We start from the raw sequence: 86,666 nt of genomic DNA, 5'->3' as shown, positions 1-86,666 counted from the left end.
CCGGCCTGCTGAACAAGACCTTCGGCACCGACGCCGTCAAGCGCGGCCTCCTCGTCGGCACCGCCACCATCACCGCACAGATCAAGTAACACCCCACGTACTCCGGCTGTGCATGGCAGACCGGAACGGCCAACGCCCCGTCGCTCGCGACGGGGCGTTGCTCGTGCGTGGAGAAACCGGGTCAGCGAGCCCGCGCTCGGTACGCACCTGGCGCAGTCCCGCACGCACGGGTGAAGTGCACGTAGAAACTCGACTGCGACCCGAATCCTGCGGCGTGCGCGATCTCCGACGTCGTCATGGACGTCGTCGCGAGCAACCGCTGCGCCTCGGCCACCCTGCACCGTGTCAGGTACTCGACGATCGTGGTGCCGACGTCCTGTCGAAACACCGACATCGCGTAGTGCGGGTGCAGGTGTGCGGCCGCAGCGACGTCAGCGACCTCGATCGGTTCCCGGAACCGGTCGACCACGAACCGCACCATGTCGATCACGCGGTGCATGGCATCCGCGGTGCCGTGCCCGCCGCCGGGCCGCAGGTCAACGGCGTCGCGGTGGTGCCGGAGCAGGCGACGCACGAGCGCCTGCGCCTCGAGGTTGGCGATGATCTCCGCACCGTCGTCCTCGAAGTCCCGCTGCCACGACTCGAGCATCGACTCGACGTCACGGCCAGCGGCTGCGGTCGGCACGACGACCGGGCGGTTCAGGAGCATCGCTCCGAGGTCGTGGTCGGGCAGTCCCCACGCCAGCACCTCGGCCAGCGGGATGTGCACCCAGCGGAACTCGCCCGTGCCGGTGCCGTCACCCACGAGCTGGTGCGGGGTCCAGCCCCAGAACAGTGCGATCTCGCCCGCGTGCACGCTGACCGGCGCCCCGCCGAACCGGTAGTCCAGGTGCCCCTCGAGCACCAGGTTCATCTCGAGGTCGTCGTGCCGGTGGGACGACGCCATGAGCGGGGCCGGGCCGCGGTGGCTCCAGTACGCCGCTTCCATCGTCTCCACGTCGAGCACGATGTCGAGACTACGTCAGCGAGGGTTTGCCCGCAGGTTCAGGCTCAGGAGGACGGCTGGTACCCCGTCACGGAGCAGTCGTCCACGGTGAGCGTGCCGCCAGCAGCGGCGGCGTTCATCGAGAAGACCTGCATCGCGAGCGAATCCCCGGCCTCCTGCACGTAGCCCGTGGCGTCGAGGCGCGTCCACACCCCGACGGTGAGCTCCCGGACGTCGAAGCCGGTCCACCCGGAGTGCGGAGCGATCGGTGTGGCCGGGGTCGTGGGCGGGTCTGATGGTGCCCACTCCCGACTGCGGAACGCGACGCTCGCCCCGGTCGTGCTCGGTCGGACCCAGCACGACGCCCGGAACCACGCGTGCCGCTGCGCATCGGTCGCCACGGTGCGCGTCGCGCCGACCGTACCGGCGGTGCTCGAGGCCGGAGTTACGGTGATCGCACCCTTGCCGTTGCGCGTCACCGTCGTCGTCCTGTCCACCGACCCATTCCCCATCGGCGCCCATCCATCCTCGCCGCGCTCGAAGCCGGGGTCGGAGAGCATCTCGCCGGGGGTGGTCACGACCGGGATCGACTTCGATGGCACGTAGGTCTGGACACCACAGGCGGTGGAGACGAACAACCGGTGCTGTGCGATCGCCAGGTTCCCGCCGGATCCGCCGTCCGCGCACGGTGCGACGAACTCACTGCGGCGGACGCCGGTCGACTCGTCGAGCGCCAGGACGGTCGTCTCGTCCGTGGATCCGCTCATCGACGTGATCCACACGAGACCGTTCGCGACCAGCGGGGCGCTGGCTGCATCCCACGGGAAGATGCTGTTCATCGGGAACGAGTGTGTCCAACGCACCGTGCCGGTGACCAGGTCGATCGCGCGCAGTGTGGCCGCCTTCGCGGGCGACGACGTGTCACCGTACGTCGTGAAGAAGCCTGTCCGGCCGTCGAACGCGATGGACTGGGCGGACTGCGGGAGCGTCCGCACGATCCTCCCGGTCTTTGCGCCGAGCACGATCGTCTTCGGCCCAGGCACGTAGACCAGTCCGTCGTGCAGGGAGGGCCTGGCGCTGCTCTGGTTCGGCCAGATGCCCGTCAGGTCCTTCGGGTACAGCGTGCGCCAGAGGCCGCGGCCCGATGCGTCGGACGCGGTGGCACCCATCCCGGACGCGTAGAACAGGCGTCCGCCGGCGACGAAGGACCAGCCAGGGCGGCCGACGTCGATCCGTGGTTTCCAGAGTGCCCCGCCGGTTCGAGCCGACAGGACGACGTCGTCGTTCGTGACGAGCCCTGCTCCGACGCTGAGGCTGCCACCACGGGTGCTCACAGGACCCGTCCACAGTCGACCGCCGGTCCGGGCGGAGAGCGAGTCGACCATGGTCTGACTGGTGGCGGGGTCGTCGCGCTTGACGTACACCGTGCCACCGGAGACGATCGCCTCGTCGACAGAGTGGTACTGCTTCCGCCAGACGAGGGCACCGGTCGCGATGGTGTACGCGGAAACGCTCGCGCACTGGTACTGCGACTCCGCCACGATCGTGAGGGTCCGGCTGACGCTGATCGAGGACGCGCCCACGCCGCCCGACTGCGGGCAGAGCGGCGGCCCGTTGCGCCAGCTCGGCGCGACGGTCGCCGGCACGGAATCGGTGAACTGGGCGTTCTGGTTCGCCCCGTCGTTGCCCAGGCCTGCCACGCTGTTGCCGCCGGATGGGTACGCCAGACGGGTCGGGACGATGGCGGGCAGCGCAGCGGCTGTCGTCGTCGCAGCGCCGGCCGAGGTCGGAACGACCAGGCCTGCGGTCAGGAGGCCGATCGCGACGAGCGTGGTGAGGGTGGGGCGCCATCGCATGGCGGGCTCCGTTCGGGTCCATCGGACGCCGAGCGTCGGCGCTGGTCGACCCTATCCTTCGAGGCGACCTCAGGTCGCACTCCGTCCGTGACCGATCCGAGGATCCTGGAACCCCACCGTCCCAAGCCGGAGGACCGCACACCCCCGCGCTTCCTACCGTCGACACATGACCAAGATCACCATCATCGGCGCCGGCGGCTTCGTCTTCCCCTTCCGCCTCATCGGCGACCTCGTCTCCTTCCCCGCCCTGCAGGACGCGACGTTGCACCTCATGGACCTCGACGCGGGCCGGGTCGCCCGCACCGCGACGGCCGCCCGCGAGCTCGTCGCCCACCACGGCCTCGGTGTCGAGGTCCTCGAGACCACGGACCGGCGCGCGGCCCTGGATGGTGCGGACGTCGTCATCATCACGTTCCAGGTGGGCGGCGTCGAGTCCTACAAGTGGGACGTCGAGATCCCGCGCAAGTACGGCATCGACCAGGCGGTCGGCGACACCGTCGGCCCGGGCGGCGTCTTCCGCTTCCTGCGGTCGGTCCGCGCGTACGAGGACATCGCCCGCGACGCCCTCGAGCTCTGCCCGGACGCCCAGTTCATCAACTACGCGAACCCGATGGCGATGGCCACGGCGTTCCTCAACGCGAAGGGGCTCCGGACGGTGGGGCTCTGCCACAGCGTGCAGGGCACGACCCGCATGCTGGCGCGCACGCTCGGCGTGCCGTACGACGAGGTCGAGTTCGTCAGCGCCGGCATCAACCACCAGGCGTGGATCCTCGAGTTCACGCGCCGCAACGGCGAGGACCTGTACCCGCGTCTGCGCGAGGTGATGACGGCGAAGCACCAGCGGGGCGTCGCGGCGTCCGACCTGCACGACGACGACGGCGACCACAGCGAGGCGGCTGCCGCGGCGAGCAACTACGAGGGCGGCAACGAGCAGGTCCGCACCCAGCTGATGCGCTCGTTCGGGTACTTCGAGACCGAGTCGAGCCACCACGCCAGCGAGTACGTGCCGTACTTCCGCAAGGACCCGGAGACGGTGCTCGAGTACATCCCGGAGCGCTGGGACTACTACGAGATCTGCCTGGCGCACGACGAGCAGGGCGACGTGGACACCCAGCTCGAGAAGCTCAAGGCCGACCTGACGCCGAGCGTCGAGTACGGCGCGAGCATCGTGAACGCGATCGTGACGGGCGTCCCCGCGGTGGTCTACGGCAACGTGCCGAACGCCACGGGCGTCATCCAGAACCTGCCGTCCGACGCCTGCGTCGAGGTCGCGTGCCTGGTCGACGGCAAGGGGGTGCAGCCGACGTCGTTCGGTGAGCTCCCGCCGCAGCTCGCCGCGATCAACCGCACGAACACGAACGTGCAGACCCTGGCGGTGCGCGCTGCACTCACGGGCAACGTCGAGCACGTCCACCACGCGGTGGCGCTCGACCCGCTGACGGCGGCGCACCTGACGCTCGACCGCATCGCCGAGATGACCGACGAGCTCCTGCACGCCCACGCGGCGCTGCTCCCCGAGTCGTTGCGTCCGGCGGACGCGGTCACCGCGGCACCGGTGGCCGACCGGGAGGCCCGCCCCGCGCTCGTCTGAACCGTCGCGCCCGACGTGGGGTCGGTTCCAGGACGCGACCCCACGTCGGACGCGCGGCGCCCCGTGTGCGCACCCCGCGCCTCCCGGCCGACCTGAACGGCACCACGACCTCAAAGGAGAGGACCATGCCGACCCGACCATCCCCCCAGCTCGCCAGACGGGGGTTCCTCGCCCTCGCCGGCATCTCGCTGACCGGCGCGCTGGCAGCGTGCGCCGGCGGCGGCACGACCGGCCGCGGCGGGACGAAGCACATCCGCCTGTCCACCTGGAACATCCCGACGGACATCACGAGCTACCAGGCGATCGCCGACGAGTTCGTCGCGGCGCACCCCGGCACGAGCGTCGCCGTCGAGGTGACGACCGGGCAGTTCCACCAGTGGTTCATCACCCGGCTCGCCGCCGACCTGGCGCCGGACGTCATCCGGATCACCCCGCAGCAGATCGGCCGGTACGCCGCGAACGGCAGCCTCGTCGACATCTCGGGGGCCGTCCCGGCGGACTACCGGAAGGACTACAGCGACCCGTTCTGGGCGATCGGCGCGCGGGACGACGGCGTGTACGGCGTCTTCCAGCACACCGACAACTTCATCACCTACTACAACCGCGACGTCATGGAGCAGATCGGCGTCACGCCACCGCAGGCGCTGGCCGACGCGTGGACGTGGGACGAGTTCCTCGACGTCGCGAAGGAGGTCAAGCAGGTCACCGGCAAGTACGCGTTCGGGTACGGGTGGTCGTCGCCCGAGACGGCGTACCGGTGGCTCCCGCTGGTCCACCAGAACGGCGGTGCGTTCCTCGGCGAGGACGGTGCCACCCCGTCGATGGACACCCCGGAGGCGATCGACGCCCTGGCCTTCGGCCGGAAGTGGTACGCCGAGGGACTCGCGACCACGGGCAACCTCAGCAAGAGCGGCGGCGGCGACGTCTCGCGGAACCTGTTCCTGACCGGGCAGATCGGCATGATGCTCAACAACCCGGAGTCGATCGCGCAGCTCGACACCGACATGCCGGACAACTGGGGCACGGCCCCGATGATCCGGAACGTCGGCGAGGCGAGCGACCTGGGCGGCAACGCCCTGGCCGTCACGAAGTCGAGCAAGCACCCGGAGCTCGCGGCCGAGCTCGTGGCGATGATCACGTCACGGTCGAAGATGCAGCAGTTCTGCCACGACGGCAACTGGCTGCCCGCCCGGAAGTCCCTCGACGCGAAGGACATCGGGTACGCCGCGAACACCGACACGATGCAGCGGTTCATCGACCAGGGGACGACGATCCCGCTCTCGATGGTGAAGGCCGAGAGCGGCGAGTACTTCAGCTCGCTCAACGCGGTGTTCGCCGACTACCTCGACCTCTGCCTGCTCGGGCAACTGAGCCCGAAAGAGGCCTCGAACCAGATGATGGAGGCGATGCGCAGTGTCACTGCGAACTGAGACCGCGCCGGTCCGCACGACGGCGTCCACCGCCCCACCGACCGGCGGACTCCCCGCGGGCGGCGGTGCCCGCCGGAGCCGGGGCCGCTTCGTCCCGTACGTGTTCATCGGCCCCGCGGCGCTGCTGTTCCTCGGCTTCTCGCTCATCCCGATCATCACGGCGATCGCGCTGAGCTTCCAGGACTCCAGCACCTCGCTCGGCGACGGCACCTGGGTCGCCGGGAAGAACTTCGTCGACATGGGCTCTGACCCGCTCATCGGCACGGCGCTGCGGAACACGCTCGTGTTCACGCTCGGCACCGTGCCGACCTCGATGGCGATCGGGCTCGCGCTGGCCGTTGCCCTGAACCGGCCGCTGCCCGGGCGCTCGGTGTTCCGCGCTCTGTTCTTCGTGCCGATGGTCGCGGCCGGCGTCGTGGTGGGCGTCATCATGTCGTGGATCTTCAACGGCGACTACGGCGTCGTGAACAACCTGCTCGAAGCGCTCGGCATGGGGCGCGTGCCCTGGCTGACCGCTCCGGGGTGGGCGATGGCGACCCTGGTGGTCGTCGTGGTCTGGACCCGGATCGGTTTCTGCATGGTGATCTACCTCGGCGCGCTGCAGTCCGTGCCCGCCGAGCTCAAGGAGGCCGCCGCGATCGACGGCGCCTCGCGCTGGGTGCGGTTCCGGACCATCACGTGGCCGCTGCTCCGCCCGACGACGTCGATCCTGCTCATCCTGAACGTCGTGTTCTCGTTGCAGGCCTTCGACGTCATCTACGTGATGACCGGCGGTGGCCCCGGCTTCTCGACGACCGTGCTGATCCAGTACGTGTTCCGGTCCGCGTTCATCGATGCCCGGATGGGCTACGCCGCGGCGCTCGGACTGGTGCTCGTCGCGATCCTGCTCGTGTTCACGCTGCTCCGGCAGCGCGCCAACCGCAAGGCGGAGGAGATGCTCTGATGGCCGTACTCGATGTCCGTGGTGCCCGCCGCCGTCCGGCTGGAGCCCGCTCCCGGCGCCGGCCTGGTCGCTGGGTGCTCGTCGCCGGGCTCACCGCCCTGGCCATCCTGATGGTGTTCCCGCTGTACTGGATGGTCGTCTCCGCGCTCACCCTCGGCGGGCAGTCGCAGAGCGGCACGTTCTCGCTGTTCCCGACCCGGCCGACGTTCGAGAACTACACGCAGGTGTTCAGCACGCAGCCGGTCTGGCGGTGGCTCGGCAACTCGGCGCTCATCACCAGCGTCGGCACCGCGTTGAGCGTCGTCGTGTCGCTGATGGCCGGGTACGCCCTCGCCAAGTTCCGGTTCATGGCCCGGGGGCTGCTGTACTCGGCATTCCTCGTCACGATCATGATCCCGATCCAGGTCACCCTGGTGCCGAGCTTCCTGGTCGTCGCGAAGATCGGCCTGGTCGACTCCCCCTGGGCGGTGATCCTGCCGACCGTGTTCGACGTCGTCGGGATCTTCATCGCCCGGCAGTTCATGCTCGGGGTGCCGGACGCCCTGATGGAGGCCGCTCGACTCGACGGCGCCGGCGAGTTCCAGACGTTCTTCCGGGTGGTGCTGCCCTCGTGCGGCCCCCTGGTCGGGGTGCTCGTGATCCTCGGCTTCATGACGCGGTGGAACGACTTCCTCTGGCCGCTCGTCGTGCTGCAGGGCAACGAGAACCTGACCGTGCCGGTGGCCCTGTCGACGCTGACGAACAACCCGGCGTTCAGTTCGCCGTGGGGTGCTGTGATGGCCATCGCGACCGTGACCGTGCTGCCGCTGCTCGTGGTGTTCCTGGCGTTCCAGCGCCAGTTCGTGCAGGGCATCGCCTCGACCGGCATCAAGTAGCCCGGCGGCTCGCGCCGGCACGGCGGGCGGCGGGCGGCGGGCGGGCGGCGTACCGAGCCGAATCGGGCGTACCTGGTCGATTCTTTCGACCAGGTACGCCCGATTCCGCATACCAGCGCAGTGGACATGGGAAAGAAACGACGGGAGGCACGGTGCCAGCTGGCACCGTGCCTCCCGTTCGTCGTCCGCGTCAGCGGATGATCGAGATGTTGTCCGCCTGCGGGCCCTTCTTGCCGGGGCCCACGTCGTACTGCACGTGGTCGTTCTCCTCGAGCGACCGGTAGCCGGTCGTCGCGATGATGCTGGAGAAGTGGGCGAACAGGTCCTCGGACCCGTCGTCGGGGTGGATGAAGCCGTACCCCTTGGCGTGGTCGAACCACTTCACGGTGCCGGTCGGCATGGTCGACAGCACGGCGTCAGTGGATGCGCAGTTGCGCGACCATCGGGCAGGCGAACGGGTCACGGGCAGCGAGCCCGACCCGGTTCAGGTACCGGACGACGATGCCGTAGGAGCGCAGCAGGGTGGTCTCGGTGTAGGGCACCTCGAGCGTGTCGCAGTGGTCGCGGACGAGCAGGCGGGCCTGCTTCAGCGCCGGTCGGGGCATCGACGGGAACAGGTGGTGCTCGACCTGGTAGTTCAGGCCGCCCATCAGGAACGAGACCCACCAGCCGCCGCGGATGTTGCGCGACGTGCGGACCTGGCGCGAGAAGAAGTCGACCTTGGCGTCGTGCGCGATGGTCGGCATGCCCTTGTGGTTCGGGGCGAACGAGGCGCCCATCATCACGCCGAACACGGCGAGCTGCACACCGAGGAACGCGCAGGCCATGCCGAACGGCAGGAACCAGAACACGACCGTCAGGTAGATGCCGAAGCGGGCGACGAGCAGCGCGGCCTCGAGCCAGCGGTGCTTGACGTCGGCCTTGGTGCCGTTGCCGGTGACGATGCTTTGCACCGCGTACCGGTGCAGGTTCAGGCCCTCGAGCGTCAGCAGGGGGAAGAACAGCCAGCCCTGGAACCGCATGAACGTCGTCATGAGCGGACCCTTGACCGCGGCGGCGTCCTCCGGCAGGAACCGGATGCCGTCGGGTGCGATGTCGGGGTCCTTGCCGACGGTGTTCGGGTTGCCGTGGTGGCGGGTGTGCTTGTTCATCCACCACGAGTAGCTGAGGCCGACCAGGAACGTGCCGAGCCAGCGGCCGGCGTGGTCGTTCCACTTCTGCGAGGCGAAGACCTGGCGGTGCGCGGCCTCGTGCGACAGGAACGCGAACTGCGTGAAGATCACGCCGAGCGCGCCGGCGACGATGAGCTGGAACCAGGTGTCGCCGAGGAATGCGAACGCGACCCACGCGAGGGCGAAGGTGACGATGAGTGTGCCGAACAGCGACCAGTAGAACCCGGTGCGGCGGCGGAGGAGTCCGTTCTCCTTCACCTGCGCGAGCAGGGCTGAGTAGGTCGAGGTGCCCTTGGGGCTTCCTGTTCCAGGTCGAGTGCGGGTGTAGCCCGGAGCGAGCGGAGTGGTGGTCAAGATGGACCGACCTTCCGGTGCGGACCGGCCCTTCGGCCGGTTCGAGAGAGTTCACGCGATTGCGCTTGGTGCGACCCTAGGGCCTGAAGGTGCGATTCCACCTGACAATCAGCCTGCCCTGTCCAGCGGGCGTTGTGATGGCACTTGAAGGGGGTGTGCGTCCCCACGGGCGGACGGGAGGCGCGGGTCGCGCCCGCCCCGTGCCTCCCCTCCGCCGCACGCGCCCGACCAGGGCCGTGGCCCGCGCCGTCAGGTCGCGATCCGCGCTCCGGAGCGGTGCGACTCCGTCGCCGCGTCGGCGAGCAGCAGAGCCCGCCGGCCGTCCTCGAGCGTCGCGCGCGGGGGCTCGTCGCCGCGCGTCACCGCGACGAGGTGGGCGATCTCGGCCGCGTAGGCCTCGCGGTACCGGTCGCCGTAGTGGCTGATGGCGAGGTCGCCCGCACCGACGCCGGCGGCGGTCGACGCGCTGACCGAGGTCGCGGTCCGGTTGCCGACCGCGAGCGTGCCCGCCGGCCCGGACGCCTCGAGCCGCTGGTCGTACCCGGAGGCGTTGCTCCGCGCGTCGACGATCGTGACGAGTGCCCCGCCGGCCGTGGTCAGGGTGACCATCGCACCCGAGACGTCGTCGAGTGCGGCGACCTCGGGGTCGCTCACCTGGCCGACGGCGTGCACCGAGGTGACCTCGCCGCCGAGCCACCGGGCCATGTCGAGGTCGTGGATGGTCATGTCGCGGAACAGTCCGCCTGACCCGGGCACGTAGGCGATGGGCGGCGGTGCAGGGTCGCGGCTGACGATGACGAGCTGCTCGAGGGGGCCGATCTCACCGGCCACCAACCGGTCGTGCAGGGCCGCGAACGACGGGTCGAACCGACGGTTGAAGGCCACGACGACCCGGTCTGCGGCGGCACCGACGGCCGCGATGCAGGCGTCGACACGGGCGATGTCGAGGTCGACGGGTTTCTCGACCAGGACGGCCTTGCCACCGGCGACCGCCTGCGTGATGTGCGCGGCGTGCAGCGGGTTCGGCGACGCGATGACGACGGCGTCGATCGCCGGGTCGGCGAACGCGGCGTCGACCTCGAGGGCGGCGGCTCCGTGGCGAGCGGCGAGCGCCGGTGCTCCGGACCCGCCGGCGACCGCGGACAGGACGGCACCGTCGGTGCGGGCCACGTTGGCGGCGTGCACGGCCGCCATCTTGCCGGCGCCGATGATCGCGATGCGGACGTCGGCGGTCACGAGGCGTCGGCCCGGATCGCTTCGAGCCCCTCGACCACGAGCGCGTGGTCGTCGTGCATCTCGAGGCCACTGACCCCGACCGCACCGATCAGGCGGCCCTGCAGCAGGAGCGGGAACGCACCGCCGGCCGCCGCGTACTCGTTCGTGTCGAGGGCGCCGTCCTGCTCGAAGCTCCCGCCGGCGGCCAGGTAGGTCGCGCGGACGCGCAGCGACGACTGGCCGAAGTGCCGCACGACGCGGAACTTCCGCTCGAGCCAGGCGTCGTTCAACGCGGCGGCGCCCTCGGTCGCGGCGTGGAAGACACGCTGCTCGCCGAACACGACGGCGAACCCGATGGCGTGGCCGCGGTCGATCGCCGCCTGCCGGAGCCAGGAGCCGAGGCGCCACGAGTCGTCGAGGTCGAAGGACGGGAACGTCAGGCGCTGCTCCTCGGCCGCGAGGGCATCGCGCAGGGCGGTCGGGTCGAGGTCGCGGTAGTGAGCGCCGTCGGGGTGGGCCATGATCTCTCCTTCGAGGTGGTCCGGAACGCCTTCTGGAACGTTCCAGCGCGCTGAGCGTACCGCCCCCGACACGCCTGAGCGAACGCACAGAGCCGCCGCCAGGCACCATGGAGAGCATGGCAAGCACCACCTCCGCTCCCCCGCCCGGCCCCGTCGAGACGACGTCGAAGGTGCGGCGGTGGGTGTTCTGGCCCGCCGCCGTCCTCGTGCTCGGTTTCGTGGCGTTCACCCTGATCTCCCCGTCGAGCGCCGAGGCGATGTTCGTCGGCCTGCAGGACGGCATCGTCAAGAACTTCAGCTGGTACTACGTCCTCGTCGCCGCGTTCTTCGTCGGCTTCTCGCTGTTCGTCGGCTTCAGCAAGTTCGGCGACATCAAGCTCGGCAAGGACCAGGACGAGCCCGAGTTCTCGACCGGGTCGTGGTTCGCGCTGCTCTTCGCCGCTGGCATGGGCATCGGCCTCGTGTTCTACGGCGTCTCGGAACCGCTCAGCCACTTCGCCTCACCGCGCCCCGGCGTCACCGGCACCGAGAACGAGCTCGCGCAGCAGGCCCTCACCCAGACGTTCCTGCACTGGGGACTCCACGCGTGGGCGATCTACGTCGTGCTCGGCCTCGCCCTGGCCTACGCCATCCACCGCCGCGGCCGTCCGGTGTCGATCCGGTGGGCGCTCGAGCCGCTGCTCGGCAACCGGGTGCGCGGCGGGTGGGGCAACCTCATCGACGTCATCGCGCTCGTCGGCACCCTGTTCGGTGTCGCGACCTCGCTCGGCCTCGGGGTCATCCAGATCGGCGCCGGGCTCGAGAGCGCTGGCATCGCCGACAGCGGCATCGTCAGCCAGATCGCCATCATCGCCGTGATCACCGCGGTCACCATCGTGTCGCTCGTGACCGGTGTCACCAAGGGCATGAAGATCCTGTCGAACTTCAACCTGCTGCTCGCCGCCGCACTGCTGCTGTTCGTGCTCATCGTCGGGCCGACCCAGTTCCTGCTCCGCGACTTCGTGCAGTCCATCGGCGCGTACCTGCAGAACATCGTCGGCCTGTCGTTCAACGTCACCGCACAGCAGGGCGCCGAGGGCGTCGCCTGGCAGGGCGCGTGGACCACCTTCTACTGGGGCTGGTGGATGTCGTGGGCGCCGTTCGTCGGCGTCTTCATCGCGCGCATCTCGAAGGGCCGAACGGTCCGCCAGTTCGTGTTCGGCGTCCTCCTCGTCCCGACCGCGCTCACGTTCCTCTGGTTCGCCGTGCTCGGCGGCGCCGCCATCCACCGCGAGACCGACGGCTCCGGTGGCCTGGTCGGCTCGGACGGCTCGGTCGACCTCGAAGGCTCGCTGTTCGCCCTGCTCGGCGACCTGCCCGCCGGAGCGGTGCTGACCTTCGGCGCGATCCTGCTCATCGGCGTGTTCTTCGTGACCTCGTCGGACTCCGGGTCGCTCGTGATGGCGATGATCGCGTCCGGCGGCGACATCGAGCCGAAGAACTGGCTCCGCGTCTTCTTCGCCACCGTCTCGGCACTGCTCGCCGTTGCCCTGCTGCTGAGCGGCGGGCTGAACGCTCTCAAGACGGCGGCGATCACCACGGCGTTGCCCTTCAGCGTCGTGCTGCTACTCACCTGCTGGTCGACGATCATCGCCTTCACCCGCGAGCGGCGGGCGTACGACAAGGCCGAACGCGAGGTCCTGCTCGAACACGTCGGCGCGTACTACGGCCTCGAGGTCGAGGGGCCGTCAGAGCGCGCGCCGCGATCGGCCTTCGGTCGGCCGTGGGCAGCCGTCAAGAAGCGCGTGCGCGGTGGGTCAGCGGCACACCCGGCCGCCACCGCCCTCGACGACTTCCCGATCCGGACGCAGACGGTGTCACCCGACCCGGCGGTCGACGCGAGCCTCGATGATGCGCCAGCTGCGGAGAGCGCATCGCGCCCGACGGACGGATGACGGAGTGGAGGCTCGTGGCGGGGCCGCCACGGGCCTCCCGTCCGTCAGCGGTCGCGACCAGGGCGTCGCGCCGGCCCGAACACGAAGGGCTCAGAGGCGCTTCTCCATGCAGTAGCTCGTCGGGTCGTCGGTGTACGGCGGGAATCGCGGGACCTGGCGGTACCCGAGCTTCTCGTACAGGGCGATCGCCGCGACCTGTGGCAAGCCCGTCTCCAGTTGCAGCGTCTCGATGCCCAAGTCGTGCGCGTGCGCCTCGAGTGCCTGGAGCAGGGCTCGACCGACCCCGAGCCCTCGAGCCTCGTCGGTGACGAACATCCGCTTGACCTCACCGGATCCGTCGCGCCGATCAACCAGCGCCGCCGTACCGACGGCCACGTCACCCTCGCGAGCGACGAACAGCGAGACCCCATCGGCTTCCAGGGCGTCGACGTCGAGGCCGTAGTAGTTCTCGGCCGGGTACAGGGCCAGGGCGAAGGCGTCTCCTTGGCTGAGCAGGCTGAGGACGTCGTCGCTGCGAGGGCTCTCGATCTGGATGGAAGGCACGGCCGATTGTACGAGTTCAGTCGGCGACTGGGCGTCGTCCCGCCGAGGACTGGAAGCGCACCAGGTACCCGTCCGGGTCCTGCACGAGGAACTGGTCCACGCCGGCCTGCTCGTTCCCGACGTCGTACCACTTCGTCTCGGGCTGCATGAAGAGTTCGGTCCCGGCACGGAGCAGGGTGGCGGCGAGCGCGCGGCTGTCGGGCACGGTGATCTGGAAGTTCACGCCTCGGCCGAGCGGGCGCTCGAGCGGGCCGGTGATCCAGTTCCGACCGACCCCGGCCTGTTCGAGCATCAGGTGGGCGGTACCGAGGGCGACGTACGCGAAGCGCTCCTCGGGCCGCGAGTAGCGGATCTCGAAGCCGCACAGGTCGCACCAGAACGCCAGGCTCCGGTCCAGGTCTGCGACGAGGAGTTCGGGAACGAGTGCGGGCTCTGGCGTCACGCTCATCGGAACAGGTCGAGGTGCGGCGTCGCGCCGGGATCGGCCATCTGCGCTTCGGTCTCGCGCACCAGCTCGTCGACGCGGGCTCCCCACTTGCGCATGAAGACCACGCGGACGATGCCGATGACAGCCCACAGCACGGCGATGACCCCGCGCCCGATGCCCGCGGGGTCTCCCTGCAGAACGTCCGGCACGGCGAGCGCGGCCCACAGGATGCCCAGGCTGATCCAGACCCACCCGGTGACCGCGCCCTGCGAGGTCTGGCGGCGCAGGAAGCGCCTCCGGATCGCGACCGGGACACCGGTCGGGTCGGCGCCACCGCGCAGCCACCGGTTCATCGCTCGGTACGAGCCGTAGCCGCCGAAGCGCGACCAGCTGCCCAGGATGAGCGCGAAGCCGCCTGCGGCGAGGACGGCCACGACGACGAGGACGGCCGTCTGGGACATCTCCGGAAAGTCGAGGCCGACCAGCATGAGCCACAGCCCCACGAAGAGGGCGGGGACGCCGAGGAGCTGTGCCCACCCGATGGCGTCGAGTTGTCTGATGCTCACCATTGCACTCTACGCACGCCCACCACCGCCGTCAGATGCCGGGACAGGAATACGACGATGCGGCGTCGTGCGAGGATTCGTCGACCACATCGACGAAGGGCTCGATCATGACCACCGCACGCACGTTCCACCTGATCAGCACGCCGCTGCTGGCCGTCGGGTTCCTCGGGGTCGGCGCGCTGATGGCCGACGTCTACTACGGACCGGAGGGTGGGGGTGCCAACATCGGCCTCGGGCTCGTGATGCCACTGTGCCTCGGCTCCGGCGTGGTCGGCATCGCGATGGGGATCGCGGCCCTCGTGATGACGTGGTCGGCCGGCCGCGCCGCACGTTCGCGCTAGCCACGCCCGGGGCACCTCCCCGAGGTTCCATGACATGCCGCGTGCACGTCGCCGAGGTTCGACGGGCAGGCTCCGCGGCGCGTGAGATGCCCGAATCTTGGAACCTCGCCGCGCTCACCAACCCGGCACGGCCACCCGCACCGCACTGATCCGCCCCGCACGCGTCTGCGCCGTCGTCGCCGGGTCGTAGCTGTCCGCCGTCGCCAGGTAGAGCGTGCGGCCGTCCTCGCCGCCGAGCGCGCAGTCGATCGCGCACAGCCCCGGCGCATCGATCCGGTCCGTGACCTCGCCGCCCTCGAGGACCCGGAGGAACTCCCCCGTGTCGACGGAGCAGACCCAGACGGCGCCGTCGCGGTCGACCGTGCTGCCGTCCGGCGTGACGCCACCGGGCAGCGCTGCCCACTCCCGTCGGCCGGTCAGCGACCCGTCGGGCTCGATGTCGAACGCGGTGAGCCGGCCGCCCCACGTCTCGCTCACCACGAGGGTCCGGGTGCCGGGCAGGACGTTCGCGCTGTTCGGGAACACCAGCCCCTCGGCGGCGAGGCGGAACGAGCCGTCCTGCTCAATCACCCAGAGCGGGCCGGGGCGGAGCTCCTCGCCGCCGTACAGGTCGTAGCCGAAGGCACCGATGTAGGTCCGGCCGGTCGCCTCGTCGACGACGAGGTCGTTCAGGAGCGACGACTCCTCGCCGGACAGGTCGGCGAACACCGACGCCTGGCCACGATCGTCGACGGCGACGACCCTGCGGGACTCCATCGAGCTGACGACGAGTCGCCCGTCGGCGAGCCACCCGAGCCCCGACGACTGGCCCTCGACCGTGGTCTCCAGGCGCGGAGCCGCGGTCGAGGTCGGGTCCATCGAGAAGACCTCGCCGGTGTGCATGTCCGAGTACCAGAGCCGCCCGTCGTGCCAGCGGTTGCCCTCGGGGAAGCGGATGTCGGTGACGACGTCGGTCGCGGAGTCCAGAGTGATGTGCACCGATCCACCCTGCCAGCCGGACCCCCGCGCCACCCGGTGGTCTGGCACGATCGAGGCATGCCCCTCGACGGAACTCCCCTGGAACGGCTCGGCTTCCTGACGATCGGGTCGTTCGACCCCGCCCGACCGTCCGAGGGCCACGAGGACACGCTCCGGGTCATCGAGCGTGCGGAAGCGCTCGGCTTCGACAGTGCGTGGCTGCGCCACCGGCACCTGCAGCACGGCATCTCCTCCCCCGTCGCGGTGCTGGCCGCCGCGTCGCAGCGGACCTCGCGGATCGAGCTCGGCACCGCCGTCACGCCGATCGGCGCCGAGAACCCCTTCCGGCTCGCCGAGGACCTCAGCACCGTCGACGTGCTGTTGGGCGGGCGGCTGAACCCCGGCTTCTCGGTCGGCACCCCGATGAACTTCGACCTGTACCGCGACGCGATCTACCCCGACACCGCCGAGCACGAGGACCTCGGCAACGACCGACTCCTGCGCTTCCGTGCCCTCGTGCGCGGAGAAGCGGTGACCGGAACCGGAACCGCGACCGGCACCGTCGAACGCCGAGGGATCGAGGAGTTCGCGAGCACCGTCCAGCCGCACAGCACCGGCCTCGCCGACCGCATCTGGTACGGCACCGGCAGCACGAAGTCGGCGGTCTGGGCCGGCGAGAACGGCTTCCACCTGCTCACCTCGAGCGTCACGCGCAGCGAGGTCGGCACGGACTTCGCCACCAACCAGCGCGCACAGATCGACGCCTACCTCGACGTCCACCCCGATCCCAGCACCGCCCGGGTCTCCCAGGGACTGGTCGTCATCCCGACCGACACGGCGACCCGCGAGCAGGAGGCCCGCTACCGCGCCTACGTCGAGAGCCGCTCGGGCCGCGTCGGCGTGCCGATGGGGCCCGCGGGGATGCTCTTCGCCGCCGACCTCGTCGGGACCTCGGCGGAGATCGCGGACCGGTTGCGCGCCGACGCCGGCTACCAGGCGGTCACCGAGGTCGCCTTCGCGCTGCCGTTCTCGTTCGAACCGGACGACTACGCGCAGATCACCACGGACATCGCCGAGCGCCTGGGTCCGCAACTCGGCTGGGCGCCGCGACCGGCGGCCTGAGAACGGCGCCAGACCGCCGGACGGGAGGCACGTGGCCAGCTCTCGCTGTGCCTCCCGTCCGCCCTTCGGTCGCGCCCAGGGCGCGTGATCAGTCCTGCTGGTCCGCCTCCACCGCATCCTGCAACCGCTCGAGCACGTCCGGCACCGCCGAGCGCACCCGGCTCCAGCTCGGGATGAACGGCTTGTCGTCCGGGCGCGCGCTGAAGGCGCCGCCGGCGTCGAGGATCGCCTTGGTGAAGAGCTCGACCGCGGCTTCCTCGGCGTGCTGGTCGAAGCCGAGCCCGCTCATCTCCGCTTCGTGCCGGTAGACCTCGACGATGTCGAGGGCGTTCCGGTAGTACGTCGCCTTGAGCACCCGGAACGAGTCCGAGGTGAGCGGGACGCCCATCGTCGCGAGCTTCCGGAGCAGCGACTGCACGATGTCGTTCCCCATGCGGGCGAGTCCGCCGGTGCCGTCGGCCTCGGCGAGGGGCTGGTGCTTGTGGTCGTACGCGTCGGCGATCTCCACCTGGCACACCTGCCGGGTCGCGTAGTCGCGGTAGACCTCGGACAGCATGCCGATCTCGAGGCCCCAGTCGCCCGGGATCTTCAGGCCGTTCAGCACGTGCGCGCGCATCGCGAACTCGCCGGACAGCGGGTACCGGAAGCTGCTGAGGTACTCGAGGTACTCGGACTCCCCGTAGACCTGGCGGAGCGACCGGAGCAGCGGACCGACGAGCAGCCGCCCGACGCGCCCGTTGATCCGGCCGTCGGCGACGCGGGCGTAGTAGCCCTTCGAGAACTCGTAGTCGAACGCGGGGTTGGCGACCGGGTAGAACAGCCGCGCGAGCATGCCCCGCTCGTACGTGGTGATGTCGCAGTCGTGCAGGGCGATGCACTCGGCCCGCTCCGACGCGAGCGCGTAGCCCGTGCAGTACCAGACGTTCCGGCCCTTGCCCGGCTCGCCGGGAGCGAGCCCCTCGCGCTCGAGCTCGGCATCGAGTTCCCGCAGTCGCGGCCCGTCGTTCCACAGGATCCGGTGCCGCTGCGGCAGCCGTGCGAAGAACTCCCGCGCGTGCTCGAACTGCGAGCGGTCGGCCCGATCCAGCCCGATCACGATCTCGCTGAGCCAGTCGGCCTCGGCCAGCTCGTCGACGATCCGCGACAGGGCCGGGCGTTCGAGCTCCGAGTACAGCGCCGGCAGGATCAGGCTCATCGGCCGCTTCTCGGCGAAGCCCCGCAGGTCGTCCTCGATGCTCGCGGTGCTGCGGCGGCCGAGGTCGTGGAACGTCGTGATGACGCCGTTCTGGTGGAAGTCGCTCATCGGTGGCTCCTGACGGACGGGGTGGTGAATCGGGAGACGCCCTCGGCCCAGCCCTGCGGGCCGGGGGCGGTTGTGCGGTGGACGCGCTCGGGTCGGTCGTCGGCGAGCGGACCGGGTGCCGGGCCGTGGCCGCGGACGACGACCGCCAGGTCGACGGCGTCGAGCAGCGCCGTGTCGTTCGGGCCGTCGCCGAGCCCGATCGTGCGTGGAGCGGTACCGGTGCGGCGTTCGTGGTCGGCGACGAGCAGGCGGACCGCGGTGCCCTTGTCGCGCCCGGCGGGCAGGACGTGCCAGAAGCGGCCCCCGCGCACGAGGTCGAGGCCGGCCGCGGCGAGCGCCGCGCGGAACGGGTCGGCGCGGTCGTCGTCCTCGGCGTGCCAGAGCAGGACTTCGGAGGCTTCGCGCCGCCGAGCATCGCCGACTGCTTCGAGGTCGAGTCCGGTCCAGGCGGCGACGACCTCGTCGCTCTCGCCGCCGAAGGTCGCGAAGTGGAGGTCCAGGTCCGCTCGGGTGCGGTCGAGGGCTGCGCGGAGACGGTCGAGATCGGCGTTCGCGGGGCCGGCTCCGGTTATCACGTTGCCGTCCGGTCCGACGACGATCGCACCGTTCTCCGCGACGAACGCCTGCCCGTCCAGACCGGTCCGCCGCTGCAGGGCAGTGATCTCAGCCCGGGTCTTGCTGCTGCAGAACACCACCGGCACGCCGTCCGCGCGAAGCCGCTCGAGCATCGGCAGGGCAGCGTCGAACGAGTAGTCGTGGTGGTCGAGGAACGTCCCGTCGAGGTCCGTGACGACCATCAGGTCGGGTGGTGGCATCGTGCTCCGCTCGCGGCTGGCTGGGCTGCGGGCGACTATGCCCCGGACCACCCTGCCATGTGCGGGAGTCCGGTTGGTGAACAAGGGCGGCTCGGTTCCGTGGTGCGCACTGCGCGCCCGGTCGCTACAGTCGTGGTGGGGCGCCGGGGACCAGGCGCAAGGGGGAACACCGTGGGGGAAGTCCAGTACGACGACGCGGCAGCCGATCTGCTCGCGCAGGCAGCGTCCAGCGCCGCTTCAACTCTGCGTGTCCAAGGCGGCGCTCCGCGCGCCGCCGCTCCGATCGAACGAATGCACCAGGGCGACCTACACGCCTGGCAGGTCCGCCACGACGAACGCACCCGAGCAGCCGCCCCGTCGGACTTCCTCCGGCGGCCGGGACTCCGTGGCGTCGCCCGCCCTAGCATCGGTGTCGGCGTCATGCTGACTGCGGCGCTCCTCGTGTCCGGTTGCAGCAACGCCCCTGGAGGCAACGCAGTGGACCCGTCCGAGGCGAAGAAGTCGATCGTCGACGCCGTCAAGGAGTCGACCGACGCCGTCGGCGGCGAGTGGACGGTGTACCGCGGCCCCGCTGCCGAGGTGTGCACCCAGTCGGGCGGTGGGGACGGCGCCCGTTTCGTGTACGTCCTGGAGCGGAGCGGCACCGACGGCACCGATCCTGCGGCCGACATCCGTACGGTCGAGGAGCTTTGGAAGTCCAAGGGGATCACGACGGAGCGGTTCGAGAGCGGCGGTTCAGACCCGCTCACCGGCATCCGGGGCGCGGACGGGCCCGTCACCTCCATCGGATTCAACGCGTACCCGCAGCGGTACAGCATCACCGGAGTCTCGGAGTGCTCCGACGGGGATGTGCAGGACCTGCGGAGTGCGGCGTGAGGCCGGCGTCATGATGATCCGGCACGCGACCGTTGACGACGCGGAGTCCATCGCCCACGTCCACACCACGTCCTGGCGTGAGACGTACGGCCGGTTCGTGGACGACCCGGCCACCAACCCGTGGTTCGACGTCGAGCGACGGATCACGATGTGGCGATCGAACCTGGAACACGAGACCTTCGCGACCCTGATCGCCGAGGGCGAGATCGGGATCATCGGCTTCGCCGCGGCACAGGTCGTGACCGAACCCGATGCGGTCCGGCCGGAAGAGCTCACCATGCTCTACGTGCTTGCGTGCGCGCATGGGAGCGGTGCTGGCCAGGCACTCCTGGACGCCGTCCTCGAGGGCCGTCCGGCTTCGCTCTGGGTCGCGGCCGACAACCCGCGAGCGCACTCGTTCTACCGCCGGAACGGTTTCGTCGCCGACGGCGCGACGTCGAGCTTCGGCCCGATCGGGACGACCGTTCGGCTCGTCCGTTGATCGCCTGGTGACACCGGCCGGGACGGGAGGCCCGGTGCCAGCTGGCACCGGGCCTCCCGTCCCGCTCGTGGGGATGTCTACCGAGACACCCCCGTCACGGGTCCGTCCTGGCGCCCGGCTGCGCGACTGATCGGCGAAGGATCGCCGAGCAGTCGTCGGGTCCAGTCCGCGAGGGCCGCGGTCGCGGTCCTCGAGATGGCGGCGTCGGGCACCATGCTCGTGAACCCGTGGAAGGCACCGGGCCAGACGTGGAGCTCCGCGTCGACCCCCGCTGCCCAGAGGCGGCTCGCGAAGGCGACGTCCTCGTCGCGGAAGACCTCAGCACTGCCGCAGTCGATGTAGGTGCGCGGCAGCGCCGACAGGTCTGCAGCACGAGCCGGAGCGGCGTACTCCGAGACGTCAGGGGTGGCGCGGCGTGGTCCGAGGTACGCGTCCCACGCGAAACGGTTCATCTGGCGGTCGGCGACCCCGACGCCGTCGATCTGCTGGGTCGAGACGGTGTCGTCACGGTCGTCGAGCATGGGTGACACGAGGATCTGCGCCATCAGGTCGGGACCCTGCCGGTCACGGGCGAGCAGGGCCGTCCCCACCGCGAGTCCGCCGCCGGCGCTCTGCCCCGCGATGACGATCCGCGCCGGGTCGACGCCGAGCTCGTCGGCGTGCGCCGCCACCCAGACGAGACCGGCGTAGCAGTCCTGCACCGGGTACGGATCGGGGTACTCGGGTGCGAGGCGGTAGTCGACGCTGACGAGGACCACGTCGTGGTCGAGCAGCCAGTCGTCGAACGAGTCGAGGTTCCCGAGGTGGTGGCCGAACATCATGCCCCCGCCGTGGATCGAGTAGACGGCCGCGGTCGTTCCGGTGCGCTCGACACGGTCGATGATCGCGAGGTCGATGGGATCGCCGTGGTACCCCGGAACCGTGACGTTCCGCCGCTGGTACCCGCGGGAACGGAGGCGCTCGTCGACCACGTCCTCGGGCACATCGAGCTGCCGCATGCGGGGCAACATCTCAGCGGTGAGGGTGAACGGGCCTTGGGCCTCGAGCGCCGCCAGGAAGGTCGCCAGTTCGGGGTCGAACGGCGGGCGGGCGATGGTGTCGGACACGGGCACACTCCTTCGATGAAGAAGTGGCGACTCCCGTGAGACGCGTGTGCGGTCCCGTCTGCCGGAGCAGCGCGGGATTTTTTCCCTCTGCCGAGGACAGTAGTGCACGCGACGCTCCGGAGCGCGCACCGCACTGTGCAAGAAGCCGCGGAAACGAGGTACTGAACGCCGACGTTCCTGGTGCGCAACCGGGACGCCGTCCTTCCCCACCACTCGCACGACGCGTACAGTCCCCCGCAAGGTACGACCGGTGGGCGGGGAACGCGATGCGACTGATGACGGGAACGACACTGGTCGTGGCGCTTGCCGCAGCAGCGATGGTCGGCCTGGCGCCGCCAGCGGCCGCGGCCGGGTCGGGGACGATCGCTGTGCAGCTCGCGACGCCGGACGGCACCCCGATCAGGTTGGCGGACGTCGAAATCGCTGCGATCGGCATCGACGCCGTCGTCGGGACCGCCACCACCGATGCCGACGGCACCGCGACGTTCACCGGCATCCCCGCCCCGGACACCGTGACGGTCACCACACGGCAACTCCCGCCGCGCGGAACGCAGACCTACGCCCCCGGACTCCGCTCGGCCATCGTGGTCCGCGGCGGCACGACGGTCGCGGTCACCGTGCCGCTCGTGATCGGCGCCACCGTGGAGGGCGGGGTGGTCGGCCCCTCGGGTCCCGCTGCTGGACGGTTGATGTACGCCTGGAACGAAGACACCTCGCAGGTGTTCCGGACGACCTCGGACAGCGCGGGCCAGTACCGGTTCGTCGGGTTGAGCACCGGGAAGTACCGCATCGAGGCCTACGCCAGCGGCACGGCGTCGCCCGCCGTCTGGAAGACCCGGGTGTACCAGCAGCGCGGGACCCTCCCAGCGTCGCAGGTGACGTTGTCGAGGCACTACGCACACAGCGACTACGACCTGGTCGTCTACGCCGACACGGCGTCCCGCACCCCGTCGCCGTTGCTCAGTGGCGCGCGCGTCACGGTGACGAACGCGACGACCGGTGCGTCGTTCTCGACCCGGTTCTCGACGCTGCTCGACAGCGAGCAGACGGCACAGTTCCAGATTCCCTCCGGGCAGTACGTGGTCGAGCTCCGGACAGTGGCGACGACCGCGACGCCGGCGCGTGTGCTGTGGCTCGGACGGCCCGGCGGCGTGTACCGGTACGTGACCGACCGGGCCCAGGCCGTCCCGGTGCGGGTCGTGTTCGGCGGATTCAACGGCTGGGGTGGGGCGGTGCCGGAAACGTCCGTGGCCGTGGCCGTGGCCGTGGCCGAGTACAACTAGCCGAGGGTGGTCCGTCCGGCGAGGACGGCGAGGGCGACCTCGGCGAGCGGGAGCTGGTTCCGCCGCGCGTGGTCGCGCAGCAGGGAGAACGCGGTCGCGGTGTCCACCCCGTTCCGGTTCGCGATCCACCCCTTCGCCTGCTCGATGACGGTACGGCTGTCGAGTGCTGCTTGCAGTTGCCCCTGCATCGTCACCGCGTCGTCGATGGTGCGCTGCTGCATGAGCGAGACCGCTGCGATGTCGGCCAGTGCCCTCGCAGCGATGAGGTCGTCCTCGTCGAACGCGCCGGCAGACTCGCCGAACAGGTTGAGCGATCCGATGACGGTGGTCCGGAGCCGCAGCGGGATCGAGTGGACGGCTGTGTACCCGGCGTCAGCCGCGGCCCGGCAGAAGTGCGGCCATCGCGGCTCGGCCACTCGGACGTCGGGGATCGAGACCACGCTCCCTGTCCGCGCTGCCTCGAGACAGGGCCCGTCGCCGACTTCGAGCTGCAGGAGCTCGAGCAGTCCGCTGTGGTGCCCCACCGAGGCGGTGATCTGCAACCGGTGGTCCGAGCCGAACAGCATCAGCCCGGCAGCGTGGACGTCGAACAACGCCGCCGACTCGTCCACCAGGTGCTGCAGTCGGCCGGTGAGATCCTCTGAGCTGGTGGCACTGCCGACCAGCGCGATGATGGTCTGCAACAGTCTTCGTTCGCGGTCGGCGCCCACGGGGGTCACTCCAGATGCTGTGATCAGAAGTGGCCGGTCGTGCCCTGCTCCAGCAGTCGAAGACCGCGTGCCGCCACACTACGGCCCGGGGATGCGAACACGCCTGGCGCAACGACTCCCCGCTGGGGACTCGTCCAGATCACCGACCCGGGTGCGAACGGCCGACTGGGCGTCAGATCGTGCTGGCGTCGAGGACGAACCGGTACCGAACGTCGCTCGCAAGCATCCGCGTGTACGAGTCGTTGATGTCCGTCGCGGTGACGGTCTCGATCTCCGCGCCCAGCCCGTGCTCGGCGCAGAAGTCGAGCATCTCCTGGGTCTCGGCGATGCCGCCGATCATGGAACCGGCCAGTGCCCGGTTGCCGGCGATCAGGGAGAACGCGTGCAGTGGCAGCGGCTCGTCGGGAATGCCAACCATGACCATGGTCCCCTCGGCGTGCAGGAGGCCGAGGTACGCGCCGAGGTCGATCGGGGCGGACACCGTCGACAGGATGAGGTCGAAGCGGCCGGCGAGTTCGGTGAAGGTCGCGGGGTCCGACGTCGCACGGTAGTCCGCCGCACCGAGGCGCAGCCCGTCCTCACGCTTGCCGAGCGTCTGGGACAGCACCGTGACTTGGATCCCGAGCTGTTCGGACGCCTGGTGTTCCAGGTACTGAACGCCGACCTCGCCGTCGATCGCAGCCTCGATTTCGGTGGCGTCGTCGCGCGACTCGACGAGATCGGAGACGACACCGGCTTCGGGTCGTACACGTTGCTCGGAGTACCGAGCTACCTCGTGCAGCTCTCCCTCGTCCGCCAGCTCATCCAGGACAACCTGGTGCTCGTCGCCGCGCTGCTCGTCGTCCTCACCGCGGGCGCGGGCATCATCACGGCGTTCCTCCGCCGACTCCTGCACCACCGTCGAGCGCCAGTCGCGCGCGTGCACCATCTCCTCGGGAAGAGCCCGGACCACACGAGCCGACTGTTCCGCCCAAGCCGCCTCACCGAGTACACCGCCGCGTTCGGGCTGTTCCTCGCGTCCAGCGCGGTGCTCCCCAACGACAGTGCGATGGCTCGATTCGGCGCCGGCACGGCCCTGCTCCTCTGGTGCATGGCGGACGGCGCACTCGGCCGACGAGCCGTCTGCGTCGAACTGACCACCCAACACCGAAGAGGTACCCCACGATGATCACGCTGCGCGACGTCTCGAAGACGATCACCGAGCCCGACGGATCGACCAGAACACTGTTCGACCGACTGCACTTCGACCTTCGCGAAGACGATCGGTCAGTAGCCATCACCGGGCGCAGCGGATCGGGCAAGAGCACGCTGCTCCGGGTCCTTGCCGGCCTCGACACCGACTTCGGTGGGACGTACGGCCATGAAGGGCATGTGCTCGAGCGCTCCGCGTCCAGGATGGCGGCCCACCGGCTCCGACACATCGGCATCGTCACCCAGGACCACAGCCTGCTCGGCGACCGCAGCGTGCTCGACAACGTCCGGCTCGGAGTTCCTGCTCGTGCCGGCTCGGCGGACCGAGCACATGACGCCCTCGAGGCGGTCGGCATCGGTCACCTTGCCGGCAAGCGCCCACGACGACTGTCGGGAGGAGAAGCGCAGCGCGTCGCGATCGCTCGGGCCATCGCGAAGCGCCCAGCCGTCGTCCTTGCCGATGAGCCCACCGGAGCACTCGACGAGACGACCGAAGACGACGTGCTCGCCCTGTTCGATCAGCTGCAGCAAGCAGGGACCAAGTTCGTGATCGCCACTCACAGTGAGCGCGTTGCGCAGCGATGCGGACGTCGACTCCAGCTGCAACACGGGCAGCTCATCGAGTGCCGCACTTGATGGAGCCAGAAGCGAGCGAGCCTGACACCGCACTGCTCGATGCCGTCAGCCCGATCGCAGCTGTGGCTCGCCATCGTCGGGTGCGGAGTCCCAGGGCTCCGCTCCACCGTCGCCACCATCGGCATGGTCAGCCTCCTGCTCGCACCGCTCCCCGTGCACGGGACGCTCCCGCGACGGTCGGCACCGTTGCGCTCGTCGTGGTCGTCGCTCGGGTGGTTTGCGGCGTCGTGAAGTCGAAGCCGACCCGACGATCCGGGCACGACTCGGCCCTCCGACACCGCCACCGCGTCGCGGTCGGCTGACGGACAGGAGGCCCGGCGCCAGCTGGCACCGATCCTCCCGTCCGTCAGCGGCTGCGTTCAGGGCCCGCGACCGCCTCTGCGATCACTCTCGCGAGATCGCGCGGGCGACTCCACATCGGCCAGTGTCCGGTCGGCAGGTCGACGACCTCGACTCGGTCGAGCTCCGCGACCGGGGCGAACATCGGGTGCCCCTCGCGAGCGAGCTCCAGGACCTGTGCGCTCGACAGGGAGCAGCACACCAGCGTGGTCGGCACGTCCTTGCGTTCCTCGTTCAGCAGTTCGACCGGTTCTCGGAGGACGGGGGCGGGCTCGGGCACGGCCCGGTCTCGGAACCGCTCGAGGTGCGCTGCGCTGAGCCCCTCCAAGCTCGCCTGTCCGGCCAGCTGGTCGAACGGCGGCAGGGGCAGCTCCGCGACGTGGTCCGGCAAGTCGACCGCGAACGCTGACCCGGCCGCGCTGGGGCCGGAGTCGACCCAGACGACACGACGAACGAGGTCCGCGTGACGGTCGATGAACATGCTCACCGGCCCGTTGGCCCCACTGTGCGCAACGATCACCACGGGCTGATCACGAGACACACCGAACTGCGCGCAGCGGCTCACGATGGCGGCGACCTGGTCGGAGAGGGTCCTCGTCGCGCGGGCGCCGTCGTCGGGATCGAGGCCCGGCAAGGTCATCGCCACCGGTCGCCAGCGCTCCGGCGTGAACTCGTCGATGACCGCGTCCCATGCCCAGGCTCCGAGCCAGTGGCCTGCGATGAAGATGACGGACGGCTTGTGCGGCGAAGTTGTCATGCGTCCAGCGTCAGGGACGGTGCGGACAACTGTGTGTCACCATCTCTGACATGATCTCGCGACGTTCTCGATGAAGCGCACCGAGCGTCTGCACGCGCTGTCGGAGATGCTGCGCCGCGGGGGCGCTCGTGGGTACTCCGCTGATCGGCTTGCGCGAGAGTTCGCAGTGTCTGTCCGCACGGTCAAGCGGGACCTCGCCGCACTGTCGGACAGTGGCACCGCCGTCTGGTCTCGTCCAGGCCCAGGTGGTGGGTACGGACTCATCGTGGGGGCGTCGCTTCCGCCGGTGACGCTGTCGACCGTGCAGGCCACGGCGCTACTGGCGGCCGTCGCAGCTGCACCCGACGCCCCGTACGCGGACCACGCCGTGGCCGGGATGCAGAAGATCCTCGACGTCCTCGATCCGGTCACGCGAGACCGTGCCGTGGAGCTCGCCGACCGCGTCTGGGTGAACGCGAGCAGGGCACCGTCCCGCGCGGTGCAGTCCGCCCTCGAGCACGGCACGGCAGCGCAGCGAGTTCTCCGGATCCGGTACGTCTCGGGCACCGGAGCCCGCACGGTCCGAGACGTCGAACCCGTGATGTTCGCCTCGACCAACGGCCAGTGGTACCTCGTTGCGTGGTGCCAGCTCCGCGATGCGATGCGCTGGTTCGCCGTGGCTCGTGTCGAACGTGCGAGCGTCACTACCCAGCCGTGTACCGGTCACTCGATCCAGGAAATCGGAGAACCGCCGCCGAACGCCCGACCGGCGCACGGCCGGCCGTAGCGGTCCCCCGGCAGCGGTTCGGCACCCGCGGCGCTGCTCCTGGGCGACTCAGCCGTCGAGGTGCTGGCGGAAGAAGTCGTCCAGGGTGACGACTGCTTCGTCGACGTACGTCGGGTCGTCGTACAGCTCGTAGTGTCCGGCACCGTCGATGACGTGGAAGGCGACGGCGTTCGGTGCCTTCTCCCACAGGGTCAGGCCGTCGGAGTAGGAGAACGTTGTGCCGAGGCGGCCGCCGACGATGACCTGGAGGGGCTGGGTGAGGAGTTCCTCGACAAGGTTGAACGCGTCGTAGCCGAGGATCATGGCGTCACTGGTGAAGGAACGGCGGTTGGTGGAGTGCTCGTTGTACCCGCGCGGGGTCCGGTAGAACTGCACGGCCTCGAGCGTGTCGACGTCGGTGATGCCGAACGCCGCCGCTTGTTCCTCGGTGTCGGGGATCCAGATGTCGCGGTCGATGTCCTCGCCTGCGGCTGCGGCGGTGCGCTTGACGCCGACGGCGTCGATCATCGCGATCGCGGAATCCTTGGAAGAGGTGTCGGCTTGGCGGAAGGCTCGACCGATGTTGACGGGCACGACCGTGCCGAGTGCCTTGATGCGCTGGTCGGTCATGGTCGCGCTGACCGCGTAGCCGCCACCGGCGCAGATTCCGAGGGCGCCGATGCGGGAGTTGTCGACGTACGGCAGCGTCGTGAGGTGTTCGACGGCGAACCGGATGTCGTCGACCCGGGCTGCCGGGTTCTCGAGGTCGCGTGGCTGGCCGCCGCTCTGGCCCTGGAAGCCCGGGTCGAAGGCGAGGGCCACGTAGCCGCGGTCGGCGAGGCGGCGGCCGTAGTTCGCGCCGATCTGCTCCTTCACGCTGCTGCCTGGGGTGGAGATGACGACCGCGGGGTAGGTGCGGCCCTCGCTGAAGCCGTCCGGCAGGTGCAGCTGGCCGGCGAGGTCAAAGGTGTCGTTGGAGAAGGTGGTGTCGTGCGTGGTCGACATGGAGGCCGATACTTCCGAGGGGCCGAACGCCCCGGAGTAGACTGTTCGTCGGGCAAGGTTGTCCGAGACTACGAACGTTCCATTTGGAACTAGTACAGAACTGTACCACTCACGACGGAGGCCTCATGCACGACTCCAGCGCCGCCCGGATCTGGTCGTTGAACCACCAGGTGCTGACCCGGGTGATGAACGACTGCGCTCCGGAGATCGAGGCGCTCGGGTTGGAGGCGAAGGAGTTCTTCGTCCTCGGCGAGATCGACGACTGCCCGTACCCCGCCGAGCTCGCCGTTCGGCTCGTCCTACCCAAGCCCAGCGTGACCGTGTACTTGAAGAACCTCGAGGCCAAGGGCTTCGTCCGCCGGGAGATCGATCCCACCGACCTCAGGCGGCACCGCCTGGCCGTCACCCCGCAAGGACTGAAGACCCTCGACCAGGCGCTCGAAATCCTCTCCGCGAAGTTCGACGAATGGCTCGTCCGCCTCGACCCGAACGAGCAGACAGAGCTCCAACGACTCCTCGCGAAACTGCTCAGCTAGTCGCGCCTCCCGAGTCGCAGACCCAACGGGCGCCGCCTGGCCAGCCGGGGGGCGCCCCTTCCTCTGCTCGCTACCGAGAGGGAGTCTCGCCTCGATTCCTATCGGACGACGGCAGCGCTCACCTCAATGGAGCGTGCGGGGTCCTCGAACTCGGCTTGCCGCCGGGGGAAGTAACCGGTGGCAGCGACAGTTGGTCCTAGACGGCTCGGAGCACGGTGCTCACTAAACGTTCCGTGTCTTTGGCTGGGTCGAGTGGGGCGCCGAGCTGGGCCCAGAGGTATGCCGGTGCGATCACGAGTTCGATGCACCCCATGCCGTCGATCGTGGTGACATCCGCGGCGTCGAGCATCGCCTGGAAGTCGTCGATTCGAGGCTTCACGAGCTCGCTGACCGCCTCGAGATCCGGCGCTGCCTGCGACGCGGCGAGGAGTGCCCGCAGCAACCCGAGCGCGTGCGGCCCGCGGAGGCTTGTGAGGAGTCGGCCGACGTACCCCGTGAGGTCGGCGCGAAGGTCGCCGGTCGCCGGGACCGGGGAAGCCTGCCGGACGTCGCTGACCATGACGTCGAGCAAGAGTGACTCGATTGTCTGCCACCGGCGGTACACCGTGGTGGCGTGCACCCCGGCGCGGTTCGCGACTGCGGGCACCGTCAGTTCTGCTTCAGGATCCGCAAGCGTCGCCCGGACCGCGGCGAGGACGGCTTCCCGCGTGCGAGCAGTGCGCCCACCAGGGCGACGAGAACCGGCAACTTCTGGCATAACTCCACCCTATTGCACAGCCAGCTGCGTTAGGTATGCTCCAAGCTACTAACGCAACGTAAGTTGCAAGAACGGAGCATCATGACCACCGCGCTCATCGTCGGAGCTGGCATCGCCGGCGACACCCTCGCACTTTGTCTCGCCCGCGACGGATGGGAGGTCACCGTGGTGGAGATTGCGCCCGCGCTCCGGACCGGCGGACAGACCGTCGACCTGCGCGGCGACTCGCGGCAGGTCCTCGTCGACCTCGGGATCATCGGCGCCGCACTCGAGCACCTGATCCCGCAGCGCGGCATTGCCTGGATCCGCGCTGACGGCAGTCGGATGGCCGAGATGCCGGTCGAGGCGTTCGGGGGTCGCGGGTTCATCTCACGCGAGGAACTCTTGCGGGCCGACCTCGCACGTCTCCTGCATGACGAGGCGCGCGCGGCCGGTGTCGTGCACCGGTTCGCGGACACGGTCGACGCCCTCACGGACGCGGTCGAGGGGATCGATGTGCGCTTTCGTTCCGGGCGCTCGGGATCGTTCGATCTCGTCGTCGGCGCGGATGGAACGCACTCCCGAACGCGAGCACTCCGCTTCGGCCCCGAGTCCCGCTACCGGAAGCCCCTCGGTCTGGCGCACGCCTGGTTCACCCTTGATGAGCAACCCGAGACGCCTCTGCTGGATGGTTGGGCGCTGTCCTACAACGAGCCGGGTCGTCGCGGCCTGACCGTTCGGCCCGGCCATGACGGTCAACAAGAGGTCGGGATGACGTTCGCGGCGTCCACCGTGCCTCGCGATCGGGATGAGCAGCTCACTCTCCTCGGCAACGTGTTCGCCGGCACCGGGTGGCGTGCTGCCGAGTTCCTCCGAGCAGCACGGACCGCGCCGGACTTCGCACTCGACACGTACGACCAGATCCTCCTACCCGACACCTGGTCCGACGGACGCGTGGTCCTCATCGGTGATGCCGCGTGGTGCGCCAGCCCACTCAGCGGCCTCGGGACCGCACTCGGTCTTCGCGGTGCAGCAGAACTCGCACGCGCACTGCGCCAGCACGGTGTGCACGGAGATGCGTCCGGAGCGCGGATGGCCGCGGCGCTGCAGACGTTCGAAGGTGCCATGCGACCCAGGGCCGCCGCAGCGCAGAAACTACTTCCGGGCCGTGTATCCATGGTTGCTCCGAAACGCCAATGGGGCATCAGGATGAACGCCGTTGCGATGCGCGCGCTCCAGACACGCGCCCTCCTGAGCGCCGTCGGGTTCGTGACAGGCAGCCGCGGCCACGATGCCGCATCCGCCGAGAACGCCGCATCTTCGCCCACACCCGACGCGCGGTAGAGGATCGGCTTCCGGACGGCAGCGTTGCCGCGGACGAGGTACATATCAGCTTTGGACGCGGACGATCCACCCGATGATGTTGCCGTGGTGCGGTCGACGGTCGACGGTCGGCGGTCGGACAGTGTCGAAACGCTGTGCTGTTGCCCGCCATTGGTCTCGGGCACGGAGAAGTCACCACTGTCCGGATCGTTGACGGAACGCCCGAGTCACACACTCCGGTCAGATTGAAGATCACGGTCATAACGAAGGACGCTGCCCGACCGCGCAACGGCCCATGCCCCGGGTGCCTAGTGTCCGACAGCCTCTCCGTCTGCTCGCTGCGTGATGGCCTTGGCCCGTCGTGAGGTGAGGGAGGGCGGCACGCTTCTGCCCGCAAGGTTGCGTACCCTGGCGTCATGAGGGTGCTTCGAGTCTGGGGTGTTGCGCTGTTGGTCGGCGTCGCCGTGACGCTCACGGGCTGTACGACCGGCAACGACGGACTCGCCGAGCAGTACCGGGACGGTGACACGAACAACTACATCTCGGGCGACGGCGCTGTCACGGAGTACGCCGCAGACGATCGTGGTGCTCCGGTCACTTTCGAAACGCACGACCTCGACGGCAAGGTCATCCGCGCCGACGAGTACCGCGGCAAGGCGCTCGTCCTCAACTTCTGGTACGCGTCGTGCGCGCCCTGCCGGATCGAGGCGAAGGATCTCCAAGCCGTCAGCGATGATCGGCACGCGCAGGCGACCTTCCTCGGCGTCGATGTCCGGGACTCGGCGGCGACCGCGCGTGCTTTCGTGAAGGAGCACGACGTCTCGTACAGCAACGCCGTCGATGAGGACGCGGCCGTGCAGCTCGCGTTCTCCGGTATGAACGCACCCAACTCGACGCCGGCGACCATCGTTCTCGACGAGGAGGGCCGAGTGAGCGCCCGCATCCTCGGACCAATCAACCGCAGTGTGTTGACGACGCTGATCGACGAAGCCAGCAAGTGACGACGGAACGCCCGAGCCTCTGAGTAGCGAGCCGGTCAGCGCGCCGAGCGCGGACGGCGTGGCTGCGTCCCGCGGAGGGATGGGTCATCGGACGCCGCGACCGTCACCGGTGGCAACGATGAGCGGTAAGCGCCTGCGGCACGGCGATGTCGTCGGAGAGGGATGCTCCGACGAGACGAGTGAGGGCGTATGCCGACCACAACGCGCTCACCCTCCCGACAGTCCATTCACCGTCATTGACGCCTCGGAACGCTGTCGTTCGCCAAGCGGGGGAAGAGCTGTTCGGCGGCTGTCCGGTGCACTTCACCCAGTCGTTCTGCGCCGGGGCCGTCGTAGGTGTCGAGGTCGTGGTCGAAGCGGGCGGTCCAGTCGGGGTGTGCGTAGGGGAAGTCGCTGCCGTAGAGGACGTGGCCGGGTTCCGCGAACGCCAGCAGTGACGGCAACGACGTGGGAGATACGGACAAGGCGGTGTCGAAGTAGAAGTTGCGCAGGCCAGCCTGGATGCGCTCCGGCGTGGTGCCCGGGTTGAACATCGCGGCGGCGCTGAACCGGCTTGCGGCGTAGGGCAGGAACCCGCCGGCGTGGGAGAGGATCACACGCAGTTCCGGGTAGCGGTCGAACACTCCGTGTGCGACGAGGTCCACGGCGGTGCGGGTGGTGTCGAACGGGAAGTCCAGCAGTGCGGTGGGCATCCCCGGCAGCTGCGGGATCGGTGGTGCGGTGGGGTGGACGAAGACCACGGCCGAGCGAGCGTCGAGCTCTGCCCACAGCGGCTCGTAGGCGGTGTCGCCGAGGTACCGGCCGTGCGCGTTCGACAGCAGGAGCACACCGTCGGCGTGGAGCTCATCGAGTGCTCGCACGGCTTCGGCGACCGCGCCGTCGAAGTCCGGCAACGGCAGCACCGCGAAGTGCCCGAACCGGTCGGGCCGCTCCCGGACCAGCTCGGCCTGGTAGTCGTTCAGTTCGCGGGCGAGTTGGCGCGCCGCGGCGTCGTCACCGAAGTGCACGCCCGGTGCGCTGATCGAGAGCATCCCGGTCGCGATCCCCACTTCGTCCATCATCGCGATCGCCGCTTCGGGGCTCCACTCCGGCATCAACCAGCCGCCGATGGCCCGGGGCCCTCGTCGCGGTGCGGTCCCGCCGCTCGCACCCCACGGGTCCCACTGCGCGGACCCTCCGGTCGCAGCCTGCGCATCCCCCTGCGCGCCGGACACGGCGCCGGCCCCCATCGCTTTCGATCCTGCCGCTGCCATTGCCTCGAAGTAGCGGGGCGGGAGCAGGTGCTGGTGGACATCGATCTTGCCTTGCATCGTGCGGTCCTCCGATCGTCCTCGGTGACGAGGGCTGGTTGTGTGCAGAAGTGGTTGTCGTGGTGGTTCCCGCCGGTCGGACCGGGAGTGGTTCGACCCTTTGCGGGCGTCGAGCAGGCCTGTGGTGTTCAGGGCGTCGGGGTCAACGGCAGCAAGGCCGCGTTCGGCGTGCCTGCGGCGGACTCGAGTTGGGAGCCCGATGGGCCGGCTGCCGAGCAGGGACCTTGCTCGTGACGGAGTCCGCCCTTCGGTCGAGCAGCGGCTTCGCGTCGGTTCCGGATGAGCATCGCCGTCAGGGTGAGCAGGATCCCTGCCACGGCCCAGATGCTCAGCCGGATGATCGGGGCGGCGACCGCAGCGCCGTCGAAGTACTGGACGGACCGGAGCAGGTCGAGCGCGTCGCCCTGCGGGAAGACGTAGTAGAGCGTCTGGAAGAAGTCGTTGAGGACGTGGATCCCGAGCGGGCCACCGGACGACGTGTTCCCGAGGAGCACGAGCGCGAGCATCATCACCAGGGCGGCGATGGTCCTACCCACTGCGGCGACGCCCGTGACCGCTCCCCCGATGGCGACTCCGGTCAGCCAGAGGGTCCCGAACACGGCCCACGGGCCGACCGTCACCGCCCCGAGTGCGGAGTCGATCCACAGGGTGATCAGGCCGGCGAGGAGCCCGGCGTAGAGCACGAGGACGACGCTGCGCTCGACGAACTTCGTCGCCGTGTCGACGGTGCCGAGGATGCGCCCGAACACCGTTGCGCCGAGGGCGGCACCCAGGCCCGCGAAGAGGATCGCGTAGAACTCGATCGATCCGACCGGGTCCTTCTTCGGCAGGGGTGCGAGGTCGGTGGCCGTGTTGGTGGTCTGCAGCCTCGCCGCGATCGAGTCGCCGATGCCGGAGACTGCCTGGCCGAGGCCGCGGCCACCACCGCTGGCGATGTAGGTGGTGACGCCGGCGTCCTCCCCCGGCGCCGGCAAGACGACGGCGCCGTCGACGTCGCGGTCGAGCACCGCGGTTCGCGCCTGCCGCTCGGACGCCACGACGGTGAGGTCCAGCGATCCCTGCTGCTCGAGCGCCACGATCGCGTCGGCGTCGCCGGTGACCGCGAGGTGGACGTTGTTCGGCGTCGGATTGCCGAACGCGCTCGAGTAGCTCGTCAACATCGCCATAGCCAGGAGCAGGATCGCGATCGCACCGAGGACCAGGTTCCGGTAGCGATGCGCTGATCCCGGCCCTTCGGAGTTCAGCGTGCCGCCCGCGACCGCCGCTTCGAACTCGGGGTGTTGCGGGCCGTCTCCGCGGCCAACGGCAGGCTCGGTCACGTGCGTCATGATGTCCTTTACAGTTGTCCAGTAGATGACGAACGTACATCAGTGGCCCGACTCTGGCAAGATGGACTCATGACCGAGGGAACGAGCACGGCGCCACCCGTGGGTCACCGGGTGGACCCGCGCATCACCCGCACCCGCGCCGCCCTGATCCGGGCGCTGGCGACACTGGTGTCCGAGGCACCAAAGGGTGAGACGATCTCGATGAGCGCCGTGGCACAGCGTGCTGGGTTGAGCAGGCAGGCCCTCCACAACCACTACAGCAATGTCGGTGACCTGGCGACGGACCTCTGGATCAGCCGCCTCCTCGAGGACCAGCTTCCGCTCGACGAGGCCGCGGCGAACCTCCCACAGGCCCTCACTGACGCCGTTCGGGAGCGCGGGATCGAACCGCTGCTCGCCGCGGGACGTGCGGATCGCGGCTTCTTCGACAAGCTCCGCGCCGTTCCACGTGGCGAGCGTGTCGCCGAGGTGCTCGCAGCCGCGATGACGACCTGGCTGACGGAGTCGGATCACGATCCCGATCACCATCGACCGGAGATCGCTCTGACCGGGGACGCCCGGACCTTCACGATCGGCGGCATGATCGCGCTCGTGTCGACGTGGCAGATGGCCGACGCGCCACCGAGCACGGCCGAGCAGGTGGCGACACTCCGGACCTTCGCAGCGGCGGCTGCAGCGGCTGGCGCCGGCTGAACCGCGCGGACCCGGGTCCCGGCAGCCCGGCGGATCCCGCCCGGGCCAGCAGCCCGGGCGGGAGGCGCGTCAGCCGTCGTACGCGACGTAGTGCAGCTCGGCGTCCCGCCGCTCGTCGTGGAGCTTCACGTAGGACTGCGCGATGACCGCCGGTTCAGCGTCCGGTCGCCCACCGCCGATCAGCGCGGTGATGGCGACGAACCCGACGTAGACACCCTTGTCAGCGAGAGCGGCATTGAGGTTGAGCGTCCAGTTCCGGAGCCCCGCCGCGGCGATGTTGACGTTCCCGCGCACCGGCGTCCGGGCGAGCGCACCACCACCGGTGGTCACGAGGACCGTGCCGGCGCCCGCGGCGATCATGTCCGGCAGGACCTCCCCGACGGCCGCGATGGCGCCACCGAGGTAGAAGTCGAGCTGCGGCTGCAGGTTCTCCATCGTCACGTCCACCGCGTCGACCGACTCCAGGGTCCGGTCAGCTGGGGAGAACTCGAGGACGTCGATCGGCCCGAGCGTCTCCCGGATCGATCGGAGGGCACTCCGGATCGTGCCCGGCTCGCTGACGTCGGCGGTGAACCCGCGAGCCTGGATGCCCTCCGCGACGAGCTCACCCGCCAGGGAGTCCACGCTCGCCTGGCTGCGGGCCACGAGCGCGACGTCGAAGCCCTTCTGCCCGAAGGCCCGCGCGATCTCGAGACCCAGGCCCGGTCCCGCTCCGATGATGGTGATGAGGGGCATGATGCGTCCTTCCGTGGCCCGCCGCCGGGCCGTGCGAACTGGTGCGGTAAGTTGAGGTCGTCCTCAGGCCCCTGCAGCCTATGTTGAGGCTGACCTCAATTTACTCCGGAGTCGCTGTGAGCACCGCACCCCGACTGCGCCGAGACGCACAGGCGAACGTCGAGAAGCTCCGCGCTGCCGCCATCGCCGTCTTCTCAAAGCGAGGGCTCTCCGCGCCGCTGGAGGACATCGCCCGCGAGGCCGGCGTGAGCATCGGCACGCTCTACAACCGCATCGGATCGCGCGAGGACCTCATTGACGCAGTCGTGCCCGACATCGCGGGCGCGAAGCTCCGAACCCTGCGGGAACGGACACTGGCCCAGGACACTCCGCGCGCGCAGCTGGAGACCTTCATCGCAGAGATGATCGACCTCCAGCGAAGCGACCCGGCCATGAACGACGCGATGCTCCGGCGCTACCCCGACGCCGTGCTCCTCATCAACGCATGCGAACGATCGATGGCGCTCGGAGCGGAACTCGTCGCCAACGCACACAACGCCGGCGTACTCACCGCGGACTTCACCACCGAGGACCTGATGACTGTCTTGTGGATGGCCGGGATGGCCAGCCATGACCCTGCCGCTCCGGACGGGTGGCGCCGTGTCGTCGACCGGAGCATCTCCGCTGCCTGGACCGTCCAGGGCTGACGCCGCGACGAGCCTCGCGTCCGCACCACCGGCAAAGCCGCCTCCGTATCGCTATCGCAATCGCGAAACCGAGTGCCTCACAGAGGGAAAACTAGGAGTCGTTGAACGGCGCGTCGGACCTGTGCAGCCATGTCAATGCCATCGGGGTCCAGGAGCCACATCACCTGCAGGCCGTCCCCTCGTGGCGACGACGACATTGATCCCTTAGGTCCTATGACGGGCGGCCTCCGCAGTCCACCCACGAGCAGCTCAGCTCGAGGACACAGCATTCCCGACCCGAGCGATCTGCTTCAGGGGCAACTTGGGCTCTGCATAGTTCGATAGCCGATTGGCTAGCGGACGCTGTACGGTGCCCAGTCCGGGACGTGGGGAGTCGTATCCGGCTAGCTTCGAGGAACTTCGTTCGTTGTTGGGACCGGTATGGGGCTCTGGCTCCGTCGCCCGATCTGCCTCACGAAGTTCGCGACGTATCCGATGAAGAGACTCGATCCTGCTCGAATCTCCAGCTAGCGTCAGTGGATGATTGAACTGCGATCTTCTGCCGACCCGAAGGCGACGGCGGCCTCGCTCAGGAACTTTGCGCGCGACCTAGAAAACGTCGTCGGCGCGAACATCGAAGCGGTTGACCGTCTCAACGGATGGCGAAGGTGGGTCGGCGCTACGGCGTTTGCTCTGAGCCCTGTGTTGACGGCCACTGCGCTGCGGAAGCACGTGCGGGGAGATCACTACGAATTGCTCCAGACGCTGAATCCAGCCAGCTACGGCAGTCAGCTCATGTGGCTGATCGACACCGAGACTCAATCGCGGATCGAGTCGCTGAAGGCCGACGCCAATGAACTCGAGCGGGTGGTTGATCGCTGGACCCGATTCGGCCGCGGGGTGGCCCTCGTGCTCGACACAAACGTGCTCTTGACCTTCGGCGAGCATCTAATGCGCGCGCGCTGGTACAGCCTTACCAATCGCCTCAGTCACCTTCCGATCTCGGTGGTGATCCCGATCCAAGTCGTCGAGGAACTCGACACGCAGAAGGACCGCGGTGCTCCCGAGGCACGCACTCTCGCTCGCATGACCCTGAAGTGGCTCGACTCCCTTTTCGGAGACGGATATCACGACGACACGATCGACGTCGCGGGCACCGCGCGAGGGCGGTGCACCTTCCGACTACTTGTGGACGAACTAGATCGAGTCCCCCTGCCGCGTCCGGACGCGGACATCATCGACCGCGCCCTCGCGCTCCAGCCGTTCGCGGAGGAGGTCGTCATCGTCAGCGAGGACCGCAGCATGCGGTTCCGAGCCAAGGCGGCAGGGCTCGGTGCCATAGAGATGCCATTCAACGTGGTTCCCGACGGGAAGCAGCAACCCCGCAAGAAAGAGGCTCCTAACAGGCTTGCTCCGCCCCAAGGACAGCCGGGACGGCCCGCGAGAACGCCGTGACCAAGGAAGATCACCGCTCGCTCAGGGTCGACCTCGGTGGCAACCTTTCGACAGGATCGCCCGCTGGCGATCACGCATTGTTCTTTGCGCGGACCTGGGCGGAACGTCTAGCTGATGAGCTGCCGGCCGCGATCTCAGCAAGCACGGCGCTGATCAAGGACGATCGTGCGTTCGAGCGCATGGAGGATTGGAGTCCGTCAGAAGACGACGTCGCACGGTCGTTCCGCCGAATGTGGGCTGCAAATGCATCGGTGGTGTGGACCGGGTACCAGGCGCAGCGATGGCTTCGACGCCTCGCACGCGAGCTCGACGAGGAACCACCGGACGAGGTCCCGTCTTTGAAATCGTTGCGAGACGCGCTCGAACATCTCGACAGTGCTCTGTTCGATGACACCGGAACCGCGGTAACGGATCCCGTCGACAGGCGTCAGACCGGTCTCAAGAAGATCGGTGGCCTTCGAGTGGAGTCCTGGGATCCGGGAGGTCCCCTGTTCGCGCTCGTTGACGTCGCCGCACTGCGTCGGCTGTCTCAGGGGATCACCGACCGGCTGCACAGCTTGCTAAACGAGGTAGCGGAGGACTACGCAGTGCAGGCGGAGATAGATCGGTTGCGCGGGAAGTAGCCGCGTTGGTCGTTTTGACCCCAGGGCAAGACGCGAGAAGGAAGGCGAAGATGCGGCGCGGCCTCCTTGGAAGCGGAGGGGACGAGGCGACAATGAGGAATGCCCACCACTGTGCCAGGCCTAACCCCAACCGTCATCCTCATGGACTCTCCGCTGAACACGTCTCAGCGGTTTCTCGCCACGGCTTACGACTCGGTAGCGAACCTCATTGAGAAGGTCTACCCAGCGGTGAAGGGAGCGCCGCGAAGAGGTCGACTGACTGATCCGGAGCAGGACGTCTTCAGGTCGGCGGTGGTGTTCGCGGGAGCAGGCGTGGATACCACCCTCAAACAAGCACTTCGGGACGCAGCGCCTCTCCAAGCTTCGTTCTCGAAGGAGGGTCGCGCACAGTTCCAGCGATGGGTGACGGGCTACATACAGCAGTCCAATGCTGTAGATGCCAAGAAGGTGTCGGCCCTCTTGATCGCGGAGCCGAATCCGGCTCGTGAGCTGCAGCGCCTCTACATCGAGCAGCTGACCGATCACAGCCTCCAGTCCCAGGATCAAGTCAAGGCAACCTTGGTCGCTCTCGGACTCGAAGGCAGCAAGGCCCTTTTCCGAGACTCATCCGTCGTCAACCCTCTCTTCAAAGCCAGGAACGAGATCGCACATGCAATGGACATGACGGATCACGCGGCGCGCGGCGTGGGTGATCGGACGCGTAACGACCGAAAGATCGAAACCTACGTGAACATTTGTCACGCCGGTCTTGACTACTGCCAGCGAGTTCTGAACGCACTCCAGACCAGTCTCGACGACAATCCGGAAATCATCTGGTGAACCGTTCGATAGCCGGTCCCCCAGCGAATCTCGGCCTCCGAACCAAACCGGATACAGCTGCCGCAAGGACGGTGTCTCAGATAGGTGGTCCGCTCATCGTCGCAGTGAGGGACCCCTATGCGTACGACCCCACGACAGCCACCGAAACGAAGAAGCCCACCGATATCCTCGATGGGCTTCTTCGTGGTGTCTCACACCTTCGGTCGGGCTGACAGGATTTGAACCTGCGACCCCTTGACCCCCAGTCAAGTGCGCTACCAAGCTGCGCCACAGCCCGCGAGTTCCGGAGAACTCAGGATCCCGGAGGACCCTCGCCCACGTCCGACCGGAGCGCGAGCGACCGGTCCAGCATAGCGGACGCCAGACCTCCTCCGCGCCACGGCGAGTCGGAGCGAGCAGCAACCAGAGCCACCGGAACGAGCACGCACGGTCACCCCGGCCGCGCCACCTCGCGCCGCACCACCTCGCGCCGCGCCGCCAACCACGGCAACCCGAGCCCGACGAGCAACCCTCCGGCCCCGTCCGCCGCCAGGTCGCCGATCGTGTCGTCGTACCCGACGTAGATCGCCGAGTCGACGAAGTTGTGCCCGAGCCACTCCCCCATCTCCCACGCGGCCCCGATGGCGAGTCCCGCACACAGTCCGAGGATCGCGACGACCACCCGCCGCTCCCCGTCCGGCGCCGGCACCGCGCGCAGGTCAGCGCCGATGACGTAGAGCACGGCGGCGAGCAGCCCCGTGAGCACGACGTGCATGAACTTGTCCCACAGGAACACGCTCGTGTACCACTCGAGCACGCTCGACCAGCCCGCGAGGAGCACGAGCACGCACACCGCCAGGTCGAACGCGGGCCTCAGCCCGAGCATCCGCGGCACCACGACTCCGAGCAACGACAGCGCCATCACCGGCAGGGCGGTGCCACCCCACCCGATGCTCGCGACGACCAGGCTCACGAGCGTCAGGGCACGCACCACGTCGGCCACCAGGAACTTCGGGCGCAGGAACGTCGGCCCGAGCGCCCGGATCACGACGCCCACCGCACGACCGCGTGCACGGCCGCGTGGTCGGAGGGCCACACGCCGCCCGGCCGCCGGTTCGACACGGCCACCCGGTCGACGGTCGCGTCCGGCGTCACCAGCACGCCGTCGATGCGCCGGCCACCGACACGCGGACTCGCGTAGTGCGGGTACGTCCCGTACGGCTCGCCCACCTGCCTGGAGGCCCGTCCCCAGCTGTCGACGACACCAGCGTCCGCCAGTGCTCGCCATGGTGCGGACCCTGCCGCGCTGTTCCAGTCGGCCATCACGACGGCGGGCAGGCCGCGCTGTCGCACGATCCGGCCGAGGAGTTCGGCGGACCGCAGTCGGGCCCACGGCGATGCGACGTCGAGGTGCGTCGCGATGGCCAGGAACCGGACGCCGGTCGCGCGGTCGTCGACGACGGCCCCGACGGCGTGCCGGGGGAAGGACGTGACCCACGAGCGGGATCCCGGACGGCTCGGTGTGCGGGACAGCGCCCACGTGCGTCGCTCGACGACGTCGAGGCGGGAGCGGTCCAGGAAGAGCCCGACCTGCTCCCCACTGCCGCGCGCGCCGCGCCCGACCAGGACGGGCTCCCAACCCGACCCGAGGCCGGCCGTGAGGTCGTCTGCCTGCGTGGGGAGGGCCTCCTGGACGGCGAGGACGGTGGGCGCTTCGGACGTGACGAGCGCGGTGATGGCATCGCGGCGACGCTCCCAGGCGTCCGGGTGTGCGGACGGTCGCGGCACGCGGCGCCGCACGTTGAGGGTCATGCAGTGGACCTCGGGCGACCGGACGGCTCCGATGAGCGGGTGGTCGTCGGGGTGGTGGGGCATGCCTCCCTTCTACGAGACGACACCCGTCGGATTCCCAGGGACCTCTCCGCGTGGCTCGTAGGGTGGCCCGATGCGTTCTCGTTCCACCCCTCGTGTCCTCGTCGCGATCGCCGTCTCCGGACTGCTGCTCGGAGCCGCCGGGTGTACGTCGAGTGGGCCGGACACGAGCCGCCCGACCCTCGCGAAGGCCACGGCGGGGACGGTCACGGTCGCCGACGCCTCCGACGCTGCGGCACGGTCGGTGCGGGTGAGCACGGCCCTGTTCGCGAGTGCTCCCGGCGCGATCGTGGCGACGGCCGGCGATGCCGACGCGATCTCCGATGCAGCGAAGGCCGCGGCGAGCGCCCACGTTCCGGTGCTGCTGACCGCGAAGGACGAGCAGGACACGAAGGGCGGCGCTGCCGTCGCCCGCGAGCTCGATCGGCTCGGGGCTGATTGGTACCAGGCCGAGGGCGACGTGTCGGTCGACACGGACGTCGAACAGCGGAAGGCGCCTGAGGGCGGCGACGCGCCGGAGTCGACCCGGGCCTCCCGGCAGGCCACCGTGGTGGTGGCGGACGCGAGCGCGGACGCTGCGGCCGTGGCGACCGCGAAGGCCGCCGGTGCGGAGGTGGTGACCATGCCGGAGGGCGTGACCGACCCGGCTGCCGCACCCGACGTGGTGACGGCGCTGCACGAGCGGAGGCAGCACCAGACGGTCCTGGTCGGTGCGGCGTTCGACGCGCTGCAGGACCCGGAGTGGACGGTACGGGCGGCCGAGGGCGGCTTCCAGCTGCGGAACGGCGGCCAGCGGCCGTTCGACGGGCACCGCTACGTGGCGCTCTACGGGGCTCCCGGCGCGCCGGCGCTGGGCGTGCTCGGCGAACAGGGGCCGGAGGCCACCGTCCAGCGCGCCGAGCAGGTCGCGAAGCCGTACCGGGCCGAGTCCGACGAGCTGGTGACGCCCGCGATGGAGGTCATCGCGACCGTCGCCGCGGGTGACGCCGGAGCGGACGGCGACTACTCGACCGAGCTGCCGGTGTCGACGCTCGAGCCCTACGTGGACGCCGCGCACGACGCCGACATGCCCGTGATCATCGACCTGCAGCCGGGCCGCTCGGACTTCCTGTCGCAGGCGAAGCAGTACGAGTCGCTGCTGAAGAAGCCCGGGGTGTGGCTCGCGCTCGACCCGGAGTGGCGGCTGACGAAGGACCAGGTGCCGCTCGAGCAGATCGGCAGCGTGTCCGCGTCCGAGGTGAACGAGGTGTCCTCGTGGCTCGCATCGCTCGTCAAGGACGAGGGGCTGCCGCCGAAGGCCCTCGTGCTGCACCAGTTCCGGCTCTCAATGATCCAGGACCGTGACGCCCTGAAGACCCATCCGGAACTCGACATGCTCGTGCACGTCGACGGGCAGGGGTCGCAGCCGGACAAGCAAGCGACCTGGAAGGCGCTGCACGAGGGCGCTCCCGAGGGCCTGCACTGGGGCTGGAAGAACTTCTACGACGAAGACACGCCCATGCTGACGCCCGGGCAGACGATGGCCGACGTGCATCCGACGCCGTCGTTGGTCACCTACCAGTAAGGCGGTTCCGTCGCGTTGTCCACAGACTGGAGGCGCGGCCCGCGTTTCGTCGGTTGCTCCTGACAGCATGGGGGCATGGACACCCCCACCGCCGCTCCGTCTGTCGTCTCGCCTTCTGCGGACATCGCCGCCGAGGCACAGCAGGCGCTCGCTGCGCTCACGGGGCGCCCCGACGCGGTCTTCCACCCCGGCCAGCTCGAGGCGATCTCCGCCCTGGTCGAGCACCGGCAGCGTGCCCTCGTCGTGCAGCGCACCGGGTGGGGCAAGTCGGCGGTGTACTTCCTCGCGACCCTGCTGCTCCGACGCCGTGGTGGCGGCCCGACCGTCCTGGTGTCGCCGCTGCTCGCCCTGATGCGCGACCAGGTGGCAGCGGCTGCCCGGGCGGGGGTCCGTGCGGTGTCGATCAACTCGGCGAACGCGCACGAGTGGGGCGAGACCCAGGCCGCGCTCGCCCGAGACGAGGTCGACGTGCTCCTCGTCTCCCCCGAACGCCTGAACAACCCGAAGTTCCGCGACGAGCAGATGCCGACCCTGATCGCCCGGATGGGCATGCTCGTGGTCGACGAGGCGCACTGCATCTCGGACTGGGGCCACGACTTCCGACCGGACTACCGCCGGTTGGCCGAGCTCATCCGGTCCCTCCCCCACGGCGTCCCGGTCCTGGCGACCACCGCGACCGCGAACGAGCGCGTGGTCGAGGACGTCGCCGAGCAGCTCACCGCCGGCCCGGCCGACCCGGTGTTCACGATCCGCGGGTCGCTCGCCCGGGCATCGCTGCGCTTGGGCGTGCTCACGCTGCCCGACGCCCGGCAGCGGCTCGGCTGGCTGCTCGCGCACCTCGGCGACCTGCCCGGCAGCGGCATCATCTACACGCTCACGGTCTCGGCGGCCGAGGACATCGCTCGCCTGCTCCGCGACAACGGGTACGCCGTCCGGGCCTACACGGGGCGCACCGACACCGACGAGCGGGAGCAGCTCGAGCAACAGCTCAAGGGCAACGAGCTGAAGGCCCTGGTCGCCACGAGTGCGCTTGGCATGGGGTTCGACAAGCCGGACCTCGGGTTCGTCGTGCACGTGGGCGCGCCCTCGTCGCCTGTCGCCTACTACCAGCAGATCGGTCGTGCGGGTCGTGCCACCGACAACGCCGACGTGCTGCTGTTGCCCGGTCGTGAGGACCGCGAGATCTGGCAGTACTTCGCGAGCGCGTCGATGCCGACCGAGGCCCGGGCCTCCGCCGTGCTCGGCGCCCTGTCCACCGACACCGCGATGTCGACGGTCGCGCTCGAGGGTCTTGTCGACATCAAGCGCTCCACCCTCGAACTCCTGCTCAAGGTGCTCGACGTCGACGGGGCGGTTCGACGCGTCACCGGCGGCTGGGTCTCCACCGGGCAGCCGTGGAAGTACGACGCTCCGCGGTACGAGCGTGTCGCCGCGGCGCGTTCCGCCGAGGCCGCCTCGATGCTCGACTACGAGTCCACCTCGGCGTGCCGCATGCAGCTCTTGCAGCAGGACCTCGACGACCCGTCGGCGGAGCCCTGCGGCCGGTGCGACAACTGCGCCGGGGCGTGGTTCCCGACCGCGGTCTCCGACACGGACTCGTCCGGTGCGGCTGCCGCGCTCGACAAGGTCGGTGTCGAGATCGCCCCGCGTGCCCAGTGGCCGTCGGGCATGTCGTCGCTCGGAGTCTCGGTACGGGGCAAGATCGGCGCCGACGAGCTCGTGCAGCCCGGCCGTGCAGTGGCTCGTCTGACCGACCTCGGTTGGGGTGGACCGCTGCGTGCACTGTTCTCGCCGTCCACGCCCGATGCCCCGATCTCCCGCGAGCTCGTCGACGGCTGTGTCCGGGCGCTCAAGGACTGGCCGTGGGAGACCCGGCCGACCGGGGTCGTGGCGATGTCCTCGCGGTCGCGGCCGCAGCTCGTGGGGTCACTCGCCCAGGCGCTGTCGACGATCGGGCGGCTGCAGTTCCTCGGCACGCTCGACCGGAACGGCGGCACACCCCGCGGCGACGGTGCGACGAACAGCGCGTACCGGTTGTCCGGCGTGTGGGACACCTTCGTGGTGGATTCGTCGCTCGCCGCTGCCTTGCAGTCCCACGACGGCCCGGTGCTGCTCGTCGACGACCTGGTCGACAGCCGGTGGACGATGACCGTCGCGGGCCGCGAACTCCGGCGTGCCGGGGCCGCCGCCGTGCTGCCCTTCGCGCTGGCCACCGTCGCGTAGCGCTGCGCCGCCCGCCGCCGCACCCGTTCCGCGACAGCCCACGAGTCGATCGACGCGTGGTCTGTCGCAAGGGTGGTGCGGGCGCCGGAGCCGGCGGTCGACGGGGCTAGCGGCGGGCGGGCTTGGGGAACGTGGCGCGCATGTGGTCGGTGGTGAGCACGTCGCCGATGCCGATCATGAGCAGTGAGAACACGATCTGCTCGATCACCATCCAGAACGGGTACAGCCCGGGGATCGCCGCCACGATGAGCGTCACGATCGGGAAGATCCGGCTGAACAACCGCACCCGCTGGTACGCCCAGTAGTACCCGAGCTGTGCCCGCCACGCGAACACGTAGAGCGTCAGGGTGATGAGCAGCACGACCGTCGCCCGGAACCACACCGCCCACGGCACGGTCTCCCCCGCGCGCGTCAGCAGCACGGCCACGACGATGGCCGCGAGTCCGACGATCGTCTCCGCGACGAGCAGCCACCGGATCCACCGGAACGAGCGCACGGTGTCGGGGTGCTCGAGCATGTCCTGACGGATGACGTACCCGCCCTGGCGACCTCCGGCCAGCCGGTCGAGCCGCAGCCGGCACCACAGACGGTCGGCGAGGCCACCGAGTCCGTCGTTGCGCTGCGTCACCAGTACATCGTGCCGCATCGAGCGACCGCCGGCGTACCGCGCTGTCGCCGACCCCAACCCCGACCCCGACCCCGAACGACGTCCTCGAGGTCGCACGACGTCGACGAGGTCGTTCCGGGTCGGCGCAGGGCTCCCCAGCCGGCTCAGTCGCTCGGAACGAGCGCCGCGCCACCGAGCACGGTGCCGGTCGCCGCGTTGAGCAGGACGAGGGAGCGGACCTCGTCGGGCAGGGTCCACGGGTCGCTCAGCACGACGGTCAGCCCCTGCTCGACGCCGGCGGCCTGGAAGACGTCGAAGGACTCCCCCGCCGGCGTCCACTCCGGTTCCTTGCCTCCGGTGACGGTCCCACCGGACAACACGACGTCGACTGGGCCGCTCGTGCCCGTCTTCAGGTGCGAGATGTCCACCGCGAGGGTGGCGTCACCCGTGTTCCCCGCGATGTGGACGTGGCCAGAGGCAGCGGCGCCGTCGATGCCGACGATGTCCCCGGAGACCGGCGGGACACGGCGCCACCACGGCTCGATCGGCGACGAATCGACGGGTTGCACGGCCGGGGACGCCTCGGGCAGGGGCACGCCGAGGCCGTTCGAGGGTCGCAGGACCTCCGCGGGCGACTGCGCGGGCTCGGGCACGGGGGCAGCGCGTTCGGAGCGGGTGACTGCGTCGTCCTCGGAGGGTGCGTGCGAGACCGTCCAGAGCGACACCGAGCCGACGACGACCACGGCGACGAGGGCACCCACCAGGGCGAGCCGACGTCGATCCGTTCCCCACCGCCCGATGCGCACGGTCCCATGATGCCGCGCCGACGCTGCGGACGTGCTCCGGGCCTCCTGGCCGAACGCGAACGCGAACGCACAACGCGCCCCGTGCAGACGGGACGCGTTGTGTGTGACGGAGCTGCGACTCAGCGCTTCCGGCGCTCGCGCACGCGCATGTTGACGTTGATCGGGGTGCCGGAGAAGCCCCAGACCTCGCGGAGTCGACGGGTGATGAACCGTCGGTACTGCGGGTCGAGGAACGCCGACGTGAAGAGCACGAACGTCGGCGGCTGGCTCGACGCCTGGGTCCCGAACAGGATGCGGGGCTGCTTGCCGCCGCGCACGGGGTGGGGGTGCTCCTGGACGAGCTCGGCGATGAAGGCGTTGACCTTGCCCGTCGGGATGCGGGTGTCCCACGACGCGAGGGCCGTCTCGAGCGCCGGCACGAGCTTCTCGAGGTGACGGCCGGTGCGGGCGGAGATGTTCACGCGCGGGGCCCAGGCGACGTGCGCCAGGTCCTGCTCGATCTCGCGCTCGAGGTAGCGGCGGCGTTCGTCGTCGAGCAGGTCCCACTTGTTGTAGGCCAGGACGAGCGCACGGCCCGACTCGAGCACCAGGTCGATGATGCGCAGGTCCTGCACGGAGACGGGCTCGGTGACGTCGAGGACGACGACGGCGACCTCTGCCTTCTCGAGCGCGGCGGTGGTGCGGAGCGAGGCGTAGAAGTCGGCGCCCTGCTGCATGTGGACGCGCTTCCGGATGCCGGCGGTGTCGACGAAGCGCCACACCTTGCCGCCGAGCTCGATCTGCTCGTCCACCGGGTCGCGGGTGGTGCCGGCGATGTCGTTCACGACGACGCGCTCTTCACCGGCGGCCTTGTTGAGCAGCGAGCTCTTGCCGACGTTCGGGCGGCCGAGGATGGCCACGCGACGGGGGCCACCGACCTCCTGCTTGGCGACGGCCGAGGTGTCGGGCAGCGTCTTGACGATCAGGTCGAGCAGGTCCGCGACGCCACGGCCGTGCAGGGCCGACACGGGGTGCGGCTCGCCGAGCCCCAGGTTCCAGAGCTCGTAGGCGTCGAGTTCGCGGCGCTCGTCGTCGGCCTTGTTCGCGACGACGATGACGGGGCGGTCGGTGCCGCGGAGCATCTTGACGACGTGCTCGTCGGTGGCGGTGATCCCGACCGTGACGTCGACGACGAACAGCACGGCGTCGGCGAGGTCGATCGCGACCTCGGCCTGCGCGGCGACCGAGGCGTTGATGCCCTCGGCGCCGGGCTCCCAGCCGCCGGTGTCGACGAGCGTGAAGCGCTTGTCGTTCCAGTCGGCCTTGTAGCTGACGCGGTCACGCGTGACGCCGGGGACGTCCTGCACGACGGCCTCACGACGACCGAGGATGCGGTTGACGAGCGCGGACTTGCCGACGTTCGGGCGGCCGACGATCGCGAGCACCGGGTAGGCGGGCAGGTAGTGGACGCCGTCCTCGCCGACCTGACCGGCCTCGAGCAGGGCGAGGTCGTCGTCCTCGAGGTCGTACTCCTCGAGTCCGGCGCGGAGCGCGGTCGCGCGCTGCTCGGCCTCGGCCTCGTCGAGTCCGGCGAGCCGCTCGCCGAGGGCGTCGTCGTACTGGGGGAAGTCGTCGTTGTCCGGGTTGTCCAACTGAGCCATGGTGGGTTCCTCGCGAGCGGCCGGAGCCGCGGTGTCGGTGGCCGTTCCCGGCCGGGCCGGAGATCCGGCCGTGGTGTGACCAGGCGGCCGAAGCCGTCCGGTCGTGCGTCAGTGCGTGGCCGCGCGGGCCAGGTCGACGACCGCCTGCACGGTCTGGTCGAAGTCGAGGTCGGTGGAGTCGAGCGTCGTGACGCCGTCTGCGGCGTTCATGAAGTCGACGACCTTCGCGTCCGCCGCGTCTCGACGAGCGAGTGCGGCGGAGGTCTCTGCGGCCGACTGGGTCGTGACCTCCGCCGAGCGCCGGGCCATTCTAACGGACTCGTCGGCCGTCAGCAGGATCCGGACCTCGGCGTCGGGTGCGACCACCGTGGTGATGTCCCGACCCTCGGTGATGATGCCCGGTGCGTCGGTCTTCCGCATGACGTTCCGGAACAGCTGCACGAGCCGGTTTCGGACGTCGGGGAGCTTCGCGATGTGGGCCACCGCGCCCGTCACGTCCGGGGTGCGGATCGCGTCGGTGACGTCGGTCTCCCCCACGCGCACGTAGTAGTCGTCGGGGTCGGTGCCGATGGCGTAGTCGAAGGTGTCCCAGCTCGCCAGGATCGCCGCCGCGTCGTCGAGGTCGACCCGCTGCTGCAGGGCGTGCCAGGCGAGGGCGCGGTAGGCGGCGCCGGTGTCCTGGTAGCCGTAGCCGAGGGCCCGGGCGGCCGCGCGGGAGACGCTCGACTTGCCACTGCCCGCTGGGCCGTCGACGGCGATGACGATCTTCGCGACGTAGGCGCCGTCGGTCAGACCGGCCGGTACCGGGGCGCTGGTCGAACCGGGCTCGCCGCCGGGCTCGCCGAGGCCGCCGGCCGGACCGCCGAGCGGGCCGCCGTCCGCGCCACCGCGGGCGCCGTCACCGGGGGTCGGGGTCGGCAGACCGGAGTCCGGACCGTCCGGCCCGCCGGTCACGCCGGAGTCGGCGGTCACACCGGAGTCGTTCGTCGCTGCGTTCGTGTCGTTCAGGCCCATGCTGCTGCGATCCTCCATCCGCGACCCTCGAGTTCCTCGACGAGTCGCTGTTCCTGCTCGGGCAGGACCGACACCTCGACGATGCCGATCTGCGCGCCCGGTGAGTGCTCGAGGCGCATGTCCTCGAGGTTGATGCCGATCTCCCCGATGAACGTCAGGAGGGCGGCGATCTGCCCGGGGGTGTCGTCGACGAGGACGACCACCTGGGCGAAGCGCTTGGTGGTGCCGTGCTTGCCGGGCAGCCGTTCGACCCCACGGTTGCCGGCGGCGATCGTCTCGGCCAGGGTCCGCGGTGACCCGGCAGCGGCGGGGTCGTCGAGCGCCCCGATCACGCCGCTCAGCTCGTCGCGCAGGTCGGACAGCACCCGCCGCACGTTGGCCGCGTTCGCGCCGATGATCTGCACCCACAGGCCGGGGTCGCTCGCGGCGACACGGGTGACGTCGCGGACGCCACCGCCCGCCAGGCCGAGGGAGCCGTCCGGGGCGTCACGCAGCCGTGAGGCCATCAACGTCGAAACGAGCTGCGGCACGTGCGAGACGTAGGCCACGGCCAGGTCGTGCGACGCCGGGTCCATCGGCACGACGGTCGCACCGACGTCGAGCGCGAGGTCTTCGACCACGGCGGCGCGCTGGTAGCTGATGGCGTCGTGCCCGGCGATCACCCACGGGCTGCCGACGAACAGGTCGGCGCGGGCGGCGCTCGGTCCGCTGCGTTCACGTCCGGCCATCGGGTGCGACCCGATGTAGCGGGTGACGTCCGCGCCGGCTGCCACGAGCTCGGTCAACGGTCCGGCCTTGACGCTCGCGACGTCGGTCACGATGGCGTCCGGGTACGCGGACAGTTCGCGGGCGACGACGGTCGCCACGACGTCCGGCGGGACCGCGACCACCACGAGTTCCGGCTGGTCACCGGGTTCGGGCCGCCGGCCGGCCCCGTAGTCGACGGCGAGCGCCAACGCGCCGGGTGAGACGTCGTCGAGGACGACGTCGACCCCCTTCTCGCGCAGCGCGAGACCGATCGAGGTGCCGAGGAGCCCGGTGCCGACGACCCGCACCGGGCCGCGCACGCGGCGGTCGATGTCGGGTGGGCTCAGGTCGGTCACCGGGCAAGCCTACCGACCGACACCCGGGCATCGGTCGACGCCCGGGTGGCGGTCACGGCCCGGGTGGCGGTCACGGCCCGAGGGCCGGTCGCAGGCCGGTCGCGGTCAGTCCGCGGTCTCGTCGTCCCACTCGTCGTCGTCGCCCTGGTCGAGGGCGACGTCGCGGTCGTCACGAGCGGAGGGCTTCGCGTCGCGGACGGTGCCGAGCAGCTTCCCGACCTCGACCGTGCCCAGCTCGCGCATCTTGCCCGGCGGCAGGCTGCCGAGGTGCAGCGGCCCGAACGAGCGGCGGACGAGTTCGAGGACCGGGTGGTCGACGGCCTCGAGCATGCGACGGACGATCCGGTTGCGGCCGGAGTGCAGCGTGATCTCGACGAGCGACTCACCCCGCGAGGACTCGAGCAACCGCACCTTGTCGGCCTTGATCGGACCGTCCTCGAGCTCGACGCCCTCGGTCAGACGCTGGACCACGGCGGGGTTCACGTTGCCGTGCACCTTCGCGATGTAGGTCTTCTGCACGCCGAACGACGGGTGCGCGAGCACGTGCGCCAGGTCGCCGTCGTTCGTCAGGACGAGCAGCCCGGAGGTCTCGGTGTCCAGGCGACCGACGTTGAACAGCCGCTCCTCGTAGCGGTCCACGAACTCGGTCAGGTCGCGGCGACCGCGCTCGTCCTGCAGGCTCGAGACGACACCGGTCGGCTTGTTCAGCACGATGTACCGCCGCGAGGAGTCGATCTGCACCGGCACGCCGTCGACCGAGATCGCGTCCGTCGCGGGGTCGACACGACGCCCGAGGGCGTCCACCACCTGCCCGTTGACCGTCACGCGGCCCTCGACGATCAGGTTCTCCGCGACGCGACGAGATGCCACGCCCGCAGCGGCGATCACCTTCTGCAGGCGCTCCCCCTCTGCCTGGAGGCCCGGCTCGGCCCCGGCAGACGTCGTCCCGTCCGCCGCGTCCCAGTCCTCGATGATCGGGCGTTCGGGCGTGCCCTCCACCGGAGCACCGTGGCTGTCGCGCTCACCGCTCGGCTTCGGCGTGGTGCGGTTGCCCGCGCTGTTGCCGCCCTTGCCGGGGCGGTCGCTGTTGCGGACGCTCGTGGTTCCGCCGACGTAGCGGCGGCCGTTGTGCCAGACGCGGCTCTGCTGGCCGTCGGGACCGCGGCGGTCCTCGCGGCTGTCGCGGTTGTCGCGAGGTGCCGAGCTGCGGTCGTCACGGCCGCGGTAGCCACCACGGTCGTCACGGGGAGCTGCGCTGCGGTCATCGCGGCCGCGGTAGCCACCACGGTCGTCACGGTTGTCGCGGGGTGCCGAGGTGCGGTCGTCGCGGCCGCGGTACCCACCACGGTCGTCACGCGGAGCCGAGTTCCCGCGGTACCCACCACGGTCGTCACGCGGGGCCGAGCTGCGGTCATCGCGCCCGCGGTAGCCACCACGGTCGTCACGCGGGGCCGAGCTGCGGTCATCGCGACCCCGGTACCCACCACGGTCGTCGCGCGGCGCGGGGCTGCGGTCGTCGCGACCCCGGTACCCACCACGGTCATCACGCGGAGCCGAGTTGCCCCGGTAGCCACCACGGTCGTCGCGCGGGGCCGAGCTGCGGTCATCGCGACCCCGGTAGCCACCACGATCGTCACGCGGCGCGGAGTTCCCGCGGTAGCCACCGCGGTCATCGCGCGGAGCCGAGCTGCGGTCATCGCGACCCCGGTAGCCACCACGGTCATCGCGCGGCGCGGAGTTCCCGCGGTAGCCGCCACGGTCGCCGCCGCCGGCACGGTCGTCACGGCCTCGGTACCCACCGCGGTCGTCACGCGGAGCCGAGTTGCCCCGGTACCCGCCACGGTCGTCGCGCGGAGCCGAGCTGCGGTCGTCACGGCCGCGGTACCCACCACGGTCATCACGCGGCGCGGAACTACGGTCATCGCGACCCCGGTACCCACCACGGTCGCCACCGCGGTCGTCGCGCGACTGGTAGCCGCCACGACGGTCGTCGTCACGCGGCGGACGTGCGCCCCCGCGGTCGTCGCGACCGTACCCGCCGGAGCGGCCACCGGCACTGGAGCCGGCCCCGCCGCGGCCGGGAGCCGAACGCCCGGGGCGATCCGGGCCTCCTGAGCGTCCGTTGCGGTCGTCTCGGTCTCGGGGCGCGCCGCGCCCCCGGTCGTCAAACCCGGCCATCGGGGATCCCTTCGTTCTGCCCGAAGCCGTCCGCACCGTCGTCCAGGAGGGGCGAGATGAGCGGCAGCTCGTCGAGCGAGTTGATGCCGAGCTGCTGCAGGAGCAGATCGGACGTGACGTAGTTGATGGCGCCGGTCTCGGAGTCGGTGAACGACTCCTCGATGAGACCGCGCGCGACCAGCGTTCGGACGACGCCGTCGACGTTGACGGCGCGGATCGACGCGATCTGGGATCGCGTGATCGGTTGCTTGTAGGCGACGACCGCGAGGGTCTCGAGTGCGGCCTGCGACAGGCGCGAGGGACGCTCGGCCTCGACGAACTGCTCGACGACGGCGTCCAGGTCCTGGCGGACGTAGAAGCGCCAGCCGCCGCCGACCTCGCGGAGTTCGAACCCGCGGCGGGTGGTGCCGTCGACGCCGTCGAAGTCCGCGACGAGGCGTTCGACGGCCTGGCGGACGGCGGGGACGGGGGCGTTCACGGCGGCGCCGAGCGCGACGAGCGACTGGGGCTCGTCCGCGATCATCAGGATCGCCTCGAGCTGGCGGTCGATCGGGATCGCCGGGTGCGCCTGCGGGGCGCGGTCGTGCTCGTGCTCGTGGTCGTGCTCGGCGCGCGCGTGGATCTCGTGCTCGATCGCGCGGGCGTCGGCCATCTCGTCGGCGCCGCCGGGTTCGGCGCTGGACGTGTCGTGCACGTCATCCGTCATAGTCGGCTCCCAGGTTGGCGAGGCTCTCGTCGGACCAGTCCTCGGCGGTCCATCGGAGCGTGAGTTCCCCGAGCGGCTCGAGTTGTTCGAACGAGATCGATGCGTTCCGGTACAGCTCCAGGATCGCGAGGAAGCGAGCCACCACGATACCCGTCTGGTCGACACCCGCGACCAGTTCGCGGAACGAGACCCCCTCGCCGTCGCGTGTCCGCAGGATCGAGACGACGATCGCGGCCTGTTCGCGGATGCTGATGAGCGGCGCGTGCAGGTGGTCGAGTCCGACCGTCGGGATCTCCCGCGGGGCGAACGCCAGCGCTGCCAGTGCGGCGAAGTCCTGCACCGAGAGCGTCCACACGAGCTCGGGCGTGCGGGCGCGGAACCGCTCCTCGAGCCGGACGCTCCGGACGTGCCGACGCGACTCCACACCCCAGCGTTCGCCGAACCAGTCGGCGGCCTGCTTGAACGCCCGGTACTGCAGCAGCCGCGCGAACAGCAGGTCTCGGGCTTCGAGCAGGGCGACGTCCTCGGCATCGACGAGCTCACCCTGCGGCAGCAGCCCGACGATCTTCAGGTCGAGCAAGGTGGCGGCGACGACGAGGAACTCGCTCGCCTCGTCGAGTTCGTCCGCCGACTCGGCCTGACGCACGTACTGGATGAACTCGCCAGTGACCGCGCCGAGCGAGACCTCGGTGATGTCGAGCTCATGCTTCGTGATGAGCGACAGCAGGAGGTCGAACGGGCCGTCGAAGTTGGTGAGTCGGACCCGGAACCCCGACTCAGGCGACGGCGCCACGCTGGACGAGCTCTCGTGCGAGCTGCCGGTAGGCGTGGGCGGCGGCGTGGTCCGGCGCCGTCTGGGTGATCGGTCGAGCGGAGACCGTGGCGTCCGGGAACTTCACGGTCCGCCCGATGACGGTGTCGAGGACCCGGTCGTCGAAGGTGTCGACGACGCGCTCCATGACCTCGCGCGAGTGCAGGGTGCGCGAGTCGTACATGGTGGGCAGGATGCCGTCGAGCGTCAGCGCCGGGTTGAGGCGGTCGCGCACCTTGTCGATCGTCTCGATGAGCAGGGCGACACCGCGCAGGGCGAAGAACTCGCACTCGAGCGGAATGAGCACCCCGTGCGCCGCGGTCAGGGCGTTGACGGTGAGCAGGCCGAGCGACGGCTGGCAGTCGACCAGGATCACGTCGTAGTCGTTCGCGACCTTGCGCAGCACGCTCGCCAGGATCTGCTCGCGGGCGACCTCGTTGACCAGGTGCACCTCGGCCGCGGACAGGTCGATGTTCGCCGGGATCACGTCGAGCCCCGGAGTGTTCGTCGGCTGGATGACCTGGATCGGGTCCTTCACGGCGCCCATCAGCAGGTCGTAGACGGTGTGGATGTCGTGCGTGCGGACACCGAGGCCCGCAGAGAGCGCACCCTGCGGGTCGAAGTCGACGGCCAGGACCTTGCGGCCGTACTCCGCCAGGGCTGCACCGAGGTTGATCGCCGTGGTGGTCTTGCCGACGCCGCCCTTCTGGTTGCAGAGAGCGATGATGCGCGCGGGGCCGGTGCTGTCGAGTTCCTCGGGCACGGGGAACTCCCGGACAGGACGACCCGTCGGACCGATGGAGGTCGCGCCGGTGGGGTTGGTCGTCGGGTTCGTGCTCACCCGGCCATCGTACCGGCGACGCCGGCCGGCCCGGGGCCGCACCGCCGCGCACGGCCGGGTCTGCGTTGCTCGTGGCCGGGTGCGTGGCCGACGCGGTCGCCGCTCAGGCTGCCCGCAGGGCCACGCGCATGCTGTCGACGCGCTCGGCGATGACGGCGTCCGTCGACCACCGCTGCTGCAGGCGTCCGACGAGCTCGCCGACCTGCTCGCGGTCGAGCCCGGGGTGCAACACCAGTCCGACGGTCAGCTCCGGGCCGGCGAAGCGTCCGACCGGGTCACCGGGGGTCAGTTCGACACGGGCGACGCTGCGCTCCCCCACGACCGAGTCGGCGAACGCCTGGGCGACCTCGGGGTCCTCGAAGCACGGGGTCCACGGCAGGTCCTGGCCGAGCGCCCACACCGCGGGACGGCGCAGCACGAACTCGGTGGCCGACTTCGGGTCGAGCACGACGAGCTGCGTCTCCTCGCTCGCCGCGGCCATCGCCACCCGGCGTGACTCGACGGGCACGGGCCGGGCATCGGCGTCCCAGACGTGCATTGCTTCGACCGAGGTGAACGCGGGTATCACGCTCCGCCCGTCCGGCCCGGCGACCGTCACGATCGAGAGCTCCTGGGTCTTGTCCACGAGCTTGCCGGCGTCGGTCTCGCCGAGGTCGCCGGCCTCGGCGATGAGCGGGATGAGCAGCCGGGCGGTGCGCAGTGCATGGACGACCGCCGCCTGCGATGCACCGGCGGCCACGCCTGCGATCGCCGCGGTCAGCGCCGGGTCGGCCAGACCGTCGTCGTCGGCGAACGCGGTGTCGTGATGGTCGAACGTGCGGCCTTCCCACGTGAAACCGGCCGAGTCCGCCGCGCCACCCGGGGTGTGTGCGTCGTCGGGACCGGTTGCCGCGTCCGGACCGGTTCCGCGCCCGTTCGAGATCCCCGCCACGCCGCTACTCCGAGGCGATGTCGAGTGCGGCCGGCAGCGTGAACGCCCCGGAGTACAACGCCTTACCGATGATCGCGCCCTCGAGCCCGAACGGCACGAGCTCGCGCAGCGCCCGCAGGTCGTCGAGCGTCGAGATCCCACCAGAGGCCACGACGGGCTGGTCGGTCCGGTCGCACACCTGGCGCAGCAGCTCGACGTTCGGGCCCTGCAGCGTGCCGTCCTTCGTGACGTCAGTGACGACGTACCGGGCGCAGCCCGCGGCCTCGAGCCGGTCGAGGACCTCCCACAGGTCGCCGGCGTCCTCGGTCCAACCGCGGCTGGCGAGGGTCGTGCCACGCACGTCGAGCCCGACGGCGATCTGCTCGCCGTACTCGCCGATCACCCGAGCGGCCCAGTCCGGGTTCTCGAGCGCCGCCGTGCCGAGGTTGACCCGGGCAGCGCCGGTGGCCAGCGCGGCCTCGAGCGAGGCGTCGTCGCGGATGCCACCCGACAGCTCGACCGAGACGCCGTCGACCTCGCGGATCGCGTGCGCGATGACCTTGCGGTTGTCGCCCCGACCGAACGCTGCGTCGAGGTCCACCAGGTGGATCCACTCGGCGCCCTGGTCACGCCAGGTGCGCGCGGCGGCGACGGGGTCGCCGTAGCCGGTCTCGCTCCCCGCCTCGCCCTGGGTCAACCGGACGGCCTGGCCGTCGACCACGTCGACGGCAGGCAGCAGGACGAGGGGCGAGGTGTCGGTGAGGTCGGTCATGGTCCTGTCGATTTCGTCACGGTGGAGAAGGTGCGGTGTTGTTCGGCCTGGAGGCCCGTGGCGCGTCCGGCGGCGCCGTCGCGCCCGTTGCGGGTCGGGTTCAGAGCGAGCGCACCCAGTTGGTCAGCAGGCGGATGCCCGGCTCGCCGGACTTCTCGGGGTGGAACTGGGTCGCGGTGAGCGGCCCGTTCTCGACCGCGGCGATGAAGCGCTGCCCGTGTTCGGCCCACGTCAGGCCGGGAGCACGGAACGGCCCGTAGGCGTCGAGGGGGAAGTCGGTCACGCCGTACGAGTGCACGAAGTAGAACCGCTCGTCGTGCAGCCCGTCGAACAGCACGGAGTTCTCCGGTGCCTGGACGGTGTTCCAGCCCATGTGCGGCAGGACCTCGGCCTGGAGCTGCTCGACGGTGCCGGGCCACTGCCCGAGCCCCTCGACGTCGGCTCCGCGTTCGATGCCGCGGGAGAACAGCACCTGCATGCCGACGCAGATGCCCAGCACCGGACGGCCACCGGCCAGACGGTGGTCCACGATCTCGCCGCCCTGGACGCCCTCGAGCTGGTCGATGACCGCGGCGAACGCCCCGACCCCGGGCACGAGCAGGCCGTCGGCACGGAGCGCCGCCTGCTTGTCGGAGGTCAGCGTGACCTCGGCCCCTGCCCGCTCGAGTGCCTTGGCGGCGGAGTGGACGTTGCCCGACCCGTAGTCGAGGACGACGACGTTCGGCTTCGCGGTCACAGTGCGCCCTTGGTGGAGGGGATGCCGTCGACGCGCGGGTCGAGCTCGACCGCCTTGCGCATCGCACGCGCGAACGCCTTGAACTCGGCTTCCGCGATGTGGTGCGGGTCTCGGCCACCGAGCACACGGACGTGCACGGTGATGCCCGCGTTGAACGTGATCGCCTCGAACACGTGGCGGATCATCGACCCGGTGAAGTGACCGCCGATGCGGTGGAACTCGAACCCCTCAGGCTCACCCGAGTGCACGAGGAACGGACGCCCGGAGACGTCGACGACCGCCTGGGCCAGCGCTTCGTCGAGGGGCACGAGGGCGTCGCCGTAGCGGCCGATGCCGGACCGGTCGCCGAGGGCCTGCTTGAGCGCCTGCCCGAGCACGATGCCGGTGTCCTCGACCGTGTGGTGCACGTCGATGTCGGTGTCACCGGTCGACCGCACGCGCAGGTCGATGAGCGAGTGCTTGCTGAACGCGGTCAGCATGTGGTCGAAGAACGGCACGCTCGTCGAGATGTCGGACGAGCCGGTGCCGTCGAGGTCGAGCTCGAGTTCGACGCTCGATTCGCTCGTGCTGCGGCTGATCGAGGCGGTGCGCGCGGTCATGCCCCAACCCTAACCGGCGGCTGCTCGGCGGCGACCTGCCGCATGGCGTCGAGGAACGCGGTGGTCTCCTCTTCGGTGCCGGCACTCACCCGCAGGTGGTTCGGGATGCCGAGGTCGCGCACGATGACGTCCCGCTCGAGCAGCGACTCGAACGCAGCGTGCGGGTCGGCGACCCCACCGAACAGGACGAAGTTCGACCAGGTCTCGTACGTCCGGTAGCCCATGGCCTGCAGCTCGGTCACCATCCGGTCGCGCTGCTGCTTGATGTCGTCGACCATCGCGAGCATCTCGGGCGCGTGGCGCAGTGCGGCGACGGCGGCTGCCTGTGTCAGGACGGACAGGTGGTAGGGCAGTCGGACGAGGCGAACAGCGTCGATCACGGCGGGGTGTGCCGCCATGTAGCCGACCCGCGCACCGGCGAACGCGAACGCCTTGCTCATGGTCCGGGAGACCACGAGCCGCTCCCGCCCAGGCAGCAGCGTCAGGGCGCTCGGCACGTCGGCCGGCATGAACTCGGCGTAGGCCTCGTCCACCATCACGATGCCGTCGGTCGCGGCGTACGCGGCCTCGATCGTCTCGATCGGCAGCGGTGTGCCCGTGGGGTTGTTCGGCCCGCACAGGAACACGATGTCCGGTCGGTGCTGCTCGATCGCCGCCACGACGGTCTCGGGTGAGATGCGGAACTCGTCGTCGCGCTCCGCCGGGATCCAGGTCGTGCCGGTTCCGGACGCCAGGATCGAGTGCATCGAGTAGGTGGGCGGGAACCCGAGGACGGAACGCCCCGGGCCACCGAAGGCCTGCAACAGCTGCTGGAGCACCTCGTTCGAGCCGTTCGCCGCCCACAGCTGTTCTGCCGACAGGCCGTGGCCGAGGTACCCCGCCAGCGACTCGCGGAGCTCCGTGAACTCGCGGTCCGGGTAGCGGTTCACCGTCGCGAGCGCCTGTCGGATCGAGGCGACGATGTCGTCAGCCACGTCGTCCGGCACGGGATGCGTGTTCTCGTTGACGTTCAGCTGGACGCGGACGTGCTTCTGCGGAGCGCCGTAGGGGCTCTGACCGCGGAGGTCGTCTCGGATCGGGAGGTCTTCCAGCGTGAATGCCACCGATCCATCGTAGGCCGCTGTGGCCACCGGGCGACCAGCCGTCCGGACGGGACTGCCCTCGACCACTCGCGGCAGCTACTGGCCGGAGGTGTACTTCGTCGGGATGGCGATCTGCTCGCCGGCCTGCAGCCCGGAGCCGTCGAGAGCGTTGAGGCTGATGACGTCCTGCACGAAGTCGCGCGGGTCGGCGTTCGGCGCGGTGTCCTCGGCCAGCTGCCAGAGCGTCTCGCCCGGCTGGATCGTGACCGTGTCGAACTGCGTCCGGGTGCCACCAGCGGCGGCGTCACCGGCGGACGCCTGGCCGCCGTTCAGGACGAAGAAGGCGACGACGATGAGGAGGGGGAGCGCGGCGAGCGTCGTGAAGACGATGCGGCCGCGGCGCGTCAGGCGCAGGCGGACGCGCACGGCGGGGGCCGCGGTGCGCTGGATGTCAGCGATGGCGATGGTGCTCATGTCGTTCTTGCCTTCCCGTTCGGGTGAACCGAAGTCGTGTACCGAACATAGTTTCGAATCAGACGACGCACAAGTCCTGAGAGAGGATTTCTGCGGGGTTTTCTTGCGACACGCTCGAACAGGTGTTTGTCCGGGGTTGACCGGTCGGATACTGTTTCGATCGACTGGGACAAGTCAAACGGGGACCACCGACATTCCCGCCACGGCCGCTCAGCACCGACGAAAGCGAGACGACGTGGTGGACGAACTGCGGGGCCAGAAGCCGCTGACCGCGAAGCAGCAGACGATCCTCGACGCCATCCGCGCGTCCATCGCCTCGCGGGGCTACCCGCCGAGCATGCGCGAGATCGGCGACGCAGCCGGGCTCTCCTCGCTGTCGAGCGTGTCCCACCAGCTCGGCCAGCTCGAGCTCGGTGGCTGGATCCGCCGCGACCCGAACCGTCCCCGTGCGCTCGAGGTCCTGGTCGACGAGCCCACGCCGGACGTCACCGGGCCCGACGTCGACGCCACCACCCTCGTGCCGCTGGTCGGCCGGATCGCCGCCGGTGTCCCGATCACGGCGGAGCAGCACGTCGACGAGATCGTCCCGCTGCCCCGGCAGCTCGTCGGCTCGGGCGACCTCTTCATGCTCAAGGTCGTCGGCGAGTCGATGATCGACGCCGCGATCTGCGACGGCGACTGGGTGGTCGTCCGTGCGCAGCAGACCGCCGAGAACGGTGACATCGTCGCCGCGATGCTCGACGAAGAGGCGACCGTCAAGGTCTTCCGCCAGCGCGACGGCCACACGTGGCTGCTCCCGCGCAACACCGCGTTCGAGCCGATCCTCGGCGACGCGGCCTCGGTGCTCGGCAAGGTCGTCGCGGTCCTCCGCTCCCTCTGAAGCACGCCGGGCACTGACCGGAGCACAACCGAAATCGGCTCGAACCACGAGATCTCGTGGTCCGAGCCGATTTGGGTTGTGCGGCGCTGAACGGAACCGCGGCCGGAGCGCACCCGCACGACGGACGTGGGGCGGGCCTCCCGGCCGTCAGCCGGTACCGGGTGTCAGGACGTGACGGGGGCGACCACGTACGGATCGAGCTCCGCGACCTGGCGCTGGAAGACGCGCACGCGCAGGCGGGTGCCGTCCTCGACGTAGTCGACGGAGTCGACCGCGCCGGCGTCGTGCAGCGTGGAGACGAGGTCACCGCGGTCGTAGGGCACGACCACCGTGAGCTCGACGTCGGGCTCCGGCAGGCGCTCCTCGATGGTGCGGAGCAGCTCCGGGATGCCCTCGCCGGTCCGGGCCGACACGAAGACGGCGTCCGACGCGAGCCCGATCAGGACGAGGCGCTGTGCGTCGTCGATCAGGTCGGCCTTGTTGAACACGACGATCTCGGGGATGTCGTGCGCGCCGACGTCGCCGATGACCCCGCGCACCGTCGCGAGCTGGGCCCCGGGGTCGGGGTGCGAGCCGTCGACCACGTGCACGATGACGTCGGCCTCGCCGACCTCCTCGAGGGTGGAGCGGAACGCCTCGACCAGCTGGTGCGGCAGGTTCCGGACGAAGCCGACCGTGTCCACGAAGGTGAACTCGCGGCCCTTGGTGCTCTCGGTCCGGCGGACCGTGGCGTCCAGCGTCGCGAACAGCTGGTTCTGCACCAGCACGCCGGCGCTCGTCAGACGGTTCAGGAGCGAGGACTTGCCCGCGTTCGTGTAACCGGCGATCGCGACGCTCGGCACCTCGTTGCGGTGACGGTCGGCACGCTTCGCCTCGCGCGCAGGACGGAACCCGGCGATCTGGCGGCGGAGCTTCGACATGCGGGTGTGGATGCGACGTCGGTCGAGCTCGATCTTCGTCTCACCGGGACCACGCGAACCCATGCCCGCACCGCCGGAGACCTGACCACCGGCCTGCCGGGACATCGAGTCACCCCAGCCGCGCAGTCGTGGCAGCAGGTACTGGAGCTGCGCGAGCTCGACCTGGGCCTTGCCCTCTCGGGTCTTCGCGTGCTGGCTGAAGATGTCGAGGATCACGGCCGTGCGGTCGATGACCTTGACCTTCACGACGTCCTCGAGCGCGCGGCGCTGCGACGGGGCGAGCTCGGTGTCCGCGATCACCGTGTCGGCGCCGGTGGCCTTGACGACCATCGCGAGCTCTTCCGCCTTGCCCTTGCCGAGGTAGGTCGCCGGGTCGGGGTTCGGTCGACGCTGGAGGAGTCCGTCGAGGACCACCGCGCCGGCCGTCTCGGCCAGGGCGGACAGCTCCCGCAGGGAGTTCTCGGCGTCCTGGGCGTCACCGTGCGGGTACACGCCGATCAGGACGACCTGCTCGAGCCGCAGCTGGCGGTACTCGACCTCGGTGACGTCCTCGAGCTCGGTGGAGAGGCCGGCGACGCGGCGCAGGGCCGCCCGGTCCTCACGGTCGTACTGGTCGCCGTCGCCGTCCCACCCGTGCTCGTCGACCGAGCGGGTCTGGATCGCCTGGGCGGGGGCGAAGATGGACGATGCTGCGCGGCGGTCGGCGTTGCGCAACACCCGTTCGACGACACCGTCTGCGCTGTCGTCGTTGGTCTGGTCGTTCTGCTGATGGGTATCCGTCATCCTGTCCACAGGGTACCTCCGGCGGGCCTCGGACACACCGGGTTCCCGCTACGGTTCATCCATGGCGAACGACCACTACTTCTCCGCGAACCCGTCATCGGACACCCGCGAACGCCAGATCGACGTCACCCTCGCCGGCCGGTCGCTCACGCTGACCACGGCAGCAGGGGTCTTCAGCCCGGACGGCCTCGACCGCGGCACCCGTGTGCTGCTCGGTTCCGTCCCGCCGCCCGCGCACGACGGCGCGCTGCTCGACGTCGGCTGCGGCTGGGGCCCGATCGCGATCACGATGGCGCTGCACTCCCCCGACGCGGCGGTGTGGGGCGTCGACGTCAACGAACGGGTGCTCGGGTTGGCGCGGGCCAACGCCGAGGCCGCGGGTGCGTCGAACGTCACCATCGCCCTGCCCGACGACGTCCCGGACGACCTGCGGTTCCGGACGATCTGGTCGAACCCGCCGATCCGCGTCGGCAAGGACGAACTCCACGAGATCCTGCTGACGTGGCTGCCCCGGCTCGAGGTCGAGGGCGACGCCTGGCTCGTGGTCTCGAAGGACCTCGGGGGTGACTCGTTGCAGAAGTGGCTCGTCGGTGCGCTCGGGGCCGGGTTCCACGTCGCGCGGGCGTCCACCGACAAGGGGTTCCGCGTCATCCGGGTGCGCCGGACGGCGTAGGCGGGCGCGCGGCGCCGGGCGCCGCGCGCGCCGCCCGGCCGGGCCGCGCCGGGCGCGCGCTGCGCGCCCGCGCCACTTCGTGAGCAGAAATGGTCGAGTCGCCGCAGCGCACCCGACCATTTCTGCTCACGAAGCGAAGCCCGACCCGCGGCCCGCGCGGCCCCCGCCCCGCGGCCCGCGGCCCCCGCGCCCCGCGTCAGACCGTCAGGTCGCCGGAGAACACGAGCTCGGCGGGCCCGGACAGCGACACGTGCTCGCCGTCCTCCGCCGCGAACATCCGCACCGTCACGACGCCACCGGGAACCCGCACGCGCCAGGTGTCCGGCGCACCGGAGCCCACCCAGTACCGCGTCGCGAGGGCCGCAGCCACCGCACCGGTGCCGCACGACAGCGTCTCGCCACTGCCCCGCTCGTGCACCCGCATCGTGATCTCGCCGACGCCGTCGTTGATCAGGGGGTCGCCGGGCAGCACGAACTCGACGTTGGCGCCGTGCTCGGGCGCCGGGTCGAGCACGGGCAGGAAGGTCAGGTCGAGGTCGGCGAGTTCGTCCTCGGTCGCGACGGCGACTACGACGTGCGGGTTGCCGACGTCGATGCCGATGCCGGGCCGGGCGCCGTCGAGGTTCTTGGCGCGCACCATGACGTCGTCCGAGCCGCCGTCCTCGATGCCCAGCCCCCACCGGCCGAGGTCGGCAGCGAAGCCGTTCGTGGTCCGCTGGATGTCGACCAGGCCCTTGCGGCTGCCGACGGTCAGGGTCTCGCCGGGTGCGAGCTCGACCAGGCCGGACTCGGTCAGGTACCGCGCGAACACCCGGATCCCGTTGCCGCACATCTCGGCGACCGTGCCGTCGGCGTTGTGGTAGTCCATGAACCACGTCGCCGCGGGTTCGACGGCCACCAGGGCGCGTCCTTCGGGGATCGATTCGGACCGCACCGCACGGATCACGCCGTCGCCGCCCACGCCGAAGCGTCGGTCCGCGATCGCACGGATCCGCTCGGGGGTCAGGTCGACGGTGGCGTCGGGGTCGGCGAACAGGACGAAGTCGTTGCCGGTCCCCTGGCCCTTGGTGAAGTGCAGCTCGGTCACGGGACGATCCTACGGGCCAGTTCCGACAGGTCCCCGCGGTCGGCCCCGGTGACGTCGAGGGTCTCGGCGTCGGTGTAGCGGCGGAACCAGGACACCTGCCGTCGGGCGTACTTGCGCGTCGCGATGCCGGTCGCCTCGACCGCGGCCTCGATCGTGGAGGTCCCCCGCAGCACGTCGAGCGCCTGCGAGTACCCGATCGCGGCCCGCGCGGTCTTCCCTTGCTCGATGCCCTGCTCGCGCAGAGCCGCGACCTCGTCGACGAGTCCGGCGGCGAACATCCCCGCCGCACGCGCGTGCAGCGCCGCGACCAGCTGCTCACGATCCCGTCGCAGGTGCAGGATGCGGGACGGTCGCCAGGCGCGGGGCGCGGACGGGAGGCTCGGGGTCACGACCTCGGACCGGCTCGCGATCTCGAGTGCCCGGATCAACCGCCGTGGGTTGCGTGCATCGATCGTCGCTGCGGCCGCCGGGTCCAGGCCGCGGAGCCGCTCGAGCAGGATGCCCGGACCGAGCTCGTCGTGCTCGCGCTCGAGCTGCGCGCGGAGTTCCGGGTCGGTGCCGGGGAACGCCAGGTCGAACAGGACGGAGGACACGTAGAGCCCGCTGCCGCCGACGAGCACGGCGACGCCGCCGTCCGCCTGGATCCGGTCCACGTCGGCTCGGGCAGCCACCTGGTACGCGGCGACGCTCGCCTCGTCGGTGACGTCGAGCACGTCGAGTTCGTGGTGCGGGATGCCGTGCCGTTCGTCGAACGACAGCTTGGCGGTGCCGATGTCCATGCCCCGGTACAGCTGCATGGCGTCCGCGTTGACGATCTCGGCGTTCCGGCCGGCGGCGCGGAGGCTTTCGGCGATCGCGATCCCGAGGTCGGACTTGCCCGTTCCGGTCGCCCCGACGACGGCGATCAGATCAGCGTGGGAGGCATCGAGCCCGCGGTGCTGGGCCGGGTCGCGCTCGGGGCCGTCCCCGACGGGGGCGTCAGCGCCCGACACGGAGCGTGGGCAGCCCGAGCGACACCGGGCGCGGACCGTCGCCGGGCGCCGCCGGGGTCGGCACGCCGCAGCTCTCGGCCTCGGCGCGGTCCCAGGCGTCGCCCGCTCGGGTGCGTCGGATGCGCAGTGGAGCGTCGTCGTCGGCGATCAGGAAGTGCGGGGCCGCTCGGGTGATCTCGACCGTCACGACGTCGCCGGGTCGCGGGAGCGCGGAGCCCTCCGGCACGGCGAAGTGCACGAGCCGCGAGTCCTCGGCGCGTCCGGACAACCGGCGTGTGGCGTCGTCCTTCCGCCCCTCGCCCGTCGCGACGAGGACCTCGACGCTCCGGCCGACCTGCGCGGCGTTCTCTTCCGCGGTGATGCGTTCCTGCAGCGCGACGAGCCGCTCGTACCGCTCCTGCACGACGTGCTTCGGCAGCTGGTCGTCCATCGTCGCTGCCGGGGTGCCGGGACGGATCGAGTACTGGAACGTGAAGGCGCTGGCGAACCGTGCCTGCTCGACGACGCGGAGGGTGTCCGCGAAGTCCTCTTCCGTCTCGCCGGGGAACCCGACGATGATGTCGGTCGAGATCGCCGCGTTCGGGATCTTGGCGCGCACCCGGTCGAGGATGCCGAGGAACCGCTCGCTCCGGTAGCTCCGCCGCATGGCCTTGAGGACCCGGTCGGACCCGGACTGCAACGGCATGTGCAGCTGCGGCATGACGTTCGGGGTCTCGGCCATGGCGTCGATGACGTCGTCGGTGAAAGCTGCCGGGTGCGGGCTCGTGAAGCGGATGCGCTCGAGGCCGTCGATGGCGCCGGCCGCGCGCAGCAGCTTGCCGAACGCCTGACGGTCGCCGAACTCGACCCCGTACGAGTTCACGTTCTGCCCGAGCAGCGTGACCTCGATCGCACCGTCGTCGACGAGCGCCTGGATCTCGGCGAGGACGTCACCCGGGCGGCGGTCCTTCTCCTTGCCGCGGAGCGACGGGACGATGCAGAACGTGCACGTGTTGTTGCACCCGACCGAGATCGACACCCAACCGCTGTGGGTCGAGTCACGCTTGGTCGGCAGCGTCGACGGGAACACGTCGAGCGCTTCGAGGATCTCGATCTGCGCCTCGTCGTTGTGCCGCGCACGTTCGAGCAGCGTCGGCAACGAGCCCATGTTGTGCGTGCCGAAGACCACGTCCACCCACGGCGCCTTCTCGAGGATGACGTTCTTGTCCTTCTGCGCGAGGCACCCACCGACGGCGATCTGCATGCCCGGGTGGTCGCGCTTGATGCCCGCGAGCTGCCCGAGGTTGCCGTACAGACGGTTGTCCGCGTTCTCGCGCACCGCACAGGTGTTGATCACGACGACGTCGGCCTGCTCGCCGTCCGCGGCCGTGTAGCCCGCCGCCTGCAGCGACCCGCTCAGCCGCTCGGAGTCGTGCACGTTCATCTGGCACCCGTAGGTGCGGACTTCGTAGGTGCGCTGGCGCGCTGCGACGGTGGCCATGGTCGTCCCAGTGTAGGTCGGGGCGACTACTCGAAGCGCACGGTCCCGCGGCCCGTCGGAGGACGGCGTCCGCCGCCGTCGAGGGCCCGCTGAACGGCGATCCGCACCACGCCCGAGCCGTAGCCCTTGCGCATCAGGAACCCCGACAACCGACGCTCGGCGGTCGCACGGTCGAGCCCACGCATCTGCGGCGCACGCTTGTCGGCGAGCTCCTGGGCGCGGATGAACTCGTCGTCCTCGTCGTCGGCGGCTTCGTCGAGCGCGGTGTCGATCGCGATCTGGTCGATTCCACGACGACGCAACTCGGTGATCACGCCCTGCCGCCCCAGACCCTTGCTGGCGTGCAAGCGGTCCACCAGGTCGGTGGCGAGGGCGACGTCGTCGAGCAGCCCGACGCGGGTCAGGCGTTCGATCTCGTGCTCGACCACGTCGGGGTCGAGGTCCTGCTGGGTGAGCAGTGTCCGCATCTCGGACTCGCTCACGCCCTTGCGGCCGAGCGCCCGCATGCTGAGCCGCTCGGCGTCGGCGCGTTGCTCGTCCAGGGGACGCGGAGCATCCGCAGGGTCGAGTTCTTCGCCACCGGCGATCGAGAAGACCGACGCCGTCGTGGCGTCCGCCCCGTCGTCGTCGTAGCCGTCCTGCTCGGCCCGCGCGGTCCGGCCGGAACCGTCGCCGATGACCGGCGAGACCCAGTCGGCCTGTGCACGCGGCCCGCGGATGGGCAACGGGACGGGGGTGTCCGCATCGTCCTCGAGCACGGGCTCCGGAATGCTGGGCACCGTCTGCTCGGGTTCGGGGGTGGGCTCCGCAGCTGCCGGGGCCCGGCGACGGGACCTCGCACCGAACAGGTCGGTGACCGGTGCGAGGCCGTCGTCGTCGTGGTCGGTGCTCACGCGCCCTTGCGCTCCGCGAGCTTCGGCGCGATCGACTCGACCGGAGCCTCTTCCGCCTTGGCGCCACCGACGCCGAGCTTGGCGAGGATCTTGCCCTCGATCTCAGCCGCGGTGTCGGGGTTCTGGATCAGGAAGGAACGCGAGTTCTCCTTGCCCTGCCCGAGCTGGTCGCCGTCGTAGGTGTACCAGGCACCCGACTTCTTGACGATGCCGTGGTCGACACCGAAGTCGAGGAGCGAGCCTTCGCGCGAGATGCCGACGCCGTACAAGATGTCGAACTCGGCCTGCTTGAAGGGCGGCGCCATCTTGTTCTTGACGACCTTGACACGCGTGCGGTTGCCCACCGCGTCGGTGCCGCTCTTGAGCGTCTCGATGCGACGGATGTCGAGGCGGACGGACGCGTAGAACTTCAGTGCCTTACCACCCGAGGTGGTCTCCGGGGAACCGAAGAACACACCGATCTTCTCGCGCAACTGGTTGATGAAGATCATCGTGGTCTGCGTCTGGTTCAGCCCGCCGGCGAGCTTGCGCAGCGCCTGGGACATGAGGCGGGCCTGCAGACCGACGTGGGAGTCGCCCATCTCGCCCTCGATCTCGGCGCGCGGCACCAGTGCTGCGACCGAGTCGATCACGATGAGGTCGATCGAGCCCGAGCGGACGAGCATGTCCGCGATCTCGAGCGCCTGCTCGGCGGTGTCCGGTTGCGACACGAGCAGGGCGTCGATGTCGACACCGAGCTTCTTGGCGTACTCCGGGTCGAGCGCGTGCTCGGCGTCGATGAAGGCCGCGATGCCACCGGCGCGCTGGGCGTTGGCGATGGCGTGGATGGTGAGGGTCGTCTTGCCCGAGGACTCCGGGCCGTAGATCTCGACGATGCGGCCGCGGGGCAGTCCGCCGATGCCGAGCGCGACGTCGAGCGCCACCGACCCGGTCTGGATGACGTTGACGGGTGCGCGTTCGTCCGAACCGAGGCGCATGATCGCACCCTTGCCGAACTGCCTGTCGATCTGTGCGAGTGCGGTCTCGAGGGCCTTTTCGCGGTCTGCCGGTGATGGCATGGGGTGCTCCTTCGTGCTCGTGTTCGGCCGCCTGTAGGCTGTCGCGTCCACGCCGGCCGGTGGTGCAAGGCCGATGGTTCTGCGACAAGGCTTCGGGCTGTTCCCGATGTCCATCAACCTATGGCTGGCCACCGACATCACTGCCGACGGTCACGCGATCTGTGGATGGAACACCCGGGCGACGCCGCTGTGGAGGAACGTACCACCGATCGAACACCCGTTCGAGCAACACGCCGAACACAGTTTCGGGCGGTGGCGGCGGCGCGACTGAGCGCTGCCGCTTCAGTTCTGCGGCTCGGCCAACCCCTTGCCGTGCCGCCGGTCCAGCGGGACGTCCTGCGAGTCACAGAGGGCATCCCACACCCGGCGGGCGTCGATGCCGGCGGCGAGGGCGTCCACGGCCGAGCGGCCACCGAGGTCCTCGAGCACGACGTCACGGCTGACCACGGACCCGTAGGCCTCGCCGAACACCTGGTCGACGGCACGCCAGAACTCACTCACCCGCATCCGACAAGCCTAAAGCGTCCCCGGACGCAGAACGCCCCCACCGGGAGGTTCCGGCGGGGGCGTTCAGTGCGAGGCGCTCAGCGCACCGCGAGGTCGTTGTCGAACTCGGCGACGAGGTCGTCCGGGAGCGTGTCGGGGACGGGAGTGAGTCCCTCGACGATCGCGAGGCGGTCGCCCACCTCGCGCATGATCGTGGAGATGGGGGTGTCCAGCGCGTCCGCGACGGACGCGAGGATCTCCGAGCTGGCCTCTTTCTGACCACGCTCGACCTCACTGAGGTACCCGAGAGCCACACTGGCCTTGGACGCGACCTGACGGAGGGTCCGGCCCTTCTGCAAGCGGAAGTCCCGAAGCACATCGCCGATTTCCTGACGAACGAGAACCATGAGAACTCCTCCTCTCTGTCGTCTCCGCGCCCGCCCGATCCGGAGGATCGAGTTCGGGTTCAGCAACTTTAGCGTTGCCGGTTGAAGCATGCTAACCAGGCTGGCTGCCGTCCTGCTGGAGATTGCGTGAGATGTAACCCAGTGGAAACGGGACCTATTCCCGGCCCCGGACCACGGACGACATCCGTGTCAGGAGTTCGGAGACGGACGCCGTGCGGATTGCACCGCGGTCCCCGTCGAGGTGGAGTTCCCAGGCAGTGGCGCCGTCCGCCGAAGCGATGCCGACGTAGACGGTGCCGACCGGCTTGCCGTCCTGCGGGTCCGGCCCGGCGACACCGGTCGTGCTGATTCCCCACGTCGCCGGCTCACCGTCGACGGACAGCGCGATGCGGACACCGGCCGCCATCTGCCGCGCGACCTCGGGATCGACGGCCCCGTTGGCCGCCAGCAACGCCGACGACACCCCGAGCACGGTGTGCTTGACGGGCGTCGCGTAGGCCACGACTCCCCCGCGCACCACGGCGCTCGCCCCCGGAACACCGACGAGCGTCGATACCACCAACCCGCCGGTGAGCGACTCCGCCACGGCGACGGTCTCACCGCGACGCGTCAGGTCGGCGACCAGGTCCCGCGCGATCGCGTCGACCGTGTCGACAGGGCCGGGAGGCGCGGCGCCGGTCGCGTCGTCGGCCTGTGTCACGCGGTGGTCCGGTTGTGCTTCCACGCCTGGTACAGGTAGTCGATGCCGCTGAGCACGGTCGCCAGGAAGGCGGCGCTCATCAGCACCACGTTCACCCAGTGCGCCCAGTCACCGACGAGCTCCCACCACGGGAAGAGTGCCGACGTCAGGGCGACGGCCTGCAGCACGGTCTTGATCTTGCCGCCACGACTGGCCGGGATCACCCGGTCCGACAGCACCGCGAAGCGGAACACCGTGATGCCGATCTCGCGCACCATGATGAGCACCGTCACGTACCAGGGCAGCTCGGCCAGGATCGACAGGGCGACGAGCGCGCCACCGATCAGGACCTTGTCGGCGATCGGGTCGACGAGCTTGCCGAAGTCGGTGACCAGGTTCTGCCGCCGGGCGATGATGCCGTCGGCGCTGTCGGTCACGATCGCGACGACGAAGACGATCGCCGCCCAGATGCGCAGCGGGCCGTCGTTGCCGGCGTCGGTGAGGAACAGCACGAAGAACAGCGGCGCCATCAGGATGCGCACCACGGTGATGATGTTCGCGACGTTCGCCGTCGATGCGGGGCCGGGACCCTTGCGGAGCAGTCGCCCGCGCCAGGGGAACTTCGCGCCGTGTGTCGTGTCCGTGCCGTCCGAGGCGGTCATCGCCTTCACTCCCTGCCCGTCAGTCCCCACGCGTCCTCATCGGGCTCGTCGTGCACTTCATCGTACCCGCGGGTCATGTCGCCCACGGGGTCGGCGCCGTAGCGGTCGCCGTCGTCGCTCGGGCCGGGGACGGGGGCCACGGGCGCCGGAGCAGCCGGTGGCTCCTCGCCGCGGAGCTTCGCGAGCACCGCGGGCAGCTGGTCGGTCGTGACGAGCACGTCGCGGGCCTTCGAGCCCTCGGACGGACCGACGATGTCGCGGGACTCCATCAGGTCCATCAGGCGACCGGCCTTGGCGAAGCCGACCCGGAGCTTGCGCTGCAGCATCGAGGTCGAGCCGAACTGCGTCGAGACGACCTGTTCGACCGCCGCGAGCAGCAATTCGAGGTCGTCGCCGATGTCGGCGTCGATCTCCTTGCGCTCGACCACGGCCTGGACGTCCTGGCGGTACTCGGGCTGGGCCTGGCGGGTGACGTGCTGGACGACCTCGGCGACCTCGCGCTCCTGCACCCACGCTCCCTGCACGCGCAGGGACTTCGACGACCCCATCGGCAGGAACAGCGCGTCGCCCTGGCCGATGAGCTTGTCCGCGCCGGGCTGGTCGAGGATGACACGGGAGTCCGTGACGCTCGTCACCGCGAAGGCGATGCGGGACGGCACGTTCGCCTTGATCAGGCCGGTGATGACGTCCACCGACGGACGCTGCGTCGCGAGTACCAGGTGGATGCCGGCGGCACGGGCGAGCTGGGTGATGCGGACGATCGACTCCTCGACGTCGCGCGGGGCGACGAGCATGAGGTCCGCGAGCTCGTCGACGACGACGAGCAGGTACGGGTACGGCTTGAGCTTCCGCTCGCTGCCCGCGGGTAGGACGATCTCGTTGTTCTCGATCGCCTTGTTGAAGTCGTCGACGTGGCGGAACCCGAACGACGCCAGGTCGTCGTACCGCATGTCCATCTCCTTCACGACCCACTGCAGCGCTTCGGCCGCCTTCTTCGGGTTCGTGATGATGGGCGTGATGAGGTGCGGGACACCCGCGTAGATCGAGAGCTCGACGCGCTTCGGGTCGACCAGGACCATGCGGACCTCGGACGGCTTCGCCCGCATGAGCAGCGACGTGATCATCGAGTTGATGAAGACCGACTTGCCGGAACCGGTCGAACCGGCGACGAGCAGGTGCGGCATCTTCGCCAGGTTCGCGACGACGAAGCCGCCCTCGACGTCCTTGCCGACGCCGATCGTCATCGGGTGCTTCGACTTCCGCGCCGCGTTCGAGCGCAGCACGTCGCCGAGGGACACGATCTCGCGGTCGGAGTTCGGGATCTCGACGCCGATGGCGCTCTTGCCCGGGATCGGCGAGAGGATCCGGACCTCGTTGGAGGCCACCGCGTAGGACAGGTTCTTCGACAGCGCCGTGACGCGCTCGACCTTGACGCCCGGTCCGAGCTCGATCTCGTAGCGGGTGACCGTCGGACCGCGGGAGAACCCGGTGACCTTCGCGTCGACCTTGAACTCCGTCAGCACGCCGGTGATGGCGGCGACGATGTCGTCGTTCGCCTGGCTGCGAGCGACCGAGGGGGTGCCGGAGCTCAGGGTGGTGGCGGCCGGCAGGCGGTACGGCTTCGACGGGTCGTCGTCGGTCGCCGCCGCGGAGAGTTCCTCGGGCTCGTCGACGACCGGGTCCTCGACGAGGGGTGCCGCGACCACGTCGGGCACCGCGGGGCGGATCGCCGCGGTCGGCTCCGGAGGCGCGGGGACGTCGGTGCCGAAGTCCCGCAGGGCCTGCTCGGCGACCTGCAGGTCCTGTTCGACGGAGTCGTTGAGGTTGACCGACGCGGGTTCGGCCGGTGTCAGGTCCACGAGACCGGCCGCAGCGCCCGCGTTCGGGTTGCCCACCGGGGCAGCGGGTGCAGCCGCCGCGGCGGGCGGGGCCGTCGGTGCGACACCGGTGGCCGGGGGCAGGACGGGGCTGTCGTACGCCGGGTCCTCTTCGCGCCCGGACTTGTTCCGCCGCCACCACGGCACGTTGTCGCCGCCGGCGTCACCGTCGGCAGCGGCCTGCTCCTCGCCGAAGCCGAGGTCGTCGAACAGCTGGAAGTCGGTGTCGCCCTTCTTGCCGCGCTTGGTCGTCTTGGTTCGGGCGGCGGGTGCCGCTGCTGCCGCTTCGACCTCGGGCTCGGCGGCCGGGGCCGGCGCTCCGAACAGGTACGCGTAGAGCTCGTGCAGCCGACGCCCGACCTTGTTCGGCGGCGTCTTGGTGATGATGAAGAGGGAGAGCACGAGCAGCACGATCGCCACCGGGACCGCGACCCAGGCGGTCGCGATCGTGACGAGCCAGCCGATCACGACCCAGCCGAGCACACCGCCGGCCGCAGCCAGGGCGGGCATGCCGTCCGCTGCGCTCGGCTGCCCGCCGAAGACGTGGCAGAGCGAGGCGATCGCGACGAGCAGGATCCCGAGGCCGATGCCGATCCGGGTGTTGTCGTGCACCGAGGCCGGGTGCCGGAACAGCCATCCGGCGAAGACGATCATGATCACCGGCAGAGCGAACGCCAACCGGCCGAACAGCCCGCCGAACGTGTACGCGTCGAGGGCGACCGACACCCCGTTCGTCGGGTTGAGCCACTCGACGACCGCACCGGCGATGGCCAGCACGAACAGCAGGAACGGGAACCCGTCACGCCGCTGGTCCTTCTCGAGGGACTCCTTGCCGAGCAGTCGGAACATCGCGCCGACGCCGTGCGCCATCGCGAGCCAGAACGTCACGAGCGGGTTCTGCTCGCGGAACACCGGTGTCGGTGCCGCTTGCGGCAGCTTCTTCGTCGTGGCCTGGGTGCGCGACGAACCGCGCGTCCCGTTCCCACGGGACGACGTGGACGCGCGCGAGCGCGTGGTCGACTTGGTGCCTCCGGCCATGGGCAGAACCCTAATCCCCTCCCAGGACAAACCAAGGGAGGCCCGCCGCAGCATCCGTGACGGACGCTGGACGGGCCTCCCGGTCGACCGCGATGAACGCGACTGACGCGGCGAACGCGCTACGCCTCGATGACCACCGGGACGATCATCGGACGACGACGGTGCTTGGTGTTGACCCAGCGACCGACCGTGCGGCGGACGACCTGCGCGAACGCGTGCGAGTCGCGCGTGCCGTTGGCGGCAGCCTCGGCGATCGCCTTGGCGATCTGGGGACGGACGTCGTCGAACACGGAGTCGTCCTCGGCGAAGCCGCGCGACTGGATCTCCGGGCCGATGACGCACTGGCCGGTGGTGAAGTCCACCGCGGCGAAGACCGAGATGAAGCCCTCTTCGGACAGCACGCGGCGGTCCTTGAGGTCGGCGTCGGTGATCTCGCCCACGGTCGAGCCGTCGACGTACACGTAGCCGATGTCGAGCTGCCCGGCGACCGTCGCGACGCCGTCCTTCAGGTCGACGACGATGCCGTCCTGCCCGAGGATCACGTTGCGCGGCGGCACACCCGTCTGGATCGCCAGGTCGGCGTTCGCGTACAGGTGGCGGTGTTCGCCGTGCACGGGCAGGACGTTGCGCGGACGCAGGATGTTGTAGCAGTAGAGCAGTTCGCCGGCCGAGGCGTGTCCGGAGACGTGCACCTTGGCGTTGCCCTTGTGCACGACCTTCGCGCCGAGCTTCGTCAGCCCGTCGATGACGCGGTACACGGCGTTCTCGTTGCCCGGGATCAGCGACGAGGCGAGGATGACGGTGTCGCCCTCGCCGATCTCGATCTGGTGCTCGAGGTTCGCCATGCGCGCGAGCACGGCCATCGGCTCGCCCTGCGACCCCGTCGACATGTAGACGATCTGGTCGTCGGGGACGTTCTTCGCCTTCTTCGTGTCGATGAGGACGTTCTCGGGCACGCGGAGGTAGCCGAGGTCGGCGGCGATGGTCATGTTGCGGATCATCGAGCGCCCCATGAACGCGACCTTGCGGTTCGCGGCCGCGGCGGCGTCGAGGACCTGCTGCACACGGTGCACGTGCGACGAGAAGCTCGCCACGACGACCTTCTTGCGGGCGCGCGTGATGATGTTCTCGAGGACCGGGCCGATGTCGCGCTCCGGAGCGGTGAAGCCCGGCACGTCGGCGTTGGTCGAGTCCGGCAGGAACAGGTCGACGCCCTGCTCCCCCAGACGCGCGAACGCACGGAGGTCGGTGATGCGGTCGTCCAGCGGGAGCTGGTCCATCTTGAAGTCACCCGTGTGCAGGACACGACCGGCGGGGGTCGTGATCGAGACGGCGAGGGCGTCCGGGATGGAGTGGTTCACGGCCACGAACTCGAGGTGGAACGGGCCGAGCTGCTCGGTCTGGTCCTCGGCCACGACGAGCGTGTACGGCTTGATCCGGTGTTCCTTGAGCTTCGCCTCGACGAGCGCGAGGGTCAGCGTGGAGCCGATCAGCGGGATGTCGTCGCGGAGCTTCAGCAGGTACGGCACGGCGCCGATGTGGTCCTCGTGGCCGTGCGTGAGCACGACACCGAGGACGTCGTCGAGACGGTCACGGATCGGCGCGAAGTCCGGCAGGATCAGGTCGACCCCCGGCTGGTGCTCCTCGGGGAAGAGCACGCCGGCGTCGACGATGAGCAGCTTGCCCTCGTACTCGTAGACGGTCATGTTGCGACCGATCTCGCCGAGTCCCCCGATGGGGATGACGCGGAGGGTGCCGGGTTCGAGCGGCTGCGGTGTGGAGACTTGTGTGGGCATTCGGTCCTACGGATTCAGGCGACGCGCGAGGAGCGCGCCGCGGTGTTCGCTAGCGGGTGGTGCCTGGCACCTTTGGCAGTGCGCCGCCGGCCGCAGCGTTGCGGTCGGGGCGGAAGTTCGAGAAGTCGGCGCCGGGCACGTCGCGCACGGCTTCGAGCGAGGTCTCGATGGCGTACGCCTCGGAGTCCTCGGGGCCGACGAGCGGCAGACGGACGCGCGGGCTGCCGATGCGGCCGAGCCCGTGCAGGATGTACTTCGCCGCGACAGTGCCGGGCACGTGGGTCATCACGGCGCGGACGAGGGGCTCGACGCGCTTGTGCTCGGCGGTGGCGGTCGCCAGGTCGCCGCGGTTCACGGCGTCGATGATGGTGCGGTACGGCGTGCTCGTGATGTTCGCGGTGACGCCGATCAGGCCCGTGGCGCCGATCGACAGGTGCGGGAGCACGTTGGTGTCGTCGCCGGAGAAGTACATGAGGTCGGTGTTGTTGAGCACGCGGGACACCTCGGCGAAGTCGCCCTTGGCGTCCTTCACGGCGAGGATGTTCGGGTGGTGCGACGCCCGCACGATCGTCTCGTACGTGATCGGGATGCCGGTGCGCCCCGGGATGTCGTACAGGATCACCGGCAGGTCGGTGGCGTCGGCGATCATCCGGAAGTGGGTGAGCACACCCGACTGGGTCGGCTTGTTGTAGTACGGCGTGACGATCATCACACCGTCCGCGCCGGCCTTCTCGCTCTGCTTGTACAGGTGGATCGCGTGCGCGGTCTCGTTCGACCCGCCACCCGTGATGATCTTCGCGCGGCCCGCGGCGACGGACTTGCCGACCTCGACCAGACGGAGCTTCTCGGGGTCGGTCAGGGTGCTCGTCTCGCCCGTGGTGCCGGTGACGACGATGCCGTCGGCGCCGGCCGTGATGCAGTCGTCGATGTGCTGCTCGACGCCGGGCCAGTCGACCTCACCGTCGGCCGTGAACGGGGTCACGAGGGCGACGAGGACCTGACCGAAGGGATTCTCACGCGGGGACACGGGCACCAGCGTACCGGGGATGGGCGCGATGGCCGCCGTCCGGGCGGACGGTCGCCTGCCTGCGGCGCGGACGGGAGGCCCGGATCGCCTCCGTCCTGCCGCTCACGCCCGGTGGGAACCAGGTTCCGGACACCACACCACGGGATCGCGCGGTGCCGTGTCCGGAACCTGGTTCCGAACGCTCAGGCGCTGCTGCGGCGCCACTCGAGGAAGCGGTAACGGGTCCCGGTGCGGGACACCTGCCACGGGCCCTCGTCGGTGAGCGTCCAACCGGCCGACTCGCCGAGCGTCGGTGCGACGGTGTCGCCGGGCACGTCGACGTCGATGACGGTCTCGGACACCCGGTCGGCACGGTCCAGCGCCGCGGCGTAGACCTGGCCGCCGCCGATGACCCAGACGGGGCTGTCGGCACCGTCGGCACCGTCGAGCGCAGCGCGGAGGTCGTGCACGACCTCGGCGCCGTCGGCGGTCCAGGACGCGTCACGGGTGAGCACGACGTTCCGGCGACCGGGCAGCGGGCGGAAGCGTTCCGGCAGGGATTCCCAGGTGCGACGACCCATGAGCACCGTGGCGTCGCCGGTGACCTGCTTGAAGTGCGCGAGGTCCTCGGGCACGTGCCACGGCATGCCGCCGTCGGCCCCGATGACCCCGTCGGTCGACCGGGCCCAGACCATGCCGATCATCAGACGGCGACCGCGCCCTTGATCGCCGGGTGGTGGTGGTAGCCGACGACGGTGAAGTCCTCGTACTCGTAGTCGTCGATCGAGTCGCGCGGCGCGAGCTCGAGCGTCGGCAGGGCGTACGCCGTGCGGGACAGCTGCTCCTCGACCTGCTCGACGTGGTTGTCGTAGACGTGGCAGTCGCCGCCGGTCCAGACGAAGTCGCCGACCTCGAGCCCGGTCTGCGCGGCGATCATGTGGGTGAGCAGGGCGTAGGAGGCGATGTTGAACGGGACGCCGAGGAACATGTCGGCGCTCCGCTGGTAGAGCTGGCACGAGAGCTTGCCGTCGTTGACGTAGAACTGGAAGAACGCGTGGCACGGGGCGAGCGCCATGTCCGGGATCTCGGCGACGTTCCACGCCGAGACGATGAGCCGGCGGCTGTCCGGGTTCGTGCGGATCTGGTCGATGACCTGGGCGATCTGGTCGACGCGCTCGCCGGACGGGGTCGGCCACGAGCGCCACTGCACGCCGTAGACGGGGCCGAGGTCGCCGTCCTCGTCCGCCCACTCGTTCCAGATCCGGACACCGTGCTCCTGCAGCCAGGTGGCGTTGCCGTCGCCGCGCAGGAACCAGAGCAGCTCGTACGCGATCGACTTGAAGTGCACGCGCTTCGTGGACACGAGCGGGAAGCCCTTCGACAGGTCGTAGCGGAGCTGCGCGCCGAACAGGCTGCGGGTCCCGGTGCCGGTGCGGTCACCCTTCGGCGTGCCCTCGGTCAGGACCCGGCGGAGCAGGTCCTCGTACGGGGTCGGCACGGTGGGGTCGGGCTGCACGGTCTCGCTGTCGCTCACACACAGAAGCCTACGTCGGCGAAAGGCTCCGGCAGCATGAGTAGCGTTGCCGGCATGGCAGACACGGCGGCAGAGCCCCTCTCGATCCTGATCGCCGGCGCGTCCGGCTTCATCGGCACCCCGCTCGTCCGCGCGCTGCGCGAGGCGGGCCACCACGTGACCACGCTGGTCCGGCGCGAGCCGCACACGGCCACCGAGTTCCGCTGGGCTCCGGGTCGCCGGCCGCTCGACCCGGCCATCGTCGACGGTGCCGACGTGGTGATCAACCTGGCGGGGGCGAACATCGGCAAGCTGCCCTGGACCGCGAAGTACCGCGAGGAGATCCGGCGCTCCCGCGTCGACGCGACCGACACCCTGGTCGAGGCGATGCGGCACGCCAGCACTCCCCCGGCGCTGTTCCTGTCCGGATCGGCGTCCGGCGTGTACGGCGACCGCCCGGCGGACGTCCTGCAGGACGACGCGGCCCCGGGCACCGGGTTCCTCGCCGAGGTCTGCACCGCGTGGGAGGCCGCGGCGAACGCTGCCCCGGACGGCGTCCGTGTGGTGACCCTGCGCACGGGCATCGTGATCGGCGAGGGCGGCGGCGCGCTCGCACCCCTCATCCCGCTCACCCGGGCAGGGCTCGGCGGTCGCCTCGGCACCGGCGGGCAGCACTGGCCGTGGATCGCGCTCGAGGACGAGGTCGGGGCGATCGTGCACCTGGCGACGAGCCCGTCGGCGTCCGGTGTCAGCGGACCGGTCAACCTCGCCGGGCCGGAAGCCGTCGTCGCCGACCGCATCACGAAGCGCGTCGCCGAGGACCTGCACCGGCCGTACCTGTTCCGGATCCCGGAGTTCGCGCTGCGCCTCGCGCTGCAGGACGCCGCCGACGAGATGCTGCTGTCGAGTCAGCGGATGGTGCCGACGAAGCTGCTCGAGTCCGGCTACACGTTCCGGTACACGCGTGCGGTGGACGCCGTCGACGCGGTCCTCTGACCAGGTCTCAGGAGCTCGACCGCGTCAGGGCCGTGCGCATCGCGGCTCGAGCGCGCTTGCGGTCCCCCGCGGCGTCGTAGACGACCCCGAGCCGGTACCAGGCGCGCCAGTCCGCCGGGTCCTGCTCGACGGCGGCCTTGTACTGCGGGAAGAGCGCGTCAGCGGCCTCGCGCGTCGGACGCCCGGACGGACGCACGGGCACGACGTCCTCCGGTGCACCGCCCTCGGCCTCGAGCCGGGAGCCGAGCCGGGTGATCCGGATGCCGAAGCGGAACTCGAGCACGAGCAACAGCGCCCCGATCGCGGCGACGACGAACAGGGCGACGCCGATGCCGATCCCGATCGGGATGCCGGTGGCGATGAACGCCACGGCCCGCTGCCCGACGAGCACGATGTAGAGCGCCAACAGCAGGGTCATCAGCGCTGCTCCCCAGAACGGCGACCGGATCGCGCTACCGGCACGCGCTGCACGTCCCACCGGGTCAGCCGATGCCGAGGACGCTGCCGAGGCCCACGGTGAGCCCGCGGGCGGATCCGAGGGCGGACAACGCCGCACGGATCCCGGCGACGTAGGCGACGTCGTCGTTGGTGTCGTGCCGGATCGTCAGGGTCTCGCCGGGACCGCTGAGCAGGACGTCCTGCACGGCCTTCACCCCGGGCAGCCGGAGCGAGTGGATCGGCACGCTCGCCACCTGCTGGCCGCGGGCGCGCTGGTCGACGTGCGGAGCCTCGACCGGGCCGACGTCGCGACGGGCCTCGGCGATGAGCTCGGCGGTGCGCACCGCGGTGCCGGACGGCGAGTCGATCTTGCCGGCGTGGTGCGTCTCGACGATCTCGACCGAGGGGAACCACGGCGCCGCGATGGTGGCCAGGTGAGTGCCGAGCACCGACCCGATCGAGAAGTTCGGCACCACGAGGACGCCCTGGTCGGGACGCTCCTGCAGGGCGGTACGGAGCTTCGCGAGACGGTCGGCGGACCACCCGGACGTGCCGACGAGGACGTTCGCCCCGCTCGACAGCGCGTTCTCGACGATCGCGGGGCTGAGCGCCGGCACCGTCACGTCCACGACGAGCGCGGCACCGCCGAACACCGACGGCGGTGCTTCGTGGGCACCGTCCTTCGACGACAGGCGGGCGACGAGCTCGAACTCCGGGAGTTCCTCGACGACGGAGGCCACGAGGCCCCCGAGACGACCGGTGGCGCCGACGACGGCGACGGGAGTGACCATGCGGTCCATCCTAGGATCGACGCATGTCAGTCGAGGTCAGGACCGTGCCGGCCGATCTGCCCGAGGTCGACGTCCTGCTCGACGCGTACCTCGACGAGCGCGAGGCGACGTTCCCCAGTGCGCAGGGCGCGTACTCGCGGAAGCGCACCCCGGCGGCGGAGTTCACGCCGCCGAACGGGGTCTTCGCGGTGGCGTACGACGGCGGGGTCGCGGTCGGCTGCGGCGGCCTTCGGCGGATCGCGGACGACCCCGACGCGACCACCACGGACGTCCGGTTCGAGGTCAAGCACGTCTTCGTCACCCCGGCGGGACGGGGCAAGGGCGTGGCCACGGCGCTGATGGACGCGCTCGAACGGGAAGGCGCCGCGCTGGGGGCGACCAGCATCGTGCTGGACACGAACGACTCGCTCGTCGCCGCAGGCGCGATGTACCGCAGCCGGGGTTACGAGCGCGTCGCGCCGTTCAACGACAACCCGAACGCGACCGCCTGGTTCCGCAAGCCGGTCTCCCGCTAGACGGGCTGGTCGACCGGCAGCCCGGTGCGGAGCTCCACCGGCAGGTGGGCCAGGTCGTTCAGGGCGACCACCTCGGCCGGCTTCGCGGAACGGATCCGGATGATCGTGAGCGCGGTGTGCGCGACGTTCGTGCCCATCCAGCGCCACTCGGGTGCCTGGAACGCCTCGCGCACGAACCAGCCGATCACGGCGTTGTGGGTGATGAGCAGGTCGTGCCGGTCCTCGCGCGCCGGGGTGAACCACTCGGAGACGGCGTCGCCCATCTGCGCCTGGCCGGCGATGATCTCCTCTTCCGTGACGCCGCCGTACCAGCCCTGGTAGGCGTGCGGCATGTCCGGGGTCGGGCCAGAGGGGACGCAGTCGAACAGCAGCGTTGAGGGTTCGGGCTGGATCGACGGCAGTCGCTGCGCCAGGAACGCGGCGGTCTCGCTCGGGGCCTCCAACGGGGAGTGGTACACACCGTCGAACGGCAGCCCGCCGAGACGGTCGGCGACGAGCATGGCCTGGCGCTTGCCGCGTTCCGACAGCTTGCCGTCGCGGAGGCCGTGCTCGGCGTCCTGGTGTTCGCCGTGCCGGACGAGGTACAGGTAGTGCGACATGTCCGTGCTCAGCTGCCCATCCCGATCGCTGCGGCGAGCTCGTCCTGCTGCACCGCCCCGACCACCGACGTGATCGTCGGGCGGGTCAGGAGGTCGCGGGCGAGTTCGAGCACGCCGTCGGTGGTGACCCGGTCGACACGCTCCAGTGCGGTCGACAGGTCGGTGTACTCCCCGGTGCCGAGCTCGGACCGGCCGAGGCGGGTCATCCGGGCGTCGGAGTCCTCGAGCGAGAGCGTCAGGGCGCCCTCGATCTGGCCCTTGGCGCGGCGGAGCTCGTCGTCGGTGATGCCGTCGTCCACCATGCGGCGGAACTCGGCGTCGATGATCTCGATGACCCCGGGGACGTTGTCGGGCGCACAGCCCGCGTAGACGCCGAAGGCGCCGTTGTCGAGGTAGGCGGGCGCGAAGGACGACACCGCGTAGGCGAGGCCGCGTCGCTCGCGGACCTCTTGGAAGAGCCGGGAGCTCATGCCCCCGCCGAGCACGGCGTTCAGGACGCTGAGGGACGGCCGCCGGTCGTCGCGCAGGTCGAGTCCCTGCGAGCCGCGCAGCATGCTGACCTGCTCCGTCGGACGGTGGACCACCGACAGCTTGGGCTCGATGGGGTCGGCGACGGTCTGTGGCGTTCGTCGTGCGAGCGGCTCGGCGGGCGGGGCGTCGTGGAACACCGCGGCGACCGCGTCGCAGAACCGGTCGTGGTCGACGGCACCGGCGGCGGTCACGACGATGCCGTTCGGTGCGTAGTGCTCGCGGTAGTGGGCCAGGACCTCGTCCCGCTGGACCGCGCGGATGCTGTCCGGGGTCCCGCCGATCGGGCGGCCGAGCGCGTGTCCGCCGAAGGCCGCGGCGAAGAACGCTTCACCCGCGACGTCGGCCGGGTCGTCGGCGGCCATCGCGAGTTCTTCGAGGATGACGCCGCGCTCGACGGCGAACGCCTCCGGGTCGAGCACCGAGCCGGTCACCATGTCACCGATGACCTGCACGGCCATCGGGACGTCGGCGTCCCGGACCCGTGCGTAGTAGCAGGTGTACTCCTTGGCCGTCGCGGCGTTGTGCTCGCCGCCGACCGAGTCGAACGCGATCGCGATGTCGAGCGCCGACCGGGTCTCGGTGCCCTTGAACAGCAGGTGCTCGAGGAAGTGGGTCGATCCGAACTGGCCGTCGCGTTCGTCGCGCGAACCGACGCCGACCCAGAACCCGATGCTCGTCGAAGCGGCACCGGGCACGGCTTCGGTCAGCACCCGGACACCCGACGGCAGCACGGTGCGGCGGACGAAGGCCCCTCCGGACGTCAGGAAGGACGTGTCCGGGGCCCCGAGCGGCAGTGGCACTGGCTGGTTCATCGCAGACGAGCCTACTGATGCTCCGGAGCCCACCGCCCAGTTTCCACAGGCCCACGGACTGTCACTCGAAGAGGGGTACAGAAATTGCGGACAGACCGACTCGTCTGTCTGTCCTCCTTGTGGTACAGTCGTTCACGCCGGATCGAAAGCCCCCCTAAGTTCCGATCCGGCGGCTCGGGACATCAGTCCTCGCGGCCACGAGTCCCCCCACTCGTCCGCGGAGCCGATGAACCAAGGAGCCACGCTGTGACGGTCGATTCCCCCCAACCGGCCGTCCAGCGTCTCCCTGGTCCGAGCACGAACCTCGCGTCGCCGGACGGGTCGAGCGTCCCCCCGACTCCCCGCTCCGGCGGCGCGAAGGTCCGCATCCTCGAGACGGCCACGCGACTCTTCTACGAAGAGGGCATCCACAGCGTCGGCGTCGACCGCCTCATCTCCGAGGCGAGCGTCACGAAGGCGACGTTCTACAAGCACTACGGGTCGAAGGACAACCTGATCCTCGCCTACATCCGTACGCAGCACGAGCGCGTGCAGGAACGCCTGGAACAGCTCGTCACCGACGCCGGCTCCTCCGCCGCAGCGGTCCGCGCGTGGGTCGCGGCCCTGGCGGACGAGGTCAACGACCCCGACTTCCGCGGGTGCGCGTTCCTCAACGCCGCCGCCGAGTACCACGACCCCCGCGACCCCGTGCGCGAGGTGGTCGCCACCCACCGCGACTGGTACACCGACCGGCTCGCCACCCTGCTGCAGGAGTCCGGCCACCAGCTGCCGGGCGACGGTGCCGACGAGCTCATGCTCGCGCGCGACGGTGCGATGGCCGGCGCCTACGCCGGTGACGCCATCGCGGCGACAGCAGCGCTCGGTCGCGTCGTCGACCGCGTCCTCGCCGCCTGACGCCCGGCTGACGCCCCGCTGACGCCCCGCCGACCCCGAACGACTTCGTCGATGTCGTACGACGTCGGCCTTGTCGCTCCACCGCGGCCGCACCAGTTGCAGGCGCGCAGGAACGACATCCTCGACGTCGTACGACGTCGACATTGTCGCGTCAGCCGTCGGCGCGAGCCCGGCGCGACCACGAGCGGACGGGAGGCACGGTGCCAGCTGGCACCGTGCCTCCCGTCCGCACTGTGGTCGCGCTCACCGCGACCGGTCGCGTCGCGCGGATCAGGCCGGTCCGGTGGCGCTCCCGGGGTTGCCGCTCGAGACGATGGAGCCGTTGACGCCGTCCGGGAAGAACCCGCCCTTGTCGATCTGGTTCGGGTTCAGGAACACCACGTTCAGGACACGCTCCGCGGTGCGGCCGTAGGCGAGCGAGTTCGAGTCCGTCGGCACGAGGTTCACCGCTCCCGACCGGGTCGTCACACCCTGGTCGTCGTCGGTCGGACCGTCGAGCGAGTCACGGGCGTCGGAGATCTTGTTCGCCGGCACCTGCAACCCCTTGTCCGAGAGCTTCGACCGGATGATCCCGGCGTGGTAGGCCTCGACGGCGAGGATGCCCGCCGCGGCACTGAGGTACGTCTTGCTGGTGATGAGCGGCGCGGCTCCCTTGTAGGCGGTGACCCCGACGTCCTCGAAGATGTACGCCCCGAGCAGGAAGTTCTCCTCGCTGGCGAACGGGTCGAAGGTGCCGGTCGGGCCGACCACACCCGCAGCGCGCGCCGCCGCGGTGAAGCTCGACACGAGGTCGATCTTCGGACGTGAGACCGTCGCACCGCCGAGGGCGGATCGGAGGAACGCCACGTGCGCGCGCTCGTCGTTCGCGATCTCGGTGGCGATGCCGCGGATGGCCGCGGTCTTGAACGGTACCTTCTTGCCACCGATCACCGGCCCCTGCGGGTCGATGCCGGTGATCATGCTGTCGGCGAGGCCCGCGCCGAACACGGCACGCAGGTAGAACTCGGCCTCGAGGTACTCGAGGTTCAGGGCGAAGTTGAGGATGGCGGCGTCGGAGACGGCACCGTCCTCTTCCGGGGTGGCGGCGGCGCGGTCGGTGGTGAGCACCGACGAGCCGAGCGCGGCGATGCCGGCTGAGGCGCCGGCGACGCCGGCGGCTGCGAAGAACCGTCGTCGGTCGAGCGCGTTCTCGGCGCTGCGATCGATGGCGTGGTGGATGAAACGCTTGTCGAACATCGTTGTCCTCATGTCGTGCTGGCAGCACGGGACCCCACCGACGCTGCAGGGAAACGGGTCGGTCGAGCCGCGATCGGCGGGATGGTCGATCGTGCGGCGAAGATACCCCCGAACAGGGGGGTGCCTCCACCGTTCCCGGTCATTCGGCGGAGTTCGGACAGGGTCACCGCACCGGGCGGCCGCGTCGGGCGGTCGCGTCGGGCCGCCGCGTCGGGCGGCCGCCGAGGCTGCGGGTGTTGGCTGGGGACATGGCCAACGACCCCAACTGGAACCTCCCCGAGGTCCCCTCGTTCACCCTGACCAGCCCCGACTTCACGGACGGCGGCGAGCTGCCGACCTCGGCGCGCGGCACCGACGCCGGTGGTGAGGACCGCTCCCCCGCACTCGAGTGGTCCGGCGCTCCCGAGGGCACGAAGAGCTTCGTGCTCACCGTGTACGACCCCGACGCCCCGACCGGTTCGGGCTTCTGGCACTGGAGCCTGACCGACATCCCGGGCTCGGCGACCTCGCTGCCCGCCGGCGCCGGTACCGACGACGCCCTGCTGCCGGCGGAGGCCCTGCGCCGCCGCAACGAGTTCGGCACCGACACGTTCCTCGGCGCCGCTCCGCCCGCGGGCCACGGCGTGCACCGCTACTTCTTCACGCTGAGCGCCCTCGACGTGCCGCTGCTCGAGGCGCCGGCCGACGCGACCCCCGCGGTCGTCGGGTTCGTGCTGCGCGAGCACCTGCTCGGCCGCGCGCAGCTCGTCGGCACGCAGGAGACCCCCGCCGCCTGACCCCGCAACAGCGAACGGCCGCCGCCCCGGAAGGGACGACGGCCGTTCGTGTGCCAGGGGTGGATCAGACGGTGGCGTCCGTCGACTCCTCGCGGGCGCCGCTGGAGTCGGTGTCCGACTCCTCGGCGACGACCGGCGCGAGCGACAGCTTGCCGCGGTCGTCCACCTTGGTGACCTCGACCAGGACCTTCTGGCCGACGCCCAGGACGTCCTCGACGTTCTCCACACGCTTGCCACCGGCGAGCTTGCGCACCTCGGAGACGTGGAGCAGACCGTCACGGCCCGGGAGCAGCGACACGAAGGCGCCGAACGTGGCGATCTTCACGACGGTGCCGAGGAACTGGTCCCCGATCTCCGGGTTGGTCGGGTTCGCGATCGCGTTGACCGACGCACGAGCGGCCTCGGCCGACGGTCCGTCGACGGCACCGATGTAGACGGTGCCGTTGTCCTCGATCGAGATGTCGGCACCGGTCTCGTCCTGGATGCCGTTGATCGTCTTGCCCTTCGGGCCGATCAGCTCGCCGATCTTGTCGACGGGGATCTGCACCGAGATGACGCGAGGAGCGGTGTCCGCCATCTCGTCGGGGGCGTCGATCGCCTCGTTCAGCACACCGAGGATGGCCGAGCGGGCCTCCTTGGCCTGCTTCAGCGCCGCGTCGAGCACCGTCGACGGGATGCCGTCGAGCTTGGTGTCGAGCTGGATCGCGGTGACGAACTCCGAGGTACCGGCGACCTTGAAGTCCATGTCGCCGAGGGCGTCTTCCGCACCGAGGATGTCGGTCAGCGCCGCGTAGCGGGTCTGACCGTCGACGGTGTCGGACACCAGGCCCATCGCGATGCCGGCGACCGGGGCCTTGAGGGGCACACCGGCGTTGAGCAGCGAGAGGGTCGAGGCGCAGACGGAACCCATCGAGGTCGAGCCGTTGGAGCTGAGCGCCTCGGAGACCTGACGGATGGCGTACGGGAACTCTTCACGCGTCGGCAGCACCGGCACGAGGGCGCGCTCGGCGAGGAAGCCGTGCCCGATCTCGCGACGCTTCGGCGAACCCACACGGCCGGTCTCACCGGTCGAGTAGGGCGGGAAGTTGTAGTGGTGCAGGTAGCGCTTCTTCGTGACGGGCGACAGCGAGTCGATCTGCTGCTCCATCTTGAGCATGTTCAGCGTGGTGACGCCGAGGATCTGCGTCTCGCCGCGCTGGAAGATCGCCGAACCGTGGACGCGCGGGATCACGGCGACCTCGGCGTCGAGCGGACGGATGTCGGCGAGGCCGCGACCGTCCATGCGGACCTGCTCGGTCAGGATGCGGCCGCGGACGACCTTCTTCGTGACCGACTTGTACGCGGCGCTGACCTGCGAGTTGGCGACGTCGGGCAGTTCGCCCGCCGACACCTTCGACGCGATGGCCTCCTTGACGCGCGACTTGAGTGCGTCGTCGGCGTCCTGGCGCTCGGTCTTGGCGGCGATCTTGTAGACGTCACCGAGCTCGGAGAGCGCGATGGCCTCGACTGCCGAGTAGACCTCGGGCGCGTACGGCGGGAAGACCGGGTAGTCCTGGATCTCCTTGGCGGACTGCGCGGCGAGCTTCGCCTGGGCGTCGACGAGGGACTTGAGGAACGGCTTGGCCGCC

Annotated in this window: 87 protein-coding genes, 1 tRNA gene and 1 pseudogene (1 of these 89 only partly in view); 29 read left to right on the top strand and 60 right to left on the bottom strand. The window is 70.2% G+C overall.

Going from position 1 to position 86,666, the window contains the following annotated elements; all coding sequences use genetic code 11:
• Positions 1-181 precede the first annotated feature (181 nt).
• Both ACIPV1_RS12170 and ACIPV1_RS12165 read right to left on the bottom strand, forming a co-directional pair.
• Entirely contained in the window at positions 182-1,006 is an 825-nt protein-coding gene (locus tag ACIPV1_RS12170; RefSeq protein ID WP_123939458.1) for a helix-turn-helix domain-containing protein, read from the bottom strand.
• 44 nt (positions 1,007-1,050) lie between these two features.
• Positions 1,051-2,841, bottom strand: a complete 1,791-nt coding sequence (locus tag ACIPV1_RS12165) for a PQQ-binding-like beta-propeller repeat protein (RefSeq protein WP_123939457.1) — start codon at positions 2,839-2,841, stop codon at positions 1,051-1,053.
• Positions 2,842-3,007: 166 nt separating this feature from the next.
• Between ACIPV1_RS12165 and melA the strand changes: the two genes are divergently transcribed.
• The 4 genes from melA to ACIPV1_RS12145 all read left to right on the top strand — a co-directional run bounded on the left by melA (position 3,008) and on the right by ACIPV1_RS12145 (position 7,680).
• A complete protein-coding gene (gene melA, locus ACIPV1_RS12160) occupies positions 3,008-4,432 on the top strand; it encodes an alpha-galactosidase (protein ID WP_123939456.1) in 1,425 nt (474 codons plus the stop codon).
• 125 nt (positions 4,433-4,557) lie between these two features.
• A complete protein-coding gene (locus ACIPV1_RS12155) occupies positions 4,558-5,862 on the top strand; it encodes an ABC transporter substrate-binding protein (RefSeq protein ID WP_402726464.1) in 1,305 nt (434 codons plus the stop codon).
• A complete protein-coding gene (locus tag ACIPV1_RS12150) occupies positions 5,846-6,805 on the top strand; it encodes a carbohydrate ABC transporter permease (RefSeq protein ID WP_402726463.1) in 960 nt (319 codons plus the stop codon). The genes ACIPV1_RS12155 and ACIPV1_RS12150 overlap by 17 nt, the downstream gene beginning before the upstream one ends.
• A complete protein-coding gene (locus tag ACIPV1_RS12145) occupies positions 6,805-7,680 on the top strand; it encodes a carbohydrate ABC transporter permease (RefSeq protein WP_402726462.1) in 876 nt (291 codons plus the stop codon). The genes ACIPV1_RS12150 and ACIPV1_RS12145 overlap by 1 nt, the downstream gene beginning before the upstream one ends.
• A 190-nt stretch (positions 7,681-7,870) precedes the next feature.
• Here ACIPV1_RS12145 and ACIPV1_RS12140 read toward each other — a convergent pair whose 3' ends face one another.
• The 4 genes from ACIPV1_RS12140 to ACIPV1_RS12125 all read right to left on the bottom strand — a co-directional run bounded on the left by ACIPV1_RS12140 (position 7,871) and on the right by ACIPV1_RS12125 (position 10,942).
• Positions 7,871-8,080 (bottom strand): cold-shock protein, encoded by a 210-nt coding sequence (locus ACIPV1_RS12140; protein WP_111086735.1) that lies wholly within the window; start codon positions 8,078-8,080, stop codon positions 7,871-7,873.
• A 16-nt stretch (positions 8,081-8,096) separates the two neighbouring features.
• Positions 8,097-9,206, bottom strand: coding sequence for an acyl-CoA desaturase (locus ACIPV1_RS12135; protein ID WP_123293869.1), 1,110 nt, complete (start codon positions 9,204-9,206; stop codon positions 8,097-8,099).
• A 249-nt stretch (positions 9,207-9,455) separates the two neighbouring features.
• Entirely contained in the window at positions 9,456-10,442 is a 987-nt protein-coding gene (locus tag ACIPV1_RS12130; protein ID WP_402726461.1) for a Gfo/Idh/MocA family oxidoreductase, read from the bottom strand.
• Positions 10,439-10,942 carry a heme-degrading domain-containing protein gene (locus ACIPV1_RS12125; RefSeq protein ID WP_123293870.1) on the bottom strand — a complete coding sequence of 168 codons (504 nt, stop codon included), beginning with the start codon at positions 10,940-10,942 and terminating at the stop codon, positions 10,439-10,441. Before ACIPV1_RS12125 ends, ACIPV1_RS12130 begins: the two co-directional genes overlap by 4 nt.
• Before the next feature lie 107 nt (positions 10,943-11,049).
• Between ACIPV1_RS12125 and ACIPV1_RS12120 the strand changes: the two genes are divergently transcribed.
• Positions 11,050-12,876: a BCCT family transporter gene (locus ACIPV1_RS12120; RefSeq protein WP_402726460.1), complete on the top strand. Its 1,827-nt coding sequence runs from the start codon at positions 11,050-11,052 to the stop codon at positions 12,874-12,876.
• A 90-nt stretch (positions 12,877-12,966) separates the two neighbouring features.
• On the opposite strand, the gene ACIPV1_RS12115 is transcribed toward ACIPV1_RS12120, so the two are convergent.
• The 3 genes from ACIPV1_RS12115 to ACIPV1_RS12105 are packed head-to-tail and all read right to left on the bottom strand — an operon-like array spanning position 12,967 to position 14,412.
• The gene (locus ACIPV1_RS12115; RefSeq protein WP_131881757.1) at positions 12,967-13,419 is read right to left on the bottom strand and encodes a GNAT family N-acetyltransferase; all 453 of its coding nucleotides are present in this window, start codon (positions 13,417-13,419) and stop codon (positions 12,967-12,969) included.
• Between the two features lie 16 nt (positions 13,420-13,435).
• Positions 13,436-13,867: a bleomycin resistance protein gene (locus tag ACIPV1_RS12110; RefSeq protein WP_402726459.1), complete on the bottom strand. Its 432-nt coding sequence runs from the start codon at positions 13,865-13,867 to the stop codon at positions 13,436-13,438.
• Positions 13,864-14,412, bottom strand: a complete 549-nt coding sequence (locus ACIPV1_RS12105) for a hypothetical protein (RefSeq protein ID WP_402726458.1) — start codon at positions 14,410-14,412, stop codon at positions 13,864-13,866. Before ACIPV1_RS12105 ends, ACIPV1_RS12110 begins: the two co-directional genes overlap by 4 nt.
• Positions 14,413-14,519: 107 nt before the next feature.
• Between ACIPV1_RS12105 and ACIPV1_RS12100 the strand changes: the two genes are divergently transcribed.
• Positions 14,520-14,753 (top strand): hypothetical protein, encoded by a 234-nt coding sequence (locus ACIPV1_RS12100; protein ID WP_402726457.1) that lies wholly within the window; start codon positions 14,520-14,522, stop codon positions 14,751-14,753.
• A gap of 114 nt (positions 14,754-14,867) precedes the next feature.
• On the opposite strand, the gene ACIPV1_RS12095 is transcribed toward ACIPV1_RS12100, so the two are convergent.
• Positions 14,868-15,731, bottom strand: a complete 864-nt coding sequence (locus ACIPV1_RS12095; protein ID WP_402726456.1) for an SMP-30/gluconolactonase/LRE family protein — start codon at positions 15,729-15,731, stop codon at positions 14,868-14,870.
• Between the two features lie 57 nt (positions 15,732-15,788).
• Between ACIPV1_RS12095 and ACIPV1_RS12090 the strand changes: the two genes are divergently transcribed.
• Complete coding sequence (locus ACIPV1_RS12090) at positions 15,789-16,832, top strand: LLM class flavin-dependent oxidoreductase (protein ID WP_402726455.1); 1,044 nt, start codon at positions 15,789-15,791, stop codon at positions 16,830-16,832.
• Between the two features lie 88 nt (positions 16,833-16,920).
• On the opposite strand, the gene ACIPV1_RS12085 is transcribed toward ACIPV1_RS12090, so the two are convergent.
• Positions 16,921-18,135: a glycosyl transferase gene (locus tag ACIPV1_RS12085; RefSeq protein WP_123939447.1), complete on the bottom strand. Its 1,215-nt coding sequence runs from the start codon at positions 18,133-18,135 to the stop codon at positions 16,921-16,923.
• Positions 18,132-18,950, bottom strand: coding sequence for an HAD-IIB family hydrolase (locus ACIPV1_RS12080; RefSeq protein ID WP_402726454.1), 819 nt, complete (start codon positions 18,948-18,950; stop codon positions 18,132-18,134). Before ACIPV1_RS12080 ends, ACIPV1_RS12085 begins: the two co-directional genes overlap by 4 nt.
• A 291-nt stretch (positions 18,951-19,241) precedes the next feature.
• On the opposite strand from ACIPV1_RS12080, the gene ACIPV1_RS12075 reads away from it, so the two are divergent.
• Together ACIPV1_RS12075 and ACIPV1_RS12070 are read left to right on the top strand one after the other, a co-directional pair.
• Positions 19,242-19,826, top strand: coding sequence for a hypothetical protein (locus ACIPV1_RS12075; protein ID WP_402726453.1), 585 nt, complete (start codon positions 19,242-19,244; stop codon positions 19,824-19,826).
• A 10-nt stretch (positions 19,827-19,836) separates the two neighbouring features.
• Complete coding sequence (locus ACIPV1_RS12070; protein ID WP_185021031.1) at positions 19,837-20,307, top strand: GNAT family N-acetyltransferase; 471 nt, start codon at positions 19,837-19,839, stop codon at positions 20,305-20,307.
• 77 nt (positions 20,308-20,384) lie between these two features.
• On the opposite strand, the gene ACIPV1_RS12065 is transcribed toward ACIPV1_RS12070, so the two are convergent.
• Positions 20,385-21,413: an alpha/beta hydrolase gene (locus ACIPV1_RS12065; RefSeq protein ID WP_402726452.1), complete on the bottom strand. Its 1,029-nt coding sequence runs from the start codon at positions 21,411-21,413 to the stop codon at positions 20,385-20,387.
• A gap of 275 nt (positions 21,414-21,688) precedes the next feature.
• Here ACIPV1_RS12065 and ACIPV1_RS12060 point away from each other — a divergent pair, with 275 nt between their 5' ends.
• Positions 21,689-22,696, top strand: coding sequence for a carboxypeptidase-like regulatory domain-containing protein (locus tag ACIPV1_RS12060; RefSeq protein WP_402726451.1), 1,008 nt, complete (start codon positions 21,689-21,691; stop codon positions 22,694-22,696).
• On the opposite strand, the gene ACIPV1_RS12055 is transcribed toward ACIPV1_RS12060, so the two are convergent.
• Entirely contained in the window at positions 22,693-23,379 is a 687-nt protein-coding gene (locus ACIPV1_RS12055; protein WP_402726450.1) for an ANTAR domain-containing protein, read from the bottom strand. The two genes, ACIPV1_RS12060 and ACIPV1_RS12055, sit on opposite strands and share 4 nt — an antisense overlap.
• Positions 23,380-23,578: 199 nt before the next feature.
• Positions 23,579-24,028 (bottom strand): annotated as a pseudogene (locus tag ACIPV1_RS12050) (zinc-binding dehydrogenase); the annotation flags it as partial.
• On the opposite strand from ACIPV1_RS12050, the gene ACIPV1_RS12045 reads away from it, so the two are divergent.
• Both ACIPV1_RS12045 and ACIPV1_RS12040 read left to right on the top strand, forming a co-directional pair.
• Positions 24,020-24,574: a hypothetical protein gene (locus tag ACIPV1_RS12045; protein WP_402726470.1), complete on the top strand. Its 555-nt coding sequence runs from the start codon at positions 24,020-24,022 to the stop codon at positions 24,572-24,574. The pseudogene ACIPV1_RS12050 and the gene ACIPV1_RS12045 overlap by 9 nt on opposite strands.
• Entirely contained in the window at positions 24,571-25,233 is a 663-nt protein-coding gene (locus ACIPV1_RS12040; protein WP_402726449.1) for an ABC transporter ATP-binding protein, read from the top strand. The genes ACIPV1_RS12045 and ACIPV1_RS12040 overlap by 4 nt, the downstream gene beginning before the upstream one ends.
• 346 nt (positions 25,234-25,579) lie before the next feature.
• Here the strand turns inward: ACIPV1_RS12040 and ACIPV1_RS12035 are convergent, their stop codons facing one another.
• Positions 25,580-26,329: an alpha/beta fold hydrolase gene (locus ACIPV1_RS12035; RefSeq protein ID WP_402726448.1), complete on the bottom strand. Its 750-nt coding sequence runs from the start codon at positions 26,327-26,329 to the stop codon at positions 25,580-25,582.
• 70 nt (positions 26,330-26,399) lie between these two features.
• On the opposite strand from ACIPV1_RS12035, the gene ACIPV1_RS12030 reads away from it, so the two are divergent.
• Entirely contained in the window at positions 26,400-27,095 is a 696-nt protein-coding gene (locus ACIPV1_RS12030) for a helix-turn-helix transcriptional regulator (RefSeq protein WP_402726447.1), read from the top strand.
• 48 nt (positions 27,096-27,143) lie between these two features.
• Here the strand turns inward: ACIPV1_RS12030 and ACIPV1_RS12025 are convergent, their stop codons facing one another.
• The gene (locus ACIPV1_RS12025; RefSeq protein ID WP_402726446.1) at positions 27,144-28,079 is read right to left on the bottom strand and encodes an alpha/beta hydrolase; all 936 of its coding nucleotides are present in this window, start codon (positions 28,077-28,079) and stop codon (positions 27,144-27,146) included.
• Between the two features lie 125 nt (positions 28,080-28,204).
• On the opposite strand from ACIPV1_RS12025, the gene ACIPV1_RS12020 reads away from it, so the two are divergent.
• Positions 28,205-28,615 (top strand): MarR family winged helix-turn-helix transcriptional regulator, encoded by a 411-nt coding sequence (locus tag ACIPV1_RS12020; protein WP_402726445.1) that lies wholly within the window; start codon positions 28,205-28,207, stop codon positions 28,613-28,615.
• 196 nt (positions 28,616-28,811) lie between these two features.
• Here ACIPV1_RS12020 and ACIPV1_RS12015 read toward each other — a convergent pair whose 3' ends face one another.
• Complete coding sequence (locus ACIPV1_RS12015; protein WP_402726444.1) at positions 28,812-29,372, bottom strand: TetR/AcrR family transcriptional regulator; 561 nt, start codon at positions 29,370-29,372, stop codon at positions 28,812-28,814.
• An 81-nt stretch (positions 29,373-29,453) separates the two neighbouring features.
• On the opposite strand from ACIPV1_RS12015, the gene ACIPV1_RS12010 reads away from it, so the two are divergent.
• Together ACIPV1_RS12010 and ACIPV1_RS12005 are read left to right on the top strand one after the other, a co-directional pair.
• The gene (locus ACIPV1_RS12010; RefSeq protein WP_402726443.1) at positions 29,454-30,695 is read left to right on the top strand and encodes an FAD-dependent monooxygenase; all 1,242 of its coding nucleotides are present in this window, start codon (positions 29,454-29,456) and stop codon (positions 30,693-30,695) included.
• Between the two features lie 443 nt (positions 30,696-31,138).
• A complete protein-coding gene (locus tag ACIPV1_RS12005; protein WP_402726442.1) occupies positions 31,139-31,675 on the top strand; it encodes a TlpA family protein disulfide reductase in 537 nt (178 codons plus the stop codon).
• Between the two features lie 233 nt (positions 31,676-31,908).
• Here ACIPV1_RS12005 and ACIPV1_RS12000 read toward each other — a convergent pair whose 3' ends face one another.
• Both ACIPV1_RS12000 and ACIPV1_RS11995 read right to left on the bottom strand, forming a co-directional pair.
• Positions 31,909-32,985 (bottom strand): amidohydrolase family protein, encoded by a 1,077-nt coding sequence (locus ACIPV1_RS12000; protein WP_402726441.1) that lies wholly within the window; start codon positions 32,983-32,985, stop codon positions 31,909-31,911.
• Positions 32,986-33,113: 128 nt separating this feature from the next.
• Positions 33,114-34,304, bottom strand: coding sequence for a hypothetical protein (locus ACIPV1_RS11995; protein WP_402726440.1), 1,191 nt, complete (start codon positions 34,302-34,304; stop codon positions 33,114-33,116).
• Positions 34,305-34,382: 78 nt separating this feature from the next.
• On the opposite strand from ACIPV1_RS11995, the gene ACIPV1_RS11990 reads away from it, so the two are divergent.
• Complete coding sequence (locus ACIPV1_RS11990; RefSeq protein WP_402726439.1) at positions 34,383-35,006, top strand: TetR/AcrR family transcriptional regulator; 624 nt, start codon at positions 34,383-34,385, stop codon at positions 35,004-35,006.
• Positions 35,007-35,075: 69 nt separating this feature from the next.
• Here the strand turns inward: ACIPV1_RS11990 and ACIPV1_RS11985 are convergent, their stop codons facing one another.
• On the bottom strand, positions 35,076-35,741 hold the full coding sequence (locus ACIPV1_RS11985; RefSeq protein ID WP_402726438.1) for an SDR family NAD(P)-dependent oxidoreductase: 666 nt from the start codon (positions 35,739-35,741) through the stop codon (positions 35,076-35,078).
• Positions 35,742-35,857: 116 nt separating this feature from the next.
• Between ACIPV1_RS11985 and ACIPV1_RS11980 the strand changes: the two genes are divergently transcribed.
• The 4 genes from ACIPV1_RS11980 to ACIPV1_RS11965 all read left to right on the top strand — a co-directional run bounded on the left by ACIPV1_RS11980 (position 35,858) and on the right by ACIPV1_RS11965 (position 39,303).
• A complete protein-coding gene (locus ACIPV1_RS11980) occupies positions 35,858-36,427 on the top strand; it encodes a TetR/AcrR family transcriptional regulator (protein WP_402726437.1) in 570 nt (189 codons plus the stop codon).
• Between the two features lie 519 nt (positions 36,428-36,946).
• A complete protein-coding gene (locus ACIPV1_RS11975; RefSeq protein WP_402726436.1) occupies positions 36,947-37,861 on the top strand; it encodes a PIN domain-containing protein in 915 nt (304 codons plus the stop codon).
• On the top strand, positions 37,858-38,484 hold the full coding sequence (locus ACIPV1_RS11970; RefSeq protein ID WP_402726435.1) for a hypothetical protein: 627 nt from the start codon (positions 37,858-37,860) through the stop codon (positions 38,482-38,484). The genes ACIPV1_RS11975 and ACIPV1_RS11970 overlap by 4 nt, the downstream gene beginning before the upstream one ends.
• Positions 38,485-38,625: 141 nt before the next feature.
• Positions 38,626-39,303 (top strand): hypothetical protein, encoded by a 678-nt coding sequence (locus ACIPV1_RS11965; RefSeq protein ID WP_402726434.1) that lies wholly within the window; start codon positions 38,626-38,628, stop codon positions 39,301-39,303.
• Positions 39,304-39,506: 203 nt separating this feature from the next.
• On the opposite strand, the gene ACIPV1_RS11960 is transcribed toward ACIPV1_RS11965, so the two are convergent.
• The 3 genes from ACIPV1_RS11960 to ACIPV1_RS11950 form a co-directional block, all read right to left on the bottom strand.
• Positions 39,507-39,580 (bottom strand) — tRNA-Pro (locus tag ACIPV1_RS11960).
• A 153-nt stretch (positions 39,581-39,733) separates the two neighbouring features.
• Positions 39,734-40,330 carry a hypothetical protein gene (locus ACIPV1_RS11955; RefSeq protein ID WP_402726433.1) on the bottom strand — a complete coding sequence of 199 codons (597 nt, stop codon included), beginning with the start codon at positions 40,328-40,330 and terminating at the stop codon, positions 39,734-39,736.
• On the bottom strand, positions 40,327-41,157 hold the full coding sequence (locus ACIPV1_RS11950; RefSeq protein ID WP_402726432.1) for an endonuclease/exonuclease/phosphatase family protein: 831 nt from the start codon (positions 41,155-41,157) through the stop codon (positions 40,327-40,329). Before ACIPV1_RS11950 ends, ACIPV1_RS11955 begins: the two co-directional genes overlap by 4 nt.
• A 70-nt stretch (positions 41,158-41,227) precedes the next feature.
• Here ACIPV1_RS11950 and ACIPV1_RS11945 point away from each other — a divergent pair, with 70 nt between their 5' ends.
• Entirely contained in the window at positions 41,228-42,718 is a 1,491-nt protein-coding gene (locus ACIPV1_RS11945; RefSeq protein WP_402726431.1) for a hypothetical protein, read from the top strand.
• A gap of 75 nt (positions 42,719-42,793) precedes the next feature.
• On the top strand, positions 42,794-44,941 hold the full coding sequence (locus ACIPV1_RS11940) for a RecQ family ATP-dependent DNA helicase (protein ID WP_402726430.1): 2,148 nt from the start codon (positions 42,794-42,796) through the stop codon (positions 44,939-44,941).
• A gap of 106 nt (positions 44,942-45,047) precedes the next feature.
• Here ACIPV1_RS11940 and ACIPV1_RS11935 read toward each other — a convergent pair whose 3' ends face one another.
• The 15 genes from ACIPV1_RS11935 to ACIPV1_RS11865 all read right to left on the bottom strand — a co-directional run bounded on the left by ACIPV1_RS11935 (position 45,048) and on the right by ACIPV1_RS11865 (position 59,220).
• Positions 45,048-45,569, bottom strand: a complete 522-nt coding sequence (locus tag ACIPV1_RS11935; protein ID WP_123293894.1) for a hypothetical protein — start codon at positions 45,567-45,569, stop codon at positions 45,048-45,050.
• A 143-nt stretch (positions 45,570-45,712) separates the two neighbouring features.
• Positions 45,713-46,354 (bottom strand): hypothetical protein, encoded by a 642-nt coding sequence (locus ACIPV1_RS11930; RefSeq protein WP_402726429.1) that lies wholly within the window; start codon positions 46,352-46,354, stop codon positions 45,713-45,715.
• 119 nt (positions 46,355-46,473) lie between these two features.
• Positions 46,474-47,994 (bottom strand): ribosome biogenesis GTPase Der, encoded by a 1,521-nt coding sequence (gene der, locus ACIPV1_RS11925; RefSeq protein ID WP_123938795.1) that lies wholly within the window; start codon positions 47,992-47,994, stop codon positions 46,474-46,476.
• Positions 47,995-48,102: 108 nt separating this feature from the next.
• Positions 48,103-48,786, bottom strand: coding sequence for a (d)CMP kinase (cmk, locus tag ACIPV1_RS11920; protein WP_260155057.1), 684 nt, complete (start codon positions 48,784-48,786; stop codon positions 48,103-48,105).
• A 212-nt stretch (positions 48,787-48,998) separates the two neighbouring features.
• Positions 48,999-50,111: a prephenate dehydrogenase gene (locus ACIPV1_RS11915; protein ID WP_123938796.1), complete on the bottom strand. Its 1,113-nt coding sequence runs from the start codon at positions 50,109-50,111 to the stop codon at positions 48,999-49,001.
• Positions 50,112-50,216: 105 nt separating this feature from the next.
• Complete coding sequence (locus tag ACIPV1_RS11910) at positions 50,217-51,008, bottom strand: pseudouridine synthase (protein ID WP_240347709.1); 792 nt, start codon at positions 51,006-51,008, stop codon at positions 50,217-50,219.
• 1,267 nt (positions 51,009-52,275) lie between these two features.
• Positions 52,276-52,995: an SMC-Scp complex subunit ScpB gene (scpB, locus tag ACIPV1_RS11905; protein WP_243692392.1), complete on the bottom strand. Its 720-nt coding sequence runs from the start codon at positions 52,993-52,995 to the stop codon at positions 52,276-52,278.
• The gene (locus ACIPV1_RS11900; protein WP_111084610.1) at positions 52,985-53,788 is read right to left on the bottom strand and encodes a ScpA family protein; all 804 of its coding nucleotides are present in this window, start codon (positions 53,786-53,788) and stop codon (positions 52,985-52,987) included. Before ACIPV1_RS11900 ends, scpB begins: the two co-directional genes overlap by 11 nt.
• A complete protein-coding gene (locus ACIPV1_RS11895; RefSeq protein WP_111084609.1) occupies positions 53,772-54,647 on the bottom strand; it encodes a ParA family protein in 876 nt (291 codons plus the stop codon). Before ACIPV1_RS11895 ends, ACIPV1_RS11900 begins: the two co-directional genes overlap by 17 nt.
• A 103-nt stretch (positions 54,648-54,750) precedes the next feature.
• The gene (locus ACIPV1_RS11890) at positions 54,751-55,578 is read right to left on the bottom strand and encodes an SseB family protein (RefSeq protein WP_123938798.1); all 828 of its coding nucleotides are present in this window, start codon (positions 55,576-55,578) and stop codon (positions 54,751-54,753) included.
• A 4-nt stretch (positions 55,579-55,582) separates the two neighbouring features.
• Positions 55,583-56,329, bottom strand: a complete 747-nt coding sequence (gene priA, locus ACIPV1_RS11885; RefSeq protein ID WP_111084607.1) for a bifunctional 1-(5-phosphoribosyl)-5-((5-phosphoribosylamino)methylideneamino)imidazole-4-carboxamide isomerase/phosphoribosylanthranilate isomerase PriA — start codon at positions 56,327-56,329, stop codon at positions 55,583-55,585.
• A gap of 100 nt (positions 56,330-56,429) precedes the next feature.
• Positions 56,430-57,065 carry an imidazole glycerol phosphate synthase subunit HisH gene (gene hisH / locus ACIPV1_RS11880; RefSeq protein ID WP_123341022.1) on the bottom strand — a complete coding sequence of 212 codons (636 nt, stop codon included), beginning with the start codon at positions 57,063-57,065 and terminating at the stop codon, positions 56,430-56,432.
• The gene (gene hisB / locus ACIPV1_RS11875; protein ID WP_111084605.1) at positions 57,062-57,664 is read right to left on the bottom strand and encodes an imidazoleglycerol-phosphate dehydratase HisB; all 603 of its coding nucleotides are present in this window, start codon (positions 57,662-57,664) and stop codon (positions 57,062-57,064) included. Before hisB ends, hisH begins: the two co-directional genes overlap by 4 nt.
• On the bottom strand, positions 57,661-58,767 hold the full coding sequence (locus ACIPV1_RS11870) for a histidinol-phosphate transaminase (protein WP_131878645.1): 1,107 nt from the start codon (positions 58,765-58,767) through the stop codon (positions 57,661-57,663). The genes hisB and ACIPV1_RS11870 overlap by 4 nt, the downstream gene beginning before the upstream one ends.
• Positions 58,768-58,842: 75 nt before the next feature.
• A complete protein-coding gene (locus tag ACIPV1_RS11865; protein WP_173169614.1) occupies positions 58,843-59,220 on the bottom strand; it encodes a LysM peptidoglycan-binding domain-containing protein in 378 nt (125 codons plus the stop codon).
• 235 nt (positions 59,221-59,455) lie between these two features.
• Between ACIPV1_RS11865 and lexA the strand changes: the two genes are divergently transcribed.
• On the top strand, positions 59,456-60,100 hold the full coding sequence (lexA, locus tag ACIPV1_RS11860; RefSeq protein ID WP_123293903.1) for a transcriptional repressor LexA: 645 nt from the start codon (positions 59,456-59,458) through the stop codon (positions 60,098-60,100).
• Between the two features lie 164 nt (positions 60,101-60,264).
• Here the strand turns inward: lexA and hflX are convergent, their stop codons facing one another.
• Positions 60,265-61,803 carry a GTPase HflX gene (gene hflX, locus ACIPV1_RS11855; protein WP_123938801.1) on the bottom strand — a complete coding sequence of 513 codons (1,539 nt, stop codon included), beginning with the start codon at positions 61,801-61,803 and terminating at the stop codon, positions 60,265-60,267.
• A gap of 61 nt (positions 61,804-61,864) precedes the next feature.
• Between hflX and ACIPV1_RS11850 the strand changes: the two genes are divergently transcribed.
• Positions 61,865-62,476 carry a class I SAM-dependent methyltransferase gene (locus ACIPV1_RS11850; protein ID WP_123938802.1) on the top strand — a complete coding sequence of 204 codons (612 nt, stop codon included), beginning with the start codon at positions 61,865-61,867 and terminating at the stop codon, positions 62,474-62,476.
• Positions 62,477-62,672: 196 nt separating this feature from the next.
• Here ACIPV1_RS11850 and dapF read toward each other — a convergent pair whose 3' ends face one another.
• From dapF to ACIPV1_RS11780, 14 genes are all read right to left on the bottom strand, one after another.
• Positions 62,673-63,563: a diaminopimelate epimerase gene (gene dapF / locus ACIPV1_RS11845; RefSeq protein ID WP_123293905.1), complete on the bottom strand. Its 891-nt coding sequence runs from the start codon at positions 63,561-63,563 to the stop codon at positions 62,673-62,675.
• Positions 63,560-64,471 (bottom strand): tRNA (adenosine(37)-N6)-dimethylallyltransferase MiaA, encoded by a 912-nt coding sequence (miaA, locus tag ACIPV1_RS11840; protein WP_402726469.1) that lies wholly within the window; start codon positions 64,469-64,471, stop codon positions 63,560-63,562. Before miaA ends, dapF begins: the two co-directional genes overlap by 4 nt.
• A gap of 70 nt (positions 64,472-64,541) precedes the next feature.
• The gene (gene miaB / locus ACIPV1_RS11835) at positions 64,542-66,035 is read right to left on the bottom strand and encodes a tRNA (N6-isopentenyl adenosine(37)-C2)-methylthiotransferase MiaB (protein WP_402726428.1); all 1,494 of its coding nucleotides are present in this window, start codon (positions 66,033-66,035) and stop codon (positions 64,542-64,544) included.
• Between the two features lie 26 nt (positions 66,036-66,061).
• Positions 66,062-66,928: a regulatory protein RecX gene (locus ACIPV1_RS11830; protein ID WP_402726427.1), complete on the bottom strand. Its 867-nt coding sequence runs from the start codon at positions 66,926-66,928 to the stop codon at positions 66,062-66,064.
• A complete protein-coding gene (gene recA / locus ACIPV1_RS11825) occupies positions 66,925-67,986 on the bottom strand; it encodes a recombinase RecA (RefSeq protein ID WP_111084595.1) in 1,062 nt (353 codons plus the stop codon). The genes ACIPV1_RS11830 and recA overlap by 4 nt, the downstream gene beginning before the upstream one ends.
• Positions 67,987-68,268: 282 nt before the next feature.
• Positions 68,269-68,493, bottom strand: a complete 225-nt coding sequence (locus tag ACIPV1_RS11820; protein ID WP_111084594.1) for a DUF3046 domain-containing protein — start codon at positions 68,491-68,493, stop codon at positions 68,269-68,271.
• A 77-nt stretch (positions 68,494-68,570) separates the two neighbouring features.
• Complete coding sequence (locus ACIPV1_RS11815; protein ID WP_027464765.1) at positions 68,571-68,879, bottom strand: helix-turn-helix domain-containing protein; 309 nt, start codon at positions 68,877-68,879, stop codon at positions 68,571-68,573.
• Between the two features lie 154 nt (positions 68,880-69,033).
• Positions 69,034-69,579, bottom strand: coding sequence for a CinA family protein (locus tag ACIPV1_RS11810; protein WP_235035934.1), 546 nt, complete (start codon positions 69,577-69,579; stop codon positions 69,034-69,036).
• Positions 69,576-70,220, bottom strand: a complete 645-nt coding sequence (pgsA, locus tag ACIPV1_RS11805) for a CDP-diacylglycerol--glycerol-3-phosphate 3-phosphatidyltransferase (protein WP_402726426.1) — start codon at positions 70,218-70,220, stop codon at positions 69,576-69,578. Before pgsA ends, ACIPV1_RS11810 begins: the two co-directional genes overlap by 4 nt.
• A gap of 5 nt (positions 70,221-70,225) precedes the next feature.
• A complete protein-coding gene (locus ACIPV1_RS11800; RefSeq protein ID WP_402726425.1) occupies positions 70,226-73,135 on the bottom strand; it encodes a DNA translocase FtsK in 2,910 nt (969 codons plus the stop codon).
• Positions 73,136-73,254: 119 nt separating this feature from the next.
• On the bottom strand, positions 73,255-74,931 hold the full coding sequence (locus ACIPV1_RS11795) for a ribonuclease J (protein ID WP_111084591.1): 1,677 nt from the start codon (positions 74,929-74,931) through the stop codon (positions 73,255-73,257).
• Positions 74,932-74,980: 49 nt separating this feature from the next.
• Entirely contained in the window at positions 74,981-75,958 is a 978-nt protein-coding gene (dapA, locus tag ACIPV1_RS11790; protein WP_111084638.1) for a 4-hydroxy-tetrahydrodipicolinate synthase, read from the bottom strand.
• Positions 75,959-76,140: 182 nt separating this feature from the next.
• Positions 76,141-76,641: a dihydrofolate reductase gene (locus tag ACIPV1_RS11785; protein ID WP_123938807.1), complete on the bottom strand. Its 501-nt coding sequence runs from the start codon at positions 76,639-76,641 to the stop codon at positions 76,141-76,143.
• Positions 76,641-77,471 carry a thymidylate synthase gene (locus ACIPV1_RS11780; protein ID WP_402726424.1) on the bottom strand — a complete coding sequence of 277 codons (831 nt, stop codon included), beginning with the start codon at positions 77,469-77,471 and terminating at the stop codon, positions 76,641-76,643. The genes ACIPV1_RS11785 and ACIPV1_RS11780 overlap by 1 nt, the downstream gene beginning before the upstream one ends.
• A gap of 54 nt (positions 77,472-77,525) precedes the next feature.
• Between ACIPV1_RS11780 and ACIPV1_RS11775 the strand changes: the two genes are divergently transcribed.
• Positions 77,526-78,446 carry a TIGR01777 family oxidoreductase gene (locus ACIPV1_RS11775; RefSeq protein ID WP_402726423.1) on the top strand — a complete coding sequence of 307 codons (921 nt, stop codon included), beginning with the start codon at positions 77,526-77,528 and terminating at the stop codon, positions 78,444-78,446.
• 7 nt (positions 78,447-78,453) lie between these two features.
• Here the strand turns inward: ACIPV1_RS11775 and ACIPV1_RS11770 are convergent, their stop codons facing one another.
• A complete protein-coding gene (locus tag ACIPV1_RS11770) occupies positions 78,454-78,924 on the bottom strand; it encodes a tetratricopeptide repeat protein (protein WP_402726422.1) in 471 nt (156 codons plus the stop codon).
• A 4-nt stretch (positions 78,925-78,928) separates the two neighbouring features.
• The gene (locus tag ACIPV1_RS11765; protein ID WP_228505012.1) at positions 78,929-79,675 is read right to left on the bottom strand and encodes a 4-hydroxy-tetrahydrodipicolinate reductase; all 747 of its coding nucleotides are present in this window, start codon (positions 79,673-79,675) and stop codon (positions 78,929-78,931) included.
• A gap of 23 nt (positions 79,676-79,698) precedes the next feature.
• Between ACIPV1_RS11765 and ACIPV1_RS11760 the strand changes: the two genes are divergently transcribed.
• Positions 79,699-80,190, top strand: a complete 492-nt coding sequence (locus tag ACIPV1_RS11760) for a GNAT family N-acetyltransferase (protein WP_402726421.1) — start codon at positions 79,699-79,701, stop codon at positions 80,188-80,190.
• Here the strand turns inward: ACIPV1_RS11760 and ACIPV1_RS11755 are convergent.
• A complete protein-coding gene (locus tag ACIPV1_RS11755) occupies positions 80,187-80,789 on the bottom strand; it encodes a histidine phosphatase family protein (protein WP_111084585.1) in 603 nt (200 codons plus the stop codon). The genes ACIPV1_RS11760 and ACIPV1_RS11755 overlap by 4 nt on opposite strands.
• 8 nt (positions 80,790-80,797) lie before the next feature.
• On the bottom strand, positions 80,798-82,132 hold the full coding sequence (locus ACIPV1_RS11750) for a pitrilysin family protein (protein ID WP_123938811.1): 1,335 nt from the start codon (positions 82,130-82,132) through the stop codon (positions 80,798-80,800).
• Positions 82,133-82,378: 246 nt separating this feature from the next.
• Between ACIPV1_RS11750 and ACIPV1_RS11745 the strand changes: the two genes are divergently transcribed.
• Positions 82,379-83,026 carry a TetR/AcrR family transcriptional regulator gene (locus ACIPV1_RS11745; RefSeq protein WP_123341038.1) on the top strand — a complete coding sequence of 216 codons (648 nt, stop codon included), beginning with the start codon at positions 82,379-82,381 and terminating at the stop codon, positions 83,024-83,026.
• Positions 83,027-83,296: 270 nt separating this feature from the next.
• Here the strand turns inward: ACIPV1_RS11745 and ACIPV1_RS11740 are convergent, their stop codons facing one another.
• Positions 83,297-84,262, bottom strand: a complete 966-nt coding sequence (locus ACIPV1_RS11740) for a ferritin-like domain-containing protein (protein WP_131878622.1) — start codon at positions 84,260-84,262, stop codon at positions 83,297-83,299.
• A 248-nt stretch (positions 84,263-84,510) separates the two neighbouring features.
• On the opposite strand from ACIPV1_RS11740, the gene ACIPV1_RS11735 reads away from it, so the two are divergent.
• A complete protein-coding gene (locus ACIPV1_RS11735; protein WP_123313522.1) occupies positions 84,511-85,038 on the top strand; it encodes a YbhB/YbcL family Raf kinase inhibitor-like protein in 528 nt (175 codons plus the stop codon).
• 64 nt (positions 85,039-85,102) lie between these two features.
• Here the strand turns inward: ACIPV1_RS11735 and ACIPV1_RS11730 are convergent, their stop codons facing one another.
• Positions 85,103-86,666 carry the 3' portion of a polyribonucleotide nucleotidyltransferase gene (locus tag ACIPV1_RS11730; RefSeq protein ID WP_402726420.1) on the bottom strand. It continues 704 nt past the right edge of the window, so the window shows 1,564 of its 2,268 coding nt (coding positions 705-2,268); its start codon lies beyond the right edge, outside the window; its stop codon occupies positions 85,103-85,105.

It is taken from the genome of Curtobacterium sp. NPDC089991 (assembly GCF_044748425.1).
Lineage (GTDB): Bacteria > Actinomycetota > Actinomycetes > Actinomycetales > Microbacteriaceae > Curtobacterium.
The sequence above is the reverse complement of the archived record's forward strand: the minus strand, read 5'-3'. Positions and strand labels throughout refer to the sequence as shown.

Excerpts from the sequence above, each read along its gene's own strand:
- ACIPV1_RS12165 (WP_123939457.1), bottom strand. The coding sequence starts at position 2,841 with ATGCGATGGCGCCCCACCCTCACCACGCTCGTCGCGATCGGCCTCCTG.
- melA (WP_123939456.1), top strand. The coding sequence starts at position 3,008 with ATGACCAAGATCACCATCATCGGCGCCGGCGGCTTCGTCTTCCCCTTC.
- ACIPV1_RS12155 (WP_402726464.1), top strand. The coding sequence starts at position 4,558 with ATGCCGACCCGACCATCCCCCCAGCTCGCCAGACGGGGGTTCCTCGCC.
- ACIPV1_RS12145 (WP_402726462.1), top strand. The coding sequence starts at position 6,805 with ATGGCCGTACTCGATGTCCGTGGTGCCCGCCGCCGTCCGGCTGGAGCC.
- ACIPV1_RS12140 (WP_111086735.1), bottom strand. The coding sequence starts at position 8,080 with ATGCCGACCGGCACCGTGAAGTGGTTCGACCACGCCAAGGGGTACGGC.
- ACIPV1_RS12125 (WP_123293870.1), bottom strand. The coding sequence starts at position 10,942 with ATGGCCCACCCCGACGGCGCTCACTACCGCGACCTCGACCCGACCGCC.
- ACIPV1_RS12120 (WP_402726460.1), top strand. The coding sequence starts at position 11,050 with ATGGAGAGCATGGCAAGCACCACCTCCGCTCCCCCGCCCGGCCCCGTC.
- ACIPV1_RS12110 (WP_402726459.1), bottom strand. The coding sequence starts at position 13,867 with ATGAGCGTGACGCCAGAGCCCGCACTCGTTCCCGAACTCCTCGTCGCA.
- ACIPV1_RS12100 (WP_402726457.1), top strand. The coding sequence starts at position 14,520 with ATGACCACCGCACGCACGTTCCACCTGATCAGCACGCCGCTGCTGGCC.
- ACIPV1_RS12090 (WP_402726455.1), top strand. The coding sequence starts at position 15,789 with ATGCCCCTCGACGGAACTCCCCTGGAACGGCTCGGCTTCCTGACGATC.
- ACIPV1_RS12085 (WP_123939447.1), bottom strand. The coding sequence starts at position 18,135 with ATGAGCGACTTCCACCAGAACGGCGTCATCACGACGTTCCACGACCTC.
- ACIPV1_RS12080 (WP_402726454.1), bottom strand. The coding sequence starts at position 18,950 with ATGCCACCACCCGACCTGATGGTCGTCACGGACCTCGACGGGACGTTC.
- ACIPV1_RS12075 (WP_402726453.1), top strand. The coding sequence starts at position 19,242 with ATGCACCAGGGCGACCTACACGCCTGGCAGGTCCGCCACGACGAACGC.
- ACIPV1_RS12070 (WP_185021031.1), top strand. The coding sequence starts at position 19,837 with ATGATGATCCGGCACGCGACCGTTGACGACGCGGAGTCCATCGCCCAC.
- ACIPV1_RS12060 (WP_402726451.1), top strand. The coding sequence starts at position 21,689 with ATGACGGGAACGACACTGGTCGTGGCGCTTGCCGCAGCAGCGATGGTC.
- ACIPV1_RS12040 (WP_402726449.1), top strand. The coding sequence starts at position 24,571 with ATGATCACGCTGCGCGACGTCTCGAAGACGATCACCGAGCCCGACGGA.
- ACIPV1_RS12035 (WP_402726448.1), bottom strand. The coding sequence starts at position 26,329 with ATGACAACTTCGCCGCACAAGCCGTCCGTCATCTTCATCGCAGGCCAC.
- ACIPV1_RS12030 (WP_402726447.1), top strand. The coding sequence starts at position 26,400 with ATGAAGCGCACCGAGCGTCTGCACGCGCTGTCGGAGATGCTGCGCCGC.
- ACIPV1_RS12025 (WP_402726446.1), bottom strand. The coding sequence starts at position 28,079 with ATGTCGACCACGCACGACACCACCTTCTCCAACGACACCTTTGACCTC.
- ACIPV1_RS12020 (WP_402726445.1), top strand. The coding sequence starts at position 28,205 with ATGCACGACTCCAGCGCCGCCCGGATCTGGTCGTTGAACCACCAGGTG.
- ACIPV1_RS12015 (WP_402726444.1), bottom strand. The coding sequence starts at position 29,372 with ATGCCAGAAGTTGCCGGTTCTCGTCGCCCTGGTGGGCGCACTGCTCGC.
- ACIPV1_RS12010 (WP_402726443.1), top strand. The coding sequence starts at position 29,454 with ATGACCACCGCGCTCATCGTCGGAGCTGGCATCGCCGGCGACACCCTC.
- ACIPV1_RS12000 (WP_402726441.1), bottom strand. The coding sequence starts at position 32,985 with ATGCAAGGCAAGATCGATGTCCACCAGCACCTGCTCCCGCCCCGCTAC.
- ACIPV1_RS11990 (WP_402726439.1), top strand. The coding sequence starts at position 34,383 with ATGACCGAGGGAACGAGCACGGCGCCACCCGTGGGTCACCGGGTGGAC.
- ACIPV1_RS11985 (WP_402726438.1), bottom strand. The coding sequence starts at position 35,741 with ATGCCCCTCATCACCATCATCGGAGCGGGACCGGGCCTGGGTCTCGAG.
- ACIPV1_RS11975 (WP_402726436.1), top strand. The coding sequence starts at position 36,947 with ATGATTGAACTGCGATCTTCTGCCGACCCGAAGGCGACGGCGGCCTCG.
- ACIPV1_RS11965 (WP_402726434.1), top strand. The coding sequence starts at position 38,626 with ATGGACTCTCCGCTGAACACGTCTCAGCGGTTTCTCGCCACGGCTTAC.
- ACIPV1_RS11950 (WP_402726432.1), bottom strand. The coding sequence starts at position 41,157 with ATGCCCCACCACCCCGACGACCACCCGCTCATCGGAGCCGTCCGGTCG.
- ACIPV1_RS11945 (WP_402726431.1), top strand. The coding sequence starts at position 41,228 with ATGCGTTCTCGTTCCACCCCTCGTGTCCTCGTCGCGATCGCCGTCTCC.
- ACIPV1_RS11940 (WP_402726430.1), top strand. The coding sequence starts at position 42,794 with ATGGACACCCCCACCGCCGCTCCGTCTGTCGTCTCGCCTTCTGCGGAC.
- der (WP_123938795.1), bottom strand. The coding sequence starts at position 47,994 with ATGGCTCAGTTGGACAACCCGGACAACGACGACTTCCCCCAGTACGAC.
- scpB (WP_243692392.1), bottom strand. The coding sequence starts at position 52,995 with ATGACGGATGACGTGCACGACACGTCCAGCGCCGAACCCGGCGGCGCC.
- priA (WP_111084607.1), bottom strand. The coding sequence starts at position 56,329 with ATGACCGACCTCACCGACACCTCGCCCCTCGTCCTGCTGCCTGCCGTC.
- hisB (WP_111084605.1), bottom strand. The coding sequence starts at position 57,664 with ATGACCGCGCGCACCGCCTCGATCAGCCGCAGCACGAGCGAATCGAGC.
- ACIPV1_RS11865 (WP_173169614.1), bottom strand. The coding sequence starts at position 59,220 with ATGAGCACCATCGCCATCGCTGACATCCAGCGCACCGCGGCCCCCGCC.
- hflX (WP_123938801.1), bottom strand. The coding sequence starts at position 61,803 with ATGACGGATACCCATCAGCAGAACGACCAGACCAACGACGACAGCGCA.
- ACIPV1_RS11850 (WP_123938802.1), top strand. The coding sequence starts at position 61,865 with ATGGCGAACGACCACTACTTCTCCGCGAACCCGTCATCGGACACCCGC.
- miaB (WP_402726428.1), bottom strand. The coding sequence starts at position 66,035 with ATGGCCACCGTCGCAGCGCGCCAGCGCACCTACGAAGTCCGCACCTAC.
- recA (WP_111084595.1), bottom strand. The coding sequence starts at position 67,986 with ATGCCATCACCGGCAGACCGCGAAAAGGCCCTCGAGACCGCACTCGCA.
- ACIPV1_RS11820 (WP_111084594.1), bottom strand. The coding sequence starts at position 68,493 with ATGCGGGTGAGTGAGTTCTGGCGTGCCGTCGACCAGGTGTTCGGCGAG.
- ACIPV1_RS11815 (WP_027464765.1), bottom strand. The coding sequence starts at position 68,879 with ATGGTTCTCGTTCGTCAGGAAATCGGCGATGTGCTTCGGGACTTCCGC.
- pgsA (WP_402726426.1), bottom strand. The coding sequence starts at position 70,220 with ATGACCGCCTCGGACGGCACGGACACGACACACGGCGCGAAGTTCCCC.
- ACIPV1_RS11800 (WP_402726425.1), bottom strand. The coding sequence starts at position 73,135 with ATGGCCGGAGGCACCAAGTCGACCACGCGCTCGCGCGCGTCCACGTCG.
- ACIPV1_RS11795 (WP_111084591.1), bottom strand. The coding sequence starts at position 74,931 with ATGCCCACACAAGTCTCCACACCGCAGCCGCTCGAACCCGGCACCCTC.
- ACIPV1_RS11785 (WP_123938807.1), bottom strand. The coding sequence starts at position 76,641 with ATGATCGGCATGGTCTGGGCCCGGTCGACCGACGGGGTCATCGGGGCC.
- ACIPV1_RS11775 (WP_402726423.1), top strand. The coding sequence starts at position 77,526 with ATGGCAGACACGGCGGCAGAGCCCCTCTCGATCCTGATCGCCGGCGCG.
- ACIPV1_RS11765 (WP_228505012.1), bottom strand. The coding sequence starts at position 79,675 with ATGGTCACTCCCGTCGCCGTCGTCGGCGCCACCGGTCGTCTCGGGGGC.
- ACIPV1_RS11760 (WP_402726421.1), top strand. The coding sequence starts at position 79,699 with ATGTCAGTCGAGGTCAGGACCGTGCCGGCCGATCTGCCCGAGGTCGAC.
- ACIPV1_RS11755 (WP_111084585.1), bottom strand. The coding sequence starts at position 80,789 with ATGTCGCACTACCTGTACCTCGTCCGGCACGGCGAACACCAGGACGCC.
- ACIPV1_RS11750 (WP_123938811.1), bottom strand. The coding sequence starts at position 82,132 with ATGAACCAGCCAGTGCCACTGCCGCTCGGGGCCCCGGACACGTCCTTC.
- ACIPV1_RS11740 (WP_131878622.1), bottom strand. The coding sequence starts at position 84,262 with ATGTTCGACAAGCGTTTCATCCACCACGCCATCGATCGCAGCGCCGAG.
- ACIPV1_RS11735 (WP_123313522.1), top strand. The coding sequence starts at position 84,511 with ATGGCCAACGACCCCAACTGGAACCTCCCCGAGGTCCCCTCGTTCACC.